This is a genomic window from Tepidibacter thalassicus DSM 15285, assembly GCF_900129915.1.
GTDB classification, from domain to species: Bacteria; Bacillota; Clostridia; order Peptostreptococcales; family Peptostreptococcaceae; genus Tepidibacter; species Tepidibacter thalassicus.
This window is the reverse complement of the sequence record NZ_FQXH01000008.1, coordinates 115,344-196,241: the sequence shown is the minus strand read 5'-3', so window position 1 is coordinate 196,241 and position 80,898 is coordinate 115,344. Positions and strand designations below refer to the sequence as shown.

Below are 80,898 nucleotides of genomic sequence, written 5' to 3'. Positions count from 1 at the left end.
AAGAATAAAGGTTGCTAAATTACATGAAAAAGTAACTAATCAAAGATTGGATTTTATTCACAAATTATCTAAAAGAATTATAAGCGAAAACCAAGTTATAGTTCTTGAGGATTTAGCAGTCAAAAATATGATGAAAAATGAAAAATTAGCGCAAAGTATTTCAGATGTAAGTTGGTATAAATTTGTTACTATACTTGAATATAAAGCAAAGTGGTATGGAAGAAAACTTCATAAAATAGATAGATGGTATCCATCATCAAAAACTTGTAGTGAATGTGGGTATGTTATGGAAGATATGCCGTTACAAATAAGAGAATGGAAATGTCCTAAATGCAACAGTATTCATGATAGAGATATAAATGCTAGCAAAAATATTCTAAAACAAGGACTAGTAGATATAGAATAATAATAAGAACCGTAGGTCTTACGGGGATAGCCTGTGGAGATAGTAGGTTACGAGGTCGTAGAAGCAGGAAAAGTTCTTGGATACACCAAGAAGCCCCCGCTTCAGCGTGAGCAAGTGGAGGGAGAGTTCACTTTATGAAGGATTTTGGAACAAAAAGATGAATAAAAATAAGTGGAGAGAAGTTATCATATAAGGGAGTGGTTTTATGAAAATAAAAAGACTTGATAAAATATTAAAAGAAATGGAGAGTAAAAATATACCTCAAATGTTAGTTACTGATCCTGCTGCTATATTTTATTTAACAGGAAAGTGGATTCATCCAGGTGAGAGGTTGTTAGCACTTTATATAAATTTAAATAAAGAGCATAAACTATTTATAAATGAATTATTTCCAGTACATGAAGATTTAGGGGTTGAAAAAATATGGTTTAATGATACTCAAGATGGAGTAGAAATAGTTTCAAGATATATAGACAAAGAAAAGCCAATAGGGATTGATAAAAATTGGCCAGCTCGTTTTCTTTTAAGACTTATGGAATTAGAAGGTGGAAGTGCTTTTGTAAATGGTTCTGAAATAATAGATAGAGTTAGAATGTGTAAAGATGATGAGGAAAAGAATCTTATGAGAGAGGCTTCTAGAATAAATGATATTGCTATAGAAAAAATGATAAAACTTATACCACAAAAATATTCAGAAAAGAAAATGGCTCAGATTTTAGGAGAAATATATGAAGAATTAGGAGCTAATGGTTTTTCGTTTAGTCCAATAATAGCTTATGGAGCAAATGCAGCTGATCCACATCATGAACCAGATAATTCAATTGTAAAAGAAGGAGATAGTATAATTATAGATATAGGATGTGTGAAAAATTCTTATTGTTCAGATATGACTAGAACAGTATTTTATAAGAATGTTTCAGATAAATCTAGAGAAGTATATAATGTTGTTTTAGAAGCTAATAAAAAAGCTATAGATATTGTTAAGCCGGGAATGAGATTTTGTGATATAGATGATGTTGCTAGAAATCATATTGAATCTGCTGGATATGGCAAATATTTTACGCATAGAACAGGACATTCTATTGGCATTGAAGTTCATGATTTTGGTGATGTTTCTACAGTTAATACTGATAGAATTGAACCAGGCATGATATTTTCAATAGAACCTGGTATATATTTACCTGGAGAAGTTGGTGTTAGAATAGAAGATTTAGTGTTAGTTACGGAAGATGGATGTGAGGTTCTTAATAAGTATGATAAAGAATTAATTATAGTAGAGTAGTATTTATTTGAATAGTCCTTTTTTACAGTAACCATATTTAAACCATTCGCAATTTTTACATATGTATTCAAATTTTTCTAGAGTAAGTTTTTCTTTTATAGTATTTAGAATTTCTTTGTATGTATATGTTTTATTTTCTTTTAATTCTAATAGTTTAATTGTTTTGGTATCTAAAGAATTAACTTTTATTTCAGATTTACACAGTCCATTTCCTATATTGTTAGGACATTTGGAGCATATGAAATCAGTTTTAGATATAATTTTTATTTTGGTATTAATGTTGTTTTTTAATGTGTTTGTTATTTTGGTCATATTATTTACGAATTCATCATTGTATCCTTTTCCTTGGTATCCTTGAATACATAGTAAATGGTGGGCTCTTAAAATTAAATTCATAAAAATATCTCCTTTTTATTGTTTACTAATATAAAAAAATAAGTTGACAATTTGATTTTATTAATAAATAAAGTTTTTGTCAAGATGTTGAAGTTTTAAATTTTAATTTTAAGTCATGGTTTTGTCCATGGCTTTTATTTTTTTAAAAGTAATATTAGAATAGGGTATTGTTATAATAATATATATATAATAAAATAAAGGTATTATTTTACTATATTTTAATTCCAAAAATTGATTTAGTATGGAGTGATTTAGTATGAAGTTATGTTCAGAATGTAAAAAAAATATAGCTGTTGTATTTACAACTGTTGTAGAAAATGGGAAATCAGAAATTAAAGGTTTATGTATAAATTGTGCAAAAAAGAAGGGAATTCCTGTTATTGATCAATTAATGCAACAAACAGGAATGTCCTCAGAAGATATTGATAATTTGACTAATCAAATAAATAGTATTTTTGAAGATATGGATATGGAGGATTTGAATAACGATAATTTACTTGGCAATTTGTTTGGCAATTCATTTTCAGTAAAAGATGTTGAAAATGCAAATTTTAAAGAAGAAAAGGAATCTGCAAATACAAAAGAAAAATCAAAAATAAAATATAAAAAATCTAAAGGTAAGAGAAAGTTTTTAGAATTATATGGAACGAATTTAACAGAAAAGGCAAAGAAAAACGAAGTAGATAAAATTGTTGGAAGAAATAGAGAAATAGATAGAGTTATACAAATATTAAATAGAAGAACTAAAAATAATCCTATATTAATAGGAGAGCCTGGTGTAGGGAAAACAGCTATTGCAGAGGGGTTAGCTGTTAGAATTGTGCAAAGAGAAGTTCCTTCCAAATTATTTAACAGCGAAATATATCTTTTAGATTTAACTGCTATTGTAGCAGGGACTCAATTTAGAGGGCAATTTGAAGGACGTATGAAAAATATTATTAAAGAAGCTAAAGAAAATGGAAATATTATTTTAGTAATTGATGAAGTTCATAATATTATGGGAGCTGGTGAAGTTCAAGGGGGAGCTATGAATGCAGCTAATATTTTAAAACCAGCTTTAGCTAGAGGTGAAATACAAGTAATTGGGGCTACTACTCTTGAAGAATATAGAAAGCATATTGAAAAGGATTCTGCTCTTGAGAGAAGATTTCAGCCTGTATATGTTGAAGAACCTTCAGTTGATGAAACTATAGAAATATTAAAAGGCATAAAAGAATATTATGAAGATTATCATAAAGTTAAAATATCAGATGAAGTAATAAAAGCCGCTGTAAATTTATCAAAAAGATACATTACAGATAGATATTTGCCAGATAAGGCGATAGATGTTATTGATGAAGCTGGTTCTAGGGCAAATTTGAAAAATCAAGGTCTTATAGAAATACAAGCTTTAAAAGAAGAATTAGAAAAAATTCAATATAAAAAAGAAGAAGCATCTAATAATAATGATTATGAAAAAGCTGCACAATATAAAATGGAGGAATGTAAAATAAGAGAAAAAATTAAGGATATAGAAAAAAATTGTGCAGATGTAGAGATTACTGTTGAAGATATAGCTTTTGTTATAGAATCTTGGACAAAAATTCCGGTTCAAAAGATAACAGAAGGAGAAGCTCAAAAGTTGTTAAATTTAGAAGATAGACTTCATAGAAGGGTTATAGGGCAAAATCAAGCAATTGTAAGCTTATCAAAAGCGATAAGAAGAAATCGTTCAGGGTTTAGAAAGAAGAAAAAACCTACATCATTTATTTTTGTTGGGCCTACGGGTGTTGGAAAAACAGAGCTTGTAAAAGCATTAGCTTGTGAATTGTTTGGAAGTGAGGAAGCTTTAATTCGTATTGATATGTCTGAATACATGGAAAAACATACGGTTTCAAAGCTTATAGGAGCTCCTCCGGGATATGTAGGATATGATGAGGGAGGCCAATTGACAGAAAAGGTTAGAAGAAAACCTTATTCAGTTATTCTTTTAGATGAAATAGAAAAAGCACATCCAGATGTTTTTAATATGCTTCTTCAAATTCTCGAAGATGGAAGATTAACAGATAGTCAAGGTAGAACTGTTTTCTTTGAAAATACAGTAATTATTATGACATCTAACGCAGGTACTAATTTTAAATCTAATATTGGGTTTGCAAAGGATAGATATGATATCTTAGAAGGAAGAGTAAAAGAGGCATTAAAAGAAATTTTTAGACCTGAATTTTTAAATAGAATAGATGAAACGATTGTATTTACAAGTCTTTCAAAAGATGAGTTGCGTAAAATTGTTGATTTAATGTTAAAAGAAGTAATTGATGAGGTTAAAGAAAAAGGTATGAATATAGTTATTTCAGAAGAAGTGAAAGATTTTATATTAGAAAAAGGATATGATGAAAAATATGGGGCAAGACCTTTAAGAAGAACTATCCAAAGGTATATTGAAGATGAGATTGCAGAACACTATCTTCAAGGTAAAATTAAAGAAGGGTCTAATATAAATGTGAAATTGAATGAAGGAAAAGTTGTATTATCCCAGTTCTAATGAGCTGGGATTTAATAAATTAGTTAAAATTATTGAAAGTTTAGTAAAGATATGATATTCTAATTTAGCACAATAAAATAAGACAGTTCGAAACCATCCTGTCTATAAACAAAACTAGGACTAAAACTACCGTTTTAGGTAGTTGTTTTTGTTTAGAGGGCAGTTATGCCCTTTTTTTGTATTTTTTAAAGGGAGGCGTATTAATGAAGAGAATAGGTCTTACTACCACTGTTCCGGTAGAAATTTTAATAGCAGCAGGATATACTCCGATAGATTTAAATAATCTTTTTATAACTTCTGAAGATTATTTAAAATATATAGATATAGCTGAAAGAGAAGGATTTCCTAAAAGCATGTGTGCTTGGATAAAAGGAATATATGGAGCTTGTATAGAAAATGGGATTGATAAAATAGTTGGAGTTATGGAAGGTGATTGTTCTAATACAAAAGTACTTATTGATGTGTTGGAAATTAAAGGAATTAAAGTTTATCCTTTTTCTTTTCCTCATAGTCATAAAATTGAAGATGTCAAAACAGAGATAAATAAATTTATGGATATTTTTGAAGTTCAAATTAAAGATGTTGAAAATGTAAGAAAGAGGTTAAGTAGAATAAGAGGATTTGCAAAGGAAATAGATAAGTTAACATATATATATGACAAAGCGACTGGATTTGAAAATCATTTATATCAGATAAGTTTAAGTGATTTTAATGGAGATTTAGATGGTTTTGAAGTTGAACTTAAAAATATTGTTTCTGACATAAGAGAAAGAAAGTCGAGTAATGTAAAAATAAGATTAGGATATGTTGGAGTTCCTCCTATGACAGCTGATTTATATGAATTTGTTGAAAAATTTAATGCAAAAATAGTATACAATGAAGTTCAAAGAGAGTTTGCTTTTCCGAGGGCAGATGAAGCTTCAAATATATATGAACAATATTATAATTATACTTATCCATATAATAATGAATTTAGAATAAAAGAAATTAAAAGACAGATTAAAGAAAGAAAATTAGATGGCATTATTCATTATACTCAAGCGTTTTGTCATAGAGCTGTTGAAGATATTGTTTTAAAGCAAAAGATTGATATACCTATTTTAAATATTGAGGGAGATAAATTAAATAAATTAGATGCTAGAACTAAGTTGAGGATTGAAGCATATTTGGATATGTTACTTGATTTGAAAGGAGAAGTTTAGATGAGGGTATTAGGTATAGATCTTGGAAGTAGAGAAGTAAAAATTGTATTAATGGAAGATGATAAAATAGTCAAAAAACAAAAAATAAGTACAATGGCTTTTTATAGAGATTATTGTACTTATAATGGAAAGATAACTGTTGATTTAAAAAAACTCGATATTGATAATATTGATAAAGCTGTATCTACTGGATATGGCAGAAATAATACTGATTTGAGTAAATTTAAAGTTATAAATGAAATAAAAGCACATGTTTATGGAGTGTTTTATCAAACAGGGTTTAAGGATTTTATACTTTTAGATGTAGGTGGACAAGATGTTAAGGTTGTTAAAGTGGAAAAAGGAGTTACAACTGATCTTGAGCTTAATGAAAAATGTGCGGCTTCTTGTGGAAGATATTTAGAAAATATGGCAAATGTACTTGAAATATCTTTAGATGAGATGAGTAAGTATTATGAAAATCCTGTAGAGCTTAATTCTACATGTGCTGTATTTTCAGAATCAGAGCTTATTGGAAAAATTGCAGAGGGAGCAAATATTAAAAGTTTATGTGCAGGTGTTAATTATTCTTTATATAAAAGATTGAAACCTCTTTTGACGAAGTTTAGGGGAAAAAAATTAGTTTTAACTGGTGGAGTTGCTAATAATTTAGCTTTAAAGAAGTATCTTATGAGTGATTATGATGAGATAGTTTCGGTTTCAGATCCACAGTTTAATGGAGCGATAGGTTGTTGTTTGTATGCAAGTAAATTTTTGGTTTAGGGAGGTATTTTATGTATATTTTAAAAGCAGAGCATAGTTTTGATAGCGCTCATTTTCTTGCAAATTATGAAGGGAAATGTTCAAATATTCATGGACATAGGTGGAAAGTTTTAATTGAAGTTCAGTCAGAAGAATTGGTAAGTGGTGGACAACTTGATGGAATGGTAATTGATTTTGGAGATTTGAAAAGAGATGTCAAAGCCATGGCTGATTTTTATGATCACGCACTTATAATACAAAGAGGTACTATGAGAAAAGAAACATTAGAACTTCTTGTGGAAGATGGATTTAAAATAATAGAAGTAGAATTTAGACCAACAGCTGAAAATTTTGCAGCATTTTTCTTTAAGTGTATGGAGGAAAAAGGATATAATGTAAAAAGAGCAACTGTATATGAAACGCCTACTAATTGTGCTTCTTATGAGAGAAATGAGGTGAGGTAGTTTGTTCAAAGTAGTTGAAAAATTTGTAAGTATAAATGGGGAAGGTCTTCGTTCAGGGCAACTTGCTGTATTTATAAGATTTGCAGGTTGTAATTTAGATTGTAGTTTTTGTGATACAAAATGGGCAAATCAAACGCATGTTGATTTTGAACTTATGACTAAAGAAGATATATATGAATATATAAAATCAACAGGAGTAAAAAATGTAACTTTAACTGGAGGAGAACCGTTAATTCAAGAAGGAATATTAGAACTTATAGAGTTACTATCAAATGATGAATATTTATCAATTGAGATAGAAACAAATGGAAGTATAGATTTGAAAGTTTTTTCCAAGATGCAAAATAATAGACCGATTTTTACTATGGATTATAAACTTATATCGAGTGATATGGAATATAAGATGTTAGTAGATAATTTTAAATATTTGAATAAAAATGACGTAGTTAAATTTGTAATAGGAGATATTGAAGATTTAAATAGAGCGAAGTATTTAATTGATAAATATAAATTAACAGATAAAACTAATGTATATTTTAGTCCGGTATTTGGTGAAGCTGATATGAATGATATAGTAGAGTTTATGAAAAAAAATAATATGAATGAAATTACTTTTCAAATACAGCTTCACAAGGTAATTTGGAATCCAAATAAGAGGGGGGTATAGTTTGTGGCAATAAATAAAAAAGAGATTGAAAAACATGTAAGAGGAATTCTTATAGCTTTAGGAGAAAATCCAGATAGGGAAGGTCTTAGGGATACTCCGAAACGTGTAGCTAATATGTATGAAGAAGTGTTTATGGGAATTAATTATACAAATGATGAAATAGCTGATATGTTTGGGAAAACATTTGAAGAGGATTTAGATGTTGAAGGAAATAAAGATATGGTATTTATGAAGGATATTGAAATATTTAGTCATTGTGAACATCATTTAGCACTTATGTATAATATGAAGGTTGCAGTTGCTTATATACCAAATAAAAAAGTTATTGGGCTTAGTAAGATTGCGAGAATAGCTGATATGGTAGGTAAAAGGCTTCAGCTTCAAGAGAGAATAGGGACTGATATAGCTTATATTATACAAAAAGTAACAGGTTCTGAAGATGTTGCTGTTATTATAGAAGGTGAACATGCTTGTATGAGTGCAAGAGGAATAAAAAAGGATAATGCAAAAACAGTAACTGTTACAGTTAAAGGAAGATTTGCAACTGATCCTATTCTCAATAATAAATTGATGATGCTTTATAAATAATACAGAGGAGTGAAATATATGAATAAAGAAAAAGCAGTTGTTGTATTTAGTGGAGGGCAAGATAGTACAACTTGTCTTTTTTGGGCAAAAAAAAGATTCAAAGAGGTTATAGCGGTATCATTTGATTATAATCAAAAACACAAGTTAGAGCTTGAATGTGCTAAAGATATTTGTAAGAAATATAATGTAGAGCATCACATTTTAGATTTAGGGCTTTTAAATCAGTTAGCACCTAATTCACTAACTAGAGTTGACATAAAGGTTGATAAAGAAGCTCCAAAAGAAGGATTGCCAAATTCATTTGTTGATGGAAGAAATATGTTATTTTTGACATTTGTAGCAGTGTTTGCAAAGCAAAGAGGAATAAACAATATAATAACAGGGGTATCACAAAGTGATTTTAGTGGATATCCAGATTGTAGAGATGTATTTATAAAATCTTTAAATGTTACTCTTAATTTAGCCATGGATTATCAATTCGAAATTCATACGCCGCTTATGTGGATTGATAAAGCTGAAACTTGGAAATTAGCAGATGATTTAGGAGTGCTTGATATAATTAAAAAAGAAACTTTAACTTGTTATAACGGAATAAAAGGAGATGGATGTGGAGAGTGTCCAGCTTGTAAATTAAGGATGAATGGTTATATAGAGTATATGAAATCAAAGAATGAGTAAAAATCTGTCACAAATTTGTGACAGATTTTTTGTGTTAAATATATGGTATAATATTTTAGTAATTTATTTTAATAAGGAGTGAAGTGTTGTGAAGGATTTACCTATAGGCGTATTTGATTCAGGTATGGGTGGTTTAAGTGTCCTCAGAGAAATGAAAAAACTAATGCCTAAAGAAAATTATATATATTATGGTGATTCAAAAAATATACCTTATGGAAAAAAAACTATAGAAGAGTTGAGAAGTATTTGTATAAAAATTGTAGATTATTTTATGGAAAAAAGAGTTAAAGCAGTTGTAATAGCTTGTAATACTGCTACAAGTGCAGCTGTTAGTGAATTAAGAAGTAGATATAGTATACCTATTATAGGAATTGAGCCAGCTTTAAAGCCGGCTGTTGAAAAATATGAAGGAGGAAAAATAGCTGTACTTGCTACAGAGGTTACACTTAGAGAGAGAAAATTTAATGAATTGATGAATAAGTACAAGGATAGGGCAGAAATTATTAAAATTCCAGCTCCTAAACTAGTAACAATTGTAGAAAATGGTATAGTCAGTGGCCAAGAAGCAGAAGAAGCTGTGATGGAGCTTTTTGAAGGTATATCTGTGGATGAGATATCATCAATTGTATTAGGATGTACTCATTACGTGTTTTTAAAAGATATTATAAAAAAAGTATTGGGTGAAAATATAGAGCTAATAGATGGAGGATTTGGTACAGCAACAAATGTGAAAAATATTTTATTTAATATGAATGCATTAAATGATAGTGATAAAGAAGGAAATATTGAAATAATAAATACATCAGATGATAAAAGTAAAATAGACCTTTCATATAAATTGTTAAATATATAAATAAAATTCCCACCAGTATGGTGGGAAAAGTAGGTTGGTGGCTAATAGGAGAGGAATTTATCTTTTGAGATATAGATTAATGTAATATAAAAGCCCTCAATTTAAATTATTTTATTAGAATTATATGATAATTTTAATAATTTTATTCATAAAAGTATAAAAAATAATATGTGGTACACAATTAATAATAAATAATTAAATAAAGGTGGAATGTAATTTGAAAATGTGTGTACTGCAAAATAAGGAATATTATACATTAAATTTAAAATTAGAAATTATATGTGATATAGTAAGAAGTTACAGAAGGGGAAAAATATCTGAAAAGAAGATGAAAATAATGTTAAAAAAACTAGGTTAAAAGTACAAAAAAGAAGGGATGTCCCTTCTTTTTTTATGCACTCATAGAATCTTTTTCGAATTCGTCCCAGCATTCAACATTTTTTAATCCTTTTATGCTGTTTACGGTGAATACAGGGGCTTTTCCTTCTTTTTTCTGTTTGATATAGTCTTTTAAAGCTTCAAATGCTATTTTACTAAGTTGAGATATTGCGATTAAGTTTATTAGAGCCATTAATCCCATGAATAAATCAGCCATATTCCAAACAAGAGGCATTTCAGCTCTAGAACCAAAATAAACCATTGAAACTACAGAAATTCTATATATTAACAACCAAATTTTATTTGTATTTATAAATTCAATATTTGTTTCGCCGTAATAGTAGTTTCCTACTATAGAACTAAATGCAAATAGTAAAATACATAAGGCTATAAAGCTGTTACCCCAAGAACCAATTTGAGAACTTAAAGCATTTTGAGTAAGTTGAATACCTGATAAATTTTCAGTGTTGTAAACGCCTGAAATTAAAATTATAAATGCAGTAGCACTACAAATTAAAATAGTATCGGTAAATACACCTAAAGTTTGAATTAAACCTTGTTTCACAGGGTGAGTTACTTCGGCAGTTGCTGCTGCGTTTGGAGCAGAACCCATACCAGCTTCGTTGGAGAATAAACCTCTTTTAATTCCCATCATAAGAGCACCGATTACACCGCCTGTAGCTTGTTTTAACCCAAATGCACTACTTATTATTAAAGAGAATATTGATGGAATAATAGTGATGTTTTTAATTATGACGAATAAAGCTACTAATATATAAGCTACAGCCATAATTGGAACTATTAATTCAGCAACTTTTGCAATTCTTTTTACTCCTCCGAAAATAACAATAGCTGTAATTATTGTCAATACTATTCCGACTGTAAATTTATCTATACCAAAAGCCTCATTAAATGCAAGTGAAATAGTGTTTGATTGTACAGAGTTGAAAACAAGTCCAAAACATATAGTTATTAAGATTGAGAATATAATTCCCATCCATCTTTTGTTTAAAGCTTTTTCCATATAGTAAGCAGGGCCACCTCGATATCCGTCTTTATCTTTTACTTTATAAATTTGAGCTAGTGTACTTTCTACAAAACTTGATGATGCACCAATTAAAGCTATTAACCACATCCAAAAAACTGCCCCTGGGCCTCCAAGTGCAATAGCTATTGCAACTCCTGCTAAGTTACCAGTTCCAACTCTTGAAGCGGTACTGATACAAAATGCTTGAAAAGATGAAATACCATTTTTATTTGAAGAATTATTTGCTCCATCTCCTAATAATCTTAACATTTCACCAAAAAATTTAAACTGAACAAAATTAGATTTAATAGTAAAATAAAGACCAAGTGTGATAAGTAAAATTATAAGAATTTTTCCCCAAAGGAGGTCATTTCCTATAGAGATTATTTTGTTAAAAAAACTTAGCATTGACATCACTCCTTTTCGACAAATTATTATTGATAAATTATTATTTATATATTTTGTTCTTTCAAAATTAATTGAGACAATTGTATCAGAAAAAATAAAAAATATCAAATGTTTTTATATTTTGAATTTTCAAAAATATTGAATATCTGACTTGTGATTTGAGTTGTATATCTTGGAAATATTGATGTTGGGATATGTGTGTTTAAAGTGTATATTTGAAAAATAATTTAAAAAAATAATTTTAAAACGTGTATTATGAATAATATAAATGGTTTTTATTCATATAAAAGTTGTTTTAGCAAATTTCATACATTAATAGAAAAAACAGAAATATGTCGAAAGTAGTTGGGTTTTCTAAATTAAAGAAATGAAGTATAATAAAAATAAAAAAGGTGTATAGAATTTTTAGATAAGTTAGAGAATTATAGTCTTTTAAAGGAGTGATATAATGACTAGTGATAAAAAAGGAATATTATTAGAATCTGGTACAGGGGAAGTAGAGGTATTGGAGTTTATTGTAAATGGAGCTCATTATGCTATAAATGTAATTAAAGTAAAAGAAATACTTGAAATAGATTACATTACAAAAGTTCCTAATTCGTCTCCTGCAATTGCAGGGCTTACTTTAGTTCGTGGAGATGTAGTAACATTAATAGATATGAATCAAGTTTTAGAAAAAAGAAACAGTGATTTAAAAAAAGTAAAAACTATATTATGTGAATTTAATCAAATGAAAGTAGCGTTTTGTGTCGATAGTATTGTAGGTATACATCGCATAGGATGGGATGATATAAAAAAACCTGATAATATAAATGAGTCTTCTTTAGTTATAGGAAATATTATTTTAGGAGATAAAATAATAATGCTTCTTGATTTTGAAAAAATAGTAATGGATATTAATCCGGGATCAGGAATTAGCGAAAAGAAAATGGAAAATATAGACAATAGAGATAGGTCTAATATAAAAATGATTTTAGCAGATGATTCACCTCTTATAAGAAGAGTTTTAAATAATACTCTTACTAAAGCGGGATTCAAAGATTTAAGATTTTTTGATGATGGGCAACAAGCTTTAAATTATTTAAATGCTTTAGTGGAAAAAAAAGGAGAAAGTTTTATAGAAGATGTACAGTTGCTTATAACAGATATTGAAATGCCTCAAATGGATGGACATACTCTTACAAGAAAAATAAAGGAAGATAAAATACTTAAAAAACTCCCTGTAATTATATTTTCTTCTTTAATTACAGATGATTTAAAGCATAAAGGAGAAGCGGTTGGAGCAGATGCTCAAATGAGCAAGCCTGATGTTGGAGAATTAGTATTTTTAATAGATAAAATTATAGCTGAAAAAAACATAAATAAATAATTAAAAGAGATTATAATGGCTAATTTAGTCATTATAATTTTTTTTTATAAAAAATACTATTGACTTTGTTAAAATGTTGATTTAAAATATTAAATGATAATAATTATCATTAACAACTAATAAGGAGGGTTAAATAGAGATGAGTATAGTAATATACGGTGGACATGATAGAATGGAAAGAATATACATAGATGAAGCTAAAAAAATAGGATTAAAAGCAAAGGTTTATACTTATGGTAGAAATGATATGACAAAATCAATTGGAAAAAGTGATATGGTGTTAATATTTACAGATACTATTTCACATAAAATAGCAAGTACTATTTCGAAAGAAGCTAAAAAGAAAAATATACCAGTAATTGTATGTCATAATAGCAGTAAAACTTCTTTTAAAAATACTATTAAAGAATTTGTATCTTAAATATTAGGTTGTTTAAAAGTTTTTAGAAAAAAATGGTTAAATAATATTGACAATTATTATCAGTGGATATATAATTTATACAGGTAATGATAATCATATTCAGTATAGGTAATGATTTGAGTAAATGGGAGGGTGTGTGTATGCCATTAGCGATGGTTAATACAGGTGAAGAAGTTGTATTAAAAGCTATAAATTGGGGGCCTAAAATGAAAAAGAGACTTCAGGATATGGGGCTGACACCTGGAGTAAAAATTAATGTTATATCAAATGATACAAATGGTTCATTTATTATTAATGTTAGGGGTTCAAGGCTAGTCTTAGGAGGAGTAGTTGCTCAACAAATAATAGTTAATTAAAATTGGAGGTATGTAGCAATGACTTTAAAAGATTTAAAACCAGGAGAAAGTGGAAGAATTTCTACAATAAAAGGGAAAGGTGCATTTAAAAAACGCCTTATGGAAATGGGAATTATAAGAGGAACTGAATTATATGTTGAAAAAATAGCACCTTTGGGAGATCCAATAGAAGTTAAAATCAAAGGATATAATTTAACTTTGAGAAAAATAGATGCAGAAAATATTATAATAGATTTAATTTAGCTTATTGATGATAATGATTATTAATATTAAGGAGGAGTACAATTGAGTGAGAATATTATAATTGCTCTAGCTGGTAATCCTAATAGTGGTAAAACTACTTTGTTTAATGCGTTAACAGGAGCTAGACATCATGTGGGTAACTGGGCAGGAGTTACGGTCGAAAAAAAAGAAGGAAAATTAAAATATAAAAACAATGAAATATCAGTAGTAGATTTACCAGGTACATATAGTTTATCACCGTATTCTATAGAAGAGAAAATAGCGAGAAATTACATAGTTGAAGGCACGCCTGATGTAGTGGTAAACATTGTTGATGCTTCTAATATTGAAAGGAATTTATATTTATCTGTGCAATTGATGGAACTCGGAAAACCTGTTGTTATAGCACTTAATATGATGGATGTTGCTCAAAGTAGAGGATATAAGATAGATGTAGAAAAATTATCAGATTTACTTGGAGTACCTGTAGTTCCTATAATTGCAAGTAAAAAGAAAGGAATTGACGAATTATTAGATACTATAGTCGATTTGAAGAAAGGAAAAGTACATTATAAACCAAATTCAGTTGATTATGGAAAAGATATAGAAAGTAAAATTGAAAAAATAAAAGAAGAGTTAAAGTTGAATGATGGGCTTTTAAAATATGATTTAAGGTGGTTAGCTTTAAAAGTTATAGAAGAAGATGAAGAAATTTTAAATATTGTTGGAAAAAATATAGAGAATGATTTGACTCAAGAAGTAGCAGTATCTGGAATTTCATTAGAAGATGATTTTGAAGCTGTAGTGGCAGATAAAAGGTATAATTATATAACATCTATTATTTCAAAAACAGTTAAAAAACCTAAACAAATAGGTCTTACTAATTCGGACAAAGTAGATAAAATATTGACTAATAAGTGGTTAGGACTGCCTATATTTGGACTTATAATGCTTGGAGTGTTTTATTTTACATTTGATTTAGTTGGAAATGTATTCTTGGATATGATAGATGTATTTTTTTCAGAAACTTTATCAGGATGGGTAACTGATGCTTTGGTTTCAATGGGAGTATCTGAATGGTTACAGTCTTTGATAGTAGATGGAATTATTGGTGGAGTAGGTGGAGTGTTAGTATTTTTGCCTAATATTATATGTTTATTTTTAGCTATATCTTTACTTGAAGATAGTGGATATATGGCAAGAGTTGCGTTTATAATGGATAGGTTGATGAGAAAAATAGGATTGAGTGGTAAAGCGTTTATACCTATGATACTTGGATTTGGTTGTAATGTACCGGCAATAATGGGAACGAGAACACTTGAAAATGAGAATGATAGACTTGCAGCTATATTAATAAATCCATTTATGTCTTGTTCGGCAAGACTTCCGGTATATACATTATTTGCAGCAGCATTTTTCCCGGGTAATGAAAAAATTGTTGTATTTTCATTGTATATATTAGGAATTTTTGTTGCTATAATTGTTGGACTTATGTTTAAAAAGACTTTATTTAAATCAGATTCAACACCGTTTGTAATGGAATTGCCACCTTATAGAATACCTACATTAAAAGGTACGGTATTAAATGTATGGGAAAAGGTAAAAGGATTTTTATTTAAAGCTGGAACTCTTATATTTGGAGCGAGTATGTTACTTTGGTTTATATTAGGATTTAATTTTTCGGGACCGGTTGATTTAACTAAAAGTATAGGAGCTTCAATTGGTAGAGTGTTTGCACCTATATTTGCACCGCTTGGATTTGGAAATTGGCAAGCAGCACTTTCGTTAATTACAGGTATTCTTGCTAAAGAAGTTGTTGTGAGTAATATGTCTATTATATATGGGTTAGGAGAAGAAGCAGCAGCAGGAGCATTTGCTCAAGCTTTATCTGGAACATTTACACAGCTTACAGCTTATACATTTATGGTATTTGTACTTCTTTATACACCTTGTGTTGGGGTAATAGGTGCTATTAAGAGAGAAACAAATTCGTGGAAGTGGACTGTGTTTTCTGTTGTATATCAATTTATTGTTGCGTGGATTGTTGCAATGATTGTATTTCAAATAGGTAGATTACTTGGTTTTTAAGGAGATGATATTTTGATAGCAACTATTAGTATAACTGGAATTATAATAGGTTACGGGTTGTATGCATTTAAAAAAAGTATAAAAAACAAAACGCAAGGAGTTTGCAGTGGATGTAGTGGATGTAGTTTTACAAATTGTGGTTCTAGACAAAATTGTTAATTTTAATTAAATTTATAAAAAGTACAAGAAAATCTTTGGAGTTTATTCCAAAGATTTTCTTGTACTTTTTTATTTATTTAAACAAAAAAGTGTAAATTTTATGATAAAAAAACCGATAAATATAATAGATGGAATTGTCGAATGATGTCGAGAGAAGATTTTAAGTACATTCTGTGAAATTTTATTATAAATGAGGAGGTGTTGATTTTTTTAATTTTATAAATTTAAAAATTGAAGTTAGGAGGAATTTTATGAAAAAGGTAACAATTAGAATTAAAATAATTATTATGCTTTTATTATTGATAATTATACCTCTTTCAACATTGGGAACAACATCATATGTAAGATCAAGTGATGTATTGCAAGATCAATTTAAAAATTCTATTGGGGAGTTAAATAATAATATTGCAGAAAATATTAAAACTTATTTTGATGGATATAAAGGTAGTCTAGAGTTGATGAGTAAAAATGTTGATCTTGAGCAAATATTAGTTCATCCGGAATATGAACCTTTTCTAATGGAGTTATTTAAGGATTATATAGAAAGTTATACAGATGTAGCTTCTATATATATTGGAACTGTGGATGGTAAAATGAGAATTTATCCTTATACAGATTTATCAGAAGATTATGATCCAAGAGTGAGACCTTGGTATAAAAAAGCTGTAGAAAAACAAGGAGTTGTTTTTACTGATGCATATGTAGATGCAATAACTGGTAAATTAGCAATTTCGTGTGCGGCTCCAGTTTATGAAAATGGAGATAAGAACAAACTAGTTGGAGTAGTTTCTATGGATATATTCTTAGATAAATTATCAGAAGAAATAAGTTCTATAAAAATAGGGAAAAAAGGATATCCGTATATTTTAGATTTAAATGGAATGATAATTACACATAAAGATAGTGCAAAGATAGGTAAAAAAACAAGTGTGCCAGAAATTTTAAAAGGTATAACTAGTGGTAAAAGTTCTGGATTTGTAAATTATGAGTACAAAGATACTGATGGCAAAGTTCATGAAAAGGTTGCTTTTTACAAGAAAATGCCAAATATGGGATGGTATATAGTATCTACGATGTATATGGATGAAATAAAAAGTGTTACTAAAGGTATGCTTTTTTATGCAGCTTTAATTGGTTTAGTTGTATTAATAATTGCATCAATAGTAGGAATAATATTTGCAAATAAAATCACTAATCCTATAAAAGAGATAGTAAGTGATATGAACAAAGTTAAAGATGGAGATTTTACAGTAAGGTCAAATATCAAATCAAATGATGAAATAGGGCTTTTATCAGATAATTTTAATGTTATGGTAGAGAATGTAAAGAAACTTTTATTAGATGCAAAACAGGTAAGTGAAGAAGTATCAGAAGCTGCAACTAATTTAGCTGCAACATCAGAGGAGACTAGTGCATCAAGTGAAGAAATAGCAAGAACTGTTGAAGAAATAGCAAGAGGAGCTAGTGAACAAGCTTCAGATGCGGAAAATGGAGCAAAGCTTGCAGCGAGTTTAGATGATAAATTTAATAAGTTGGCAAAGAATACTGATGTTATGTTTAAAAATGCAAATGAGGTAATGGAAATAAATACATTGGGAGTTAAGGTGGTTAATGAGCTTAAGGAAAAAACTAATTTAAACAATGAATCTATCAATAAAATAGAGATTGCTATAAAACAATTAAGTGAAAAATCTAGTTATATTGAAGATATATTAGATACAATAAGATCTATAGCAGATCAAACTAATTTATTAGCTCTTAATGCCTCTATAGAAGCAGCAAGAGCAGGAGAAGCAGGAAGAGGATTTGCGGTAGTTGCAGAAGAAATAAGAAAACTTGCGGAAGGATCAAGTAATGCAACTAATGAAATAAAAGAGATAGTAGATGCAATTCAAGAGGAAAGTAAAAATACAGTACAAATAATGAATGAAGTTAGAAATGTTTCAGTTGATCAGACAAAATCAGTAAAAGATGTAAATGATGCATTTGAAAAAATATCAACATCAATAGATGCTATTGCAAATGAAATAGATGAAGTTAATAGATTTGTAAATGATATTATTAAAGATAAAGATTTAATAGTAGAATCTATAGAAAATATATCAGCGGTATCAGAAGAAACAGCAGCAGCATCACAAGAGGTTAGTGCATCTACTCAGCAGCAGGCCATGGCTGTCGAAGAAGTTGCAAAAAGTGCAGAAAAACTTAATGAACTTTCATTAAAACTTAATAATCAAATAGATAAATTTAGAGTATAAAATATAAAGCAACTGAGAAATTTCTCAGTTGCTTTATATTTTAATTATTTTTTTTAATTAATATACTTGAAATTAATGCTGTTAAAGGTATTGCTATAATTAGTCCTATACTTCCTGATAATGAACGAACAATTTCTGTAGCGATTATATCTAAGTTTAGAATTTTTACAATGGACGGTTCGTAGTACATGAACAATAAAAGTAAAGGAATGGAACTTCCAGTATAAGCAAGTATAAGAGTATTAGTCATTGTTCCCATTATGTCTTTTCCAACATTCATACCTGCTGAAAATAATTCTTTTTTAGATAATGATGGATTTGCTTTGTTTATTTCTTCTATAGAAGAAGCAATAGACATACCAACATCCATTACAGCACCTAAAGCTCCCATAATAATTCCAGCGAATAAAAGTGATTTAAAATCAATATGAATAGAATCGTTTATAGTTGAAAGCATTACTGCTTCATCATTACTAAGGCCAGTTAATTTTATTTTACTACCTATGTAATATGATAATACTCCAGCAGTTATAACTCCACCAGTAGTTCCTATAATTGCAGATATACTTTTAGTATTTATGCCTGAAACAATAAATAATGTAATTGTGGTTATACATATTGATACACAAATTGTAACTATTATAGGATTAAATCCTTTTAGTATTAAAGGAAGGAGTATTTTAAATACAGAAAAAACAGTAATACTAAGAGTTATTACAGATTTTATACCTTTTTTTCCACCTATTGTTATTATTAGTATTAAGAAAAAGATACTTAAATATATAATATAATCTTGTCTCATATAATCTGATATAAATACATCTATATTTTCTGGTTCTTTTTCTTCTATTACGACTATAACTTTATCATTTGGTTTTACTTTTATATCATAAGCTGTAGTTCCTGATAAATTATTTACAACATTGACAATTTTGTTTTTGTATTTCCCACTTGTTATTTTTAATTTTACATATTGTTGTTCTATTATATCATTTTCAAAATCAGTATTTTTTTTGCTTTGCACATTTAAAACAATTGCTTTTTCAGTATATGTAACAACTTCTTCATCTGCATGTATGTTAAATAAGGATGTGAATAAAATTGTGATAATTAGAAAAATGTATTTATTCATTTTGTTCCTCCGTTAGTTTATTGAGTTTTTCTACTTCCTATGCGAATTATTTCTTCTATTTTAGACATTATGTGTTCATATCCATTTTTGCTATGAGGAATTGTACAATTGCTACAGTCTTTAATATCATTGTTATATGTAAAATTTCCACCACACTTATCTTTTAATGCATATAGTGGACAAAAGCAAAATAAACAATTAAAATTTTCTTTATCGTTTGTTTTGTGACAAGGAAAATATTCACATTTGGTGTTTTGAACAAATTTATAATTTTCACTCATTTTCACAATAAACCTCCTTAATAATTTATTTATTTTATTTAATTATATATTAATTTATAATAATAAAAAATATTTTTTTAAAATATGGCTTTTTTATTGAATTGTTTAATAATAATTTGCTAGAATATATGTCTGGAATATTGATATTAAAAAATATATGAAATTTAGAAGGGAAGATAGTAGTTGTCGTATAATACAATTGACTTAATAGATAAAGTAATAGAACTGGCACATAAAAGAAAAGAAATATATATACAAATTAAAAATAACAATTCAAAAAATAGTGCAATAAAAGTTATTGTGAATACTTTAATAAAAGGAATAGATAAAAATATTAATTGTTATAATAATTTAAAAAAACAAATAAAAGAGAATGAGCAATTATTAGAAGAAATTAATATTATAGTTTATGATAAAATATTATTTTTAGTTAATCAGTTTAAAAAAAGATTAGTAAATCCAAATGTTACAGATATTAAAGGCCTTTTAGATTTTTCTTTAGATTTAGAAGATCAGATTTATGCACTTTTTATAGATGTTCAAGGAAGATTAGTACAAAAACAAGAAGATACAGAAACTAATACATATAAAATAATTAGTGATATTATAGAAGAAAAGCATAGATATATAAAAAATTTAGAAAGGTTTTACAAAATTAAATAAACTATTTTTATTAGAGGTGATTTTATGGATAACGTTAGAGAAAAAGTTTTATTAGTAGGATTAAATATAACTAATGTATTTAGAAAAAAAGATGATATAGAAATTGATGTTTCTATGGATGAATTAGAAGAATTAGCTAAAGCTGCAGGAGCTGAAGTTGTAGATAAAGTAATTCAAAACAGACAATCAAGAGATGCTGCTTTTTATATAGGTAAAGGAAAAGCAGAAGAGATAAAGGCTTATTGTGAATCTTTAGATATAGATATAGTAATATTCAATGATGAACTTTCGGGTGCACAAATGAGAAATTTAGAAGAAATAATAGGAATAAAAGTAATAGATAGAACTGCTTTAATATTAGATATATTTGCTCAAAGAGCTTTATCAAAAGAAGGTAAACTTCAGGTAGAGCTTGCACAATTAAAATATAGACTTCCAAGACTTTCTGGTCTTGGAAAGGAAATGTCTAGAACGGGTGCAGGAATTGGAACTAGAGGTCCTGGAGAACAAAAATTAGAAATTGATAAAAGGCATATATTAAATAGGATATCTGATATTAAGAGAGAATTAAGAGAAGTTAAGAAAAATAGAGAGGTTCAAAGATCTCAACGATTAAAATCTAATCTTCCAATAGTTGCTTTAGTTGGATATACTAATGCAGGAAAGTCTACACTTACTAATGAACTTATAAAAACTCATAAAGAATACAGTGAAGATAAAAATGTTTTTTCAAAAGATATGTTATTTGCAACTCTTGATATTACTTTAAGAAAAGCTCTTCTTCCTAATAAGAGAGAATTTTTAGTTGTTGATACTGTTGGGTTTGTAAGTAAGCTTCCTCATGATTTAGTAGAAGCATTTAAAGCAACACTTGAAGAAGTGAAGTATGCAGATTTAATACTTCATGTAGTTGATGCTTCAAATAAAAACTATGATCTTCAAATAAATACTACATTAGAAGTATTAAGAGAGTTGAAAGTTTTAGAAACACCTATAATAACAGTATTTAATAAGGTAGATAAATTAAATTATGAGGTAAATGCTAAAAAAGATGAAGATGTTGTATTTATATCTTGTAAGACTGGGTATAATATAGATCTGCTTTTAGAGAAAATACAAAACAAAATCATGGGAAATCTTTATAATGTAACTTTGTTAATTCCTTATAATAAAGGAGATATATTTAATACTATTAAAAATAAAACTAATGTAGAGAGATTTGAATACAAAGAAAATGGAATATATGTTGAGGTTATATTAGATGAAGAAGATTACGGAAGATATAAAGAATATATATTGATTTAAAATTTATAGAAGTATAAAGAGGATACTAATGAATAAGTAGTTTGTTTTTAGTATCCTCTACTAATTGAACTATATTATTATAAGCAATTTGTGAACCTTTAATAACTATAGGTCTTCCGAAAGATACAAGGTGAAGTCTTCTTGAAGAAAATCCACCTATTTTCATTAAAGTATTGACTGTTTTCATGGTATCAATTAGTAGTATGTCTTTGATATTACCGCCACCTAAAATATAGGCTGTTTTTAAAGAATTTAGTACAAGTTCTTTGTTAAATTGTCTTCCTAAAGTGTAAATTTCATTTCCAAATTCATCTTTTCCTCTGTATATAATTTTACCGCGATCTTTTTTTTCTAAAGTGTCAAAATACCCCAAATTCATTAATTCTTTTTTAGATGGTATTCTGTTTTTGGGAAGTATATTTAAGTGAATAGCAGATGCTATTGCAGAAGAATGAGTTCCTCCAACACAATGGTATATTATTTTCATAACAATTCTCCTTTGTACATATATTAATAGTATAACCAAACACTTATTAAGTATAAAAAAATAAGGTAAATTGTACATGATAATTTGTGTATAAAGTTTGTTAAGTATTGATTATAAGGGGGAGTTTTAAATGCTTTTTAGAAATTGTGCTGGAGGAGTAGTGTTTTATGGGAATAAGGTTTTATTATTAAAAAATGAAAAAAATGAATGGGTTTTACCAAAAGGTGTAATTAAAGAAAAAAATATTCCTAGTGAAATAGCTATAAAGAGAGTAAAAGAAGAAGCGGGTGTAGATGCATATATTTTATCAACTGCAGGACAGACAAATTACGAATTTTATTCTATAAGCAGGAAAACTCCAGTATGTAATGAAATAGTTTGGTATGTCATGGAATCTTATAATGATAATTGCGAAATAAATAAAGAATTGGGATTTACAGATGGAGGTTTTTATAAAATAAAGGATGCGTTGGAAATGATAACTTATAGTCAAGATAAATCGATAGTTAATCTTTCTTTTAAAAAATATAAAAATTTAAAAAGAGAAGCTGTAAATATATAAATGAATATTCCTTAAAAATTTAGTCAAAAATAAATTTGACTAAATTTTTAAGGAGGAAAGGATTATGGAAAATTTAGATATGTCTCAATTAAAATCAATTGCAAGTAGATGCAGTGAATACAGTCCAAATGGATTACAGTTAACTTCTTCTACTAATAGCAATGATGTTGCTTGTACAAATTGTGAACATTATGAAAATAGTAAATGCAGTTTAGGTTTAATTGATCAAATATTGACAAATTTAAGATGAAAAAATAAATTTTTATTATTGACTAAATTGAAATATTATAGTATATTATTGTAAAATAACAAGTGAATAAACGAGATAGAGGTTGCATTATTTAAGAGTACTGCTTTTGAGGTAAGCACGATGAGAGAGTAGGAAAGGAAATAATGCCGAAGCATGTAGCTGATGCTTTAAGGCTACATAGCTGGGTCTGCATAGAATATATGCAGAACTGTCACAAATGTTTTATTTGTGGAGAGCTATCATTCAAATTAAAGTAGGCAAGCTATGTCGTGTGTTTAGTTTACGATGTAGTGTATGGATATCCTATTGCTTATTTAACCTTGAGTGAGAGTGCTCAAGGTTTTTTTGTTATGATGGACTCTCCTCCAAAAATTTCGCTTGTAAAAATAAAAAATTTGAGGAGGAGTAAGATGAAAAGAAGAGGATTAATTTTATTATTATCATTGATGATTATTTTTTTATTAGGTAATGTAGGGTTCGCAGAGGAAGTAGATTCTGCACAACTTAACGCAGTGAAATTTGGATTTTGGACACTTCTTCCACCGATTGTAGCTATAGTTTTAGCATTTATAACTAAAAATGTTATATTATCTTTATTTTTAGGTGTATTTTCAGGTACATTTTTATTAAATTTAAGTGGTTCTAATGTGTTTATGGCTTTATTTAATGGTTTTTTAGCAATTGTAGATAAGATTTTAGATTCTCTTGCAGATAAGTGGGATGCTGGGATTATACTTCAATGTTTAGTTATAGGAGGACTTATTGCTTTAGTTTCAAAAATGGGAGGAGCTAAAGCGATTGCTGAAAGTCTTGCTAAGAAAGCAAAATCACCTAAAAGTGCTCAAATTTTTACTTGGATTTTAGGAATTATTGTATTTTTCGATGATTATGCAAATTCTCTTATTGTAGGACCTATAATGAGACCAGTTACAGATAAAATGAAAGTGTCAAGAGAAAAATTATCATTTATAATTGATGCTACTGCTGCTCCGATAGCAGGTATTGCATTAATTTCAACTTGGATTGGATATGAGATAAGTTTAATTAAAGAAGGATATATTTCTATTGGTCAAAATGTAAATGCTTATGGAGTTTTTGTTTCAACTATTCCATATAGATTTTATAATATATTAATTCTTATTTTTATAGTATGTACAGCGGTGTTTTTAAGGGAATTTGGGCCTATGCTTAAAGCTGAAAGAAGAGCAAGATATGAAGGAAAGGTTGTTTCTGAGAGAGGTAGTGTTGTAGTATCAGAAGAAAATAAAGAGCTTGAACCAAAAGAAGGGATAAAATTGAGTGTATGGAATGCTATAATTCCTATTGGAGTTTTAATTTTAGGGTCGTTATTTGGTTTTTATTATAATGGTTATAATTCAATAATGGGTGGAGAAGACATGGCTTTGATAGAGTTATTAAAGAGTCATCCGATTTCATTTGCGGCTATAAGAGAAACTTTTGGTGCATCAGATGCTAGTGTTGTTTTATTTCAAGGAGCGTTATTTGCAAGTATTGTAGCAATAATAATGGGAATAAGTCAAAAAATATTTACACTTTCAGAAGCTATTGATACTTGGATTAAAGGAATGAATTCTTTAGTTATAACTGGGGTAATACTTCTTTTAGCGTGGTCTTTAAGTGGTGTTATAAAAGAACTTGGAACAGCGAAGTTTTTAGTATCAGTGTTATCGGATACTATTCCTAAGTTTTTACTTCCATCTATTATATTTATTCTTGCAGCTGTAATATCTTTTGCGACAGGAACTTCTTATGGAACTATGGGAATACTTATGCCTCTTACTATACCACTTGCACATGCAATATCACCTGAAGCTTCATATGTTATTATGAGTGCAGGGGCAGTGCTTACAGGAGCAACGTTTGGAGATCACTGTTCTCCTATATCTGATACGACAATATTATCTTCTATGGGAGCGGGATGTGATCATATAGATCATGTTAATACTCAAATTATTTATTCAGCGAGTGTTGGTTTAATAGCTGTATTATTTGGATATATACCTGCAGGACTTGGGGTGCCTATATATATAGTACTTCCTATAGCTATTGCAGCTATTGTTGGTACAGTTTATTTTGTAGGTAAGCCTGTTGAGGAAAATGAAATAGAAAGCAATTCGACAAAAGATGTTATGAATTTATAAAAAATATTTGAATTAGAAAAGCCCTTATTATATAAATATATAGGGGTTTTTTCTATTTTTGAAAATATGTGTTATAATGGAAAAGAAATTATAAAAAAAGGAGTGATTGAAAGTCTAATTATGACATTTAGGCTGGTTTAGGTATGAAGTATATAGACGTAAATTTATTTTGGAAATCAACAAGCAATACGATGGAGTTTAATTTGTATTCTAAAAGTCATATTATATCGTTATTATTGATTTTATTACTTATAGTATTGATGTTTTTAACAAAAGAAAAATTAAAAAATAATAAGAGAAAGTTAGGTATTATTATTTCGGTTATATTGTTTATACAGCAATTCCTATTATATTATTGGTATATAGATACTGGTAATTTTACATTAAAAGAATCATTGCCTTTATATTTGTGTAGATTGAGTGCGATTTTGTGTATTTTTATGATTGTAAAAGAGAGTTATTCAATATTTGAAGTTGTATATTTTTGGGGAATTCCTGGTGCTATTCAAGCTTTATTGACACCGGATACAGGTGGATTTGAATTTCCTCATGTGATGTTTTTGCAATTTTTTGTAGGCCATGGCGCTATACTAATTGCAATATTTTATATGATGATTTTTTATGGTTATGAACCAAAATTAACATCTGTTAAAAAGGCTATAAAATGGACATTTGTATATGCTTTTGGTGTAGGCATATTTAATTACATAGTAGATGGAAATTATTCATATTTAAGAAGAAAACCATTAACAGCTTCCCCATTAGATTATTTGCCTGAATATCCTTATTATATACCTATTATTGTATGTATGTTTATTTTTGCTTTTATTTTAGTGTATATTCCGTTTTATATAAAACAAAGAAGAAAAGTTAAAAGTTATCAATAAGAGGTGATTTAATGGTTAAGCAATATAAAACTATTCATGAATATGGAGAAGATGAAGTTATAATAGAAAAATCTAGATTTATAGGATATGCAAAGCCTGTAAGCACTGAAGAAGAAGCTATAGAATTTATAAATAAAATTAAGAAAAAACATAAAGATGCAACACATAATGTATGGGCATATACTATTGGAATGAATATGGGTATTCAGAGATATAGTGATGATGGAGAACCTTCAGGAACAGCTGGAATACCAACATTAGAAGTTATAAAAAAAGAGGATTTAAGAAATGTAGCAGTCGTTGTAACTAGGTATTTTGGAGGGATAAAATTAGGAGCAGGAGGACTTGTTAGAGCTTATACAAAGGGTGCTAAAATAGGTCTTAATGCAGGAAAAATAATAAATAGAATACTTTTTAAAGATGTAAGATTTAAGATTGATTATACACTTTTAGGAAAAGTTCAAAATGAACTTTTGAATTTAGGATATATAATAAAAGAAATATTATATGAAGATATGGTAACAATAGTTGTATATTCAAGGATAGATGAAGTTGAGAATATAAAGGAAAAGGTAATTGATTTTACTAATGGGAAAGTAGAAATTGAAGAAAAAGAAGAGTTTTATTTATCAGAGTACAATGGAGAAATAATTTTAGATTGAAAAATACCGATGAGGGGTATATAATAATTTAAAAAGGAGGTGAAAACCGTTACAAATACCATGAAATTAATCTTAGAGATTATTCAAAAAAAGAACAAAGTATAAAACTTAAAAAGTTTTTATGGGTATTTGGTAACGGCGAATTTTATGGATAAAATAGATATGACAAAAAAAGAGATGCTTGAAAAGAAAAAATGGGCAGTTATAGGAGTTACTGAAGATAAAACAAGATATGGATATAAGATATTCAAAAAACTAAAAGAAAAAGGATATACAGTTTATGGGATAAATCCAAAATACAGTGAAATAGATGGTGATAAGATATATTCTTCTATTAAGGAAATTCCGGAAAAGGTAGATTGTGTAAATATGCTTGTAAATCCAAAGATATCTTTAAAAATGTTAGAAGATATAGTTGAGCAAGGAATAAAATATGTGTGGTTTCAACCGGGAAGTTTTGATGAGGAAACAATAGATAAAGCTGAAAAATTAGGACTTAACATAGTATTTTATGATTGTTTATATGTAGAATTATAAAGAATATAACCGAGGGTAATTCCTCGGTTTTTTATCTTTAAAATTATATTTATGGTATAATTAATCTTATATAAAAAAGAAAGGAGAAGGTAGATGTTAGCAGTAGAACAAAAAATAGAAAAAACTGTTGAGTGGTTAAGAGAACAAGTTAAAATATCTAATACTAAGGGGTTAGTTGTTGGAATTTCAGGAGGAATAGATTCAGCAGTTGTTACTTTTTTAATTAAAAAGGCTTTTAAAGAAAATTCATTAGGAGTAATTATGCCTATTAAAAGTAATCCAAAAGATAGAGAAGATGCTTTAAAGGTAGTTAAGGCTTCTGGAATTGAGTATTTAGATTTGGACTTAACAGAAGTTCACTCGCTGCTTTTTAATAAAGTTATTAATAATATGAAAGAAAAAAATATACATAAAGAAGAAAATAATAGAATATCAGATGCTAATTTAAGAGCAAGACTTAGAATGAGTACTCTTTATACAGTTGCTAACAATTTAAATTATTTAGTAGTTGGAACTGATAATGCGGCTGAAGTATACACTGGTTATTTTACGAAGTATGGTGATGGGGGAGTAGATATACTTCCTATAGCTAATTTGACAAAGAGAGAAGTTTATGAGTGGGCTAAAGTATTAGGAGTTCCAAAAGATGTTATAAATAGACCGCCTTCAGCTGGACTTTGGGAAGGGCAAACTGATGAAAATGAAATGGGAACGACTTATGATATGATAGATGATTTAATAGAAGGGAAGGATATTCCGCAAAGAGATAGAGAAATAATAGAAAGACTTCATAAAAGATCTGAACATAAAAGAGTAATGCCTCCGGCTCCGCCTAAATTTGACTTTTACTAAAATTAAGTTTTATGCTAAAATTACTATGTTTATAATTATTAGAACTATAAGGAGGTTTAATCATGGCAGGACATTCAAAATGGGCTAATATAAAACATAGAAAAGGTAAGCAAGATGCTAAAAGAGCAAAGATATTTACTAAACATGCAAGACTTATAACTGTTGCAGTTAGACAAGGTGGTGCTGATCCTGAATACAATGCAGCGTTAAAGAATGCGATTGAAAAAGCAAAGGCTGATAATATGCCTAATGATAATATAGAAAGAGCAATTAAAAAAGGTGCAGGTGGTCTTGAAGGAGATAATTATGAAGCTGTTGTATATGAAGGATATGGACCTGGCGGGGTTGCTGTTATTGTAGAAGCTTTAACTGATAATAAAAATAGAACAGCTGGAAATGTAAGATATTATTTTGATAAAAATGGTGGAAAGTTAGGAACTTCAGGTTGTGTAGGATTTATGTTTGATAGAAAAGGACAGATAATGATTGAAAATGATGGAGAGATTGATGAAGAAGAATTAATGGATATAGCACTTGAAGCTGGAGCAGAAGATTTTATATCTGAAGAAGAAGGATTTGAAATAATAACAGCACCGGAAGATTTTGGTGCAGTAAGAGATGCATTAGCTGAAAAAGGATATGAATTTATATCAGCAGATGTAAAAATGCTTCCTCAAACTACAACTAAACTTGAATCTGAAGAGCAAGTTAAGGCTATGAATAAAATGATAGATATGATGGAAGATGACGATGATATACAAAACGTGTATCACAACTGGGAGATGGAATAGAAAACGTTGGAATTAAAAGTTTAATAAGGTTTACATGTGGATTTAAATTAAGATATACGTCTTAATTTTCTATTAGCTATGATATACGTTTTGAATTTTAGGCTTTGAATTAAGAATATACACAATGTATATCACCTTTTTATATGGACATGTATCAAAATGTCTATGTAGGAGGGTGATTTTTTTGTACGGAAAAGATGTTTTGAAGGAATATATTTTTGATTGTCAAATAAGAAAACTATCAAAAAGGACTATAAAAACTTATAAAATAAATATATCTTTATTCTTAGATTTTTTAAAAATAGCTAGGTCTACAGTAAATAAGTGGATTTCTGATTATAACAATATCAAATCTTTTAAAGCTAACGATAATAGAAGTGATGAAGAAAACGAACTTATAAAACTTAGAAAAGAGAATCAACGTTTAAAAATGGAAAATGATATTTTAAAGCAAATATTATCAGCGCCATGTGTAAATTACTAAATATATCTAGAAGTCTAATTTATTATACCCCTGTGAAAAAATCACACGATAGTAAATTAGATAATGTGTAAATAGAGAATTTAATACCCAAGAGTGCCTAGAGGTTGTAGTAAGTGATTTGATCTATGTAAATGTTTAAAGGAAAGTGGAATTATATATGTATATTATTAGATTTATATAACTGTGAAATTATTGGATATGCTGCTGGTAAGAACAAGGATTCAAAGCTTGTATGTAAAGTTTTTTCTAAGATTAAAAGACCACTTAATGAGATTGAAATACTACATACTGATAGGGGAAATGAATTTAAGAGTAAAGCTATAGATGAACTGTTGAAAACTTTTGAAATAAAGCGCTCTCTAAGCAAGAAAGGATGCCCTTATGATAATGCTGTAGCAGAGGTTATTTTTAAGATTATAAAAACAGAGTTTACCTTCAATAAAGTGTTTGAAAATTTTGAACAACTAGAATATGAGTTATTTGATTATATAAATTGGTATAACAACTACACAATACATGGGGTATTAGGTTGTCTTAGCTCTGTAGAATATAGACTATTGATGTCCGACAAAAAAGTGTCCTAAAAAGTGTTGATAATCTAAGTTTTTGAACTGATTAATTTTGAAGTGAATGATATTCATATAATTGATAGAAATGGAAAAAACAATTATAGTTACATAACTATAAGAAGAGGTAAAGGAAACAAATATAGAGAAGTACTTCTAAACAATAAAGCAAAAAAAGCAGTTCTAGAATATTTAAAGGTTAGACCATTAAGCAAGAGGAATAAATTATTTATAGGACAAAGAGAAAATCTTACAAGGAGTACAATAAATAGGATAATTGAGAAGTATTGAAAAATAGCTGGGATTAAAAGTGTGAAAGTTCATTCATTTAGGCATACTCTAGGAACTAGGTTATTAAAAGAGAAACAAGTGGATATAGTTACTGTGAGCAAAATATTGAGACATTCGTCAAGTAAAGTTACAGAGGATTTTTATATTAATGCTAATAAAGAAGATAAACTAAGAGCGATAAATATGTTAGATGACTAGCAGGGGGGAAATATTTTGCTTTTAAGGTGCTTAAAAAACTTAATATTGTGTGGGGGTAGTTTACAGATATTAACTTTATAAATGAAGATATAAATTTATTAAGTACATTTGTTTACAAACTTGCAAGAAAAATTTAATGAATAGTGAAGGAAATTTATATAAATTGTAGAAATATAAAATATATGGATAGAGACTTATTATAGAAAGAAGGTTTATGAATTGAATAATAGTTTAGAAGAAGTAATATCAAAAATACTTGAATTTAGAGATGAAAGGGATTGGAAGCAGTTTCATAATCCTAAAGATTTAGCAATTTTTCTAAATATAGAGGCGGGTGAATTGTTAGAATGTTTTCAGTGGAAAGGTTAATGATTTGATTAAAAGTAAAGATAAGATTAAAGTTGAAGAAGAAATTGCAGATGTTGCAATATACTTGCTACTATTATGTAATGAAATGAATGTAGACTTGAGTAAAGCAATTTTAAACAAATTTAAGAAGAATAGTAAAAAATATTCAGTTAAAAAGAGTAAGGGTAATGTTAAGAAATATAATAAAATATAGATTTTATAGAAAATGTATTTTTAGCTTAAAAGTGTTAATTTAAAGTATAATAAATGTTTCTGCATTCATAAATAAGATGAAGTATTAAAATAGTAGCTGTGAAATTTTATAAAATAATAACCAATAATAGATATATATGTAGATTAGTGGTATAATATATAAGAAAATAAATTCAATATATTTTAAATTTTATCATTTAAATTTTATAGAGGGTATAAGCAAAGTTTCATATATTTTTAAAATAAAAAAACTGAAACTGAATAAATAAATTTGCAGTAAACCTACGGTTAGGAATTTGTAAATCATAAATAAACTTATTTTAGTGTAGTAATAATAATTGATAGAGAAACGTTATTTAAAGAAGAGGTTTGCTGCAAATTTAAATATGTAGTTTACATTTCACTATCTTATTCATACGTTTTAAACGGTGGATAGGATTAAAGTTGCATAGCAACGTATATTTTAATACATAGTTGATGAATTATTCGTGAATTTTGGGGTTTTATATTAACTATGTGGGGATGTAAAATATATGAAGATGAGAAATTAGCAAGACAGCTTGGTTTTATATTAACTATGTGGGGATGTAAATTTTTATACAACGGCAACAACACATCATAAACAGGTAAGTTTTATATTAACTATGTGGGGATGTAAACGAAGATGGGATAAGTTTTGTTGAAGAAATGGAAGAATGTTTTATATTAACTATGTGGGGATGTAAACTTACTATCTGTAACAACTAAAGCGAATGAATTTATGTTCGTTTTATATTAACTATGTGGGATGTAAACTTACTTGTTATATATACTACATTATGTTCATCTGATAAGTTTTATATTAACTATGTGGGATGTAAACACGACCAAAGCGAAAGTATCTGCACCAAAGAACTTGTTTTATATTAACTATGTGGGATGTAAACTGTGGAGTTTCAAATATATGAGCGTCGCCAACGAACAACGCGTTTTATATTAACTATGTGGGATGATGAAATACATAATTAAAATGAATGCTTTTTATTATTAAATATAGACAAATTGTTTACAGGGAGTAGTTAAAATGATAAGAACTATACAAGTAAAATTGCATAATCTTTCAAATTATAAACAAAATCTACTGGATAATTTGTTTCAGAATTATACAAAAGCATATTATGAAATGTTGAATTATGCTAAAGAAAATTTAGATGTTATTGAAAAAGATTATAAATTAAAAAATGGCAGTTACAAGGGTGAAACAATAGCAAAGTTTTTTAAAGGTACTGAAATTCATAAAAAATATAATTTAGAGCCTTTAGGAGATAGCTTGAAAAAAGATGTAGGTTGTAGTATAGCGAGTTACCTAGAGTTAAAACAAGCAAATGCAGATGTTAGTTTTCCTGAAACTAATAAAGATAGAATAAATGTACTTTATGAAAAAATTAATGAATTATTAAATGAAATTTCCTTTAATACATCATTATCAAAAGAACAGTGTCATAACTTAGAGCAAGAAATAAAAAATTTATATAGAAAGATTAATAATATTAATAAATATAGACCGATTTCTTTTGCACGATATGATTTTAATAGAGACGCTTGTCTTTTATATAATCCTAAAAAGAATAGTTATTATGCTAAATTATATGTATTTAACAAAATAACATCGAAAGAACATGTTAAATTATATAAACAAAAATCAATTAAACATAAGGATGATATAAAACTATATTATCTTCCTACACTAGAGATTTATAAAGAAAATAGAAGTATAGCGTATATAATAGTGCCATTAGCTTTTGGAAAATGGCATGAGCGATTTCTAAAACAGGCAAGAAAAAGAAAAATGAAATTTTGTGCAATGAAGTTAATTAAGCGTGGAGAAGATTTCTATTTAGATATTCCATTAAATGAAGATATTGAAACAAGAGCAGAAAAAAAGAAAAGATATGAAGAACAAAATAAAAATGGAGAAGTTTTAAGAAAAATAAAGAAAAAGAAGAAAGAATTTAAAAATAAATTAGGTATTGATTTGGGAATAACTAATATTGCGACAATAGCAGTATTAGATAAAGATAATAATTTATTGTTTAGTAAACAATTCAATGGAAATGAGTACAAAGAAAAATTTGAAATATTTGTAAAAAAATTAGCAATAATGCAAATGCATGGAAGTAGCAAATATCCAAGAGATAAGAAATATATATCAGGTATACTTCATAGAGTTGCTAATGAAATTATTGATTTATCAAAGAAATATGAAGCACAAATTTATCTTGAAGATTTAAACATAGATAAAAGTCATGAGAGGATAAAAAGTACTAAGAAGTTTGAAAATTTACCTAATAAGTTGGTTAAAAGAGTAGTAAAAAATATTAATAGATGGGCTTATGGTCAAATGTATAGGATATTAGTTGAAAAATGTGAAAGAGAGGGTTTACCAAAACTTATTAGATTAAATCCAAGATATACAAGTGAAAACTGTAGTAGATGTGGACACAATGAAAAAGTGGTTTCAAAAGGGGAAAGAGTAAATAGAGAAAGTCAAGAGAGATTTGTATGTAAAAACTGTGGTTTACAAATTAATGCAGATGTCAATGCAGCTATAAATATAGCAACGAAATATTCAAAGGTTGTTTCATTTAAGTCAAAAGAAGTAAATGGTTATAAAGTTATAAATCATGAATTATTTGACTTCAAAGGTATAGGCAAGGATAATATTGAAGCATTAAATGATTTTATTAATAAACTAAGAGAATACAAAAAGGAATATGATAAAATTCCTTTTGAAATAAGAAAATCAGATAAAAAATTAAGGGGTCAATATAAAATATTGAAAGATGTTGATAGAGAAGATTATGAAAACTATTATAATGTTGAAGATTAAAAAAGTAGGATAAATCCTGTTTGTTTTTTATAAAATATTGTATTGTACATCATAGTTCAGACCTTGATTTTTCAATATAAACGATGATATACTTAATTTGAATTATGGAAAATGTTTATTATGAACAATGATAAACATACATATTTAAAAAAGCAGGCTATACCTTCTCTACAGCAGAAATATTTTATATACCTCAAACTACAACTAAACTTGAATCTGAAGAGCAAGTTAAGGCTATGAATAAAATGATAGATATGATGGAAGATGACGATGATATACAAGAAGTGTATCACAACTGGGAAATGGAATAGAAATGTTTAAGTTTAAAAAACTGCTTGTCATTTTTTATTGATAAGCAGTTTTTTAATAAATTTATTTGTGAAATTTTGTATTTAAATTTTATAAGAGATATCTAAGGTTCTAAAAAATTATTGTGAAAATAAGTTAAGAGAAGCTTTAAGAGTAGCCATGGCGAACTATAAATAATTATGATATCACGAAAAATATATTTTTCGTGATATCATATCATTTCAAATATAGCTCTTACTTGAGAGTGTATTTCTATTAAACCTCCTTGTATTGCAGTTTGAGCGGTTTTGGCTGTATAAGTTGTTGGATATTTTGAATTTATTTGAGAAAAACTTGTTTCTTTAATATTAATAGGTAATTTTTTTATATTAGTTTTTAGTGTATTAGCAATATTGTTTGCTTTGTTTATGGCATTTTTTACAGCTAAATCTAAAGCTTTATTATAATATTTTTCTGGTTTAGAAATATTAAATTCAATTCCACCTTCGATATTTGCACCATTTTCAACGGCAATATCATAAACCTTTCCTGCTTTATTTATGTCTTTTATGGTAATTTTTAAAATGTGTTTTACTTCATAATTTCTAAATTCTTGTTTCCCATCTATATAATCGTAATTTTTTCTCACTGCATAATCTATAGTTTGTATGTTTTCTTCATTTATGTCGATATCGTTAAGGGATTTTATAATTTGATTTATTTTTAATGCATTTTCGGTTTGAGCTTTTTTTAAGTTTTTATCTTCAGTGATAACTCCTATTGTAAGTGTTGCTGTATCTGGTTTAACTTTTATAATGCCTATTCCATCAACTGATATTAGTCCTTCTTCATTTCTGTAATTATTAAATTTATTTTTATATTGAATCATATAAGGTAACATTTTTTGCCTCCTTGGATTTATACTGTTATTGTATTATGATTTATAGTATGATTTTTTTTGTATAAAGTGAACTTTTTTAAAAAAATTTCGTCTAATAATTGAGCTCTTTTATTATTTGGACGAAGGAGGGTTGATTGTGGATTTGAATGAGAATGAATTGATAAAAAAATGTATAAATGGAGATGTTGATGCTTTTGAAGAACTTATAAAAGCGTACAAGCAAAAGGCGTATAATATAGCTTTAAATATGCTTAAAAATCCAGAAGATGCCATGGATGTTTCTCAAGAAGCATTTATTAAAGTTTATAAATATATTAAAAATTTTAATCAGAAATCTTCTTTTTCAACATGGCTTTATAGAATTGTAATAAATACTTGTTTGGATTTTATAAAGAAAAATGAAAAAAATAGAATTTATTCTATTGATGATTTTATAGATAATAAACAAAAAGAAATTGAAGATAATTACAATAATCCAGAAGTAGTATTAGATAGAAAAGTTCGAAACCAAGAAATACATAATGCTATAAAGCAATTATCTCCTGTTCTTAAAACAGCTGTTATTTTGAGAGATATACAAGGATTTAGCTATGATGAAATTTCGAGTATAATGAATTGTTCTTTAGGAACTGTAAAATCAAGAATTAAAAGAGGAAGAGAAAATTTAAAAAAGATAATAAAAGAAAGTATGAAAATAAGTTGTTTGTAGAAAGGGGTGTAAAAAATGGATTGTAATAAATTTAATGAAAGTATTTCGGATTATATAGATGGAATGTTGAATGGTTTTGAAAAAAGAGAATTTGAAGAACATTTAGTTAAGTGTATAGATTGTAAAAATAGATATGATGAAATGGTTAATATTATAAAAAGTTTAAATGATATAGAAGAAGTTCCTTTGCCAGATAATTATGATGAAATATTGAGGAATAAGTTGGAAAAAGAAAGAATTAATATTAAAAAAATAAGTTGGGCAAAATACTTAGCCATGGCAGCTTATGTTGCAATTGTAGTATTTAGTTTAAGTATTTTTAATACTACTGAAAAGATTGATAATGTTGCACAAGAAAATATAGATATTAAACAAAAAATTATTAGCAATGATAAAGAAAAAATAGATAAAGAAATAAACGTTGCGAGCAATAATAAAACTAGAAAAATTGAGAAAAAAAATGTAAAAAAATTCATAGCAAAACAAAATGAAAATTATGATAAAAAAGAATTAAAGGAAAAAGAGAAAGAGAATGATTTAAATGTAGCTTTATTTGAATCTGAAAAAACAAAAATTGATAATGCTGATGGTAAAAATGATATTAATCAAGCCATTTTATTTAAGGCTAATATTGATTTTGATATAAACAGAGAAGAAGTTGCAAATGTTGGTGATATTATAACTATTGATTTACCTCAAAATAAAAATACAGATTATGTATTAATTTGTAATGATAAAGATAACATTGTTGAATTAATATCCGAGAGTTTAGAAGTGAGGAATAATATTGATATTCATGTGTGGAAATTTAAAGCGATAAAAGAAGGAAAATTAACTTTAGAATTTAAACAACGTAAAAAAAATGGTGTCGATAAAGTATATAAATATAATATAAGTGTTAACTAAATTTGTTTTAAATCTGCCTTGTTTGTTTTAAAAATAAGGCAGATTTTATTATTTTTGTTGACAGAATAAATAAAGTCATGTTAGACTTGTAAAAGTAAGAAATCTAACTATTAGAAATCTTATTATAAATTTGAGAAAGGATGTTTAAAATGGAAGATGTTTTAAAAAAAATTAGAGTATTTTTCTTTAAAACAGGACCAAGTATATTTAATTGTTTATTTGTAGATTTTTTTAAAAGTGAATGTAATAACTGTAATATTAAAAAGAACCAATATAAAACAATCCTTATTTTAAAAAATCATGGTCCTAAAAGCATGACAGATTTATGTAGTATGCTTCATTTAGAAAAAGGAAGTTTAACTACTATAATAGATCATCTTACACAACAAGGGTATGTAGTAAGAATTAAAGATGAAAAAGATAGAAGAAAATATTTAATAAATTTAACATCAAAAGGAATGGAATTTGCAGAGTATCAATTAAATAGGCTAAATGAACATTTAAATGAAAAATTTAAAAATTTATCTAAAGATGATATGAATAAATTTTTAGATGCTATTGAAACATTTGAATATATTTTAAATAAATTATAGATTGGAAAGGAGTTTTTTTATGGATGAAAAAAGAGAGATGATGGGGAATGAACCTATAAATAAATTGTTAATAAAATTTTCTGTACCAGCTATAATAGGTATGATTGTAAATGCTCTTTACAACATAGTTGATGGTATTTTTATAGGGCAAGGTGTAGGCCCTTTAGCTTTAGGAGGACTTACTATAGCAATGCCTATTATGCTTGTGATGATGGCAATAGCTTTTATGGTAGGAACAGGAGCTGCATCAGCTATTTCTAGAAAAATTGGTGAAAAAAATATAGAAGGAGCTCAAAAGGTATTAGGAGAAGCGATTTTTTTAAATTTAATTATAAATAGTATAGTTACGATTATTATTTTTATTTTTATGGATAAACTATTAATATTATTTGGAGCTACTGAGCTTACAATAAATTATGCTAGAGATTATATGAGTGTTATAGCTTATGGAATAGTATTAAATAGTTTTGCAATGTCAACTAATAACTATGTAAGAGCTGAAGGTAATGCTAAGGTTGCTATGATAACGATGATTGTAGGAGCTGTTATAAATATAATATTAGATGCTGTATTTATATTTGCTCTTGATATGGGAATAAAAGGAGCTGCATTGGCGACTGTTATAGCACAGATATTTAGTGCTATTTGGCTTTTACTTTATTATATTAAAGGTGATAGTATACTTAAAATCAAAATTTCAAATTTTAAATTGACAAAAGAAAATGTAAAAGAAATAATAATGATAGGAATGGCTGCTTTTTTTAGACAAATAGCAGGGAGTGTATTAATGGTTATAGTCAATAGAAGTTTAATAAAATATGGAAGTGATTATCATGTAGTTGTTTTAGGGATAATAAATAGATTTTTTATGTTCATGTTTATGCCTTTATTTGGTATAGCGCAAGGTTTTCAGCCTATAGCAGGATTTAACTATGGTGCTAAAAAATTTGATAGAGTACAAGAGTGTTTTAAGTATGCATCTTTATATGCTAGTATTCAAAGTGTAGTTGCATTTTTAGTGATGTTTTTGTTTCCGAAATTTGTAATAAGCATATTTACTAATGATGTTAACACAATAAACATAGGTGTAAATGCTTTAGAGATGATGATTTGGGGACTTCCTTTTATTGGGTTTCAAATTATAGGATCTACATTATTTCAGGCAATAGGTAAAGGTGTTGAGTCGCTTATTCTTACAATGTCAAGACAAATTATACTTCTTATACCTTTAGTATTGATATTACCTTTGTTTATAGGTGTAAAAGGGATATATTATTCATATCCTATATCGGATATTCTTTCAACTGTTATAACTTTTATATTGGTAGTTAAGGAAAATAAGATTTTTAAATTAGATGAGATTCAAGGAGAATTTTAATGATAAATTGCTGATAATTGTATTAATATATGTTAATATATTAAGTGATTATAAAATAGAGGAGGTATTTTGTTATGAAAATAACGAAAGATATGCTAATAGGTGATGTTTTAAGAGTTAGACCAGATGCAGTAGCAATACTTATGAGCTTTGGAATGGGATGTGTAGGATGTCCGTCTGCTCAAATGGAAAGTTTAGAACAAGCAGCAGTTGTTCATGGAATAAACTTAGATGAATTATTAAATAAGTTAAACGAAGGATTAGAATAATATTTTTTAGAAAAATTTGTATAAATAAAAAAGAATTGGATAAAATAACCTCTAAAAGGAGGTTATTTTTATGTTTGTGAGAAAAAGAACTTCTAAAATTCCTATTTTAATTTTTGCTTTAGTTATGTTAGTTGGAGGTTTTTACATAGGAAAATTTTTAGAAAGTACGGAAAATAAAGATGAGCAGGTTATAAAACCTATTGTGGCTGATACTGATAATAAGGAAAATGAGGTTGTATTAAAAAAAGATTCTAAATTAAAATTTACAACAAAGTATATTAAATGTGAAGATATAAGTGTAAAAGAAGAAAATATACCTGATACATTGGTGGGATTTAACAAAAAAAAATTAGAAGAGTATGTAAAATTTAAATACCCTGAGTGGAGATTAATAAGTTTTAGTGAAAAAGGAGTAGAACTTTTTAGAGAAATAGACAGTTATTGTGATAAGCACTACGAAATGAAGGAAGAAAATGGATATATAGCTATTTATAAATATGATGAAAATGGAAATAAAAATCTCGTTGAAAAAACTGAGTTTTCTATAAAATCTTTACCTTCAATAGATCAAGAACAAATTAAAGCAGGGTTAGTGTTAGATTCTCTTGAGGAATTAAATCAAAGATTAGAGGATTTTGGGAGTTAGGACTATAATTTTTATAGTCCTTTTTTATTTTTCTAAATTATTATATAATGATATAGAATATACGTTTGGGAGATGAGAAGATGATAGTATTAGGAATTGATCCAGGAATTGCAATATTGGGTTATGGTATTGTAGAATATAAAGGAAATAAATTTAAAGTTATAGATTATGGTTGTGTTGAAACATCTTCGAAATTAACTATTCTTCAAAGGTTAGAAAAAATCTATAAAGGGGTAGATATTTTAATTAAAAAATATAAAATAGATGAGGTGGCAATAGAAGAGTTGTTTTTTAATAAAAATGTAAAAACAGCTATAACAGTAGCACAAGCAAGAGGTGTTGCAATGCTTGCTTGTGCTCATAATAATGTTGCTACTTACGAATATACTCCTTTGCAAGTAAAACAGGGAGTTGTTGGTTATGGAAGAGCAGAAAAAATTCAAGTTCAAAGTATGATGAAATCATTACTTAATTTAAAAAAAATTCCGAAACCGGATGATGTTGCTGATGCTTTGGCTATTGCGATATGTCATTGTCACAGTAATAAGTTTGAGAAAATTATATTTTAGGAGTGTTAATATGTATCAGTATATAAAAGGTATTGTTGAAGAAATTAGTATTGATTATATTGTTGTAGAATCTTTTGGGATAGGATATAGAATAAATACTTCTCAAAATACTATATGTAATTTAAAAGAAGGGGAAGAAGTTAAAATATATACAAAGTTAATAGTAAGAGAAGATGATATGAGTATTTGTGGATTTAAGACAAAAGAAGAACTTAGAATGTTTGAACTTTTAAATTCTGTTTCTAAGATTGGACCAAAAGTAGCTTTAGGAATTTTGTCTTTTGTTGAGCCTAAAAAATTAGGGTCTTTTATATTGAGTGGAGATGTAAAGGCTTTATCTAAAGCTCCTGGTGTTGGTAAAAAAACAGCAGAAAGAATAATTCTTGAGTTAAAAGATAAAATAGACAAAAATAATATTGAGTTTAATTGTGTATTACGTAATGATATTAATAGAGTTTCTTTAGAAATTGAAGAAGTTGTACAGGCTTTGGTAGCTTTAGGATATTCGCTTTCTGAAGCTAAAGAAGCAGTAAATAAGTGCAATAAAAATTGTTTAGAAACGGAAGAACTTATAAAAAAATGTCTTGCGTATTTGATGAAATAATTAGAAAGAGGTGAGGGGATGTTTAGCGAAGAAGATAGAATTATAACATCTGGGATGAAGAACGAAGATGTTGATATAGAAAGTAGTTTAAGACCAAAAAGTCTTGATGAATATTTAGGTCAAGAAAAAGCTAAAGAGAAACTTAAAATATTTATTGAGGCTGCAAAAGCTAGAAATGAGCAGTTAGATCATGTTCTTTTATATGGACCTCCAGGACTTGGAAAAACAACATTATCTGCTATAATAGCGAATGAAATGGGAGTAAATATTAGAATAACTTCAGGACCTGCAATAGAGAGAGCTGGAGATTTAGCTGCTATTTTAACAAATTTAAATGAAAATGATGTTTTATTTATAGATGAAATACATAGGATAAATAGGACTGTAGAAGAAATATTATATCCTGCTATGGAAGATTTTTGTCTTGATATAATAATTGGAAAAGGGCCTTCAGCAAGATCAATAAGATTAGATCTTCCTAAATTTACTTTAATTGGAGCTACTACGAGAGCTGGGATGTTGACATCTCCTTTGAGAGATAGATTTGGAGTTATATGTAAATTAGATTTATATAAAATTGATGAGCTTTCTAGTATAGTAAAAAGATCAGCAAAAATATTAGGTTCGCCTATAGATGAAAATGCAGCAATTGAAATAGGGAGAAGATCTAGGGGAACTCCTAGAATTGCCAATAGACTTTTAAAAAGAGTAAGAGATTATGCTCAAGTAAAAGGAGATGGAACAATTACTAGTGAAGTAGCAAAATCAGCACTTGAGCTTTTAGAGATAGATAAACTTGGACTTGATTACGTTGATAAAAAATTAATGCTTACTATTATAAAAAAATTTAATGGAGGTCCTGTAGGGCTTGATACATTAGCTGCTGCAATAGGAGAAGATAGAAATACAATAGAAGATGTATACGAACCTTATTTGATACAGCTTGGATTTATTGATAGAAGTCCAAGAGGAAGGATTGCAACTTTTAATGCATATGAGCATTTTAATATTCCTTATAAGAAGTAGGAAATAAGTATTTTTTAGATAATGGGGGACATAAAATGTGGAAATATAAACTAAAGTTTGTTAATATAGTTAATGTATTCTTGTTAATTAGTTTGTTTTCTTTTAATTCTTTTGCGGTTGTTAATGTACCTGAGTATATAAAAATAGGACTTAAATATGCAAGTTCTGCTCCTGCAAGTGTTACTTTAAAATCAAGTACTGGTTTTAAAGTAGGAATTATAGAAAATGATAATGTAAATGATTTGATGTATATTGATGATAGTGTTATTGAAGTAAAAAATGAACAAGCTTTATATTATTTAAAGGTTGGAGAAGAATTTGATACAATAGAAGATGCTTTAAGCTTAAAAAATGAGTTGGAAAATAAAAATTTAAATACATATATATATTATGATGGTAATTTTAAAGTGTATTTAGGAAGTTATTTAGAAGAAGAAAAAGTTTTAGAAAAGAAAGAAGAGCTTGAAGAAAATTTTTCGGAATATAGTTTTGAAATAGTTAGTTCAGATGATAATTTAGTTGAAATTTTAAATGAAAATAATGATATTATTTTCATTTATGATTCTAGTAAAGACATATGTATATATTCAGAAAATGATATTATTTCTGTTGATGGAAAAAGATATAGAGGAAGTATTTTGTTCAAAAGAATAGACAATAATAATATGATTGTGATTAATAGATTGAAGCTTGAAGAATATTTATATGGAGTTGTTCCAAAAGAAATGTCAGGAAGTTGGCCTATAGAAGCCTTAAAAGCTCAAGCTATTGCTGCTAGAAACTATGCAATAATGAATATGGGAAAATACAAAGATTATGGATTTGATTTAACTGATGATATAAATTGTCAAGTTTATGGTGGATACGATGCAGAACATCCTAATAGCAATAAAGCAGTAGATGAAACTAAAAATGAAATTATGATTTATAATGGAAAAATTGTAGATGCTCTATATCATTCTAATAGTGGAGGCAAAACTGAAAATTCTGAAAATATATGGTCTAATAAGGTACCGTATTTAAGAGGGGTTGAGGATTCTTATTCTATAGGGTATCCAAATGATAATTGGAGTATAAGTTTAACCAAAAGTGATATACAAAGTAAATTATATCAAAGCAACGTAGATATAGGAGAACTTTTGGATATAAGAATAGAGAAAGTATCTAAAAACGGAAGAGTATTAAAGTTGAAATTTATAGGAACTAATGGAGAAAAAGAGTATATTAAATCTTCTACTAGAAGTATATTAGGACTTAAAAGTACTTGGTTTGATATAAAAAAAGAAGGAAGTTCTAACGGAGGTAATAGTTTTTTTATATGTTCAATTGAAGGCAATGAGGAGATAAATGATATGACAGATATAAAACTTATTACTTCTGATGGGATAAAAAGTATAAATGAAAATATTAATTTGTATTTAAGAGGAGATAATAACACTAAGGAATTTGTTTTTTCTGAACAAAGTGTAGAAAAGTATGTTTTTAATGGCCATGGCTGGGGACATGGGCTTGGTATGAGTCAATGGGGAGCTAAAAAAATGGCTGAAATGGGATATACATATAAAGATATATTAAAACATTATTATACAGGAATAGAAATTCAAAATTAGAAAGGAAGTTTAAATTTGAAAACAAGAGATTTTTATTTTAATTTACCAGAAGAACTAATAGCTCAAAGACCTTTAGAAAAAAGAGATGAATCAAGACTTATGGTACTTGATAAAAATACAGGAGAAATTGAGCATAAAATATTTAAAGATATACTTGATTATTTAAAAGAAGGAGATTGTTTGGTTTTAAATAATACAAGAGTATTACCTGCAAGACTTATAGGTGAAAAGTTAGATACAAAGGGAAAAATGGAATTTTTGCTTTTAAAAAGAATAGATATAGATACTTGGGAGGTTTTAGTTAAGCCAGGAAAAAGGGCTAAAGTAGGTACTAAATTTTCTTTTGGAAATGGAAAATTAATTTCTGAAGTAATAGATATAGGTGAAGAAGGATCTAGGATTGTAAAATTTAGTTATGATGGAATATTTGAAGAAATATTAGATGAGCTTGGAAGTATGCCTTTACCACCTTATATAACAGAAAAGTTAGAAGATAAAGAAAGATATCAAACAGTATATTCAAGGCATGAAGGTTCAGCAGCAGCTCCTACTGCAGGACTTCATTTTACAAATGAACTTTTAGAAAAGATAAAACAAAAGGGAGTGGAAATTGCATTTATAACACTTCATGTTGGGCTTGGAACATTTAGGCCAGTGAAAGTAGAAAATATTTTAGAACATAAAATGCACTCTGAATTTTATATGATAGAAAAGTCTGAAGCTGATAAAATAAATAGGTGTAAAAAACAAGGTGGAAGGATAATTCCGGTTGGAACTACTAGTTGTAGAACTTTAGAATCAGCAGTTGATGAAAATGGAATATTAGAAGCTAAAAGTGGATGGACAGATATATTTATATATCCAGGATATGAATTTAAAATAGTAGATGCTTTAATAACTAATTTTCATCTTCCAGAATCAACTCTTATAATGCTTGTAAGTGCATTAACTGGAAAAGAAAACATATTAAATGCCTATAATGTAGCAGTTAATGAAAAATACAGATTTTTCAGCTTTGGAGATGCTATGTTCATAAAATAATATTCAAAGAGGTAAGTTGATGAAAAAGATTAAGGCGAAAAATTTTATTTTAAAATTAAGCCATATTTTTGAAATTGCTTTGGCTGTAGTAATATTATTTAAAGTTTTGCTAGGAGCTTTTGATTTATTTAGAGTTATATGGGATTCTTATGTAAGTAATATAGCAAGTCCCGTTGCTTATTATGAATTTGAGGCATCATTAGGACATGCTCTTTTATTAGTTATAGGAGTAGAACTTGTCATAATGCTTGTTCTTCATACTCCAGAAAGTGTAATAGATGTTCTTTTATACGCTATAGCTAGAAAACTTTTATTAATACCTAAAGATAAAGGAATGATAGAGGTTTTAATAGGAATAACAGCTATAGCTGGATTATTTGCTATTAAAAAATATTTGTTTATTAAAAAAGATTAACGAAAGGAAGAGAATATATGTCAGCAATAAGATATGAACTAATAAAGACTTGCAAACAAAGTGGAGCAAGACTTGGAAGAATTCATACTCCGCATGGAGTAATACCTACACCTATATTTATGCCTGTTGGAACTCAAGCAACAGTGAAATCTATGACTCCAGAAGAACTTAAAGAGATTGATGCGAAAATTATTTTAAGCAATACATATCACTTATATATGAGACCAGGACATAAGTTAGTTGAAAAAGCAGGAGGGCTTCACAAATTTATGAATTGGGATAGAGCAATTCTTACAGATAGTGGTGGATTTCAAGTGTTTAGCTTAGGACCACTTAGAAAAATAACTGAAGAAGGTGTTGAGTTTAGATCTCATCTTGATGGATCAAAACATTTTATAAGTCCTGAAAAAGCAATAGAAATTGAAAATTCATTAGGAGCAGACATTATAATGGCATTTGATGAGTGTGCACCATATCCTGCTAGTAGAGATTATGTTAAAAATTCTCTTGAGAGGACTACTAGATGGGCTAAAAGATGTAAAGATGCACATAAATATCCAGATAGACAAGCTTTATTTGGAATAGTACAAGGTGGAATGTATAGAGATTTAAGAGAGCAGTCTGCGAAGGAGATAATGGAACTTGATTTTCCTGGATATGCTGTAGGAGGATTAAGTGTTGGTGAGCCTAAACCTCTTATGTATGAAGTTTTAGAATATACAACACCTCTTCTTCCAAAGGATAAACCGAGATATTTAATGGGGGTTGGAAGTCCAGATGCTTTAATTGAGGGAGTTATAAGAGGTATAGATATGTTTGATTGTGTTCTTCCTACTAGAATTGCTAGAAATGGTACAGCGATGACTAGCCATGGAAAAGTAGTAGTTAGAAATGCAAAATATGCAGAAGATTTTTTACCTCTTGATCCAGAGTGTTCTTGTTATACTTGTAGAAATTATTCAAGAGCATATATAAGACATTTAATTAAAGCTAATGAAATATTAGGTGCAAGACTTATAACTTATCACAATTTATATTTCTTGCTTAAATTAATGGAAAATGTAAGAGAGGCAATAATGGAAGATAGACTTTTAGATTTTAGAAGAGAATTTTTCTCAAAATATGGATATGAACTTTAAAAGGAGGGAGATAATATGCAACAATATTCAGGTTTAATAATGCCTATTGCTTTTATAGCCATATTTTACTTTTTGCTTATAAGACCACAACAAAAAAGAGAGAAAGAACTCAAAGAAATGAGAGCTAATTTAAAAATTGGAGATGAAGTAGTTACAATAGGAGGACTTGTTGGAAAAGTGTTTAATATAACAGAAGATATTGTTACCGTTGAAGTTGGAGGAGATAAAACAAGACTTCATGTTGAAAAATGGGCAATAGGAAAAGTAAAAAATAAGTAATTTAAAAGCCTTCCTGCGAATATAATTTTATAAAAGCAGGGAGGTGTTTTTTATGAATAAAGCTATTAATTTATTAAAATCTTTGGGATATTCTTATTTTATTACAATATTCCTCATATTAATTTATAATTTATTTTTAACTTATACGCCTTTGAAATCTTCAAGCATATCATTTGTAACGTCTTCAATAATTACAATAGGAGCTGCATGTGCTGGGTTTTATATGGCGTATAAAAATTCTTCAAAGGGATTTTTATATGGTATGTTATCGGGTGCATTATATATTTTTTTCATAATAATTATTTACTTTTTAATACAAGATAATTTTAAATTTGAAGGAAATATGATTTATAAAATATTATTAGATATTATAGCTGGAGGAATAGGTGGAATTATTGGTGTTAATATGAAAAAAGATTGATTTATAATAAATTTGTGGTATAATCAATAGGGAATCTTTTAATAGGAGGGAATGTTGATGAAGCATGTAAAAACACTATCAAAAGCTACTTTAAAGAAAAGTGCAGCAAAAGGTGGATGTGGAGAATGTCAAACTTCATGCCAATCAGCTTGTAAAACTTCTTGTACAGTAGCTAATCAAGAGTGCGAAAGATAATTATACATATTTTAGCAGCATAACTTAAAAGTTATGCTGCTTTTTCCTTTTATGTTTAATATTTGTAAAGTTTGATTATTTTTGAAAAATTTGATATTATGAAAAATAGACGTATTTGACTGAGGAGGTTTACATAAATGGGAATGATACATAAATTTTCTTTAAATGGAATTAATATAGTTGTGGATGTAAATAGTGGTGCAGTACATGTTGTTGATAATGAAGCATATGATTTATTAGATTATTACAAAGAGAAAAGCATAGATGAAATAATTGATATTTTAAAAGATAAGTATTCTAAAGAAAAAATAATAGAAGCTTATAATGAAATGAAAGAATTAGAAAAAGAGGAGTTATTATATTCAGATGATGAATATGAACATCATCCAAGTTTTGTAAATAGGAAACCAGTTGTTAAAGCTTTGTGTTTACACGTTGCGCATGATTGTAATTTAAAATGTAAATATTGTTTTGCATCTCAAGGAGATTTTGGTGGAGAAAGAAAGTTAATGAGTTATGAAGTTGGAAAAAAAGCTTTAGACTTTTTAATTGAAAATTCAGGTAATAGAAGAAATCTAGAAGTAGATTTTTTCGGTGGAGAACCTTTAATGAATTGGGATGTTGTCAAAAAACTTGTAGAATATGGAAATGAAAGAGCAAAAGAAAAAAATAAAAATTTTAGATTTACAATTACAACTAATGGTGTTTTATTAGATGATGAAAAAATTGAATACATAAATAAAAATATGCACAATGTAGTATTGAGTTTAGATGGAAGAAAAAAAGTACATGATGATATGAGACCTACATTAAATAATAAAGGAAGTTATGATTTGATAGTTCCTAAATTTAAGAAATTGGTAGAAAATAGAAGCAAAGATAAGTATTATTATGTTAGAGGAACATTTACTAGAGAAAATTTAGATTTTTCAAAAGATGTGCTTCATTTTGCAGATTTAGGATTTGATATTACTTCAGTTGAACCAGTTGTAGATAGTGAGGACAACCCTTATGCACTAAGAGAAGAAGATATTCCTAAAATATTTGAAGAATATGAAAAATTGGCAGTAGAGTATGTCAACAGAAAATTAAGAGGAGATAAATTTACATTTTTCCATTTTTCAATAGATTTAAATCAAGGACCTTGTGTAATAAAAAGACTTACTGGATGTGGGGCAGGATCTGAGTATATGGCTGTAACTCCAGAGGGAGATTTGTATCCTTGTCATCAGTTTGTTGGAAATGAAGATTTTAAATTAGGCAATTTATTTGATGAAAATTTAGTTATATCGAGGGATTTGCAATTAAAATTCCAAAATGCTCATGTTTATGCTAAAGAAGAATGTAGAAAATGTTGGGCTAAATTTTATTGCTCAGGAGGATGTCATGCTAATGCATATAACTTTAATAATGATATATTAAAACCTTATGAACTTGGATGTCAGATGCAAAAAAAACGTATAGAATGTGCTCTTATGATTAAAGCGAAACTTATGTTGGAGGGAAGCGAAGATGATTAAGGAGTATGAAGGAAAAAAACCTCAAATTCCTGACAGTTGTTTTATAGCTCACAGTGCAGATGTAATAGGAAATGTTAAAATGGGAGAGAATACAAATATATGGTATAATTGCGTATTAAGAGGCGATGAAAATGAAATAATAATAGGTAATAATACTAACATTCAAGATGGCACTGTAGTTCATATTAGTAAAGATAACAAGACTGAAATAGGTAATTATGTTACAATAGGACATAAAGCTACAATACATGCCTGTAAGATAGGAAACTATAGCTTAATGGGTATGGGGGCAATAATACTCGATGGAGCAGAAATAGGAGATTATACTTTGATAGGGGCTGGAAGTTTAGTTCCACCTAACAAGAAAATTCCATCAGGAGTACTTGCGTATGGAAATCCTATTAGAATAATAAGAGAACTCACAGAAGAAGAAAAAAAATCATTAGAAAAGTCTGCTATAGACTATGTTGAATATGCAAAAAAGCATAAATAGATTGGGGGGAAACGTATGAGTATGAAATTTAAAAATTTATCAATATTTATTATTTTATTAATTGTTATAGGAGGGTTTTCTTATTCGGCGATTAATGGAGTGAATATAGGAAAGTTTAAAATTAATCCTGTGAAGAATTCGATAAAACAAGGTTTGGATTTAAAAGGTGGAGTATTTGTAGTTTATGAAGCTCAAACTGATGCAACAGGTCAAGAATTAAATAAAATATTAGATCAAACTATAGAAGTTTTTAGAAAACGTATAGATGGTATGGGAGTTTCTGAGCCAGTCATAGTAAAAGAAGGAGAGAAAAGAATAAGAATTGAGCTTCCTGGTGTAAAAGATGCGAAAGAAGCTATTGATACTATAGGTAAAACTGCTCAACTTAAATTTGTAAAAGAGGATGGAACTGTAGTAGTTACAGGTAAGGATATAAAAAAATCTGAAGTTGTATTTGATAAAAGAACTAATCAGCCTATAGTTTCACTTGAATTTAATTCTGAAGGAGCTAAAAAATTTGCAAATGCTACTAGAGAACTTGCACCTACTCATTCGCCTATAGTTATAATACTTGACAATGAAATTATTTCAAGTCCTAGAGTTAACGATGAAATTCCAGATGGACATGCTACAATAAGTGGTAATTTTACAGTGGAGAGTGCATCTAAACTTGCCAACTTAATAAGAGCAGGGGCTCTTCCAGTTGAATTTAAAGAAGTTCAAACATCAACTGTTACTGCGACACTTGGGGTAGATGCTTTAAATAAGAGTGTACAAGGGGCTATTATAGGTATAGCTTTAGTAATGCTGTATATGCTTATATACTATAGATTACCAGGTTTTATTGCGGATATAGCATTGATTTCGTATATTCTTATAATAATGTATACTTATGTACAAATGAAAATTACGTTGACACTTCCAGGTATTGCAGCTCTTATATTATCAGTTGGTATGGCTGTAGATGCCAATGTAATAATTTTTGAAAGAATAAAAGAAGAACTTAAAAATGGAAAATCTTTAAGAGCTTCTATAGATTCAGGCTTTTCAAAAGCATTAGGGACAATAATGGATTCAAATATAACTACGTTTATAGCAGGAATTGTTTTGTTTAAGTTTGGAACAGGGCCTATAAAAGGATTTTCAATTACATTGATGATAGGTATATTAGCATCATTATTTACAGCGGTTGTAATAACAAAAACATTATTGAAATCACTAGTTCATGCTAATATAGTTAGAAATAAGAAATTTTTTGGAGCTTAAGGGGGGGAAAATATGAAGATAATAGAAAAGACAAAATTGTGGTTTGGATTATCCCTTACAATTATAGCTATAGGATTTGTAATAATGCTTACATCTGGACTTAACTATGGAATAGACTTTACAGGTGGAACTTTGATGGAAATAGATTTACATAAAAGTGTTCCAACAAATGAAATAAGGGCTATAACAGATTCTATTGATAAGGATATGACTATAAATTTTTTAGGAAAAGATAAAAATATAGTTCAAATAAAAACTAAAAAAGACCTTAATTCTGATAAAAGACAAGAAGTATTCATTAAATTTAAAGATAAATATGGCTTGAAAAATAATGATTTGATGAAAGCAGATCAATTTGGAGCTACTGTTGGTAAGGAAATAAGAAATAAAGCTGTAATATCGACAATTATTGCTGCAATAGGTATGCTTATATATGTGAGTTTTAGATTTGAGTTGTCTTATGGTATAGCGGCGATAATTGCTCTTATTCATGATGTTTTGATTTTAATATGTGCATATGCAGTATTTAGAGTACCTGTAGATAGTCCGTTTGTAGCAGCTGTACTTACAGTAGTAGGTTATTCTATAAATGATACTATAGTAGTTTTTGATAGAATAAGAGAAAATATGAAATATTCTAAAAAGAAAGATTATGTTGATATAGCAAATCAAAGTATAAAACAAACTATTGCAAGATCTATCAATACTTCTTTGACTACTTTAACTGCAATAGTAGCACTTTATGTTCTAGGAGTAGAATCTATAAAAGATTTTACACTTCCTCTTATAGTTGGTATGGCAGCTGGAACTTATTCATCTATATTTATAGCTAGTCCTATATGGGTATTGCTTAAAAGTAAGACTAAAATGTAGTATAAATTATTGAATGTAAAGTCCCAATAACATTGGGACTTTTTAAAATATAAAATTGAGGGTGCTTTGTATGATAAAGGTAGCTTATAATAATTTAAAAAGATATAAGGATATAATACAAATTTTGATAAAATATGGCTTTAGTTTTTTGGTAGAAAAATTAAAAATAGATGGAATTGCTAATAAAATACCGTTAACTCCAAGCAAAGATATACAATATATGTCAACTGGAGAGAGGATAAGGAGGGCGCTGGAGGAACTTGGACCAACTTTTATTAAATTAGGACAGATATTGAGTACTAGAAATGATATATTAGAGCCTTCAATTGTAGAAGAACTATCTAAACTTCAAAATAATGTAAAACCTTTTGAGTTTGAAGAAGCTAAAAAAATATTTAAAGAAGAAATAGGACTTGAATTTGATGAAGTTTTTAAAGAATTTAATGAAGTGCCTGTTGCAGCTGCTTCAATAGGACAAGTGTATGAAGCTAAATTAAAAAATGGTAAAAGTGTTATTGTAAAAATACAAAGACCAAATATTGAAAGTACTATAAAGTCTGATTTAGAGATATTGTATAGATTTGCTAAAATAATAGATGAATATTATAAAGATACTGTATTAGATTTTTCAGAAGTTGTTGAAGATTTTGCTGTGTCAATATTAAGAGAACTTGATTATAATTTTGAGGCTAGAAATTGTGAAAAATTTAGGGAAATGTTTATAAAAGATAAAAGTGTATATATACCAAATGTATATTGGGATTTTACTTCTAAGAGAGTATTGACTTTAGAAAAAATAGAAGGGATTAGTATAACTGATATAGATGAAATGAAAAAAAGAAGTTGGAATCCAAAAAATATTGCACATATTGGTGCCATGGCATTTATGAAACAAGTTTTTTTTCATGGATTTTTTCATGCAGATCCACATCCGGGAAATATATTTGCTACAGGTAGCAATGAGATAGCTTTTATCGATTTTGGTATAGTAGGGCTTATAGATGATGTTACATTGGATTTTATAACAGAAATGTTTTTTTCTGGTATTAACAAGGATGTAGACAAAATTATAAACTCATTGATTGAACTTGATGCTATAGATAAAAATACTAATTTTAGGAAATTAAGAGAAGAAATAGCTTTTTTCATACATTATTATTACGATATGCCGATTAAGAGGATAAATATATCTGAAGTTTTAAATGAATTTATGAGATTTTCTAGAAAAAATAAAGTAAAACTTCCTTCTCAATTTGCACCACTTGCTAAAGCTATAGTTACAATAGAAGGGTGTGGAAAAATGTTAGACCCTGATTTTTCGTTATCTGTAATAACTAAAGATTTTATAAAAGAATTTTATTTAAATAAATTTAAACCCGATAATTTAATTTTAAAATCTAAAAGTTATTTGAATCAATTTATTACTGATTCTAAAGTTATACCTAGACAAATTAAGCTTCTTCTTAGAAATCTTCAAAAGAATGAAATTAAATTTACTATAGATGAGATAAGATTTACAAATTTAGAAAAAGAAATAAATAATATGACTAATAAGTTAGCTATAAGTTTAATTGTATCTTCAACTATAGTAGGTTCATCTCTTATTATTACTACGAATATTGGACCTAGTGTTAAAGGGTATGCTCTTCTTGGGATAGTAGGATTTATTATAGCAAGTATTATGGGAATGTATTTAATAATTTCTATACTCATTTCAAATAAAAATAAGAAACAATGAGTATTGTTTATCTATATTATTGATTAAATTAACTTTAAAAGATATAATAGTATTGTTCTTTATGAGAATATTTATTCACTTTAATAGATTAGGAGCAAAAAAAGCAAAGCAAATAACAAAATATGGAGGTGTAGACCGTTGGCTGTTAAAAAAGCTTTGCAAATATTATTTAGTAAATATATATTGCATTATAAGATTTAAGTCAACGGAATAAATAATGGATTTAAGGTCAAAAATAAGAGATATTAAAGATTTTCCAAAAGAAGGAATAATTTTTAAAGATATAACAACACTATTAAAGGATGGAGATGCTTTTAAATGTGCTGTAGATAAAATTATACAGGATTTAAAAGAAAAAGATGTAGATATAATTGTTGGACCTGAGGCTAGAGGTTTTTTAATGGGAACTCCAGTAGCTTATGGATTAGGAGTTGGATTTGTTCCAGTTAGAAAACCGGGAAAGCTTCCAGGAGAAACTGTTAAATTTGAATATGACTTAGAATATGGAACAGATTCGCTTGAAATACATAAAGATTCGATAAAACCAGGACAAAGAGTTGCAATAGTAGATGATCTTCTTGCTACAGGAGGAACTATGGGAGCTACTGCAAAGCTTATTGAAAAATTAGGTGGAAAAGTAGTTGCCATGGAATTTTTAATAGAACTTGAATTTTTAAATGGAAGAGAAAATTTAAAGGACTATTATGTTAACTCTTTAATAAAATATTAATACATTTGAAATAGTTGGTGGTATTGCCAACTATTTTAATATATATAAAATTATAATTGTAAATAAGGTGGTTTTATGCTAGAAAATTTATTGCTAAAAATACAACAGTATAGTCCAGATAGTGATTTAGACTTAATAATAAGAGCTTATAATTTTGCTGAAAGTGCTCATGAGGGACAGTATAGAAAATCAGGAGAAAAATATTTTATACATCCTGTTGAAGTTGCAAATATTTTAGCGGATTTAGAATTAGATATATATACAATAGCAGCAGGTCTTATGCACGATGTTATTGAAGATACTAAATATACCTATGAAGATATAGTTGATAAATTTGGAAAAGAAATAGCAGACCTTGTTGAAGGAGTAACTAAGCTTGGTAAAATAGAGTATAAATCAAAAGAAGAAACTCAAGCTGAAAACCTTAGAAAAATGTTTATGGCCATGGCAAAGGATATAAGAGTTATACTTATCAAACTTGCTGATAGGCTTCATAACATGAGAACTTTAAAATTTATGACTCCTGAAAAAGCAAAAGAAAAAGCAAAAGAAACTGTTGAAATATATGCTCCAATTGCTCATAGACTTGGTATATCCAAAATTAAATGGGAGCTTGAAGATATAGCTCTTAGATATTTGGATCCAGAAGGTTATTATGATCTTGTTGAAAAAGTTGCAAAAAAGCGAAGAGAAAGAGAAGAATATATAAAAAAAGTTATAAATATATTAAGGGAAAAATTTAAGGGAGCTAATATTGAGTGTGATATATATGGAAGACCTAAGCACTTTTACAGCATATATAGAAAGATGCACTATCAAAATAAGAGTTTTGAAGAAATATATGATTTAATGGCTGTAAGAGCAATTGTCAATACTGTAAAAGATTGTTATGCAGTATTGGGAATAGTTCATACTATATGGAAACCCATGCCAGGTAGATTTAAAGATTATATAGCAATGCCTAAGCCAAATATGTATCAATCTCTGCACACTACGGTATTAGGTCCAGATGGTGAACCGCTTGAAATACAAATAAGAACTTGGGATATGCATAAAATTGCAGAATATGGTATAGCAGCTCATTGGAAGTATAAGGAAGGAAATACAAGTAAAAGTCAAGATGACATGGATATAAAATTATCTTGGCTTAGACAAATGATGGAATGGCAAAAGGATTTAAGTGATCCTAGAGAATTTATGGAAGCTTTGAAAATAGATTTATTTACAAATCAAGTATTTGTTTTTACGCCTAAAGGAGATGTAATAGAATTACCTGCAGGTTCAACTCCTATAGATTTTGCATATAGAGTGCATACTAGTGTTGGAAATAGTTGTATTGGAGCTAAGGTAGATGGAAGAATAGTTCCGCTTGATTATAAATTGAAAAATGGAAATATAGTTGAGATTATAAGATCATCACAAAGTAATGGACCTAGTAGAGATTGGATTAATATAGTAAAAACTTCTCATGCTAAAAATAAAATAAGACAGTGGTTTAAAAAAGAAAGAAGAGAAGAAAACATACAAAGAGGAAGAGAGATTCTTGAAAGAGAATTAAAAAGACAAGGATACAATGTCAATGAAATATTAAAACATAAGTATTTGAGTACTATATTAAAAAAATTAAATCAGCCTAGTGAAGATGATTTATATGCAACTCTTGGGTATGGTGGCATAACTTTAGCACAGATTGTTCCAAAACTTAAGGAGTTACATGAAAAGGAAAATCAAAAGCAAAAAATTGAAGTGAAAATTGAAGATTCGATATTCGATAAGGACTATAAAAATAAGAGAAAAATTAACTCTCAAGGAGTAATTGTAAAAGGTGTGGATAATATATTAGTCAGATTCGCAAAATGCTGTAATCCTCTTCCAGGAGATGATATAACAGGGTATATAACTAAAGGGAGAGGAGTTTCTATACACAGAAAGGATTGTCCTAACGTATCTGGAAATGACCCTGAAATATTAAATAGATTGATTCAAGTTGAATGGGATTCAAATAAAAATGTAAAATTTGAAGCAGAGATAAGCATAAAAGCACATGATAGGAAGGGAATTTTAAGTGAAATAACTCATGTTTTTGCAGTAGAAAAAACATCTTTAAATGGAATAAATGCTAGAACTAATAAAGAAAAAATAGTTAATATGAACTTATTATTAGAAGTAGATAGTATCAGTGAACTTAATAATTTGATGAATAAATTAAAGAGTATTCCAGGTGTTATGGATGTATATAGAGTTATAAATTAAAGGAGTGTTAATATGAGAGCTGTAGTTCAGAGAGTATTATCTTCAAGTGTTACAGTAGATGAAAATGTAATTGGAAAAGTTCAAAAAGGTCTTATGGTACTTTTGGGAGTAACTCATGATGATGATATAAAAGATGTAGATTATATGGTTGAAAAAATAGTGAATTTAAGAATATTTGAAGATGAAAATGACAAATTAAACTTATCACTTATTGATATAGAAGGAGAACTTTTGGTTGTATCTCAATTTACTCTTTATGGAGATTGTAGAAAGGGAAGAAGACCTAATTTTACTGATGCGGCAAAGCCTGATAAGGCAATAGAACTTTATGATGAGTTTATAAATAAAGCTAAAGAATACAATATAAAAGTAGAAAAAGGACAGTTTGGAGCACACATGGTAGTAGATATAGTAAATGATGGACCGGTTACTATTTTACTAGATTCTAAGAAAAATTTTTAAAGGGGGGATTTTTATGTTTTTACAAAAGATTGTAGCTGGAGTATATGGTGTAAATTGCTATATATTAGGGGATGAGCAGACAAAAAAATGTGCAGTTTTAGATCCAGGTGGAAGTTTAGATGAGATAATTGATATTGTGGAGAATAATGAATTTAAAGTTGATTATATAATATTAACTCATGGCCATGGCGATCACATAGGTGCTGTTAAGGAGCTAAAACAAAAAACAAATGCAAAGATATTAGCGCATGAAGATGAAAAATTCATACTAAATAGTAGCAAAAATAATTTAACACATATGATGGGAGGAGCATTTGAAATCGAAGCAGATGAATATTTAAAAGATGGACAAATTGTAAAGATTGGTAACTTAGAATTAAAAATAATTCATACTCCAGGACATACTCCAGGATGTATTTGTATAAAAGTTGATGATGTATTATTTACAGGAGATACTTTGTTTGCAGGTTCTATTGGAAGAACAGATCTTCCGGGAGGAGATTATGATACTATTTTAGATTCACTTGACAAGTTATCAAATCTAGATGATAATCTTAAAGTGCTTCCAGGCCATGGTCCAGCAAGTAAGATAAGTGTAGAAAAATCTAAAAATCCATATATGCAAAAATAGTAAGGGGAAATTTTAATGCTTAATGTATTTTTGAAAAATCACAACTATAAATATGAAGTAGGAGAGCTTTTGAAATTATTTACTACTCAGTTTAAATTTGTAGATGATGATTTGAATAAGGATAAAATTTTGATAAATGAACTCATTATAGAAGATAATTTGATAATATCTAATACTTATATTTATGAAAATAATAATTTAAAAATTAGATTAGAAGAAAAAGATGTAATGAGCAGTTTAGATGAAAAAATTTTAAAAAGAGAAAGTAAAATTGTTATAAAAAGAAGTATATTTAAAGTTTTAAAAAAAATATATAAATCATTTGTCCCTTGGGGAATATTAACAGGAATAAGACCTACTAAAATAGTACATGAACTTTTAGATGAAAATAAAAATAAAGAAGAAATAGATAATATATTAAAAGTAAAATATCTGATGGATAAAAGTAAAATAGATTTAGCTTATAATATAGCAAAAGTAGAAAGGGAATTTATATACCCACTAAATGAAAATAAAATAGCGCTCTATGTAAGTATACCTTTTTGTCCAACTAGATGTGTATACTGTTCTTTTCCTTCAAATACATTAAAACAATGGGGACATCTTAAAAGTGATTATTTGAATGCGTTGATAAAAGAGATAAAAGGTGTAGGAGCTTTAATTAAAAAACTTAATAAGGAAATAGAGAGTGTTTATATAGGAGGAGGTACTCCTACAACACTTGATGAAAAAGAGCTTGATATATTGATGGATAGTTTATACCAAAATTTTGATTTAAATAATATAAAAGAATTTACAGTAGAAGCGGGAAGACCTGATACAATAACTAAAGAAAAACTTAAAGTATTAAAATATGCTAAAGTATCTAGGATAAGCATAAATCCTCAAACTATGAATGAATCTACTTTAATTGAAATAGGTAGAAGTCATAAAGTGGAGGATATTGTAAAGTGTTTTAATATGGCAAGAAATTTGGGATTTGATAATATAAATATGGATATAATACTTGGACTTTTAAAAGAAACTCCAAGTATGGTTGAAAATACGTTAAAAGAGATATCAAAATTATCACCTGAGAGTTTAACTGTTCATACGATGGCTATAAAAAGAGCGTCAAAATTAAAAGAAAATATACAAGAATATGAATTTAGTCAGTATATGGATATGGTGAAGATGATAGATATTTCTATGGATTATGCTCAGAGAATGGGACTTAATCCATATTATATGTACAGACAAAAGCATATGTTGGGTAATCTTGAAAATATAGGATATTCCAAAAGAGGATTTGAATGTATATATAATATTCAAATAATGGAGGAAAAACAAAGTATATTTGCTTTAGGAGCAGGGGCAATTTCAAAAATTGTATATTTAGATGAAAATAGGATAGAAAGAGTTCCTAATGTTAAGAATTTAGAGCATTATATAAAAAGAGTAGATGAAATGATACAAAAGAAAGAAGAGGAGGTTTTGTAATGGAAATTAAAGCCCCAAGGGGAACTAAAGATGTATTACCTGTCGATTCTTATAAATGGATATATGTAGAAAATTTATTTAGAAAAGTATGTAATTTATTTGGATATGAAGAAATTAGAACTCCAATATTTGAGCATACAGAGTTATTTAAAAGAGGAGTAGGTGAAACTACTGATATAGTTCAAAAGGAAATGTATTCATTTCAAGATAATGGAGGAAGAGAAATTACTTTAAAGCCAGAAGGAACAGCAGGTGCTGTTAGAGCTTTTATTGAAAATAAATTATATGCTAATACTCAACCTACAAAACTTTATTATATAACACCTTGTTTTAGATATGAAAGACCACAAGCTGGTAGACTTAGACAATTTCATCAGTTTGGTGTAGAAGTTTTTGGAAGTGAATCTCCGTCAATAGATTCTGAGGTTATGGCGCTTGCTATGGAGTTTTTTAAAAGAGTAGGACTACAAAAATTAGAGCTTAGAATAAACTCTATAGGATGTCCTAGTTGTAGAAGAGAGTATAATAAAAAGTTAAAAGAATATTTAAGTGAAAAATTAGATAAATTATGTAAAACTTGTCAAGATAGATATGAAAGAAATCCACTTAGAATATTAGACTGTAAAAATGAAACATGCAAATTAGAAATTGAAAATGCTCCTTTAATGATAGATAATATTTGTGATGATTGTAAAGAACATTTTGAAAAGGTTAAAAATTATTTAGATAGTATGGGTGTAGAATATACAGTAGACCCTAAAATAGTAAGAGGACTTGATTATTATACTAAAACTGCATTTGAGATAATTTCTAATGATATAGGAGCTCAGAGTACAGTATGTGGTGGAGGAAGATATGATGGTTTAGTTGAAGAACTTGGAGGACCTAAAATTTCTGGTATTGGTTTTGGTATGGGTATAGAAAGGCTGTTATTAACTCTTGAGAATAATAATATACAAATACCTAAAAAAGATGGAATTGATATATTTATAGTTACAATTGGGCAAAAAGCAGAAAATGAGAGTTTTAAAATACTTAAAAAGTTAAGAGAAAATAATATATCTTGTGATAAAGATCATATAGGAAGAAGTGTTAAAGCGCAATTTAAATATTCTAATAAAGTAAATGCTAAATTTACTATAGTACTTGGGGATGATGAGATAGATAAAGATGTAGCATCACTTAAAAATATGGAAACATCAGAGCAGATAGAAATAAAGTTAAGTGAAATAGTAGATGTTTTAAAAAATAGGCTTTAAGGAGGAATAATAATGGAAAATTTAAATGGATTAAAAAGAACTCATTATTGTGGAGATTTGAGAGAGAATAATATAGGTGAAGAAGTAGTATTGATGGGATGGGTTCAAAAGAAAAGAAATTTAGGAGGATTAGTATTTGTAGACTTAAGAGATATAAGAGGTATTTGTCAGATAGTATTTGATAATGATATATCTGAAGAAGCTTTTGAAAAAGCAGAAAAATTAGGTTCTGAATATGTAATTGCTATAAAGGGAAAGGTATTTGAAAGACAATCTAAAAATCCAAATATTCCAACTGGAGATATAGAGGTATTTGCAAATGAGATTAAAATTTTAAATAAATCTCAAACTCCTCCTATTTACATAAAAGATGATGATGAGGTTTCAGAAAATTTAAGACTTAAATACAGATACTTGGATTTGAGAAAACCATCTATGCAAAAGAATTTGATATTAAGACATAAGGTAGCTAATATCGTTAGAAATTATCTTTCTGAAAATAATTTTTTAGAAATAGAAACGCCATTTTTAACTAAGCCAACACCTGAAGGAGCAAGAGATTATTTAGTTCCAAGTAGAGTTAATGAAGGGAAGTTTTATGCACTTCCTCAATCTCCGCAGATATTTAAACAACTTTTAATGGTTTCTGGTATGGACAGGTATTTTCAAATAGTAAAGTGTTTTAGAGATGAAGATTTAAGAGCGGATAGGCAGCCGGAATTTACTCAAATAGATTGTGAAATGTCGTTTGTTGAAATGGATGATATTATAGACATAATGGAAAAAATGATTCAAAGAATATTTAAAGAGGTTTTAAATATAGATATTTCTGTTCCATTTCCTAGAATGCCTTATAAAGAAGCTATGGAAAGATATGGTTCAGATAAACCGGATATAAGATTTGGATTTGAACTTAAAAATATTTCTGATATAGTAAAAGATTGTGAATTTAAAGTGTTTAGCTCTACTGTTGAAAATGGTGGAAGTGTTAGAGGTATAAATGTAAAAGGTTATGCAGATAAATTTACTAGAAAAAATATAACATCACTTGAAGAATATGTTAAAACGTATGGAGCAAAAGGGCTTGCATGGATAAAAGTAACAAATGAAGGGGTAACATCACCTATTGCTAAGTTCTTTAGTGAAGAAAAAATGAATCAAATTTTAGATAAAATGGAAGCGAAAGAAGGAGATTTGCTTTTATTTGTAGCAGATAAAGATAAAGTAGTGTTTGATTCACTTGGTAATTTAAGAAATGAAGTAGCTAAAAGACTTGAAATACTTGATAAAAATGAATTTAAGTTTTTATGGGTTACAGAATTTCCATTATTTGAATATGATGAAGAGGAAAACAGATATGTAGCAATGCATCATCCGTTCACTTCTCCTGTAGATGAAGATATAGAAAAATTAGAAAATGATAAAGAGAATGTCAGAGCAAAAGCTTATGATATAGTATTAAATGGATTTGAAATAGGTGGAGGAAGTATAAGAATTCACAATGAAGAAGTTCAGAAAAAAATGTTTAAGGCGTTAGGATTTAGTGAAGAAGAAGCCTATGATAAATTTGGTTTCTTACTTGATGCATTTAAATATGGAACTCCACCACATGGAGGAATTGCATTTGGTTTTGATAGACTTATAATGTTACTTGCAGGAGAAGATAATATAAGACAGGTAATAGCATTCCCTAAAACTCAAAATGCATCTTGTCCAATGACTAATGCACCAGCTATTGCAGATGAGAAACAACTTGAAGAACTTAATATAAAACTTGATTTAAGTGAATAATAAAATAGGCTGCTAGTTTAGCAGCCTATTTTATTTGACATTTTAATACTTATAAAAGTATAATTAAAATTAATAATATACAGGGATAAGGTATTTTGAGGGGATAAATCAATGAAAGGAAGTTTGTTTATGAATGAATTACAAAATAAAGCTAAAATGGATAAAGAAGCTATAATCAAAAGACTTAGAAGAATAGAAGGACAAGTAAAAGGAATTCAGAAAATGGTAAATGAGGAAAAGTATTGTGTAGATATACTTATACAAATAGCAGCAGTTCGTTCAGCGATAGATAAAGTTGGAGGGATAATACTTGAAAATCATGTAAAGGGATGTGTTAAAAAAACTATAGATAATTCAAGTGAAGAAGAAAAAGACAAAGTAATTGATGAACTTATAAAAACTATGCTTAAATTTATGAAGTAGGTGATAAGTGTGAGACAAACAGGTGTAGTTGTAGATAAAAATGAGAATATGGCTATATTAAAAATTCAGAGACATTCTGCGTGTGCAAGTTGTGGAGCATGTGGAATGGGAAGTGGAGAAAGTAAAGATATAACAATAGAAGCTTTAAACAAAGCAGATGCTAATATTGGAGATTTTGTTGAAGTAGATATTAATGCACCTAATGTTTTAAAAGCTGCTATTATAGCTTATGTAATACCTTTATTTATGCTTCTTGTGGGGATTATTGTAAGTGATAAAATTCTTAAATTTATAAACTATAATAAAAATATAGAAACTATGAGTGCTATTATAGGATTTGGCTTTATGGTTATGGCTTTTGTGATAATAAAAGTATATGAACCAAGACTTAAAAAGAGTGAAGAATATATTCCTATTATAACTAATGTTATAAATCAAAAATAATAAAATGCTGCTATATTTTACTAGCAGCATTTTGTATTTTTCTTTTTTTAATAACTTTAGCAGTTGAAGATACAAGTATTATACCCATGGCAATAGCTCCTGCTACAAATATTGTATCACTGCCGATTTTGGCAGCTTTATAGAAATTATTATTTATAATGTTTAACATTGTTAAGTACATTCCATAACCTGGAACTAAAGGTACTATTCCAGGAATAATAAATACTGTAACGGGTTTCTTATCAATTCTTGCGAATATTTCTCCTAAAATTCCTATTACTGTTGCACTTATAAAATTTGATAGAGGAGCAGAAGATGTAATATTACTCATATAAATATATAAAGTCCAACCTATACTTCCTGTAATACTTGCATAAAAAAGAGATTTTTTAGGTACGTTAAAAATTATTGAAAAACCAATTGTAGCCATGAAAGAATATATAAAATGAAGATATAAAGGCAATTATAAAACACCTCCAAACACATTTATCCATAATTTGAATATAATACCTATTCCTACAGCTATACATATAGCTATAAAAATTGCTTCAAATATTTTTGCAATTCCAGCAATTAAATCTCCAGATATGAAATCTCTGAGACCATTAGTTAAAGATACTCCAGGAACTAATGGCATTATAGAGCCGACTATTATCATATCAAGACTTTTTCCAAATCCTATTTTAGTAAACAATATAGCGAGAAATCCTATTATTGAAGATGAAGTGATTGTTGCTAAAAATTGAGTTTCGCCAATCTCTCCTATTTTATCTCCAGCAGTTATAGAAATAATAGATATTATAAAAGCTGCAATAAAATCGAATAATTTTCCTCCAAACATTAAAGAAAAAAATCCAGCAGTAATACCTGTGCAAAATACTCTAGTTAATAATTTATATTTATTTGCTTTATCTATTTTTTTTAGTTTAATTAGAGCATCTTTTAAAGATATTTCGGAAGTTACAAATTCTCTTGAAAAATCATTTACTTGAGAAACTTTATTTAAGTCTATACTTCTAAATTTTACTCTTTTTATAAAACTTATGCCATCCATTCTGTCGTCTGATACAAATATTCCCGTAGGAGTTACAAATGAATTAACATGTTTTATGTTTTTTGATTTGCATATTCTACTGATTGTATCTTCAACTCTATATATTTCTGCTCCATTTTTAAGCATTATTTCACCAGCATAGAGAGCAATTCTAAGTATTCCTTTTTTTTCGGATAATGTCATAAAAAACACCTCCTTATATTTGAGTACTAAGAAATTATATCAGAAATTATTTGAATATGTGTAAAAAATTAAAAAGTTATTAATAAAAAAATATAAAGTAATATTGGTGATAAAATTAGTAATATATTATAGAGAGAAGTAAATTTATAAAAGGGAGGAAAGAATATGGATTTTAGTAATTTGATGAATGTAGATAAGGATGTATATGAAGCGCTTAAAAGAGAAATTGAAAGACAAAATACAAATATAGAACTTATTGCGTCTGAAAATTTTGTATCTCTTGCAGTGATGGAAGCCATGGGAAGTCATCTTACAAATAAGTATGCAGAAGGATATTCAGGTAAAAGATATTATGGTGGTTGTGAAAATATAGATGTGATTGAAAATTTAGCAATAGAAAGACTTAAAAAAATATTTAAAGCAGAACATGCAAATGTACAACCACATTCAGGGGCAAATGCTAATTTAGGAGTTTATTTTGCAGTTTTAAATCCAGGGGATAAAGTAATGGGGATGAATTTATCTCAAGGAGGACATCTAACACATGGTTCACCTGTAAATATATCTGGAAAATATTTTAGATTTTTTGAATATGGTGTATCTGCTGATGATGGAAGGATAGATTATGAACAGGTTAGAAAAATTGCTCATGAAGTTAAACCTAAACTTATTGTTTCAGGAGCTAGTGCATATCCAAGAGAAATTGATTTTAGAAAATTTAAAGAAATAGCAGATGAAGTTGGAGCAATGCTAATGGTAGATATGGCTCATATAGCTGGACTTGTAGCTTGTGGTCTTCATCAAAATCCATGTGAAGTAGCTGATTTTGTAACTAGTACTACACATAAAACATTAAGAGGTCCAAGAGGTGGATTTATATTATGTAAGAAAAAGTATGCTCAAAAAATAGATAAGGCGATATTTCCAGGAATACAAGGAGGACCACTTGAACATATAATAGCAGCTAAAGCTGTTAGCTTTAAAGAAGCATTAAGTGATGATTTTAAAGTTTATCAAGAGCAAATAATTAAAAATAGTAAAGCTTTAGCTGGGGAATTAATGAGTAGAGGATTTAATTTAGTTACCAATGGAACTGATAATCATTTAATGCTTTTAGATTTAAGGAATAAAAATATAACTGGTAAAGAAGCTGAAAAAAGATTGGATGAAGCTCATATAACTGTTAATAAAAACGCAATACCATTTGATCCTGAAAGTCCTTTTGTAACTAGTGGAGTAAGAATAGGTACTCCAGCTGTTACAACGAGAGGTATGAAAGAAAAAGAAATGAAAGTAATAGCAGAAGTTATAGATTTAGTTATAAGTAAAGGAGAAATTGAAAAAGCAGGAAATATTGTAAAAGAGCTTACATATCAGTTTCCTTTGTATTAAGAGAAATTAATTATAGATTAAGGTCGTTATTTTTAGTATCGATTTGTAAAAAACAACATGATACTAGAAAATAGCGACTTTTTTGCATGAATTTGTAAATATAAACCAAATGATGTATAATGTTTGAGAGGGCGAATTGAATTATATATGAATTTAATGATAAAAATGTTAAAAGAGGAGTATGGTTATGGCTAATAAAGTATTAAAAAAAAGTTATTATAGTTTTTTTATTCCGAAAGATGATGGAACTTATTTAGTATTTAATTCTTTAACAGGAGCAATTATATCGATTCATTCTGAAACCAATATATTAAAATTAAAAAAAATTATAAATCAAGATGAAATTGATTATGATATTGACGATGAAATGATTAACTTTTTTTATAAGAGAGGGATACTTGTAGATTTAAAAAAAGATGAATATGAATTTGTGAAATATTGTTATGAACGAGATATAGTGAGAAATACGACTTTGGTTTTAACTCTTATAGTAACACGTCAATGTAATTTAAGATGTATATATTGTTATGAAGAACATGAGGACAAGCCGATGACGGAAGAAGTTTATGATGCTTTATTGAATTTTATTAAGAATTCTCTTCAAAGTAAACGATATTCAACTGTTGCAATTTCTCTTTTTGGAGGAGAACCTTTTGTTGAATATAATAAGATATCAAGCTTTCTTGAAAAAGTGAAATATATATGTGAAAAAAATAATTCTATTTTACATGTAAGTGCTACAACAAATGGTGCATTAATATTTCCTAAAAGATTTGAAAAATTGATATCTTTGAATTGCAAATATTATCAAATTACAATTGATGGGTTTAAAGATACTCATGATAAATATAGAATAAGTGCTGATAGAAAGGGAAGTTGGAATAGGATTATTGAAAATCTTAAATATATGGCCAGTACAGATTATGATTTTAAAGTAACAATAAGAACTAATTTTAATAAAGAAGTATTTGCAAGGGCAAAAGAGTTTTATGAATTTATTAAAAATACATTTGATGATAGATTTAGTGTATATTTTGAAGGTATAAAAAAACTCGGTGGTAAAAATGATGATAAACTTAATATACTTGAAAGTGAAGAAGTTTCAAATTCTACAATTAATATAGCTAAAATTATTAAAGAGTTGAATATAAAAAATGATGTAGTAGACATGATGACTAGACCATTTAGTAGGGTTTGTTATGCTACAAAACATAATAATTTCGTAATTGATTACGATGGAACTGTTCTTAAATGCACTTTAGCTTTAGATGATGAGTTAAATAGAATTGGTTTTATTACTAAGGATGGATTTATGAAAATTGATGAAGAAAAACATGCTAATTGGGTAGGGAAAAAAACAGAACTTAATGATGAATGCAAGAAATGTAAAATTTTACCTATATGTTATGGTGGTAGGTGTGTTAATGGTAGAGTTCATGGGGAAAAATATGAATGTAATGCTAAATTTCATGAAAAAGAAATAGAACAGTTAATAATTCAGTATGTGTAATTTGTAAATTTTAAAACATAGGAAAGAGAAAGGAGGTGAATTATGAAAATTTTGCGTGAAGGATTGAGAGTAGAAGGTGAGTTAAATACTGGTACAGGTTGTGGTTGTGGCTGTACAAATGGTATAGGTTGTGGTTGTCCAGGATATCCTGCACCAAACAATACAGGTTGTACAAATGGTGTTGGTTGTGGCTGTGGTTGTTCTTCAGAACAACCAACTGCTGGAACTTATTGTTATGGAGGAGCAGGTTGTGGTTGTGGTTGTGAATAGTAAAATTGATTAAATTATTGTAAAGTTAATACTTCAACTTTTATTAAATTTAATAAAAGTTGAAGTATTATTTTTGAAATATATTTGAGCGAAAAATATTTTGAGGAATAAAGGGAGTAATTATGAAAATTATAAAGCATTTAAAAAATAATTTATATTTTTTGAAATATGTAATGGATTTTAGTAAATCATACGTAATTGGTCAAGCTGTTGTGGCGTTAATTGATGGAATATCACCTCTTATTCATATAATTTTACCTAAATTTATTATAGACGAGTTAATAAAGGGAAATGATTTTAAAAAAATTATTATATATGTATTGATTTATATATTATTACAACTTATGGTTTCGTTGATATCTTCATTTATTAAAGAAAGATATATAAATATAAATGGGCATTTGTATGCAATGCATTTTTTACTTACTATAAATAAAAAAATAGTGAGTTTGGATATGGCACAGTTAGATTTACCAGATACTCATCAAAAAATTGCTCTTGCAAAAGACATAGTGCATAAAGGAATAGGAATGAATTTAATTAATAGTTTTTTTAATTGTATTACAAGTATTGTGGTTATTATATCAACATCATTAATTGTAATTACAGCAGATAGTAGGCTTTTATTTGTGATAGTTATTTTTTCGTTGTTATCTATATTTCTTAATATTAAAAATGAGAATTGGATTCTTAATCAAAGAGAAGAAAATATTTATTTAACTAGAGTGTTAAATTATTATATTGGAATTATGGGGAATAAAACTCATGCTAAAGAAATGCGTATGTTTGGTTTTTCAAATTGGTTGATGAATAAATACTATAAAACTTTAAAGAGTTTAAAAGTAAGACTTAAAAAACTGTATTCTAGAAGTTTGTCTATAAAAATTATAAATATTTTTTTTGAAAATATTAAAACTAATGGTATTTATTTATTTTTAGCTTGGAAAACTTTTAAGCATGAAATTACTATAGGTGGTTTTACTCAATATTTTAATGCTACATCACAATTATCAAATGCAATATTAAATTTTATGAGTTTTTTTACAAAACTAACTATAAATGGAAAATACATAGATTCTTATAGAAGTTTTATGGAATTAGAAAGTAATATTGAGAATGATAATATATCTTTATGTTTTGATAAGGTAAAACTTAATAAGATACAAAAAATTAGACTTGAAAATGTTAGCTTTGCATATCCAAATTCAAAATTAAATATTTTAGAAAATGTGAACTTTACTTTTGAATCTGGAAAAATTTATGTAATTGTTGGTGAAAATGGTGCTGGAAAAACTACATTAATAAATTTAATTGCAAGATTATATGAACCTTCTAAAGGGAATATATATCTTAATGATATTCCAATAAATAAAATAAATTATAAGGAATATAGAAACAATTTTAGTATTGTTTTTCAGGATTTTAAATATTTTTCTTTTACAGTTGCAGAGAATGTAGCACTAGATAAATATAAGGAAAATTCAAAAGAAATTGATGAAAAAATTATATCTGCTTTAGATAAAGCTAAAATATGGAATAAAGTTAATTCTTTACCAAATGGAATAAATACTAATTTAGATAAGATATTTTATGAAGATGGTGTAATTTTATCAGGTGGAGAAAATCAAAAGATTGCTTTAGCTAGGGCTTTATTTAGAGATTCAGAAATAATTATACTTGATGAACCATCTTCTGCACTTGATCCTATAGCAGAAGATGAATTGTTGAGCAGTTTTAAAGAAATTGCTTCGGATAAAATGGTTATTTATATCTCGCATAGATTAACTTGTGCTAATATTGCTGATCAAATTATTTTTATAAAAAATAATACAATACATGAAACGGGTTCTCATCAAGAACTTATGGATAAAAATGGAGATTATGCACGATATTATAAAACTCAAGCAAAACATTATGTTTCACATCAAGCTAGCACATCAGCATAATTAGTGATTTGATTAGGGTTATAATAAACTGGAATTATGTTTACAATGTTTAAAAGAATTTTATAAAATAAAGTTGGGTAGATTTATCCGACTTTATTTTTTTAAAAAAATTAGGGGGGCGATATATGAAAACTAAAGATTATTTAAAATTGATGCAAAAAATTTTGCATCATATAGATGATGGAATTCATGTTATAGATAAAGATGGAAATACTATAATTTATAACAAATCCATGGCAGATCTTGAAGGAATGAATGAAAAAGATGTTTTAAATAAAAAACTGTTAGATATATTTGAAAGTTTAGATAAAGAAAGTAGTACACTTTTAAGAGTTTTAGAAAGTGGAGAAATTATAGAAAATAAAAAACAAACTTATTTAAATAAGTATGGGAAAGAAATTACAACTATAAATACTACAATACCAATATTAAATAAGGGTGAAATATTAGGAGCAATTGAAATATCGAAAAATATAACTAAGATAAAAGAACTTTCAGATACTATACTAAAGCTTCATAGGGAAAAATTATCACCTAAGCAGACAATGAAAAATAAATTAAAAAAGTATACATTTGATAATATTGTTGGAAAGAGTGATAATCTTAAAAAAGCCATAGCTCTTGCAAGAAAAGCATGTAAAACGCCTGCATCAGTTCTTATTTATGGAGAAACTGGAACTGGAAAAGAATTATTTAGCCAAAGTATTCATTATGGAAGTGATAGAAAAGATAAACCATTTATAGCACAAAACTGTGCTGCACTTCCAGAAAGTCTTCTTGAGGGAATTTTATTTGGAACATCAAAAGGAGGTTTTACAGGGGCTGTGGATAGGGCTGGATTATTTGAACAGGCAAATGGAGGAACGCTTTTATTAGATGAAATAAATTCGATGCCAATAACTCTTCAAGCGAAACTTTTAAGAGTACTTCAAGAAGGCTATGTAAGACGAGTAGGGGGAATTAAGGATATTCCAGTAGATGTTAGGATAATAGCAACAACAAATGAAGAACCTTTAAAACTTTTACAAGAGAATAAATTTAGAAAAGATTTATATTATAGGTTAAATGTAATATCGATAAACATACCACCTCTTAGAAAAAGAAAAGAAGATATATTAATTCTTGCACAACATTTTATTGAGAAATATAATGAAATATTGAATAAAAATGTTTGGATGTTGTCTGAAAAATCAAAAGAAATATTATTAAATTATAATTGGTTTGGAAATATAAGAGAGTTGGAAAATGTTATATATTCTGCTATGAGTATGATAGATGATGAACATGTTTTATCTCATAATTATTTAAATATAAATTGTAATGGTGAAATTGATGATGAAAATATAGAAATATCAGAAAATTTCAGTTTGAGTGAAACTTTGAAAAATATAGAAATAAAATTCATTAAAAAAGCTCTGTATAACAACGAGAAAAACGTAACTAGAGCAGCAAAACAGCTTGGAATTAAAAGACAAACTCTTCAACATAAAATGAAAAAGTACAATATAAAGTAATTGAAAAGCAAAAATATTTGCGCATACATGCAAATATTTTTGCTTTTTTTAACTTGGAATAAAAAATAAACATTTTATATAAAAGATTATTTTTAAATTTAATAATCAAATAAGTAAGTAAAAATAAATATTTGTTTTTACTTAGAAAAAAATGTATTTGTAAAGTTGAAAATTGGTATAGATATTGCTTGTGTAAATTATAAAAAAATAACTAAATTAAGGGGGGTTGATGATGGAGAATATTAAAATTGGAATTTGGGGATTTGGAGCCATGGGAAGTGGAATGGCTAACATGCTTTTAAATAAAAAGGGAGTAGAAATAGTAGCTATTTGTGATAGAAATAAAGCTAGAGTTGGAAAAGATATGTATGAAGTGTTAGGTTTAGAAAGAGGGGATAGAGAAGAAGTAATTATAAAATCAAATCCAGAAGAAGTTTTTACGGAAAAGTGTGCAGATGTGGTTTTACTCGCTACGGACTCTTTTACTAAAGGAGCTTTTGAAAAAATAAAATTTATTCTTGAAAGAAAAATGAATGTAATTTCAACTGCAGAAGAAATGGCATATCCATATGCACAAGAAGCAGAGCTTGCTAAAAAAATAGATGAAATAGCAAAAGAAAATGGAGTTTCAGTACTTGGAACAGGAATTAATCCGGGGTTTGTACTTGATTTGCTAATACTTGCATTAACTGGAACTTGCGAAAATGTAGAACATATTAAAGCTGTAAGAGTAAACGATTTATCTCCATTTGGTCATGCTGTTATGGTGGAACAAGGTGTTGGAGTTACAGTTGATGAGTTTAATAAAGGTGTAGAAGATGGTTCTATTGCTGGTCATGTAGGATTTCCTGAGTCAATAAAAATGATTACAGATGGAATAGGATGGGATTTAGAAAAAGTAGAACAAACTAGAGAAGCAATAGTATCAAATGTGTATAGAGAAAGTAAGTATGCTAAAGTGGAAGCTGGAAATGTTGCAGGGTGTCGTCAATGTGGATATGGATATGTAAACGGGGAAGTTAAAATTGAAATGGAACATCCACAACAGATACTTCCTCATCTTGAAGGTGTAGATACTGGAGATTACATATGGATTAAAGGAAATCCAAATATAACACTTCAAATAAAACCTGAAATTCCAGGAGGAATAGGAACTATAGCTATGTGTGTAAATAGTATTCCTCATGTTATAAATGCAAGACCAGGACTTAAAACTATGCTTGATATTCCAGTTCCAAGAGCTATTATGGGAGATATGAGAGATTTGATTGAAATAAGAGAATGTGAATGTTGTTGTGACTAGGAGGGGTTTTAATGGACGCAAAAAAGGGAGATTGGGTTTTAATCCATAATATTGTATTAAATCCAAAAGAAAGAGCTCCGCAAGTTCCTGATGATACAAAAGAAGTTCCACTTGAAATGTGGGTAAAGGGATTTATAAATCATGATGCTTTGATAGATAGTGAAGTTGAAATCACAACTATGACAGGGAGAATAGTAAGGGGAAGACTTATAGATGTAAATCCGTATTATAAGCATAATTACGGAAAATGTGTACCAGAACTTTTAAAAATAGGTCTTCAATTAAGAGAGATTGTATTTGGAGGTGAAGACCGTGAGTGAAGATATAAGTTACTTGGGAGTAATGTCTAGAAAAAATGAAATAATGAAAAATGCAGTAGGTATAGATTATGAAAAATTTGAATCGGGATCAATTGCTTTTGACTACGAAAAGATGATGAGAGAAACAGGATATACACTAGATGAGATGCAAAAAATTCAAAGAGATGTATCTGTTGGAAATACACCTATAATTGAACTTAAAAATTTAACTAAACTTGCTAGAAGATTATCTCCAAAAGGAAAAGGTGCAAGAATATTTATTAAAGATGAAGCATCTAATCCATCGGGGAGTTTTAAGGCAAGACGTGCTGCAAATGCTGTATATCATGCTAAAAAATTAGGTTATAAAGGAGTAATTGCTGCAACAAGTGGCAATTATGGTGCAGCTGTTGCATCTCAAGCTGCTATGCATGGGCTTAAATGTATAATTGTTCAAGAATGTTATGATAGTAAAGGCAAAGGCCAGCCAGAAATTATAGAAAAGGCTAGAAAATGTGAATCGTATGGTGCTGAAGTTGTTCAACTTACAGTTGGTCCTGAGCTTTTTTATATATTTTTAAGATTGCTTGAAGAAACAGGATATTTTAATGCATCACTTTATACTCCTTTTGGAATTGCTGGGGTTGAGGTGCTTGGATATGAAATTGCTATGCAGTTTAGGGAAAAGGAAGGAAGAGATCCTGATGTTGTAGTTTGTACAAATGCAGGGGGAGGAAATTTAACAGGTACAGCAAGAGGACTTATAAAAGCTGGAGCAATTAATACTAAAGTGGTTGGAGCAAGTGTTAATTTAAAAGGACTTCACATGGCTTCGGATATTCAGTTTAACAAGAAATCGTTTACAACGGGTCATACTGGATTTGGAATACCATTTTGTACTTGGCCAGATAGATCTGATGTTCCAAGATCAGCTGCAAGACCTTTGAGATATATGGATAGGTATGTAACGGTAAATCAAGGAGAGGTGTTTTATATAACTGAAGCTTTAGCACAGCTTGAAGGTCTTGAAAGAGGACCTGCTGGAAATACATCACTTGCTGCTGGTTTTGCACTTGCACAGGAACTTGATGAAAATAAGATAATTGTTGTTCAAGAAACTGAATATACAGGAGCGGGAAAACATATTCAGCCGCAACTTACATTTGCAAGAGAAAATGGAATTGAAATAAAATTTGGTAATCCAGAAGATGAAATACCAGGCAAAAATATAATATTGCCAGAGCATCCGTCTCTTATAAAAGCGAGAGATATTGATTTAAACAATATCAAAAAATCTTATATTAAAAATTGTGTAGAAAAAACAAAAGTAACTAATATAAATTATGAAGATTTAGAATTTTTAATTAAAGATACTAAATCAAATGAGGAGTTTGTAAAAGAAGTATTAAATGATCTTAATGTTAAATATGTACAACAAAATTTGGGGGTGTAAATTTTGAAAAGAGCAGATGATTTTAATGAAAGAAGGAAGCATTTAGCTAATTTATCAGATAAGGAACTTTACAATAGATTTTGGGAGCTTGCTGAAAAAATTGTAGAACCAATGTTAGAAATTGCTAAAACTCATACAACACCATCAATAGAGCGTTCTATTTTGCTTAGAATGGGCTTTTCAAGTTTAGAAGCAAAGCCTCTAGTTGAAGGTGCAATAGACAGAGGATTGATAAGCAAAGGAGTAGGTCATATTGTTTATAGGATTTCTAAAGATAAGAATATTCCTATAAGACAAGCAGGGCTTGAAATGATAGAAGGTAAACATTGGGATTATGCGGTAGAAGTATTTAAAAGAGAAAATGCTGATATGACGGTATAAAAAGCTAAGGGGGGAAAGAAAAATGGAAAAATTAAATCCAAACGAAAAGCTAGACATAAGAAATATACTTAATAATTTAGAAAATTATAGACCTAAAAGAAGGGGCTGGACTTGGAGAGAAAGTCAGGAAATTGAAATGGGTGGACATAAGTATTCAGATTGTTCTACACCACTTAAAAATTCTGTGGGTATTCCTGCTGCTGTTCAGTATTTTGAAAATTTAGATCCTCAACCTAAAGAAACAATTACTACAGAAATTGCTTCAGGTAGATTTGAAGATGATATTAGAAGAATGAGAATGGCTGCATGGCATGGTGCGGATCATATAATGGTTATTAGAACTGCAGGACAATCTCATTATGATGGACTTATAGAAGGAACTCCTCAAGGTATAGGAGGTATTCCTGTAACAAGAAAACAAGTTAGAGCTCAAAGAAAGGCATTAGATCTTATAGAAGAAGAGGTAGGAAGACCAATAAATTACCATTCGTATGTATCTGGAGTAGCTGGTCCAGATATAGCTGTAATGTTTGCAGAGGAAGGAGTAAATGGAGCTCATCAAGATCCTCAGTATAATGTTTTATATAGGAATATAAATATGGTAAGATCTTTTGTTGATGCAGCAGAATCTAAAAAGATTATGGTATGGGCAGAAATTGCTCAAATAGATGGTGCTCATAATGCAAATGCAACTGCAAGAGATGCGTGGAAAGTTATGCCAGAACTTATGGTTCAACACGCTATAAATTCTATTTTTTCGTATAAGGTTGGTATGAAAAAAGAAAACATTTGTCTTTCAACTGTGCCGCCTTCAGCCTCACCTGTACCTTGTATAAAATATGATCTTCCGTATGCTGTTGCACTTAGAGATTTATTTGATGAATATAAAATGAGAGCACAACAAAATACAAAATATATAACATCTTCATCAAGAGAAGCTACGGTAACTCATGTTATGAACATGATGATTTCAAAGTTAACAAGAGCTGATATTCAATCAACTATTACTCCTGATGAAGGAAGAAATGTGCCATGGCATATGTATAATATAGAGGCTTGTGATACAGCTAAGCAGACATTAGTAGGACTTGACGGATTACTTGAAATGGTTGAACTTAAAAAAGAGGGCTATTTACCTGAGAAAGTCAGAGAATTAAAAGAAAGAGCAGTTCTTTACATGGAAGAGATACTTGAAGTAGGGGGATATTTTGAAGCGGTTGAGCAGGGATTTTTTGTAGATTCAGGTATGTATCCTGAGAGAAATGGAGATGGTATAGTAAGGAAAATAAATGGAGGCATAGGTGCAGGCACTGTGTTTGAAAGAGATGAAGATTATATGGCACCTGTAACTGCTCATTATGGATATAATAATGTTGCTCAATATGATGAAAATGCAGTCAATAATCCATCGAGTTTAATTGGAGGTTCTACATTTGAAAAACCAGAAAAAATAGTTTATATAGATGAATTGGATGAAAATGATAATGTATATATGCGTTTAGATGAAAATGAAAAGTATAGAAATTCGAATTTTATTAAGCCCGAGGTAGAATGGCTTGCTGATGGAACTGTACAAGTTGAGTTGTTTTTACCGACTAGTAAGAGAGTAGCTGAATTTGCAGCTATAGAATTCGCTAAAAAAATGAATCTTAAAGATCCTGAAGTTATACATCTTGAAATTATGCATCCATCAGAAGGAACAAGAGTACAATTAAAAGGTAAACTAGATGTTGATGTGGATATAAGTAAATTAAAGATACCTCCAGAGCCTGAAATAATGAGTGATGAAGAACTTTGGGAAGAAATAGAGAAAAGACCTATGAAGGTTGTAGCAGCAACAGTTGGAGAAGATGAACATTCAGTAGGACTTCGTGAAGTTATAGATATTAAGCATGGAGGTATAGAAAAATGGGGTATAGAAGTTGAATATCTTGGAACATCTTGTCCAGTGGAAAAGCTTGTAGATGCAGCTATAGAGTTAAATGCTGATGCTATACTTGCATCAACTATAATAAGTCACGATGACATTCATTATAAAAATATGAGAAAATTACATGAATACGCTGTGGAAAAAGGAATAAGAGATAAAATAATAATAGCTTGTGGAGGAACACAAGTGACACCAGAAATCGCAGTAAAACAAGGTGTTGATGCAGGTTTTGGTAGAGGAAGTAAGGGGATTCATGTAGCTACATTTTTAGTGAATAAAAGAAGAGAAATGATGGCTAAGGCAAATAGTTAAGGTTTTTTAGGCACTTTGAAAGAAGGGATATATTTGAAAGTAGATGTTTTAGTAGCTGAAATAGGGAGTACAACTACTGTTGTAAATGCTTTTGATAATATAAATACATCTAATCCTAAATTTGTAGGACAGGGTCAAGCTCCAACATCAGTTCTTGAAGGTGATGTAAGAATTGGGCTAAACGGAGCAATTAAAAATTTGGCTAAAAATTTAGGTGAAGATAGAATAGAATATGAAGAAATGCTTGCAACTTCAAGTGCTGCTGGTGGACTAAAAATGACTGTTCATGGTCTTGTGTATGATATGACAGCAAGGGCAGCTAAAGAAGCAGCACTTGGAGCAGGAGCAATTATTCACAAAGTAACAGCAGGAAGGTTGAGAAAAACAGATATTAAGAATATTAAGGAAATACAGCCAAATATAATATTAATAGCAGGTGGAGTAGATTATGGAGAAAGAGATACAGCGCTTTACAATGCAGAACTTATTGCCAATATGAATTTAAATATACCTATTATTTATGCGGGAAATATAGAAAATAGAGAAGAAATGAAACTAATATTTGAAAATAGTAATAGTAAGTTATATATAGTGGATAATGTATATCCTAAAATAGACAAATTAAACATAGAGCCAACTAGAAAAGTAATACAAGATGCTTTTGAAGATCATATAATTCATGCACCTGGAATGGAACATGTAAGAGATGTTGTAAATGGACCAATTATATCAACACCAGGAGCTGTAATGGAGAGTACAAAATTATTATATGAAGAGTTAGGCGATTTGATAGTACTTGATGTAGGTGGAGCGACAACAGATTTACATTCTGTAACAGTGGGAAGTGAAAAAATAAATAGAATACTTATAAGTCCAGAACCTTTAGCTAAAAGAACTGTAGAAGGGGATTTAGGTGTATATGTAAATATGAAAAATATTGTTGATTTAATAGGGAAAGATAACTTAGCCAAGGAGCTTGATGTAGATATAGACTATTTAATAGAAAATCATCTTCCTATTCCTAAAACAGATATTCAAATAAAATTTGTCGAAAGACTTACTAAAGAAGCTGTATTAAAAGCTATTGAGAGACATGCGGGAAGAATAAGAAATTTATATGGAACTGGTGGTAAAACAGCAATAGCAGAAGGTAAAGATCTTACAGAAATTAAATATATAATAGGAACTGGTGGAGCTTTAACTAGACTTCCAAATAGAATTGAGATTATGAAAGAAATATCAAAATCAAATCCAACTAAAACATTATTATTTCCGACAGAAGAAGCAAAAATACTTGTTGATAATGATTATATTATGGCATCGCTTGGAGTATTATCAAAAAAATATCCTCAAGCAGCACTTATTCTAATTAAAAAAAGTTTGGGTATACAGGAGTGATATAATTGTATCCAAGGTTAGAAATAGATATAAATAAATTGAAGCATAATGCTAGCGTGCTTTCTAAGAAATGCAAAGAAAAAGGAATAGAGACTGCGGTTGTTACTAAAGTATATTGTGCTTTTCCTGAAGTTGTAAAATATTTAAAGGATAGTGGAATAAAATATATAGCTGATTCAAGAATTAAAAATTTAAAAAAATTGAGAGATATAAATATATCTAAAATATTAATTAGAATACCGATGATTACAGAAGTTGAAGAAGTAGTAAAATATGCTGATATAAGTTTGAATTCAGAATTTGAAGTTATAAAAAAACTAGATGAAAAGGCTAGAATATTAAATGAAAAACATAAAATAGCTTTAATGGTAGATTTAGGGGATTTGAGAGAAGGATATTTTAAAGAAGAAGAACTATTTAAAGTTGTAGAGAAAGTTTTAAAGTTGAAAAATATAGAGTTAATAGGACTTGGAACTAATTTAACATGTTATGGAGCTGTGATACCGTCTAAGGAAAATTTAGGAAGGTTATGTTCTTTAGCTAAAGAAATAGAGAATAAATTTAATATAAAGTTAAGTTTTATATCAGGAGGAAATTCGAGTTCTCTACATTTATTAGATAAAGGTGAAATGCCAGAAAAGGTTACTAATTTAAGGTTAGGAGAAGCGATAGCACTTGGTAGAGAAACTGCTTTTGGAGAAGTTATAGAGGGGACATATCAAGATGTGTTTAAGTTAGTATGTGAGATAATAGAATTAAAGGAAAAACCATCTATTCCAATAGGAGAAATAGGAGTAGATGCATTTGGGAATAAACCTTATTATGAAGATAGAGGAATAAGAAAAAGAGCAATAGTAGGGATAGGAAAGCAGGATATAAATGTAGATGGAGTAATACCTATGGATACAAAAATTGATATATTAGGAGCAAGTTCGGACCATTTAATATTAGATGTTACTGATAGTGACAAAGAATATAAAGTTGGAGATAAAATAGAGTTTAATCTTGAGTATGGAGGATTAATGGCAGCATCAACTAGTGAATATGTAGCTAAAGTATTTAAATATGGAGATGAAAAAGAATTAGCTTATAATGTATAAATTTATGATAGTCAACCTAAATATAGGTTGGCTATTTGGTTTTTGACCATAAATTGTTATAATTAATGTTATAACTACTAACTTGGAGATGATAGAATGATATATCTTCTGAAAAATTTAATAAATAATTCTGGATATGTTATTTTGATTGCTTTTTTGATTTCTAAAATAAAAAGTTTTAAAAAGATAATACAAAAAGATGAATTTCAACTTAGAGATTTAATTATACTGTCTTTAATATTTGGAGTATTTGGTATTTTAGGAACATATATAGGTACTGATGTTAGAGGAGCTATAGCAAATACTAGAATAATAGGTATTATGGCTGGAGGTATACTTTGTGGTCCTTTGGTTGGTATACTTTCTGGAATAATAGCAGGATTTCATAGGTATTTAATTGATATAGGAGGAATAACTTCTATTCCTTGTTTTGTAAGTACGGTAATAGGAGGTTATATTTCTGGAATAATATATGAAAAAGCACCTAAAAAAAACAAATGGATATATGGAATGATAGGTGGAATATTAGTTGAAAGTTTAAGTATGCTGTTAATACTTATATTATCAAAACCTTTTGAAGATGCTTTTTTAATAGTAAAGGAAATTTATGTACCTATGACCTTGGTAAATGGTATAGGAATAGGTATTGTAATTTTAATTATAGAAAATATCTTTGAAGAAAAAGAAGAAATAGCGGGAAGACAAGCTAAGCTTGCTCTTGAAATAGCTAATAAAACTCTTCCTTATTTTAGAAATATAAATAATGATTCGTTAAAAAAAGTATGTAAAGTTATTAAAGATTCAGTTGGAGTAGATGCTGTTGCTATAACTGATAAAAAATATATATTAGCTCATGTAGGATTGGGAGAAGATCATCATGTAGAAGGGGAAAAAGTTTTAACAGAATCTACGGAAAAAGTAATAAATACTGGTGATATTTTAATTTTAAAATCTCAAAAGGAAATAAATTGTCCTAATCCTAATTGTCCTTTAAAATCTGCAATAATTGTTCCTTTAAAAGATAGGGATGAAATAGTAGGAGTATTAAAAATTTATTATGGAAAAGAAGATTCAATAACATTTAGAGATGAAACTTTAGCTATAGGACTTTCTCATATAATATCTACTCAACTTGAGATAGGAAAATTAGAAAGAATAAGAGAAATGGCTAATAAAGCAGAAATAAAAGCTCTTCAAGCTCAGATAAATCCTCATTTTTTATTTAATGCGTTAAATACAATAGTATCATTTGTTAGAATAAATCCGAATAAAGCGAGAGAACTTATAATTAATCTTTCAACTTATTTAAGACATAACTTGGAAAGTGGAGAAGATTTTATAGATATAAATAAAGAGATTAATCAAGTAAAAGCATATGTTGAAATAGAAAAAGCTAGATTTGGAGATAAACTAAATGTTATTTACGATATACAAGAAGATGTAAATGTAAAAATACCTAATTTGATAATACAACCTTTAGTAGAAAATTCAATAAAACATGGTATATTAGAAGGAGAAGGAAAAGGAACAGTAAAAATAAAAGTAGAGAAAATAAAGAATAATAAGGTGAAAATATCTATAGAGGATGATGGTATAGGTATAAGTGAGGATATAATAAGAGATATTTATAAGGGGAGTATTAGTGAAAATAAAATAGGACTTTTTAATATTCATAGTAGATTAAAATTAATATATGGAAAAGGAGTTAATATAGAAAGATTGGAAAAAGGAACTAAAATTAGTTTTATAGTAAGTTAGGAGTGTTGAGTGGTGAATTGTATAATAGTAGATGATGAATATCCTTCTAAAGAAGAACTTAAGTATTTTATAAAGAATTTTAGTGATATTAATATATTAAAAGAATTTGATAATGGGGTAGATGCTTTAAAATATATAGAAGATAATAAAGTAGATATTATTTTTTTAGATATAAATATGCCTAATTTAGATGGAATGTCTCTTGGAAGAATAATAAGCAAATTTGAATATAAACCAAAAATAATTTTTATAACGGCGTATAAGGAATATGCTATAGAAGCTTTTGAAATAGAGGCTTTTGATTATATTTTAAAACCTTATTCTGAAGATAGAATAGTAACTATCTTAAAGAAACTCGAAAAAATTGAGTTTGATAGAGATAAAAAATGTAAATTTGATAGGATAACTTTATGGAAAGGTGAAAAAATGATAGTAGTGAATATAGAAGATATTTATTATTGTATGGCAAGTGAGAGGGAAACGTTGGTTTATACTAAAGATGAAGAATACGTAGTTAACATGAGTATTTCAGATTTTTTAAATAAGTTACCTAAAGATAAATTTTTTAGAAGTCATAGGTCATACGTTTTAAATATAGATAAAATAAAAGAAATAATACCTTGGTTTAATAATACTTATAATATAAAATTGAAAGATTTAGATGTTGAAATTCCAGTGAGCAGAAAAAATATAAAAAAATTTAAGCACATAATGGGC

At 28.1% G+C, this 80,898-nt stretch carries 84 protein-coding genes, 2 pseudogenes and 1 riboswitch (1 of these 87 cut by a window edge); of the genes and pseudogenes, 78 read left to right on the top strand and 8 right to left on the bottom strand.

Going from position 1 to position 80,898, the window contains the following annotated elements; all coding sequences use genetic code 11:
- Together BUA19_RS05045 and BUA19_RS05040 are read left to right on the top strand one after the other, a co-directional pair.
- Window positions 1–406 (top strand): RNA-guided endonuclease TnpB family protein (locus BUA19_RS05045; protein ID WP_143145374.1); only part of this gene is annotated, 406 nt, incomplete at its 5' end.
- Window positions 407–611: 205 nt separating this feature from the next.
- A complete protein-coding gene (locus tag BUA19_RS05040) occupies window positions 612–1,688 on the top strand; it encodes a M24 family metallopeptidase (protein ID WP_072724324.1) in 1,077 nt (358 codons plus the stop codon).
- A gap of 3 nt (window positions 1,689–1,691) precedes the next feature.
- On the opposite strand, the gene BUA19_RS05035 is transcribed toward BUA19_RS05040, so the two are convergent.
- The gene (locus tag BUA19_RS05035) at window positions 1,692–2,084 is read right to left on the bottom strand and encodes a DUF1284 domain-containing protein (RefSeq protein ID WP_072724322.1); all 393 of its coding nucleotides are present in this window, start codon (window positions 2,082–2,084) and stop codon (window positions 1,692–1,694) included.
- 256 nt (window positions 2,085–2,340) lie between these two features.
- Between BUA19_RS05035 and BUA19_RS05030 the strand changes: the two genes are divergently transcribed.
- The 9 genes from BUA19_RS05030 (at window position 2,341) to BUA19_RS11705 (ending at window position 10,159) form a co-directional block, all read left to right on the top strand.
- Complete coding sequence (locus BUA19_RS05030; RefSeq protein ID WP_072724320.1) at window positions 2,341–4,608, top strand: ATP-dependent Clp protease ATP-binding subunit; 2,268 nt, start codon at window positions 2,341–2,343, stop codon at window positions 4,606–4,608.
- 203 nt (window positions 4,609–4,811) lie between these two features.
- Complete coding sequence (locus tag BUA19_RS05025; RefSeq protein WP_072724318.1) at window positions 4,812–5,810, top strand: 2-hydroxyacyl-CoA dehydratase family protein; 999 nt, start codon at window positions 4,812–4,814, stop codon at window positions 5,808–5,810.
- Window positions 5,811–6,572 carry an acyl-CoA dehydratase activase gene (locus BUA19_RS05020; RefSeq protein WP_072724316.1) on the top strand — a complete coding sequence of 254 codons (762 nt, stop codon included), beginning with the start codon at window positions 5,811–5,813 and terminating at the stop codon, window positions 6,570–6,572.
- Between the two features lie 11 nt (window positions 6,573–6,583).
- Window positions 6,584–7,015, top strand: coding sequence for a 6-carboxytetrahydropterin synthase QueD (gene queD, locus BUA19_RS05015; protein ID WP_072724315.1), 432 nt, complete (start codon window positions 6,584–6,586; stop codon window positions 7,013–7,015).
- 1 nt (window position 7,016) lies between these two features.
- A complete protein-coding gene (gene queE / locus BUA19_RS05010; RefSeq protein WP_072724313.1) occupies window positions 7,017–7,682 on the top strand; it encodes a putative 7-carboxy-7-deazaguanine synthase QueE in 666 nt (221 codons plus the stop codon).
- 3 nt (window positions 7,683–7,685) lie between these two features.
- Window positions 7,686–8,270 carry a GTP cyclohydrolase I FolE gene (folE, locus tag BUA19_RS05005; protein ID WP_072724311.1) on the top strand — a complete coding sequence of 195 codons (585 nt, stop codon included), beginning with the start codon at window positions 7,686–7,688 and terminating at the stop codon, window positions 8,268–8,270.
- 18 nt (window positions 8,271–8,288) lie between these two features.
- Window positions 8,289–8,948: a 7-cyano-7-deazaguanine synthase QueC gene (gene queC / locus BUA19_RS05000; protein ID WP_072724309.1), complete on the top strand. Its 660-nt coding sequence runs from the start codon at window positions 8,289–8,291 to the stop codon at window positions 8,946–8,948.
- Between the two features lie 88 nt (window positions 8,949–9,036).
- Entirely contained in the window at window positions 9,037–9,801 is a 765-nt protein-coding gene (gene murI, locus BUA19_RS04995; RefSeq protein ID WP_278280449.1) for a glutamate racemase, read from the top strand.
- A 217-nt stretch (window positions 9,802–10,018) separates the two neighbouring features.
- Complete coding sequence (locus BUA19_RS11705) at window positions 10,019–10,159, top strand: hypothetical protein (RefSeq protein ID WP_178137456.1); 141 nt, start codon at window positions 10,019–10,021, stop codon at window positions 10,157–10,159.
- A gap of 33 nt (window positions 10,160–10,192) precedes the next feature.
- Here the strand turns inward: BUA19_RS11705 and BUA19_RS04990 are convergent, their stop codons facing one another.
- Entirely contained in the window at window positions 10,193–11,614 is a 1,422-nt protein-coding gene (locus BUA19_RS04990) for an alanine/glycine:cation symporter family protein (RefSeq protein WP_072724307.1), read from the bottom strand.
- Window positions 11,615–12,062: 448 nt separating this feature from the next.
- On the opposite strand from BUA19_RS04990, the gene BUA19_RS04985 reads away from it, so the two are divergent.
- The 7 genes from BUA19_RS04985 (at window position 12,063) to BUA19_RS04955 (ending at window position 18,487) form a co-directional block, all read left to right on the top strand.
- Window positions 12,063–12,983 (top strand): chemotaxis protein, encoded by a 921-nt coding sequence (locus tag BUA19_RS04985; protein ID WP_072724305.1) that lies wholly within the window; start codon window positions 12,063–12,065, stop codon window positions 12,981–12,983.
- A 139-nt stretch (window positions 12,984–13,122) separates the two neighbouring features.
- Window positions 13,123–13,404, top strand: a complete 282-nt coding sequence (locus BUA19_RS04980) for a DUF2325 domain-containing protein (protein ID WP_072724304.1) — start codon at window positions 13,123–13,125, stop codon at window positions 13,402–13,404.
- Window positions 13,405–13,544: 140 nt separating this feature from the next.
- Entirely contained in the window at window positions 13,545–13,760 is a 216-nt protein-coding gene (locus tag BUA19_RS04975; protein WP_072724302.1) for a FeoA family protein, read from the top strand.
- An 18-nt stretch (window positions 13,761–13,778) separates the two neighbouring features.
- Window positions 13,779–14,003 (top strand): FeoA family protein, encoded by a 225-nt coding sequence (locus BUA19_RS04970; protein WP_072724300.1) that lies wholly within the window; start codon window positions 13,779–13,781, stop codon window positions 14,001–14,003.
- 42 nt (window positions 14,004–14,045) lie between these two features.
- Window positions 14,046–16,070: a ferrous iron transport protein B gene (gene feoB, locus BUA19_RS04965; protein WP_072724298.1), complete on the top strand. Its 2,025-nt coding sequence runs from the start codon at window positions 14,046–14,048 to the stop codon at window positions 16,068–16,070.
- Between the two features lie 12 nt (window positions 16,071–16,082).
- Window positions 16,083–16,229, top strand: a complete 147-nt coding sequence (locus BUA19_RS04960) for a FeoB-associated Cys-rich membrane protein (RefSeq protein WP_178137455.1) — start codon at window positions 16,083–16,085, stop codon at window positions 16,227–16,229.
- Between the two features lie 251 nt (window positions 16,230–16,480).
- Complete coding sequence (locus tag BUA19_RS04955) at window positions 16,481–18,487, top strand: methyl-accepting chemotaxis protein (protein ID WP_072724296.1); 2,007 nt, start codon at window positions 16,481–16,483, stop codon at window positions 18,485–18,487.
- 40 nt (window positions 18,488–18,527) lie between these two features.
- On the opposite strand, the gene BUA19_RS04950 is transcribed toward BUA19_RS04955, so the two are convergent.
- Complete coding sequence (locus BUA19_RS04950; RefSeq protein WP_072724294.1) at window positions 18,528–19,619, bottom strand: YibE/F family protein; 1,092 nt, start codon at window positions 19,617–19,619, stop codon at window positions 18,528–18,530.
- Window positions 19,620–19,636: 17 nt separating this feature from the next.
- Window positions 19,637–19,900 carry a cysteine-rich small domain-containing protein gene (locus BUA19_RS04945; protein WP_072724340.1) on the bottom strand — a complete coding sequence of 88 codons (264 nt, stop codon included), beginning with the start codon at window positions 19,898–19,900 and terminating at the stop codon, window positions 19,637–19,639.
- Between the two features lie 183 nt (window positions 19,901–20,083).
- Between BUA19_RS04945 and BUA19_RS04940 the strand changes: the two genes are divergently transcribed.
- Both BUA19_RS04940 and hflX read left to right on the top strand, forming a co-directional pair.
- Window positions 20,084–20,563, top strand: a complete 480-nt coding sequence (locus BUA19_RS04940) for a hypothetical protein (RefSeq protein WP_072724292.1) — start codon at window positions 20,084–20,086, stop codon at window positions 20,561–20,563.
- Between the two features lie 24 nt (window positions 20,564–20,587).
- Window positions 20,588–21,868, top strand: a complete 1,281-nt coding sequence (gene hflX / locus BUA19_RS04935; protein ID WP_072724289.1) for a GTPase HflX — start codon at window positions 20,588–20,590, stop codon at window positions 21,866–21,868.
- A gap of 25 nt (window positions 21,869–21,893) precedes the next feature.
- Here hflX and BUA19_RS04930 read toward each other — a convergent pair whose 3' ends face one another.
- Window positions 21,894–22,355 carry a DUF3189 family protein gene (locus tag BUA19_RS04930; protein ID WP_072724287.1) on the bottom strand — a complete coding sequence of 154 codons (462 nt, stop codon included), beginning with the start codon at window positions 22,353–22,355 and terminating at the stop codon, window positions 21,894–21,896.
- A 130-nt stretch (window positions 22,356–22,485) separates the two neighbouring features.
- Here BUA19_RS04930 and BUA19_RS04925 point away from each other — a divergent pair, with 130 nt between their 5' ends.
- The 14 genes and pseudogenes from BUA19_RS04925 (at window position 22,486) to BUA19_RS12095 (ending at window position 34,338) form a co-directional block, all read left to right on the top strand.
- A complete protein-coding gene (locus BUA19_RS04925; RefSeq protein WP_072724281.1) occupies window positions 22,486–22,917 on the top strand; it encodes an NUDIX domain-containing protein in 432 nt (143 codons plus the stop codon).
- A gap of 64 nt (window positions 22,918–22,981) precedes the next feature.
- The gene (locus BUA19_RS04920) at window positions 22,982–23,167 is read left to right on the top strand and encodes a hypothetical protein (RefSeq protein ID WP_072724279.1); all 186 of its coding nucleotides are present in this window, start codon (window positions 22,982–22,984) and stop codon (window positions 23,165–23,167) included.
- Window positions 23,168–23,235: 68 nt separating this feature from the next.
- Window positions 23,236–23,414: riboswitch (Lysine riboswitch) on the top strand.
- Between the two features lie 163 nt (window positions 23,415–23,577).
- The gene (locus BUA19_RS04915) at window positions 23,578–25,329 is read left to right on the top strand and encodes a Na+/H+ antiporter NhaC family protein (protein ID WP_072724277.1); all 1,752 of its coding nucleotides are present in this window, start codon (window positions 23,578–23,580) and stop codon (window positions 25,327–25,329) included.
- Window positions 25,330–25,472: 143 nt separating this feature from the next.
- A complete protein-coding gene (locus BUA19_RS04910; RefSeq protein ID WP_084601951.1) occupies window positions 25,473–26,216 on the top strand; it encodes a YwaF family protein in 744 nt (247 codons plus the stop codon).
- A gap of 11 nt (window positions 26,217–26,227) precedes the next feature.
- Entirely contained in the window at window positions 26,228–26,878 is a 651-nt protein-coding gene (locus BUA19_RS04905; protein WP_072724275.1) for a YigZ family protein, read from the top strand.
- Window positions 26,879–27,025: 147 nt separating this feature from the next.
- On the top strand, window positions 27,026–27,415 hold the full coding sequence (locus tag BUA19_RS04900) for a CoA-binding protein (RefSeq protein ID WP_072724273.1): 390 nt from the start codon (window positions 27,026–27,028) through the stop codon (window positions 27,413–27,415).
- Between the two features lie 93 nt (window positions 27,416–27,508).
- Entirely contained in the window at window positions 27,509–28,267 is a 759-nt protein-coding gene (gene nadE, locus BUA19_RS04895) for an NAD(+) synthase (protein ID WP_072724270.1), read from the top strand.
- A 62-nt stretch (window positions 28,268–28,329) separates the two neighbouring features.
- Entirely contained in the window at window positions 28,330–29,058 is a 729-nt protein-coding gene (locus BUA19_RS04890) for a YebC/PmpR family DNA-binding transcriptional regulator (protein ID WP_072724268.1), read from the top strand.
- Window positions 29,059–29,311: 253 nt separating this feature from the next.
- A pseudogene (locus BUA19_RS11930) lies at window positions 29,312–30,126 on the top strand (IS3 family transposase).
- 42 nt (window positions 30,127–30,168) lie between these two features.
- A pseudogene (locus tag BUA19_RS12120) lies at window positions 30,169–30,597 on the top strand (tyrosine-type recombinase/integrase).
- A 219-nt stretch (window positions 30,598–30,816) separates the two neighbouring features.
- A complete protein-coding gene (locus BUA19_RS11920) occupies window positions 30,817–30,966 on the top strand; it encodes a nucleoside triphosphate pyrophosphohydrolase family protein (protein WP_242939244.1) in 150 nt (49 codons plus the stop codon).
- A gap of 4 nt (window positions 30,967–30,970) precedes the next feature.
- A complete protein-coding gene (locus BUA19_RS11915; RefSeq protein WP_242939243.1) occupies window positions 30,971–31,159 on the top strand; it encodes a MazG-like family protein in 189 nt (62 codons plus the stop codon).
- A 1,062-nt stretch (window positions 31,160–32,221) separates the two neighbouring features.
- Window positions 32,222–34,027, top strand: coding sequence for a zinc ribbon domain-containing protein (locus BUA19_RS04860; RefSeq protein ID WP_072724264.1), 1,806 nt, complete (start codon window positions 32,222–32,224; stop codon window positions 34,025–34,027).
- Window positions 34,028–34,167: 140 nt separating this feature from the next.
- Window positions 34,168–34,338 carry a YebC/PmpR family DNA-binding transcriptional regulator gene (locus BUA19_RS12095; protein WP_084601956.1) on the top strand — a complete coding sequence of 57 codons (171 nt, stop codon included), beginning with the start codon at window positions 34,168–34,170 and terminating at the stop codon, window positions 34,336–34,338.
- Between the two features lie 209 nt (window positions 34,339–34,547).
- Here the strand turns inward: BUA19_RS12095 and BUA19_RS04850 are convergent, their stop codons facing one another.
- Complete coding sequence (locus BUA19_RS04850; protein ID WP_072724263.1) at window positions 34,548–35,216, bottom strand: SIMPL domain-containing protein; 669 nt, start codon at window positions 35,214–35,216, stop codon at window positions 34,548–34,550.
- A 136-nt stretch (window positions 35,217–35,352) separates the two neighbouring features.
- Between BUA19_RS04850 and BUA19_RS04845 the strand changes: the two genes are divergently transcribed.
- From BUA19_RS04845 to BUA19_RS04705, 30 genes are all read left to right on the top strand, one after another.
- Window positions 35,353–35,925 carry an RNA polymerase sigma factor gene (locus tag BUA19_RS04845; protein WP_072724261.1) on the top strand — a complete coding sequence of 191 codons (573 nt, stop codon included), beginning with the start codon at window positions 35,353–35,355 and terminating at the stop codon, window positions 35,923–35,925.
- A gap of 15 nt (window positions 35,926–35,940) precedes the next feature.
- Window positions 35,941–36,831: a zf-HC2 domain-containing protein gene (locus BUA19_RS04840; RefSeq protein WP_072724259.1), complete on the top strand. Its 891-nt coding sequence runs from the start codon at window positions 35,941–35,943 to the stop codon at window positions 36,829–36,831.
- Window positions 36,832–36,980: 149 nt separating this feature from the next.
- The gene (locus BUA19_RS04835; RefSeq protein ID WP_072724257.1) at window positions 36,981–37,424 is read left to right on the top strand and encodes a MarR family winged helix-turn-helix transcriptional regulator; all 444 of its coding nucleotides are present in this window, start codon (window positions 36,981–36,983) and stop codon (window positions 37,422–37,424) included.
- A 19-nt stretch (window positions 37,425–37,443) separates the two neighbouring features.
- Entirely contained in the window at window positions 37,444–38,802 is a 1,359-nt protein-coding gene (locus tag BUA19_RS04830; protein WP_072724255.1) for an MATE family efflux transporter, read from the top strand.
- A 74-nt stretch (window positions 38,803–38,876) separates the two neighbouring features.
- Window positions 38,877–39,071: a DUF1858 domain-containing protein gene (locus BUA19_RS04825; RefSeq protein ID WP_072724253.1), complete on the top strand. Its 195-nt coding sequence runs from the start codon at window positions 38,877–38,879 to the stop codon at window positions 39,069–39,071.
- A 70-nt stretch (window positions 39,072–39,141) separates the two neighbouring features.
- Complete coding sequence (locus BUA19_RS04820) at window positions 39,142–39,717, top strand: hypothetical protein (RefSeq protein WP_072724251.1); 576 nt, start codon at window positions 39,142–39,144, stop codon at window positions 39,715–39,717.
- An 80-nt stretch (window positions 39,718–39,797) separates the two neighbouring features.
- Window positions 39,798–40,286 carry a crossover junction endodeoxyribonuclease RuvC gene (ruvC, locus tag BUA19_RS04815; protein ID WP_072724249.1) on the top strand — a complete coding sequence of 163 codons (489 nt, stop codon included), beginning with the start codon at window positions 39,798–39,800 and terminating at the stop codon, window positions 40,284–40,286.
- Window positions 40,287–40,296: 10 nt separating this feature from the next.
- Window positions 40,297–40,890, top strand: coding sequence for a Holliday junction branch migration protein RuvA (ruvA, locus tag BUA19_RS04810; RefSeq protein WP_072724247.1), 594 nt, complete (start codon window positions 40,297–40,299; stop codon window positions 40,888–40,890).
- A gap of 18 nt (window positions 40,891–40,908) precedes the next feature.
- Window positions 40,909–41,916, top strand: coding sequence for a Holliday junction branch migration DNA helicase RuvB (gene ruvB / locus BUA19_RS04805; RefSeq protein WP_072724245.1), 1,008 nt, complete (start codon window positions 40,909–40,911; stop codon window positions 41,914–41,916).
- A 35-nt stretch (window positions 41,917–41,951) separates the two neighbouring features.
- Window positions 41,952–43,526, top strand: coding sequence for a SpoIID/LytB domain-containing protein (locus tag BUA19_RS04800; RefSeq protein ID WP_072724243.1), 1,575 nt, complete (start codon window positions 41,952–41,954; stop codon window positions 43,524–43,526).
- 15 nt (window positions 43,527–43,541) lie between these two features.
- Window positions 43,542–44,567 (top strand): tRNA preQ1(34) S-adenosylmethionine ribosyltransferase-isomerase QueA, encoded by a 1,026-nt coding sequence (gene queA / locus BUA19_RS04795; protein WP_072724241.1) that lies wholly within the window; start codon window positions 43,542–43,544, stop codon window positions 44,565–44,567.
- Window positions 44,568–44,586: 19 nt separating this feature from the next.
- Window positions 44,587–44,982 (top strand): phosphate-starvation-inducible PsiE family protein, encoded by a 396-nt coding sequence (locus BUA19_RS04790; RefSeq protein WP_072724239.1) that lies wholly within the window; start codon window positions 44,587–44,589, stop codon window positions 44,980–44,982.
- A 17-nt stretch (window positions 44,983–44,999) separates the two neighbouring features.
- On the top strand, window positions 45,000–46,121 hold the full coding sequence (tgt, locus tag BUA19_RS04785) for a tRNA guanosine(34) transglycosylase Tgt (protein ID WP_072724237.1): 1,122 nt from the start codon (window positions 45,000–45,002) through the stop codon (window positions 46,119–46,121).
- A 15-nt stretch (window positions 46,122–46,136) separates the two neighbouring features.
- Window positions 46,137–46,400 (top strand): preprotein translocase subunit YajC, encoded by a 264-nt coding sequence (gene yajC, locus BUA19_RS04780; protein WP_072724234.1) that lies wholly within the window; start codon window positions 46,137–46,139, stop codon window positions 46,398–46,400.
- Window positions 46,401–46,452: 52 nt separating this feature from the next.
- Window positions 46,453–46,821 carry a TIGR04086 family membrane protein gene (locus tag BUA19_RS04775; protein WP_072724232.1) on the top strand — a complete coding sequence of 123 codons (369 nt, stop codon included), beginning with the start codon at window positions 46,453–46,455 and terminating at the stop codon, window positions 46,819–46,821.
- A 51-nt stretch (window positions 46,822–46,872) separates the two neighbouring features.
- On the top strand, window positions 46,873–47,016 hold the full coding sequence (scfA, locus tag BUA19_RS04770) for a six-cysteine ranthipeptide SCIFF (protein ID WP_072724230.1): 144 nt from the start codon (window positions 46,873–46,875) through the stop codon (window positions 47,014–47,016).
- 137 nt (window positions 47,017–47,153) lie between these two features.
- A complete protein-coding gene (scfB, locus tag BUA19_RS04765) occupies window positions 47,154–48,536 on the top strand; it encodes a thioether cross-link-forming SCIFF peptide maturase (protein ID WP_084601946.1) in 1,383 nt (460 codons plus the stop codon).
- Window positions 48,529–49,029, top strand: a complete 501-nt coding sequence (locus BUA19_RS04760; protein ID WP_072724228.1) for a gamma carbonic anhydrase family protein — start codon at window positions 48,529–48,531, stop codon at window positions 49,027–49,029. Before scfB ends, BUA19_RS04760 begins: the two co-directional genes overlap by 8 nt.
- Window positions 49,030–49,044: 15 nt before the next feature.
- Window positions 49,045–50,295, top strand: a complete 1,251-nt coding sequence (gene secD, locus BUA19_RS11910; protein WP_242939242.1) for a protein translocase subunit SecD — start codon at window positions 49,045–49,047, stop codon at window positions 50,293–50,295.
- Between the two features lie 12 nt (window positions 50,296–50,307).
- On the top strand, window positions 50,308–51,168 hold the full coding sequence (gene secF / locus BUA19_RS11905) for a protein translocase subunit SecF (RefSeq protein ID WP_242939241.1): 861 nt from the start codon (window positions 50,308–50,310) through the stop codon (window positions 51,166–51,168).
- A gap of 70 nt (window positions 51,169–51,238) precedes the next feature.
- Window positions 51,239–52,906, top strand: a complete 1,668-nt coding sequence (locus BUA19_RS04750) for an ABC1 kinase family protein (protein WP_072724226.1) — start codon at window positions 51,239–51,241, stop codon at window positions 52,904–52,906.
- A 217-nt stretch (window positions 52,907–53,123) separates the two neighbouring features.
- Window positions 53,124–53,636 carry an adenine phosphoribosyltransferase gene (locus BUA19_RS04745; protein WP_072724224.1) on the top strand — a complete coding sequence of 171 codons (513 nt, stop codon included), beginning with the start codon at window positions 53,124–53,126 and terminating at the stop codon, window positions 53,634–53,636.
- Window positions 53,637–53,711: 75 nt separating this feature from the next.
- The gene (locus BUA19_RS04740; protein WP_072724222.1) at window positions 53,712–55,889 is read left to right on the top strand and encodes a RelA/SpoT family protein; all 2,178 of its coding nucleotides are present in this window, start codon (window positions 53,712–53,714) and stop codon (window positions 55,887–55,889) included.
- 12 nt (window positions 55,890–55,901) lie between these two features.
- Window positions 55,902–56,351, top strand: a complete 450-nt coding sequence (gene dtd / locus BUA19_RS04735) for a D-aminoacyl-tRNA deacylase (RefSeq protein ID WP_072724220.1) — start codon at window positions 55,902–55,904, stop codon at window positions 56,349–56,351.
- A 13-nt stretch (window positions 56,352–56,364) separates the two neighbouring features.
- Window positions 56,365–56,982: an MBL fold metallo-hydrolase gene (locus tag BUA19_RS04730; protein ID WP_072724218.1), complete on the top strand. Its 618-nt coding sequence runs from the start codon at window positions 56,365–56,367 to the stop codon at window positions 56,980–56,982.
- Window positions 56,983–56,997: 15 nt separating this feature from the next.
- A complete protein-coding gene (gene hemZ, locus BUA19_RS04725; RefSeq protein WP_072724216.1) occupies window positions 56,998–58,461 on the top strand; it encodes a coproporphyrinogen dehydrogenase HemZ in 1,464 nt (487 codons plus the stop codon).
- Window positions 58,461–59,720, top strand: a complete 1,260-nt coding sequence (gene hisS, locus BUA19_RS04720) for a histidine--tRNA ligase (RefSeq protein ID WP_072724212.1) — start codon at window positions 58,461–58,463, stop codon at window positions 59,718–59,720. The genes hemZ and hisS overlap by 1 nt, the downstream gene beginning before the upstream one ends.
- Window positions 59,721–59,732: 12 nt before the next feature.
- Window positions 59,733–61,511: an aspartate--tRNA ligase gene (aspS, locus tag BUA19_RS04715; protein ID WP_072724210.1), complete on the top strand. Its 1,779-nt coding sequence runs from the start codon at window positions 59,733–59,735 to the stop codon at window positions 61,509–61,511.
- Between the two features lie 111 nt (window positions 61,512–61,622).
- Window positions 61,623–61,934, top strand: coding sequence for a metal-sensitive transcriptional regulator (locus BUA19_RS04710; RefSeq protein ID WP_242939240.1), 312 nt, complete (start codon window positions 61,623–61,625; stop codon window positions 61,932–61,934).
- Between the two features lie 9 nt (window positions 61,935–61,943).
- On the top strand, window positions 61,944–62,378 hold the full coding sequence (locus tag BUA19_RS04705; protein WP_072724208.1) for a SoxR reducing system RseC family protein: 435 nt from the start codon (window positions 61,944–61,946) through the stop codon (window positions 62,376–62,378).
- A gap of 10 nt (window positions 62,379–62,388) precedes the next feature.
- On the opposite strand, the gene BUA19_RS04700 is transcribed toward BUA19_RS04705, so the two are convergent.
- Both BUA19_RS04700 and BUA19_RS04695 read right to left on the bottom strand, forming a co-directional pair.
- The gene (locus tag BUA19_RS04700) at window positions 62,389–62,841 is read right to left on the bottom strand and encodes a threonine/serine exporter family protein (protein ID WP_072724206.1); all 453 of its coding nucleotides are present in this window, start codon (window positions 62,839–62,841) and stop codon (window positions 62,389–62,391) included.
- Entirely contained in the window at window positions 62,842–63,615 is a 774-nt protein-coding gene (locus tag BUA19_RS04695; protein WP_072724204.1) for a threonine/serine exporter family protein, read from the bottom strand.
- Between the two features lie 165 nt (window positions 63,616–63,780).
- On the opposite strand from BUA19_RS04695, the gene BUA19_RS04690 reads away from it, so the two are divergent.
- The 14 genes from BUA19_RS04690 to BUA19_RS04625 form a co-directional block, all read left to right on the top strand.
- Window positions 63,781–65,007 carry a serine hydroxymethyltransferase gene (locus tag BUA19_RS04690; RefSeq protein WP_072724202.1) on the top strand — a complete coding sequence of 409 codons (1,227 nt, stop codon included), beginning with the start codon at window positions 63,781–63,783 and terminating at the stop codon, window positions 65,005–65,007.
- Between the two features lie 187 nt (window positions 65,008–65,194).
- Window positions 65,195–66,517 (top strand): radical SAM/SPASM domain-containing protein, encoded by a 1,323-nt coding sequence (locus BUA19_RS04685; protein WP_072724200.1) that lies wholly within the window; start codon window positions 65,195–65,197, stop codon window positions 66,515–66,517.
- Between the two features lie 42 nt (window positions 66,518–66,559).
- Window positions 66,560–66,787: a hypothetical protein gene (locus BUA19_RS04680; protein ID WP_072724198.1), complete on the top strand. Its 228-nt coding sequence runs from the start codon at window positions 66,560–66,562 to the stop codon at window positions 66,785–66,787.
- Between the two features lie 122 nt (window positions 66,788–66,909).
- Window positions 66,910–68,733 (top strand): ABC transporter ATP-binding protein, encoded by a 1,824-nt coding sequence (locus tag BUA19_RS04675; protein WP_072724196.1) that lies wholly within the window; start codon window positions 66,910–66,912, stop codon window positions 68,731–68,733.
- 125 nt (window positions 68,734–68,858) lie between these two features.
- The gene (locus BUA19_RS04670; protein ID WP_072724194.1) at window positions 68,859–70,247 is read left to right on the top strand and encodes a sigma-54 interaction domain-containing protein; all 1,389 of its coding nucleotides are present in this window, start codon (window positions 68,859–68,861) and stop codon (window positions 70,245–70,247) included.
- 232 nt (window positions 70,248–70,479) lie between these two features.
- Window positions 70,480–71,550, top strand: a complete 1,071-nt coding sequence (gene ord, locus BUA19_RS04665; protein ID WP_072724192.1) for a 2,4-diaminopentanoate dehydrogenase — start codon at window positions 70,480–70,482, stop codon at window positions 71,548–71,550.
- 11 nt (window positions 71,551–71,561) lie between these two features.
- The gene (ortA, locus tag BUA19_RS04660) at window positions 71,562–71,870 is read left to right on the top strand and encodes a 2-amino-4-oxopentanoate thiolase subunit OrtA (RefSeq protein ID WP_072724190.1); all 309 of its coding nucleotides are present in this window, start codon (window positions 71,562–71,564) and stop codon (window positions 71,868–71,870) included.
- A gap of 22 nt (window positions 71,871–71,892) precedes the next feature.
- Window positions 71,893–73,302, top strand: a complete 1,410-nt coding sequence (gene ortB / locus BUA19_RS04655; RefSeq protein ID WP_143145375.1) for a 2-amino-4-oxopentanoate thiolase subunit OrtB — start codon at window positions 71,893–71,895, stop codon at window positions 73,300–73,302.
- A 3-nt stretch (window positions 73,303–73,305) separates the two neighbouring features.
- Window positions 73,306–73,683: an ornithine aminomutase subunit alpha gene (locus BUA19_RS04650; RefSeq protein WP_084601944.1), complete on the top strand. Its 378-nt coding sequence runs from the start codon at window positions 73,306–73,308 to the stop codon at window positions 73,681–73,683.
- A gap of 22 nt (window positions 73,684–73,705) precedes the next feature.
- Window positions 73,706–75,925: a D-ornithine 4,5-aminomutase subunit OraE gene (gene oraE, locus BUA19_RS04645; protein ID WP_072724184.1), complete on the top strand. Its 2,220-nt coding sequence runs from the start codon at window positions 73,706–73,708 to the stop codon at window positions 75,923–75,925.
- 33 nt (window positions 75,926–75,958) lie between these two features.
- The gene (locus tag BUA19_RS04640) at window positions 75,959–77,323 is read left to right on the top strand and encodes a GlmL-related ornithine degradation protein (RefSeq protein WP_072724182.1); all 1,365 of its coding nucleotides are present in this window, start codon (window positions 75,959–75,961) and stop codon (window positions 77,321–77,323) included.
- Between the two features lie 5 nt (window positions 77,324–77,328).
- The gene (gene orr / locus BUA19_RS04635; protein ID WP_072724179.1) at window positions 77,329–78,423 is read left to right on the top strand and encodes an ornithine racemase Orr; all 1,095 of its coding nucleotides are present in this window, start codon (window positions 77,329–77,331) and stop codon (window positions 78,421–78,423) included.
- A gap of 96 nt (window positions 78,424–78,519) precedes the next feature.
- Window positions 78,520–80,181 carry a sensor histidine kinase gene (locus BUA19_RS04630; protein WP_072724178.1) on the top strand — a complete coding sequence of 554 codons (1,662 nt, stop codon included), beginning with the start codon at window positions 78,520–78,522 and terminating at the stop codon, window positions 80,179–80,181.
- A 12-nt stretch (window positions 80,182–80,193) separates the two neighbouring features.
- Window positions 80,194–80,898 carry the 5' portion of a LytR/AlgR family response regulator transcription factor gene (locus tag BUA19_RS04625; protein WP_072724176.1) on the top strand. Its footprint extends 6 nt past the window's final position, so the window shows 705 of its 711 coding nt (coding positions 1–705); it begins with the start codon at window positions 80,194–80,196; the stop codon falls past the right edge of the window.

Coding starts and splice junctions, on each gene's coding strand:
- BUA19_RS04675 (WP_072724196.1), top strand. CDS start 66,910: ATGAAAATTATAAAGCATTTAAAAAATAATTTATATTTTTTGAAATAT.
- BUA19_RS04890 (WP_072724268.1), top strand. CDS start 28,330: ATGGCAGGACATTCAAAATGGGCTAATATAAAACATAGAAAAGGTAAG.
- queC (WP_072724309.1), top strand. CDS start 8,289: ATGAATAAAGAAAAAGCAGTTGTTGTATTTAGTGGAGGGCAAGATAGT.
- BUA19_RS04950 (WP_072724294.1), bottom strand. CDS start 19,619: ATGAATAAATACATTTTTCTAATTATCACAATTTTATTCACATCCTTA.
- nadE (WP_072724270.1), top strand. CDS start 27,509: ATGTTAGCAGTAGAACAAAAAATAGAAAAAACTGTTGAGTGGTTAAGA.
- BUA19_RS04860 (WP_072724264.1), top strand. CDS start 32,222: ATGATAAGAACTATACAAGTAAAATTGCATAATCTTTCAAATTATAAA.
- scfA (WP_072724230.1), top strand. CDS start 46,873: ATGTTGATGAAGCATGTAAAAACACTATCAAAAGCTACTTTAAAGAAA.
- BUA19_RS04925 (WP_072724281.1), top strand. CDS start 22,486: ATGCTTTTTAGAAATTGTGCTGGAGGAGTAGTGTTTTATGGGAATAAG.
- hisS (WP_072724212.1), top strand. CDS start 58,461: ATGGAAATTAAAGCCCCAAGGGGAACTAAAGATGTATTACCTGTCGAT.
- ortB (WP_143145375.1), top strand. CDS start 71,893: ATGTCTAGAAAAAATGAAATAATGAAAAATGCAGTAGGTATAGATTAT.
- BUA19_RS04920 (WP_072724279.1), top strand. CDS start 22,982: ATGGAAAATTTAGATATGTCTCAATTAAAATCAATTGCAAGTAGATGC.
- BUA19_RS04695 (WP_072724204.1), bottom strand. CDS start 63,615: ATGACATTATCCGAAAAAAAAGGAATACTTAGAATTGCTCTCTATGCT.
- BUA19_RS04685 (WP_072724200.1), top strand. CDS start 65,195: ATGGCTAATAAAGTATTAAAAAAAAGTTATTATAGTTTTTTTATTCCG.
- BUA19_RS04680 (WP_072724198.1), top strand. CDS start 66,560: ATGAAAATTTTGCGTGAAGGATTGAGAGTAGAAGGTGAGTTAAATACT.
- BUA19_RS04915 (WP_072724277.1), top strand. CDS start 23,578: ATGAAAAGAAGAGGATTAATTTTATTATTATCATTGATGATTATTTTT.
- BUA19_RS04955 (WP_072724296.1), top strand. CDS start 16,481: ATGAAAAAGGTAACAATTAGAATTAAAATAATTATTATGCTTTTATTA.
- BUA19_RS04990 (WP_072724307.1), bottom strand. CDS start 11,614: ATGCTAAGTTTTTTTAACAAAATAATCTCTATAGGAAATGACCTCCTT.
- BUA19_RS04750 (WP_072724226.1), top strand. CDS start 51,239: ATGATAAAGGTAGCTTATAATAATTTAAAAAGATATAAGGATATAATA.
- BUA19_RS05025 (WP_072724318.1), top strand. CDS start 4,812: ATGAAGAGAATAGGTCTTACTACCACTGTTCCGGTAGAAATTTTAATA.
- BUA19_RS04820 (WP_072724251.1), top strand. CDS start 39,142: ATGTTTGTGAGAAAAAGAACTTCTAAAATTCCTATTTTAATTTTTGCT.
- BUA19_RS04790 (WP_072724239.1), top strand. CDS start 44,587: ATGAAAAAGATTAAGGCGAAAAATTTTATTTTAAAATTAAGCCATATT.
- BUA19_RS04710 (WP_242939240.1), top strand. CDS start 61,623: ATGAAAGGAAGTTTGTTTATGAATGAATTACAAAATAAAGCTAAAATG.
- hflX (WP_072724289.1), top strand. CDS start 20,588: ATGGATAACGTTAGAGAAAAAGTTTTATTAGTAGGATTAAATATAACT.
- BUA19_RS04850 (WP_072724263.1), bottom strand. CDS start 35,216: ATGTTACCTTATATGATTCAATATAAAAATAAATTTAATAATTACAGA.
- BUA19_RS04825 (WP_072724253.1), top strand. CDS start 38,877: ATGAAAATAACGAAAGATATGCTAATAGGTGATGTTTTAAGAGTTAGA.
- secD (WP_242939242.1), top strand. CDS start 49,045: ATGAGTATGAAATTTAAAAATTTATCAATATTTATTATTTTATTAATT.
- BUA19_RS04775 (WP_072724232.1), top strand. CDS start 46,453: ATGAATAAAGCTATTAATTTATTAAAATCTTTGGGATATTCTTATTTT.
- BUA19_RS04670 (WP_072724194.1), top strand. CDS start 68,859: ATGAAAACTAAAGATTATTTAAAATTGATGCAAAAAATTTTGCATCAT.
- ord (WP_072724192.1), top strand. CDS start 70,480: ATGGAGAATATTAAAATTGGAATTTGGGGATTTGGAGCCATGGGAAGT.
- BUA19_RS05020 (WP_072724316.1), top strand. CDS start 5,811: ATGAGGGTATTAGGTATAGATCTTGGAAGTAGAGAAGTAAAAATTGTA.
- BUA19_RS04840 (WP_072724259.1), top strand. CDS start 35,941: ATGGATTGTAATAAATTTAATGAAAGTATTTCGGATTATATAGATGGA.
- BUA19_RS04830 (WP_072724255.1), top strand. CDS start 37,444: ATGGATGAAAAAAGAGAGATGATGGGGAATGAACCTATAAATAAATTG.
- queD (WP_072724315.1), top strand. CDS start 6,584: ATGTATATTTTAAAAGCAGAGCATAGTTTTGATAGCGCTCATTTTCTT.
- oraE (WP_072724184.1), top strand. CDS start 73,706: ATGGAAAAATTAAATCCAAACGAAAAGCTAGACATAAGAAATATACTT.
- BUA19_RS05030 (WP_072724320.1), top strand. CDS start 2,341: ATGAAGTTATGTTCAGAATGTAAAAAAAATATAGCTGTTGTATTTACA.
- ruvC (WP_072724249.1), top strand. CDS start 39,798: ATGATAGTATTAGGAATTGATCCAGGAATTGCAATATTGGGTTATGGT.
- BUA19_RS04740 (WP_072724222.1), top strand. CDS start 53,712: ATGCTAGAAAATTTATTGCTAAAAATACAACAGTATAGTCCAGATAGT.
- hemZ (WP_072724216.1), top strand. CDS start 56,998: ATGCTTAATGTATTTTTGAAAAATCACAACTATAAATATGAAGTAGGA.
- BUA19_RS04930 (WP_072724287.1), bottom strand. CDS start 22,355: ATGAAAATAATATACCATTGTGTTGGAGGAACTCATTCTTCTGCAATA.
- BUA19_RS04985 (WP_072724305.1), top strand. CDS start 12,063: ATGACTAGTGATAAAAAAGGAATATTATTAGAATCTGGTACAGGGGAA.
- tgt (WP_072724237.1), top strand. CDS start 45,000: ATGTCAGCAATAAGATATGAACTAATAAAGACTTGCAAACAAAGTGGA.
- BUA19_RS04910 (WP_084601951.1), top strand. CDS start 25,473: ATGAAGTATATAGACGTAAATTTATTTTGGAAATCAACAAGCAATACG.
- BUA19_RS04970 (WP_072724300.1), top strand. CDS start 13,779: ATGACTTTAAAAGATTTAAAACCAGGAGAAAGTGGAAGAATTTCTACA.
- secF (WP_242939241.1), top strand. CDS start 50,308: ATGAAGATAATAGAAAAGACAAAATTGTGGTTTGGATTATCCCTTACA.
- BUA19_RS04800 (WP_072724243.1), top strand. CDS start 41,952: ATGTGGAAATATAAACTAAAGTTTGTTAATATAGTTAATGTATTCTTG.
- BUA19_RS04630 (WP_072724178.1), top strand. CDS start 78,520: ATGATATATCTTCTGAAAAATTTAATAAATAATTCTGGATATGTTATT.
- BUA19_RS04945 (WP_072724340.1), bottom strand. CDS start 19,900: ATGAGTGAAAATTATAAATTTGTTCAAAACACCAAATGTGAATATTTT.
- BUA19_RS04760 (WP_072724228.1), top strand. CDS start 48,529: ATGATTAAGGAGTATGAAGGAAAAAAACCTCAAATTCCTGACAGTTGT.
- BUA19_RS05035 (WP_072724322.1), bottom strand. CDS start 2,084: ATGAATTTAATTTTAAGAGCCCACCATTTACTATGTATTCAAGGATAC.
- BUA19_RS04745 (WP_072724224.1), top strand. CDS start 53,124: ATGGATTTAAGGTCAAAAATAAGAGATATTAAAGATTTTCCAAAAGAA.
- BUA19_RS05040 (WP_072724324.1), top strand. CDS start 612: ATGAAAATAAAAAGACTTGATAAAATATTAAAAGAAATGGAGAGTAAA.
- BUA19_RS04905 (WP_072724275.1), top strand. CDS start 26,228: ATGGTTAAGCAATATAAAACTATTCATGAATATGGAGAAGATGAAGTT.
- ortA (WP_072724190.1), top strand. CDS start 71,562: ATGGACGCAAAAAAGGGAGATTGGGTTTTAATCCATAATATTGTATTA.
- aspS (WP_072724210.1), top strand. CDS start 59,733: ATGGAAAATTTAAATGGATTAAAAAGAACTCATTATTGTGGAGATTTG.
- BUA19_RS04835 (WP_072724257.1), top strand. CDS start 36,981: ATGGAAGATGTTTTAAAAAAAATTAGAGTATTTTTCTTTAAAACAGGA.
- ruvA (WP_072724247.1), top strand. CDS start 40,297: ATGTATCAGTATATAAAAGGTATTGTTGAAGAAATTAGTATTGATTAT.
- dtd (WP_072724220.1), top strand. CDS start 55,902: ATGAGAGCTGTAGTTCAGAGAGTATTATCTTCAAGTGTTACAGTAGAT.
- BUA19_RS04900 (WP_072724273.1), top strand. CDS start 27,026: ATGGATAAAATAGATATGACAAAAAAAGAGATGCTTGAAAAGAAAAAA.
- BUA19_RS04980 (WP_072724304.1), top strand. CDS start 13,123: ATGAGTATAGTAATATACGGTGGACATGATAGAATGGAAAGAATATAC.
- ruvB (WP_072724245.1), top strand. CDS start 40,909: ATGTTTAGCGAAGAAGATAGAATTATAACATCTGGGATGAAGAACGAA.
- BUA19_RS04690 (WP_072724202.1), top strand. CDS start 63,781: ATGGATTTTAGTAATTTGATGAATGTAGATAAGGATGTATATGAAGCG.
- scfB (WP_084601946.1), top strand. CDS start 47,154: ATGGGAATGATACATAAATTTTCTTTAAATGGAATTAATATAGTTGTG.
- yajC (WP_072724234.1), top strand. CDS start 46,137: ATGCAACAATATTCAGGTTTAATAATGCCTATTGCTTTTATAGCCATA.
- BUA19_RS04730 (WP_072724218.1), top strand. CDS start 56,365: ATGTTTTTACAAAAGATTGTAGCTGGAGTATATGGTGTAAATTGCTAT.
- BUA19_RS04975 (WP_072724302.1), top strand. CDS start 13,545: ATGCCATTAGCGATGGTTAATACAGGTGAAGAAGTTGTATTAAAAGCT.